Raw genomic sequence first — 115,343 nt, 5'->3', positions numbered from 1 at the left:
AATGCTGTTTTCTTAATTAAATCGGCAATGCCGGTAATGTCGCAGTCGTCGGCCTTTGCCAACGCGGCGCGTACTACGCCGGGGCCTGATACGCCCACGTTAATAACGCAGTCTGGCTCACCGGGGCCATGGAATGCACCTGCCATAAAGGGGTTGTCTTCCGGCGCGTTGCAGAAAACGACCAGTTTGGCGGCACCAATGCAGTCACGGTCAGCAGTCGCTTCTGCACATTCGCGAATCACGCGTCCCATTTTGCCAACCGCATCCATGTTAATACCGGCCTTTGTGGTACCCACATTAACCGAGGAGCAAACAAAGCTGGTGGTGCTGAGAACCTCGGGAATACTCTCTATTAAAGCGTAGTCTCCCGGCCCAAAGCCCTTATGCACCAAGGCGGAATATCCGCCAATAAAATTGACGCCCACCTCTTTGGCTGCTCGGTCCAAAGCCTGGGCAAAATGTGCCGGGCTCTTTGATGGACACGCTGCTGCAATCATAGAGATGGGTGTAACAGATATACGTTTGTTTATAATTGGAATGCCGTATTCTTTGCTGATGTCTTCACCGGTCTTTACCAGGTTACTGGCATAGCGGCAAATTTTATCGTACACCTTGTCGCAGGCAGCTTTTTGGTCGGAATCCACGCAGTCAAGCAGTGAAATACCCATTGTAATGGTGCGTACATCCAGGTCTTCGTTATCAATCATATTGATGGTTTCCAGAATATCGCGGGAATTAATCATGAAAGCGTTCCTTTCTATTATATAATGTGCCTTCCGGTAGAGTTTGCTGAATACAGCATACTTCCCTCGGGCTTAAATTCGGTGCATACTATTGAAAATATCTTCGTGCATGGTATGAATGGTCAAATTCATACTGGCTCCCAGTTCGGTTAGCCTATCAGACAAATCGTTAAAGGGAATGGTGCTTTTTGAAATATCGACCATCATAATCATGGCAAACATGTCTTGCAGAACAGACTGGGTAACTTCAATTACATTCACTTGGTTTTCAGCACAAATTGCAGAAACACGGGCAAGTATTCCTACCATATCTTTGCCGAGTACAGTAATTACAGCACGCATGAGGCAGCCTCCTAGAATTTCCAATTTTTACTGGGTCTTGTTGCACTTTATTATGGATGAGAAAGAAGAGGATGTCAAGTACGTTTCATGTACGATTTATTTAAGAAAAAAAAGCAGATTCTGGTACATTTGGGTAAACGAAAAAAATTAGCGGAAAAGATGTCTTTTTTTCCTTATTTATGTTAATATAATAAAAATTAGTGAGTAAGACCTTATCGATAATGAAAAGCAATAAAGAGAGATTCTTTCTTTTTTGCAGGTTGTAAATAAAGAGTTGCTATATACGTATCCCAAATTAGATTGGTTTATGATAGAAAAACGGCATTTTAAGAATGGAGGCAGCCAGGCGTTGAAATACAGATTTTTTTCGGATTGCCATATGCACAGCGATTGTTCCCGAGATGCAGAAGACCCGGCTATGATGATGTGTGAGGCAGCAGAGCGCCAAGGGCTGTATGCGATTACTCTTACCGACCACTGCGAATGTGATGTTTATGAGAAAGAAGACTACAACCGTTCTGTAAGGCAGTCTTACTTTGAAGCAAAAAAAGCATCTGCCGTATTTCAGGGGAAGCTGCGGGTGTATGCAGGTGTTGAGCTAGGCCAACCCTTGCATAATTTGGATGCGACGCAGGATGTTTTTTCTACCTGTGATTTTGATTTTGTTCTTGGCTCCCTCCATAATCTTAGGGGCATGGAGGATTTTTATTATTTAGATTATAATGAGCAGGATGTGGATGCCCTGCTTGCCCGTTATTTTGATGAGATACTTGAGATGGTGCGTTGGAATGGCTTTGATTCTTTGGCGCACCTTACGTACCCATACCGTTATATTGTGGGCGAAAAGGGGATTCCGGCTCCGCTTTACCCGGAGTTTGGTGATCGTATTGATGAAATATTGAGTCTGCTGGCTCGAAACCACAAGGCACTCGAGCTAAATACCTCTGGTTTGCGGCAAAAGCTGGGGCAAACCTTACCACCGCTCGAGGTACTACGGCGTTTCCGCCAATTGGGCGGAACCTATGTGACCATTGGTTCTGATGCGCACCGTTGGGGCGACATTGGCGCCGGTGTTGAAACCGGGCTTTCTATGCTGCTACAAGCTGGGTTCGACCGTTTTACAATTTATGTTGGGCGTGAACCGGTTTTGTTGCCAATTGAATAAACAGCGCAGGGTCAATTCCCGCGAACTGTTCAGTTATTTTAAGGAGGAACTATTCATGGAAAAATTGTTAGCTCTTTTAAGTGAAAATGCCAGACTGACCCCTGCGCAGCTCGCAGCAATGCTCGGCACAACGCAGGAAAAGGTCAACGAAGCAATCGAACAGTATGAAAAACAGGGTGTTATTAAGGGCTACCGCGCGTTAATTGATTGGGAGAAGGTAGACCAGAATAAGGTTACAGCATTAATCGAGTTAAAAGTAGTACCGAAGCCTGACCGTGGTTTTGATGAAGTAGCAGACCGTGTGATGAGCTTTGATGAAGTAGAGAGCGTATATTTAATGTCTGGCGGGTACGACCTTGCTGTAATTGTACACGGTAAATCCATGCAAGAAGTGGCACTGTTTGTTATGAACCGTCTTGCCGCCTTGGATTCGGTGGTTTCTACGGCAACTCACTTTATTTTAACCCGTTATAAAGATGGAGGAGTCGTTCTGCACTCCGGAGAAGAAAAAGACCAAAGAACGGGGTGTGTATGGTGATCGATTATCAGGGCATTATGAACCAGCAATTACAGTCGCTAAAGCCTTCAGGAATCCGAAAGTTTTTTGATATTGCAAGTGAAATGGACGATGTGATTTCACTTTCCATAGGCGAACCAGATTTTTCAACGCCTTGGCATGTGCGCCAAGCCGGCATACAAACACTGGAAAAGGGGAAAACCTGGTATAGCCCAAACCGCGGCTTTATGGAGCTTCGGCAAGAGATTTGTAAGTGGATGGCGCGCAAGTACCAGGTAGAATACGACCCCGCAACAGATGTAGTTGTGACGGTTGGCGGTTCTGAGGCAATTGATGCCGCTCTTCGCACACTGGTAAACCCCGGTGACGAGGTACTTATTCCCGAACCGAGCTTTGTTTGCTATGTACCGCTTGCTCAAATGGCAGGTGGTGTGCCGGTTATTTTAGAGACAAGGGCAGAAAATGATTTCCGTCTCACCGCAGAAGAGCTGCGCTCTAAAATTACACCCAAGTCCAAGGTTTTGGTTTTACCGTTCCCTAATAACCCAACGGGTGCCGTAATGCGCCGCGAGCATTTGGCGGAAATTGCCGCAGTTGTAAAAGAACATAACCTCATTGTCATCTCTGATGAAATATATAGTGAACTCACCTATGGCGATACGCCCCACGTTAGTTTTGCATCAATTGATGGAATGAAAGAACGAACCATCCTAATCAATGGTTTTTCAAAGGCATATGCTATGACTGGTTGGCGGCTTGGTTTTGCAATGGGGCCGACTCCCATTATTTCGCAAATGACAAAACTGCACCAATATGGGATTATGAGTGCGCCTACTATGGCGCAGTATGCTGCAATTGAAGCATTGAAAAATGGTGATGATGATATTGAAGAGATGCGTACGCAATACGATATGCGGCGCCGCCTGATTGTGGATAGTTTCAATTCGCTTGGTCTGAGCTGCTTTGAGCCGGAAGGCGCGTTTTACGTATTCCCTTGCATTCAAAGTAGTGGGTTAAGCTCGCAAGAGTTCTGCGAACGCCTTATTTATGCAGAAAAGGTTGCAATTGTACCTGGCGATGCGTTCGGTGATTGCGGCGAAGGGTTTGCGCGTGTTGCTTACTCGAACTCGATTGCCAATATTACAGAGGCTCTCAAGCGCATTGAGCGCTTTTTGGGTACTCTGAAATAATTCGTAACAGGAATGTAAAACGGTTTTGCTTACTGCTCCTGCATTTGCAGGTACGGCGGGCAAAGCCGTCTTTTTGCTGGGAAGAATGGAGGAACATGCATGCGCACACCAAGGCCGATTATTGTTTATGCAGCAGCAAAGCTAAATTTAACCCTCGATATACTTGGCCGCAGGCCTGATGGTTACCACCTGCTGGACATGGTGATGCAAACAGTGTCTATTTATGATACCTTGTTGCTCACGCCAACACAGCAATTAGGGATTGATTTGCTCTGCGACCGAGAGGGAATCCCCTGCGGGAAAGACAATACGGTGCAGAAAGCGGCACGCCTGTTTTACCAGCACGCCGGTATTTCTAACGGGGGCATTCGAATTCAAATTCTCAAGCGCATACCGGACCAAGCAGGTATGGGAGGGGGCAGTGCGGATGCTGCCGCCATTTTGCGTGCAATGAATCGAATTTACAAAACTGGATTTACGCTAGAGGAGCTGTGTGAGCTTGGCCTGCAAATTGGAGCGGATGTTCCGTTTTGCCTTCGTGGAGGAAGCATGCGAGCGGAGGGGATTGGTGAGGTGTTAACCCCGGTTGCTCCTGTGCCTAGCTGCTACTTCGTGGTGTGTAAGCCAGAGGTAAGTGTTAGCACAGCTGCAGCGTTTGCGCAGGCAGACCGTGACGGTGCCGCCTACCCTCGGTTTACCCCTGCAATGCTTTCTGCTCTGAAAACAGGTGGATTATCTCAAATTGCAGATTGCCTTGGCAATTCATTTACTTTAGCACTCCCGCTTCCGCAAATAGATGCCTTGCGGCAAGCCTTTTTAACCATGGGTGCTCTTGGTGCGTGTATGACGGGGAGTGGCTCGGCTGTATTTGGCATTTTTTCTGAGCGGGTTTCTGCTGAGAGATGCAGAGAAGAACTGCGAAAAACCTACCAGCATGTGTTTGTTTGTGAGCCAGTTGACGCAGAATAAATAAAATGAGAAAGCTATTTTACTCTGCTTTTCGTGGGAGAAAATAGCTTTTTTATTTTAAATTGTATTACACGCGTATAAACAGCAGAAAAATGGACAATCCTTTGGTTAACATAACGAAGGAGATGACCCTTTTGAATAGCAACCATACTTGCATGAAATTAAAGAACATAGAAAAAGCGCTGTTAATCGCTTTTGTACTTACAGTAGCCTGCTCCTTTACCTCGTTTTTCTCTTTTGCAGAGCAATGTGAAGATATTTCAAACCGTGTTTTACGCCTGCATGTGCTGGCGAATTCAGACACTGCGCAGGACCAAGAGCTCAAGCTTTATGTACGCAACCGCATTTTAAAGGAGTCTGCCGGAATGCTTGACGGAGTAACTAATCAACAAGAGGCAGAGAAGGTTGTAACGCAGAATATTCCTCATTTAAAGGCCGCCGCAGCAGATGAGATTGCACAGCGTGGCTACCAGTACCCGGTAAATGTAGAGCTGGAGAACATCTATTTTACAACCCGGCATTACAAGCAGGTTACGATGCCTGCCGGAACTTACGATGCACTGCGCGTAACCATTGGTAACGCGGAGGGAAGAAATTGGTGGTGTGTCATGTTCCCGCCCATGTGCCTGCCAGCGGCGGAAGAAAAAGAAGAGTTGGATGATGTTTTAAACCCACAGCAGATGGAGATTGTAACCGGGCAGTATGAAATCCGGTTTAAATCGCTGGAGCTTTACGAGCAGTTTAAGCATTGGGCTGCTGGCAATCAAACGAAGTAAAACAAAGCTATAATCAAATAAATGCTATAATACAGAAAGAAAAGCCATCGTTTTTACAATGGCTTTTCTTTCTGTATTACTATCCATAAATCTATTTTTTGCAGGTAAAGCACCCCATGGAGCCAATCGCAGTGACCGTTACCTCTGTGTATCTTTGTTTTAGTTTTTGTTCTAGGCTGGTTGCTGTTTCAAATGGGTGGGTAAAGTAGCCCTTTGGCACGTAGAGTTTTTCAATCAGCCAATCGGTTCGGCTTTGTTCGCCTTTTATGTAAAAGCAGCCGCAAAAAGTTCCGCCGGGCTTTAAAACGCGGCAGGTTTCGCGGTACGCGGCTTTCTTATCCGGGAACGCATGAAACCCATTTAAGGAAAGCACTAAATCAAAGCTTTCGTCGGTAAAAGGCAGCTTACCTACATCTCCTTGCTGGAATTGTACATTTTTAAGTCCTGCTGAAGCAGCACGGCGCTGTGCGGACTGCATCATGTCTGCAGAATAGTCGAGGCAGGTTACCTCTGCTTGGGGTAGTGTTTGGTAAATTGGCATTGTTAAAACACCTGTTCCAACGGGTACCTCAAGCATCTTACCTGAAAAATCCTCTGGAATGCCAGAAAGAGCCACTTCTAAATAGTGGTCATTCTTTACTTTGTTCATGTTCCAAACAAGACCGCAAACAAATTTGCCGGGCAGGGTGGAGCAGGTTATCATACCATCATAGAAGGTGGCTTCTTTCCCTAAGGTTTGATACGCAGTTTGAATGGCTTCGTGTCTCATATGGCGCTCCTTTTTTAAATGATTTGTATAGAGAGGCTGTCTCTTTGTTAGTGTTTGCTTACGTAAGGGTGCAAAATATTTCCATAAAAAGCAATCTATAAAAACCATACTCCGTTTCAAATTCAATGTCAAGGTAAAATACAGTGAGCAAAAGGATTTGGAGCACTTGGGGATGCTGGACATGACCGCTTTTTTTCAATGGAATCCTATGGTATAATGTTCAAATAGTTATAACGAATCATGTGCCCCAAAGAGTGGCGGCACATATGGAAATGGGGGATTGCATTGCTGCACCTGCTGTTCGGGCGTTCCGGAAGCGGAAAAACACATTATGTTCGGCAAGAGCTGCACCGGTTAGCCGGGCAGGGCGAGCAGAAGCTGATGCTTCTGGTTCCGGAGCAGTTTTCATTTGAAAGCGAGCGCGCCATGCTTCGTCTTTTGGGCCCGCGCCATGCTGCGGAGGTAGAGGTTGTGAGCTTTACCCGCTTGGCCGATGCGGCATTTCGGCGTTTTGGCGGGTGCTGTGGCAAGCGACTAGATGACGGCGGACGTAGTATCCTTATGAGCCTTGCATTAGAGCAAACGGCAGACCATCTTCCGCTGTACCAAAAACATACGCAAACACCAGAGCTAGTGAGTATGATGCTTACGGCATCGGCAGAAATGAAAATGTGTGCCGTTGCTCCGCAGGAGCTGTCACGGGCGGCGGAGCAGATGGAAGACGGAACCCTGCGAGAAAAGATGAAGGAGCTTTCGCTGATTTTGTCAGCCTATGAGGCGCTCGTAGCGCAAAGCTACCTTGACCCGCAGGATGATTTAACCCGTTTAAAAGAAGTACTGTTAACGCACCGTTTTTTTGAGGGCTATACCGTATTTGTGGATTCCTTTAAAAGCTTTACCGCACAGGAGCTGGGCATATTAGAGCTTGCATTTTGCCATGCGAAAGAGGTTACCGTGGCACTTTGTGCCGATGGCCTCGGCAAAGCAGATGCAGAAATGAGCTTGTTTACGCCGGTGTACCAAACTGCACGTAGCTTAATGCGCCTTGCACGGCAAAATTCTGTTTCAGTGGCGGCCCCCGTCATATTGGAACCAGGTATTCGTTTTCAAAATGAGGGAGTTCGTGCTGTGGAAAACAGTGCATACCGCGGTAAGCATACTCCGGTGCGGGGAGACGCAGGGGATGTAGTGCTCTACTCCGCCCGCAGTACATACGATGAAGCGGCGTATGTTGCAATGACGATTCGCCGCATGGTGATGGAGCAGGGCTACCGTTACCGTGATTTTACCATTCTTGCCCGCTCACCGGAAGCGTACCGCAGTAACTTGGATGCGGCTCTCGAGCGGTGGGAGATTCCTTATTTTATGGATGACCCCTGCGCAATCGATACTGAGCCTCTCATGCGCCTTGTACTGTGCGCTTTTACAGCGGCACGCTCTGGCTACCGGTCTGACGATATGTTTGCCTGCCTGAAAACAGGGCTTTGCGGGTATTCTCCCGAAGAGATTTCGCTCTTAGAGAACTATACTTTTTTGTGGAAGCTTTCCGGCAGAGAATGGCTGGAGACTTGGTCTCGCCACCCGCGCGGCTTTGCCGGTGAATTAACAGAGGAAGATGCACAGCAGCTGGTTTTATTAAATGAGCTGCGGCAGCGCATTGTGTTGCCATTGAAAGAGTTTGCAGATTCGGTTCGTTTGGCAAACGGAGAAAAGGCTTCTCGCGCAATCTATCAGCTTTTACTGGCGCTTGAAGTGCCGGAGCATGTAAAACAAATGTGCCGGAAGATGAAGGCAATGGGGGAAACGGAGCTTGCAAGCCGCCAATATCGGCTGTGGGAGCTTTTGATGCAGATACTTGATCAAATGGCGCTGGTTCTGCGAGAAAAGGTGCTTACCGCTCAGCGATTTGGCGAGTTGTTGCGGTTGGTGATTGCGTCTTCTACCATTGGCAGTATTCCACAGGGGCTAGATGAAGTAACGGTAGGTGCGGCAGACCGTTCGCGCCCTGCTGACCCCAAGGTAGTGTTTTTGTTGGGGGCAGTGCAGGGGGAGTTTCCCCGTAATCCCTCGCCGGACGGTGTGTTCAGTGATGAGGAGCGCCGCACGTTGATTCAATTGGGTCTGCCTCTCAACGGCACCATGGAGGATTCCTCTATGGATGAGCGGCTGATGGCCTATACCGTTATGGCGGCTCCCTCCGAACGGCTGATTGTTACCTACCCGGCGGCAGATATGGATGGAGCGGCAAAGGCACCTTCTTCCATTGTGGGAGAAATTCGCTCCATATTACCGGATGTTGCGATTCAAAGTCGTTACCTTCTACCAGAAGAGTGTTTTGCCAATAGTGAGCAGTCCGCTTTTGAGCTCACGGCGCGGCTCTGGGGGCAGTCCTCGGTGTTGTCGTCTACCTTAAAGGAGCTGTTTTCTGGCAGAGAGGGCTATTCCGAAAAATTGTCCGCGTTGCGCAGGGTACACGAGCGGGCACCTGCTGCTTTTGAAAACCCTGCCCGGGCACGAATGCTGTTTGAAAAGCTGCGTCATATTTCAGCGACACAGCTGGAATCGTACCACCTGTGCCGGTTCCAATATTTTTGCCGTTATGGCCTAAGTGCCAAAGAGCGCCGCCCGGCGGAGCTCAATGCGCTGGAATACGGCAGCCTGATTCATTATTTACTTGAGCATTTATTGAAGGAGCAGAGTGCAGAAGCCCTTTCAGTCTTGGAAGAGGATGTACTCAAGAAGCTCATCCTCGCTTGCATTGAGCGCTATGTGGAAGAACAGCTTGGCGGCGCAGAGGATAAAAGTCCCCGCTTCCGTTTTCTGGTGAACCGCATTGCAGATTCTGCCCAAGTGGTGGTGGCTCATATTGCAAAAGAGCTGGCGCAGAGTAAATTTCAGCCAGCGGCGTTTGAGCTGGAGCTCAAGGAGGGCGGGGAGTTCCCGCCGCTCAAAATTACTCTGCCAAATGGTGAAACCGCAACGGTAGAGGGTAAGATTGACCGTGTGGACGTAATGGAGCTCGATGGCACGACCTATGTTCGAATCATCGATTATAAAACCGGGAAAAAGGAGTTCCGTCTTTCAGACGTGCTGTATGGGGTGAATATGCAAATGCTCATTTACTTAGCGGCACTCATTCAAAATGGACGTTTTGCCCCCGCAGGTATTTTGTACATGCCCTCTGTTCGCCCGGTTATTTCTGCTGTCAGAGGGGAATCGCCTGATTCACTCGAAGCAGCAGTAGAAAAGAAGCTTCGCATGAACGGCTTGCTGCTGGATGATTCCCGCGTGATACAGGGGATGGAGGAGCAAGCCGCCGGTAAGTTTATTCCGGTTGCCCTCAAGGACGGAAAGCCTGCGAAAACAGAATCGGTTGTAAGTGAGCCTCAGTTAAATAAAGTAATGGAATATATTAAAACTCTTGCAGGCCAGATGGTTCAAACACTGCATGAGGGTGACGTTGCCGCTCAGCCCCTTACCGGGGAACACAATGCCTGCTTGTATTGTGCCTATTCTGCGGTGTGCGGACATGAAGCAGCGGACGGTGGGCGCGAGTGCCAAAGATTTGATAAAAACGATACATTGCGCCAGATAGTTGGGGAATCAACGGAAAAGGAGGGGGATGCGAATGGCTGAACGAAAATGGACGCCTGCACAGGCGGATGCGATTCATGCCAGGGGCGGCACGCTATTGGTTTCGGCCGCCGCTGGTTCCGGTAAAACGGCGGTTCTGGTTCAGCGCGTGCTGGAGCGTATGACGGATGAGCAGAACCCTTGTGACGCAGATCGCCTTCTGGTTGTTACCTTTACCAAAGCTGCCGCCGCAGAAATGCGGGAGCGAATAGCACAGCAGCTTTCTCGTATGCTGGCAGAAGACCCTTCTAACACGGCGCTCCAGAGGCAGCAAATCTTGCTTGGTGGTGCCCATATCAGCACGGTACATAGCTTTTGCAGTGAGCTGGTACGCGAGAACTTTTATAAGCTGAATATCTCCCATGATTTTCGAATTGCGGATGACGGGGAAATGTCCATCCTGCGGGGCGAAGCGATTACGCAGGTGCTAGAGGATTGCTATGCCGCCGAGAATCCGGATTTTTATGAATTGGTGGAAGCGTTCAGCTCCGACCGAGACGATAATCGACTCATTCTTTCTGTGAATCAGCTCTATAACTTTATCCGTTCCCACCCGTTCCCAGAGCGATGGCTGCGGGAGAAATCGGAGATGTATTCCGGTTCTGTGCCGGTTGAAGAAACCCCGTGGGGACTTTGTTTGCTTCATTTTGCCAGAGAAGCCTGCGATTACAGCCTGTCTTTAATTCGGGATTCGCTTGAATCCATGCTGGCAGACGAAAAGCTTTGTGCTGCGTATACAGAAGCGTATCAGTCAGACCTTGCGGGTTTAACTACGTTACAGAGTGCGGCACAGCAAGGGAAATGGGATGCTGTGGGTGAGCTTGCTGCTAATTTTGTGTTTGTTCGTCTGAAAGCAGTGCGAGGCTATGCGGAGGACCCATTAAAGCTACGCCTTACCGCCTGCCGAGATGAAGTAAAAAGCACGGTGAAAAAGCTTTCGGCTCTCTTTTCTGCCACTGCACAGGATTGTACAAACGACTTGCAGGCATTGTCGCCCATCGTAGAACAGTTATTTCATGTGGTAACTGCATTTTCTCATACGCTTGACCAAATGAAAGCGGAGCGACGCCTTGCCGATTTTGGAGACTTGGAGCATTGGGCACTGCGCCTTTTGGTAAGGGAAACCGAGAACGGCTACGAACGTACTGAAGAAGCAATTGAGCTATCGCGGCGATTCGACGAAATAATGGTGGATGAATACCAGGATACAAACGAAGCGCAAGATTTATTGTTCCGCGCTATCTCGCAAAACGAAGAGAATCTTTTTATGGTGGGAGATGTAAAGCAGAGCATTTATAGCTTTCGGCAGGCAATGCCACGCATCTTCTTACAGCGGCGCTCCGAGTTTGCGGAATACGACCGTGAAAACAGCCGTTACCCGGCGTGTATTGTGCTTGACCAAAATTTTCGATCCCGTTCCACGGTAACGGATTCCGTGAATTTTGTGTTTGGACAGCTAATGTCCTCCCAAGCGGGAGATGTAGAGTATAGCGGCAAAGAGCTGCTTGTCGCAGGTGCGTCTTACCCACCGCAGGAGCTCTGTGACACTCGGCTCGATATACTTGACCTCTCCATGGGGCAGGGTTCGGAGGATGCAATGGAGCTGCTGGAAAGCCGCCACATTGCAGAAACCATTCTGCAACTCATTGCGCAGGGCCTTCAGGTAACTGAAAATGGGGTGCAAAGAAAAGCGGTGTTCCGAGATTTCTGCATTCTATTGCGAAGCGCGAATCAATACGCAGCAAAATATGCGAAAGAGCTTCAGCTGTGCGGCGTGCCCGCTTGGGCGGATTCCTCCAGTGGCTTCTTTGAAGCGCCGGAAATATCGTCTGTTTTATCGCTACTGCGTGTAGTGGATAATCCAGTGCAGGATATTCCGCTGTTATCGGTACTCATGAGCCCAATCTATGGTTTTACACCAGATGAATTAAGCGCGGTTCGCTTGCACCTGCCCAAAGCACCGCTGTATTTGGCATTGTGTGAAGCCGCCAAGCAAGGGGATGCCCGTGCGGCCAAGGTGTTGGAGGAGCTCGATTCCCTGCGTTCCCTCGCGGCGACGCTTCCCTCGGACCGTTTACTCCACTCTATCTACCAAAAAACGGGGTACCTTACCTTGGTGCAGGCAATGACGAACGGTGAGCAGCGTCTTTCAAATTTGCAGCTTCTAATGGAGTATGCAAAAAAATATGAAGCATCTGGCTATAACGGCCTTTCTGGCTTTATTCGGTTTATTGACCGCTTGCAGGAGCAGAACAGTGACCTGCCGGGGGCGTCCACCATTTCAGAAGCATCCAACGTGGTACGCATTATGAGTATTCATAAATCAAAGGGATTAGAGTTCCCTGTGTGCATTTTGGCGGGCTGTGCTCGTCGTTTTAATAAGGAACGCGGTGATGCGCTGCTGCACCCAGAGCTCGGCCTTGGAATTAAGCGAAAAGAGCATGGCGGGCTTGCCCGTGTAACCACTCTACCGCGGGAAGCAATTGCGTTAGAGCAGGAGCGGCAGTCTATGTCCGAAGAGCTGCGCGTGCTGTATGTTGCGATGACCCGGGCGAGAGAAAAGCTTATTATGCTAACAACAGTGAAAGATTTAAATAGCACGCTGGCATCCATTGCACCAAAGCTTACGGCAGAGGAACGAATTTCACCTTATGTGGTACGCTCGGCATCCAGTATATCCGATTGGCTGCTTTCCTGCGCACTTCGCCACCCGAGCGGCGGTGCTCTGCGCGACCGCGCACTGTGCAGCGGGGAGCTGATTGCCGATTGCGCTGGCGCACCGTGGGAGATTCGCATTCTTCCCGCCCCGCTTGTGGAGGAAGAGTCAGCGCAGGCAGATTCTGCTGTGGTTATGCCGCCGCCGGATGAGGCGTTGCTTTCTCGTATTGCCGGGGAAATTGATTTTATTTACCCGGATGCATCTTTGTTCGGGGTACCGGCAAAGGTTTCTGCCTCCGAGCTAGCGGCAGAGAGTGCGGGGGAGGATTACGAAATTTTATCTCGCCCCGCCTTTTTAGGCAAATCGGGTCTAACTCCGGCGGAGCGTGGAACAGCACTGCACCAATACATGCAGTTTGCAAACTATGCGGCTGCGGCAGAACACCCGGAAAAGGAGCTGGAACGACTGCAAATCGGCGGCTTTCTCTCAGAAGAAGAGGCGGCAGCGGTACAGCTCAAACGTGTGACTGCTTTCTTCCAAAGTTCGATTGCCGAGCGAATGCTTGCGGCGGAAATATGCCATAGAGAATTTCGTTTTACAGTAGAAATTCCTGCCTCACTACTAAAAAAGGAAGTACCCGCAGAGCAACAGGTGATTTTGCAGGGCGCGGTAGACTGCGTGTTTGTTGAGCCGGATGGTGCGGTGATTATAGACTATAAAACAGATCGTACTTCCTCGCCGGAGGAGCTTTGGAGCCGTTACCGCGTGCAGCTTGCCCTTTATAAAATGGCAATTGAGCATGTGTTGGAGGTTCCTGTTAAGGAGTGTGCCTTGTATTCATTTGCATTGGGCCAGGTAGTTACGGGTGAGCTTTCTTTTGTAGGAGAGAAGACATACGAACTATAAAAATTATTATCTTGACAAAAGAAAATGCGGTTGCTATAATATTATCTGTAAACAAAGCAGGACATAATTTTGTTCTCACCTATGAGGTTTCGTCCGTCATGGGTCAATACAGCGGTGCTTTTCATGAAAGCATGTGATTTGGTATTGATGCGCGGACGGAGAATTCTGTCCGCGCTTTTTGTTAGTCTGAAACGTATTTTGGAGGTGCTTACCAATTAGCAACAAGGAACTGCAGATCAACGAAGAAATTCGGGATAAAGAAGTGCGCGTCGTGGACAAAGACGGCGGTCAGCTGGGCGTTATGCCGATTGCGCAGGCCATGGCAAAGGCGGCGGAAAGCAATATGGATTTGGTGAAGATTGCACCGCAGGCGAAGCCTCCGGTTTGCAAAATCATCGATTACGGCAAATACCGCTTTGAACTAGCCAAGCGTGAAAAAGAAGCAAGAAAAAATCAGCATGTTGTAGATATTAAAGAGATTCGCCTTTCTCTGAATATCGATACCCATGACTTTAATACAAAGGTGGGTCATGCAACCCGCTTTTTACAGGATGGGGACAAGGTAAAAGTGTCGATCCGCTTCCGTGGCCGCGAAATGGGCCACCCGGAACAGGGGCACCAAATCATGCAGAAATTTGCGCAGGCGTGTTCCGAAATCGCGAACGTAGAGAAATCCTCAAAGCTTGAGGGGCGCAATATGCTCATGTTCCTTGCTCCAAAACCCACGAAGTAATTATTTTAAGGAGGGGCAACTGTTATGCCTAAAATGAAGACACATTCCGGCGCGAAAAAGCGCTTCAAAATTTCTAAGAACGGCAAAGTTATTCGCGGTCACGCGTTCAAATCTCATATTTTGAACAAAAAATCTACAAAGCGTAAGAGAGTACTGCGCCAGACCACTGTGACCGACGTTACCAATGTGGCGAAGGTTAAGAAAATGCTGCCCTACAGCTAAGGATAGCTACTCAAAAAAATCTTATATTGACCATATATTTGGAGGTAACAGATCATGGCTCGTGTGAAAGGTGCGTTAGCAACACGCAAAAGAAGAAAAAAGGTATTAAAGCTTGCAAAAGGTTACTGGGGTGCAAAAAGCAAGCATTTTAAAATGGCCAAACAGGCCGTAATGAAATCCGGCAATTACGCTTACATCGGCCGTAAACAGAGAAAGAGAGATTTCCGCCGCCTGTGGATTACCCGTATTTCCGCTGGTTGCAAAATGAACGGCGTGAATTATTCTACTTTTATGAATGGCCTCAAAAAAGCAAACATTACCCTCAACCGCAAGATGCTCTCCGAAATCGCTGTTTCTGATGAAGCGGCTTTCAAGGCTCTGGTAGAGAAGGCGAAAGCGGCCTTATAATAAGCTGTGATTGCGCCCGGGTCGTTGCCCGGGCGCATAATTTTTGTCATGGCGGGTCGTTGCCCGGGCGCATAATTTTTGTCATGGCGGGTCGTTGCCCGGGCGCATAATTTTTGTCATGGCGGGTCGTTGCCCGGGCGCATAATTTTTGTCATGGCGGGTCGTTGCCCGGGCGCATAATTTTTGTCATGGCGGGTCGTTGCCCGGGCGCATAATTTTTGTCATGGCGGGTCGTTGCCCGGGCGCATAATTTTTGTCATGGCGGGTCGTTGCCCGGGCGCATAATTTTTGTCAAGACGGGTCGTTGCCCGGATGCTAAATTTTTGTCATGATGGGTCATAGCCCGGATGCTAAATTTTTGTCATGATGGGTCATAGCCCGGTCGTATGTTTTTTGCCTATGCGGGGCGAAAGCCTGGGCGTTATTTTAATCTATAATTTGTCTGGAGAATAAAAATGATACCCTGCCAAGTAATTACCAGCCGTAAAAACGAAATTGTAAAAGCTGCCGCTAAACTGCGGGAATCCGCTTCACAGCGGCGGGAACAGAACACCTTTCTTGCGGAAGGTGCGCGTCTTTGCGCCGATGCAGCCGAAAGCGGGCTTGTAATACACAGTGTGTTCTATACCGAACGGGCAGGGGAGAAATACTCTGCCTATTTGGAGAAGATTTTCCCTAAGGCAGAGCAAATTTATCAAATTGCCGATTCCGTGGCAGAACTACTGAGTGATACCCGCCAACCGCAGGGGGTGTACTGCACGGCAGAGCTGCCAAAGCGTTCAACCACTGCTGAAATGGAGCAGAGCGGCTGCTATGTGGCTCTTGAAGAAATTCAGGATCCGTCCAATTTGGGGGCGGTTCTGCGTACTGCAGAGGCGCTTGGCATATCTGGCGTGGTACTTGCTGGCTCCTGCTGTGACCCCTTTGGTGCAAAGGCGCTGCGGGCAGGTATGGGGGCGGTGTTTCGTTTGCCTCTTTATTATGAAGAGGAGCTAGCGCCCTGCGTCAGCCGTCTTCGTGAAAAAGGCTATTATACCGCTGCTGCCGTTCCGGCTGAGGATGCATCTCCCATTACTGGCGTCGATTTTCCAAGCGCGGTATTATTGGCAGTGGGAAACGAGGGCGCTGGTCTTTCCGACGATGTTATTTCTGCTTGTGAAGCACGCGTAACCATCCCGATGCTCGGAAGAGCGGAATCCCTAAATGCAGCATCCAGTGCGGCCATTCTAATGTGGGAGATTATGAGAACGCGGGGGAAAGACTAATATGAGCAGTGAAAACGCGTATTGGGTATGGCTTCAGCACGGGATTGGTGCAGGCAGCGGCAAGCTGCGAGATGTGCTTTCCTGCTGTACTGGTTTGCGTGAATTTTGGGAGGCAGGCTTACGGTTTTGGAAAGACCAGGAGCTTTTCACCGCACGTGAGTTGAGTGCTTTGCGTTCCTTTTCTTTACAGGATTCCCAGCAGGTAATCGAACGCTGCAATGAATTGGGGATAAGCCTTGTTACCCCAGAATCAGCAGAGTATCCCCGTTCCTTGTGGGAAATTAGCAATCCGCCTTGCGTATTATATGTAAAAGGGAAGCTGCCCAAAGTGGATGAAATGCCTTCTGTCGCAATGGTAGGTACAAGGGATGCAACCATCTCTGGTAAAAAAATTGCGTTTTCACTTTCTTATCAATTGGCTAGGGCAGGGGCTGTTATTATTAGCGGTGGCGCCCGTGGAATTGATACAGCTGCTCACAAGGGTGCCATGCAGGCGCAGGGCAAAACCGTGTGTGTGCTCGGCTGTGGGGTGAATTACCCTTACTTAATGGAAAATGCCGGTTTGCGGGAATGCGTTGCTGAATTTGGCGCATTAATTTCGGAATACCCTCCGGACGCACCTGCTTCCAGAGGGGCATTTCCAATTCGCAATCGCATTATTTCTGGCCTTTCCTGTGGAGTTCTGGTTGTGGAGGCCGCGGCAAAAAGCGGTTCGCTCATCACGGCAGATTTGGCTTTAGAGCAGGGAAGAGATGTATTTGCTGTCCCCTGTGGGATTGATAACCCGGTTTCACGCGGAGTCAATACCCTCATTCGTAATGGTGCTATTCCAATTAGTTGTGCCGAAGAACTGTTGGAGCAGTACATTGACCGTTTTCCAGATAAAATTCGAATCATAAATCAGGACAATCCCAATGTACCGTTTGCCGTAATTCCCGAGCGTCGTTCTGTACCGAGCACTGGTAATCCTACGAAAAAAAGAGTGCCACAGAAAAAGGCGGTTGTTTTTAAAGAGCTGGAATCCGAAACACTTCCAAGTTTTCTTGCAGACACACAGGTTTCACTGCCTGAACCTCAGCCAAAAGCGACTCTTACAGTAGAGCAAGCTTCGCAGGATGCTATTTTGGTAGATTCTCTCATTACAAAAGAAGCCATACATGTGTCTGTTTTAGCGCAGAAAAGTGGTTTTGCGCCGCAAAGGGTATTGGCGGCGTTAACCGAGTTGGAATTACTTGACCGAGTACACCCTCTTGGCGGTGGAAGATACCGCTGTTCGTGACAAATTAATATTTTTATGGTAAGCTTTGTGAAAATCGCCTGAATTCAGCCGGTTTTCACAGCGCTTAGATTTGGTTTTGTTTTTTACAAGTTTCACTTTTTATGTTATTGATTATACTTTTGGTTTCCAAGCTTTTGTGAAAAAAGATTCTTGTATGGTAAAACGAGGCTTTGTCTGGAATGATAAGTGTTGTATCATCCGTAATTGGCGAAGAAAAATACAGCGCATTCCATTCATTTATTCTATTATTATAGCTAATGATTTGCATAGGGTGGCAGTTTTTCCCAATTATTTTTCGCTACCCCTTGCGTTCTACACGTTGAGTGGATACAATCTTAAGAGAAAGAGGTGGTTTGTATATGTCAAAACTGGTGATTGTTGAGTCACCTGCCAAGGCAAAAACAATCAAAAAGTATTTAGGCTCCGGTTACGAGGTAGTAGCGTCCATGGGACATGTTCGCGACCTGCAAGAAAACCGTTTGAGCGTGGATATAAAGCACGATTTTAAACCCAAGTATGAAATTATTAAAGGGAAGGAAAAGCTGGTTCAGGAGCTGAAAAGTGCAGCAGAAAAAAGTGAAGAAGTTTTGCTCGCAACTGACCCTGATCGTGAGGGAGAGGCAATCTCTTGGCACCTTGCCTATATTCTTGACCTTGATATAACCAAGCAAAATCGTATTACCTTTAATGAAATTACCAAAACCGGAATCACGAACGGTATGGAGCACCCCCGCTCCATCGATATTGATTTGGTAAATGCGCAACAGGCGCGCCGAATTTTAGATCGTTTGGTGGGCTATAAGCTTAGCCCGTTTTTATCACAAAAAATTCGCCGAGGTCTTTCTGCCGGGCGTGTGCAGTCTGTTGCGGTTCGCCTTGTGGTAGACCGTGAGGAAGAAATTCGCGCTTTTGTACCGGAAGAATACTGGAGCATTGATGCAAAGCTCATTCCCAAGGGAGAGAGAAAGGCATTTGCGGCTTCTTTTTACGGTGATGCGAACGGTAAAATCAAAATAACAAATCAAGAGCAGGCGGATGGAATCCTAAAAAGCTTGGAAGAAGCTGAGTTTTACGTTTCTAAGGTGAAAAAGGGTTCTCGTAAAAAGTCCCCCGCTCCACCATTTATTACCTCTACCTTACAGCAGGAGGCTTCCCGTAAGCTGGGCTTTCAGGCTCGCCGCACCATGAAAGCGGCACAAGAGCTGTATGAAGGTGTTGAGATTGAGGGTATGGGCGCAATCGGTTTGATTACCTATATGAGAACCGACTCTCTGCGTATTTCAGAAGACGCGCTTCATGATGCAACCACATATATTGAAGAGCGCTGGGGTAAAAAGTACCTGCCAGATGCTCCTCGTCACTTTAAAACAAAGGCAAATGCACAGGATGGCCATGAGGCGATTCGCCCCTCTACACCCAGCATTACACCAGAGCAGGTAAAAAGTAGTCTTACTAATGATCAATTTCGGTTGTATAAGTTAATCTGGGAGCGCTTTATCGCTTGCCAGATGGCAAACTGCATGCAAAGTACCACACAAGCAGATATTACCGCCGGAGAATACCTGTTTAAGGCTTCCGGCTATACCGTCACGTTTGATGGCTTTACCGTATTGTACGAAGAGGGCAAGGATGAAGAGACCGAGCAGGGCGGTGCTCTACCGGTTTTAACGCAGGATATGCCCCTGAAAAAGAAAGAACTGGCGGGTAACCAGCACTTTACCCAGCCGCCGCCACGCTTTACAGAAGCCTCGCTTATTAAGGCTTTGGAAGAAAACGGTATTGGTCGTCCTTCCACCTATGCGGCAACCATTTCTACCATCACCAGCCGTGAATATGTAGTTCGTGATGGAAAAGCTTTACACCCGACCGAGCTAGGCGAGGTCACCACACAATTAATTCGCGAGCGTTTCCCGAAAATTGTGAATGTGAAGTTTACCGCACAGGTTGAAAAGGATTTGGATACCGTTCAAAGCGGTGAAACCGATTGGGTACAAACCCTTCATAACTTCTATGGCGATTTCGAAAAGACCCTGAAAAAAGCCAAGGAAGACATGGAGGGAATTAAAATCCAACTCAAGGAAGACGAAACCGATGTTATCTGCGAAAAATGCGGACGCAACATGGTAGTTAAGGTTGGGCGTTATGGCAAGTTTTTAGCTTGCCCCGGTTACCCAGACTGTAAAAATGTAAAGAAGCTTGTTATTGAAAATGGAGCAGAATGCCCCAAATGCGGCGGCAAGGTTGTTGTAAAGAAGACCAAAAAAGGCCGTGTGTTCTATGGTTGTAACGAATACCCCAATTGTGATTTTGTCTCTTGGGATGAGCCTACCATGGAAAAATGCCCCCGGTGCGGCAAAACCTTGCTTCGTAAAAAAGGCAAAAACCCGAAGCTGTACTGCGTAACACCCGATTGCGGTTATGAGAAAGTGGAGGAACAATGAGAATTTCTGTCATAGGGGCCGGCCTAGCTGGCTGTGAAGCAGCTTGGCAGATTGCATCTCGGGGAATTTGTGTCGATTTATTCGAGATGAAGCCTAATCATTATACTCCTGCTCATAAAAACGCCGGATTTGCAGAATTGGTTTGTTCCAATTCACTCAAGGCAGAACGAGTAGCAAGTGCGGCTGGTCTTCTAAAAGAGGAAATGCGGCGTTTGGGCTCACTTCTCATGCAGTGTGCAGACAAAGCACGTGTTCCGGCAGGCGGTGCGCTTGCCGTTGACCGCGATGTATTTTCATCGCTTGTTACAGAGCAAATTCGCAATCACCCACTTATTACCGTTCACGCAGAGCAGGTAAAGTGCATTCCAGATGATGGCATTCGCATTATTGCCTCCGGCCCTTTAACGGCGCAGGAGTTAGCAGATGATATCGCTATTATCTGTGCGGGTTGCCTCAGCTTTTATGATGCCGCCGCGCCCATTGTTACGGCTGAAAGCCTGGATATGGACGCCTGCTTTACCGCTTCTCGTTATGATAAGGGCGGCGATAACGCATATATCAATTGTCCGATGAACAAAGAGGAATACGAGCGTTTTTACGATGCTTTGGTTACCGCAGAGCGTGCACCAGTGCACGGCTTTGATGTAGCCGACCCAAAGGTATATGAAGGCTGTATGCCGGTTGAAGTAATGGCAGGCCGTGGGCACGATACCCTACGCTTTGGTCCGCTGAAGCCGGTTGGCCTGCGAGACCCCAAAACCGGGCATCGCCCATGGGCGGTGGTTCAGCTTCGGCAAGAAAATACCGCAGCTACACTCTATAATTTGGTAGGCTTTCAAACAAACCTTAAATTTCCAGAACAAAAAAGAGTGTTTGGGATGATTCCGGCACTAAAAAATGCCGATTTTGTACGCTACGGCGTAATGCACCGCAATACATTTATCAATTCACCCAAGGTTCTACTTTCTGATTTTAGCCTTAAAGCAGACCCAACGCTCTTTTTTGCCGGTCAGCTTACCGGTGTGGAGGGCTACATGGAATCCGCCGCCTCTGGTTTAATGGCGGGCTGGAATGCGGCAAGGCTATTAAACGAGCAAAAAACCGTAATTCTCCCGCGTGAGACGATGATTGGTGCGTTGAGCCGTTATTTGGTGGAATGTGATTCGGCTCATTTTCAGCCAATGGGGGCAAATTTTGGAATACTTCCGCCCCTTGAGGAACACATTCGAGATAAAAGAGAACGGTATGAGGCATTGGCGCAGCGTTCTTTGGACATGCTTCTACCATATACTCAAAAAGATGTAGATGGAATGGGAGGCTTATCTGATGAAAATCATTGTTGATGCGTTTGGTGGCGACAATGCGCCGCTTGAAATTCTAAAGGGCTGTGAGGCCGCCGTAAAAAGTTTGGATATTGATATTATTCTTACGGGCCGTGAAGATGAAATTCGGAAGGTCGCGGAAGAAAATCAAATCTCTTTGGAGCGAATGGAAATTGTGGATGCACCCGAGGTGCTCACAATGGAAGACCACGCCGGCGCGATCATGAAAGAAAAGCAGGATTCCTCCATGGCGGAGGGTCTGCGCCTTGTAGCTGAGGGAAAGGGCGATGCCTTTGTTTCTGCTGGCAATAGCGGCGCTTTAGTGGTTGGTGCAACCATGATAGTAAAGCGCATTAAAGGAATTAAGCGCGTTTCGTTTGCGCCAATGGTGCCGAACAGCAACGGCTTCTTTATGTTGATTGACGGCGGTGCCAATGTAGATTGCCGCCCTGAAATGCTTTTGCAGTTTGGTATTATGGGCTCTATTTATTTGGAGAAGGTAATTGGGGTAGAAAAACCCCGAATAGGGCTTGCGAATGTGGGTACTGAAGACCACAAGGGCGGTGAACTGCAGCGCCAAGCGTTTGCCATGCTCAAAGAATCCAATTTAAACTTTATTGGCAATATTGAAGCACGCGATATTTCAAACGATGGGGCAGATGTTGTAGTAACAGACGGTTTTACTGGAAACATTATTCTAAAAATGTTTGAAGGCGTTGTCACTATGGTAATGGGCAAGTTTAAAGAAGTATTTACTAAGAATACAAAAAACAAAATGGCAACTGCAATTTTGCTTAAGGATATGACAGAGCTTAAAAAAACCATGGATTACAACGAGTATGGCGGTGCACCGGTCATGGGTGCCTCCAAGCCGGTATTTAAAGTGCATGGCAGTGCAAAGGCTCGCACGCTTGAAAGTGCTTTGCGCCTTACCAAAGCCTATGTAGAGAAGAACGTTACCGAAGAAATCAGCCGTGCCATCACCCAGCAGGAGTGACCCGGCACCTCATGGAATAAGGGAAGGAGTGTGTATATGCTTAAAGCAAATTTAAAAGATTTAGAAGAAAAATTGCAGTATCAATTTAAAAATCAGCAGTATTTAATTACCGCTATGACCCATTCCTCTTATGCGAATGAGGTGAAGTCGGCAGGACACAGCAACGAGCGTTTGGAGTTTTTGGGCGATTCTGTACTCAGCATTGTAGTGGCAGATTATCTTTTTAAACACTGCCCCAATTTACCAGAGGGAGATTTAACAAAAAATCGTGCCGCGCTGGTCTGTGAGAAGGCACTCTGCGGTTTTTCTCGTCAGCTAGGTCTAGGGGATTACCTTTTGCTTAGCCGAGGGGAACAGAACTCCGGTGGGCGGCAGCGGGCGTCCATCCTTGCAGATGCGTTTGAGGCCCTCATAGCCGCCATTTATCTGGATGCTGGGATGGAAAAGGCAAGAGAGTTTATTCTGCGTTTTGTTTTACCTGTACTGCAAACCTCGAGGCCAAAGGCGTTTAAAGATTATAAAACCGCTTTGCAAGAAATCATTCAGCAAAACCCGGAAGAGCAGCTGGAATATGTGCTCATTGGAGAAAGCGGCCCCGACCACGATAAGCACTTTACCGTGGAGGTTTGCCTCAACAGCAATGTGATTGGTAAAGGCGGCGGGCGCAGTAAAAAGGAAGCCGAACAGCAAGCGGCAAGAGAAGCACTGGAGCTGATGGGCTATTGAAGCACGTAAATATAGCTATATTCGTGCCCCACGCAGGTTGCCCGCAGCATTGTTCCTTTTGCAGCCAGAACAGCATTACTGGTAAAGATCGATTACCAACACCGGATGAGGTTCGAGCGACACTCAAAATAGCCAAAGAAAATCTAAAAGAAAAAAGTTGTTTCGCCGAAATTGCTTTTTTCGGCGGCAGCTTTACAGCAATTAATCGTGGCGATATGCTCGCACTGCTGGAAGCCGCCGCTCCTTGTGTATGGGATGGCGATTTTTCAGGCATTCGCATTTCCACCCGGCCGGACGCAATTGATGAAGAGGTGCTCACACTGCTCAAGCATTATGGCGTAAGAACGATTGAGCTTGGCGCACAGAGCATGAACGACACCGTGCTGCGAATGAACCGCAGAGGACATATAGCGGAGCAAGTATGCGAGGCATCGCATCTGATACACAATGCGGGCTTTTCCCTTGGTCTACAAATGATGACCGGCTTATGGGGAGATACTGCCGCCGGTGCGCTGCAAACAGCGCAAGAATTTGCTAAGCTGAAACCAGATTGTGTACGCATTTATCCAACGATTGTAATGAAAGGTACAGAGCTTGCACAACGCTACCGCACCGGTGAGTACCTTCCCATGAATTTGGAGGATACGGTGGAGCTATGCTGTGAGCTGCTCGAGTTTTTCGAGGCGAATTCTATTCCGGTCATCCGCCTGGGGCTGCATAGCTCACCTGAAATGCAGCAAAACCAGATTGCAGGGCCGTGGCACCCGGCGTTTCGCGAGCTTTGCGAGAGCAGGTTGTTTTTGCGTCGTCTTCTGCTTTTTTTCCAGCAGGAGCGAATTTTGCCGGGTGATGTCGAAATACATGTAGCACCGCAGTGGGTTTCGAAAGCGGTAGGGCAAAGCCGATGTAATCTACAAGAGCTTGTCAAATTAGGCTATTCGGCGAAAATCATTTCGGATATATCCGTACAACCCTCCAAGTTTATCGTTCATCCCTCACTTATATAACGAAAGCAGGTGAACACGAGTGCTGTTAAAGTCTTTGGAGCTGCAAGGCTTTAAAACCTTTCCCGATAAAACCGTATTGCAGTTTGACCGAGGTATCACCGCGGTTGTGGGGCCAAACGGCAGCGGAAAAAGCAATGTTAGCGATTCCATCCGCTGGGTACTGGGGGAACAGTCAGCCCGCGTGCTCCGCTGCTCCAAAATGGAGGATGTAATCTTTGGTGGTACCCATGCGCGCAAGGCGCAAGGCTACGCTGAAGTAACGCTCACCTTTGACAATACCGACCGCCAGCTTGCGTTCGACAGTGACCAGGTTGCCGTTACCCGCCGGTATTACCGCTCTGGTGAAAGTGAATATATGCTCAATAAAAATACAGTTCGCCTGCGCGACATTCATGAGCTTTTTATGGATACTGGCATGGGGCGTGACGGCTATTCGATGATTGGGCAGGGTAAAATCGATAGTATTGTTGCTGCACGCAGTGAAGACCGGCGCGAAATATTTGAAGAAGCCGCGGGAATCTCCCGCTTTCGTTACCGTAAGGGAGAGTCCGAAAGGCGTTTACAGCAGGCTCAAGAGAACCTGGTGCGTTTGCACGATATTTTCTCGGAGCTGGAAGCCCGAGTTGGCCCTTTGCGTGAGCAGGCGGAAAAAGCAAAGCAGTTTTTAGAGTATGCCGAAGAAAAGCGCACGCTTGAAATTGGCTTATGGCTTAACACATTGGGGCGTTCCGGTAAGATTTTACGTGACTACGAGGATAAACTCTTACTAGCGCGCAGCCAACAGGAAGAACTAGATAAAAAGGCCGCCGAAGTGGAACGGCTGATTGAAGAAAATTATCAAGCAGTAAATGCCTGTACCTCCAGAATGGATGAGGCGAGAGCCCTCGCTTCCACCAAGGAGGAAGAAGCCGCCCGAAAGGACGGCGAGGCGGCCGTTTTAGAAAACGACCGGGAACATAATCGGCAGAATCAAGAGCGTATTTTAAAGGAGCTGGAGCAATCCTCTCTATCTGATGAAGATTTGCGTAAAGAAATGGATGATAAACAAAGCGAGATGCAGGATAAAGACCGCTTTGTACTCATGCAGCAAGAAGAGGTAGAGGTTGTTTCAAAACGGCTGGAAGAACTAAGAGGCTCCATGGAGCAGTATTCCGGCCAAATGGAAGAGCAAACCCGCTTGCTTGCTCAGCTTACTGCTGAAGTTTCACAGGCAAAAATACGTGAAATGACGGCGGTCACCGCAGTTGCGGAAATTGAACTGCGCCGTGCCACGGTACGGCAGGCGCTGGAAAATAGGGAAAAGCTCAAGCAAGAGCTCAAAACGAAGGAGCAGGAGTGCAGTACACTTTTGCAAAATGTAGAGGATTCCATTGCATCCTTATCGAATACGGCTCGAGGGTTTGAAATGCGGCTTGATTCCCGGCAGAAACGCTTGGAGGAAGCCAAACGCAACAGTGAACAGCTTCGGCTGGATGCCGGTGAGCAGGCGAGGCGAGTTAAGCTGCTCGAAGAGATGGAGCGAAACCTTGAGGGCTTTGCACACAGTGTAAAAACAGTAATGAAGGAAGTAGGGCATGGTAACCTAAACGGAATTCATGGCCCGGTTTCCCGACTATTGCAGGTACCTGCCGAATACGCTGTTGCGGTTGAAACAGCGCTGGGTGCTTCCATGCAAAACATTCTGGTGGAAACAGAGCAGGACGCGAAACGGGCGATTGAGCTGCTTAAAAAGAAGGATTCTGGTCGGGCAACCTTTTTGCCAATCTCCACAATTCACGGGAATCTGTTGCAGGAGCAAGGTCTTGCCGATTGCCTTGGGTTTGTGGGTGTTGCATTTTCCGTTTGTGGCTGCGATGCAAAATACGCTGGAATCATGCGTTCTTTGCTAGGGCGAATTGTGATAGCGGAGGACCTTGACAGTGCCGTTGCGATTGCAAAGCGCTATTCCTACCGTTTCCGTGTGGTGACGCTGGATGGACAGCTGGTAAACGCAGGCGGCTCACTTACCGGCGGTTCGCTGGCAAAAAATGCAGGGCTTTTAAGCCGTGCCGCACAGATGGAGCAGGCGAAAAAACAAGCTGTGTTGCTTTCACAAAAGGCAGAGGAGGCAGAAGGTGCACTCAAAGCTGCACAGACAGAATATTCTTCTGCACAGGCCTCACTCGTTACTGCGCAAGCAGAGCTGAGCACCGCTAAAGAAGACCGTGTGCATATACAGGCCGAGCATGGCCGTATCAAAGCGGAGCGGCAAACTTTGGAGAATGGCGCAAATGAGCTTGTAAAAGAGCAAGAGCAGGCCGAACAAAGACTTATGCAGCTTCATGAGCAAAAAGAGCTGGCCTTGCGTGAAGCCAAAGCGTTGGAAGAACAAATACTTTCTTTAAAAGAGAGCGTAAGCCAAATCACCGGCAACCGCGAAGAGCTGGAAAAACGTTACCAAGCATTGACGGATGCGTTGCAGGAAGCGCGCATGACGGTACTTTCTGCTCAAAAAGAAAAAGAGGCACTCGCTGCCGCCGCAATAGAGCTAGAAAACCGCCGCCAAAACTTTGCCGGTGTGGTACAGCGACTAAACGAGGAGCTAGTACAGCTAACGAATAAAGATTGTGAGCTGAAAAAGCAGGCAGAGCAGCTACGCCTGCACGCCAAGGAACTGCGGGATGCCGCAGTAGCTTCTCGTGAAAGCGTGGAAGGAATCGCAAAACAACGGGCAGAATATGAAACAAAGGCATCCCAGCTTCGGTCTCAGGAGCGGGAGCAATCCTCCTCACGCGATACCATCGGGCAAGAAATGGCTCGTTTGGAGGAACGGCGTGCCAATGTGCAAAAGGAATACGATGAAATTATCTCTCGTTTATGGGAAGAATACGAATTAACTCGGCGTGAAGCAGAAGAAATTTGCCCTCGCTTAGAAGATGTTGCTACCGCTAAGCGACGCCTCAATGAGCTAAAAGGCAAAATAAAGGCGTTAGGCACCGTGAATGTGGCAGCCGTGGAAGAATACAAAGAGGTTGCCGAGCGCTACGAGTTTATGAAGGAGCAAATTGGCGACGTAGAGAAATCGCGAGATGAACTGCGAAAGCTCATCAGTGAGCTGACTCAAAAAATGCAGGAGCTTTTCTTGCAGCGTTTTGAAAAAATTCGTCAGCATTTTTCAGAGACGTTCCGTTCGCTGTTTGGGGGAGGCTCCGCCGAGCTGACGCTCAGCCAGCCGGAGGATGTACTCACCTCTGGAATTGAAATCGCGGTTCAACCACCGGGCAAAATTGTTGCGCATTTAGAGTCTCTCTCCGGCGGTGAAAAAGCACTGGTTGCCATAGCGCTCTATTTTGCAATCATGAAAGTTAATCCACCTCCGTTTTGTGTACTCGATGAAATTGAAGCGGCACTTGATGACGTAAACGTTGACCGTTTCGCGGGCTACCTGCGCGGGATGAACCAAAACACACAGTTTATTGTAATTACACACCGCCGTGGCACCATGGAAGAGGCAGACGTACTGTACGGGGTTACCATGCAGGACGAAGGTGTTTCAAAATTGCTGGAGCTTCACGCTTCTGAAATGGAGCAAAAACTTGGGATTGGATAGCGGCACGAAGAAGCTATCAATAGAAACGGAGATATAGCCGTGTATGCACTACGATAAGGAATACAAGACCAATACCGGAGTACATGTAAAAGGAGTTTGCGATGGGATTTTTTGATAAAATCAAAGAGGGACTGAAAAAAACACGCGACAGCATAACCGGGCAAATTGACACCATGCTCAACAGCTTTACTAAAATTGATGAAGAGCTGTTTGAAGAGCTGGAAGAGCTGCTGATAATGGGAGATGTTGGCGCTGCTACGTCTGCTAAAATTTGTGAGGAGCTACGCGTTCGCGTGAAAAAGAACGGTGTTACAAACCCGGCGGACGTTCGCGGTCTCCTGCGAGAAATTGTTTCTGAAATGCTCAGCGGTGGGGAAGAACTACAGCTTAACACAAAGCCGTCTGTCATTCTCATCATCGGTGTGAACGGCGTAGGCAAAACAACCACCATCGGCAAGCTTGCCGCTAAGCTTTCGCGTGAGGGGAAGAAGGTCATCCTCGGTGCGGCAGATACGTTCCGCGCGGCGGCAATCGACCAGCTTCAGGTGTGGGCAGACCGTGCCGATGTTCCGATGGTAAAGCATGCGGAGGGCTCTGACCCCGCGGCAGTGGTGTTCGATACCATTGCGGCTGCCAAAGCACGCGGTATGGATGTGGTGATTTGTGATACTGCCGGGCGCCTGCATAATAAGAAGCATTTGATGGATGAGCTTGCGAAAATCAGCCGTATCATTGACCGTGAATTGCCGGAGTGTGACAAAGAGGTTCTTTTGGTGCTCGACGCAACAACTGGGCAAAATGCCGTGAATCAGGCAAGAGAGTTTCAGCTTGCAGCAGGCCTTACAGGTATTGTGCTCACAAAGCTAGACGGTACTGCACGTGGTGGTGTGGTTCTGCCCATCCGGCAGGAGCTTGGCTTGCCTGTAAAGCTCATTGGTCTTGGTGAAAAAATAGATGATTTGCAGCCGTTTGAAGCGGACGATTTCGCGGCGGCATTGTTTGAGAGGGAAGAAGAATGACATTTGTAATCGCAACACACAATGCAAAAAAACTTAAAGAGCTAAGGCGTATTTTAGTGCCCTTGGGTTTTGATGCAATCATTCGCGAGGATTTGCCCGAGGTGGAAGAAACCGGAACTACGTTTGAAGAGAATGCTTTGCTCAAAGCGGAATCTGCTTGCAAAGAAACCGGAATGCCTGCCATTGCAGATGATTCCGGCCTTGTGGTAGACGCGCTTGACGGCGCACCCGGCGTGTATTCGGCACGCTATGCAGGCGAGGGTGCAACCGACAAGCAGCGTTATGAAAAGCTGTTAAACGAGCTTGAGGCAGTTCCTACAGAAAAAAGAACCGCACGTTTCGTAAGTGCGGTTTGCTGTGTGTTTCCGGATGGTAAGGTGCTTACCGCAGAGGGTGCTTGTGAGGGTAAAATCGCGTATGCACCAAAGGGAGAGGGCGGTTTTGGTTATGACCCCGTTTTCCTTGTAGGGGAGCAATCCTATGCAGAAATGACAGCAGAAGAAAAAGACAGCATCAGCCATCGTGGTCTTGCGCTTTCTAAATTAGCGCAGGAACTGGAAAATTGGAAGAAAAACGGTTAAAATAAAGGAGTATATGGAATGATTACTAGTAAGCAGCGGGCGTATCTTCGTTCTTTGGCAAACTCGATTGACACGATTTTAATGATTGGCAAGGACGGAATGAGCAGCGATATTGAAAAGCAGGCAGACGATGCGCTCACCGCTCGTGAACTGATTAAGGGCAAGGTGCTGGAAAGCGCTGGTATGACTGCCCGTCAGGCAGCAGATGAGCTTGCGACTCCTCTCTCTGCGGAAGTGGTGCAGGTGATTGGCAGCAAGTTTATTCTCTACCGTAAAAACCACAAGGAGCCCAAAATTGTTCTACCAAGAGCTCCTAAAAAATAATGGGTCACAGAATACTTGATTTTATCTTTAGAACTGAATTTTTCCCATCCATTACAGGGAAAAGTAAAGGAGCGGAATCGAGTTGTGTTTCAAAACAGAAGTGCCCATGAAAAAGCTGGCTGTATTTGGCGGAACCTTTAATCCCATTCATAACGGGCATTTGCATTTGGTTCAGGGCTTTCAGGAGCGTTTGGGGATTGACCGTGTGATGCTGATACCGTCTCTTGTGCCGCCGCACAAGGCTGCAGAGGATTTGGCAAACGCCAACGATCGCCTCACAATGTGCCGTTTGGCGGCGCAGCCGCATGGGCTTGAGGTGTCGGACATCGAACTGCACCGCAAGGGACCAAGCTACACGGTAGACACTTTGCGCCAGCTACACCATGCTTACCCAGATACCGAGCTTTACCTCTTGATGGGAGCCGATATGTTCTTAACCTTGGAGCAGTGGCGAGAATACAAAACATTGTTCCGGCTGGCGCGAATGTGTGCAGTCCCACGAGACGAAAATGGGAAAGATGAGCTTTTGTGGTATGCTGAAAAGCTAAATGCTCTGGGTGCAAAAACACATGTGGAGGAACTGCCACTTTTACCAATTTCATCTACATTGGTGCGGGAGCGAGTCAAGCAAAGTCTTCCCATAGCGGATTTGGTTCCAAAGGCTGTGGAGGATTATATTTTTCAGCATCATTTATACGGGGGGAATTCCAATGGATGAAAAACAGTATGAAGAAATCGTTCGCAGCCGCCTGTCGGAGAAGCGTTTTATACACAGCATGAATGTTGCAAAGGCAGCAGAGGAGCTTGCAGTACAAAACGGAGCTGACCCGCAAAAGGCCAGACTAGCCGGTGTTCTTCACGATATTATGAAGGAAGCCCCACCCGAGGAGCAGTTGAAAATCATGGAAAGCTCTGGTATAATGCTCACAGATGTAGAGCGTTCTGCACCCAAGCTTTGGCATGCCATGGCCGGTGCCGCGTACCTTCAAAAGGTGCTGGGTATTGAGGATGCCGAGGTGGTGAACGCGGTGCGCTACCACACCACCGGGCGAGCCAATATGTCTGCGCTTGAAAAAATTGTGTTTGTAGCAGATTTCATTTCAGATGAGCGCGATTACGATGGTGTACAGGAGCTTCGTGAAGCAGCGCACCATGGTTTGCAGGATGCTGTCATGGCAGGGCTTATATTTACGATACAAGATTTATCGCAGAATCAAAAACCGATTCATCCTGATAGTTTAGCCGCATATAACGCAGAGATTGTTGCACGCGGCAAGTAATACAAATTTGATTATAGAAATGGTGGTTACCAGATGACGGCATTAGAGCTGGCCCAAAAGGCCGCAGTTATTTTAGACAACAAAAAGGCCGATGAACTGAAGGTGCTTGGGATTCAAGAGCTTTCTGTTCTGGCAGATTATTTTGTGCTGGCTACCGGTACGAGCAGCACGCATGTAAAGGCTTTGGCTGACGAAGTGGAGTTTCAGCTGAAAGAAAACGGTATTATGGCAGACCACGTTGAGGGCTACCGCTCCAATGCTTGGATTCTTCTGGATTACGGTCATGTGGTCATTCATGTATTTACCGGCGAAGCACGCCAATTTTATGATTTAGACCGCCTGTGGAAAGACGCAGAAACAATTAGTCTTGATTTTTTGAGCCAAGCGGAATGAGGGGGAGCACCAAGTGAAATACGAACATAAGCCGATTGAGGCACGGTGGCAGAAAAAGTGGGAAGAAGCAGGGGTTTTTCATGCTTCCACATCTACAGAGAAGCCGAAGTTTTATGCGTTGATTGAGTTTCCGTATCCGTCGGGACAAGGGCTTCATGTTGGGCACCCGCGCTCTTACACAGCGCTCGATATTGTGTCGCGTCGTCGCAGAATGATGGGCTATAATGTACTGTACCCCATTGGCTGGGACGCCTTTGGCCTGCCGACGGAAAACTTTGCAATTAAAAACCATGTTCACCCGGCAATTGTTACCGAGAAAAATATTGCCCGCTTTAAGCAGCAGCTTCAAGCGTTGGGCATTTCGTTCGATTGGTCCAGAGAGATTAACACGACGGACCCCTCCTACTATAAATGGACGCAGTGGATTTTCTTGCAGATGTTCCACCGTGGTCTCGCCTATAAAAAAGAGATGTCTGTAAACTGGTGCACCTCGTGCAAATGTGTTCTCGCTAATGAAGAAGTGGTAAACGGTGTATGTGAGCGTTGCAGCAGTGAGGTTGTTCATAAGGTGAAATCGCAGTGGATGCTCAAGATTACCGAGTATGCACAGCGCCTTGTAGACGATTTGGATTTGGTGGATTACCCTGACCGTGTAAAGGCACAGCAAAGAAACTGGATTGGTCGTTCCACCGGTGCGGAGGTTCGTTTTGGTACCAGTCACGGGGAAGAGCTGACTATTTATACTACAAGACCCGACACACTCTACGGTGCAACTTATATGGTGCTTTCTCCCGAGCATCCTTATTTGGAAACTTGGGCACAGAGCCTTCAAAATCTGGATGAAATTCATGCTTACCAGCAGGCAGCGGCGAAAAAATCCGACTTTGAGCGAACTGAGGTAGCAAAAGAGAAAACCGGTGTTCGTTTGCAAGGTGTAACCGCAACAAACCCGCTAACGGGGAAAGAGATTCCCATCTTCATTTCCGATTATGTTCTGGTTTCTTACGGTACCGGTGCCATTATGGCCGTTCCCGGGCACGATACCCGCGATTGGGAATTTGCAAAGAAATTCAATCTTCCCATTGTTGAAGTGGTTAAGGGCGGCAATGTGGAAGAAGAAGCATTTACCGATTGTGATACCGGCATCATGGTCAATTCCGGCATATTAGACGGCTTGACCGTGGAAGAAGCCAAAAAGAAGATTATCGAATACCTTGCCGAAAAGGGCATTGGTGAGCAAAAGGTAAACTTTAAGCTACGCGACTGGGTGTTCTCCCGCCAGCGGTATTGGGGCGAGCCCATCCCGATTGTGCACTGTGATAAATGCGGTTATGTTGGTTTGCCGGAAAGCGAGCTGCCCTTGACTCTTCCGGAGGTAAAATCCTATGAGCCAACCGACAATGGCGAATCACCTCTGGCTCACATGACAGACTGGGTAAATACCACTTGCCCGCATTGCGGCGGTCCAGCTAAACGCGAAACGGATACCATGCCCCAATGGGCAGGTTCTTCGTGGTATTTCCTGCGCTATATGGATCCCCATAATACAGAGGCTCTGGCCAGCAAAGAGGCACTCGAGTATTGGTCACCGGTTGATTGGTATAACGGTGGCATGGAGCACACAACGCTTCATTTGCTGTATAGCCGTTTCTGGCATAAATTCTTATATGACATAGGCGTGGTTCCCACTGCTGAGCCCTATGCCAAGCGCACCAGCCACGGTATGATTTTGGGCGAAAACGGCGAGAAGATGAGTAAATCGCGCGGCAATGTTGTGAACCCAGATGTGATTGTGGACGAGTATGGTGCAGATACCATGCGCCTATACGAAATGTTCATTGGTGACTTTGAAAAAGCCGCGCCATGGAACACCGCTAGCATCAAAGGCAGCCGCCGATTCTTAGAGCGTTATTATGCCTTAGTTGAACGTATGGTTCCGGGTGATACAATTACCCCCGCGCTGGAGCATGCGTTCCATAAAACAATCAAAAAGGTCGGCGAGGATGTTGAAGGCCTGAAGTTTAATACGGCAATCGCTGCTTTGATGGCTCTCATCAACGATATTTCTGATGTTGGTTCCATTAACCGCGAAGAACTGCGTGTGTTTACCTTGCTTTTGAATCCCTTTGCACCGCATATCACCGAAGAGGTGTGGGAGCAGGCAAAGCTTGGTTCTGGTTTTGCTTCGGAGCAAAGCTGGCCGAAGTATGAGGAAGAAAAATGCCAGGAAAGTACAGTTGAAATTGCTTTGCAGGTGAGTGGCAAGGTTCGTGCCCGCGTTGAAATTCCCGTAGATTTTACAAAAGAGCAGGCAGTAGCAGCGGCAAAAGAGCAAGAAAAAATTGCGGCAGAGCTTGCTGGTAAGCAGATAGTAAAAGAAATTTATGTACCGGGTAAGCTGGTAAATATTGTAGCAAAATAATTACTATTTGCAAAGAATATAAAAACACCGCTTGTTTTAAAGAAATAAAAGTATCTAAAATTTATAGGTAATTCGGTGGTTCATTGATGTTGCCGATAAAAAATGTAGATTTTTGCTTTATAGAATTTTCTTTCAGCAGCACAACAGCCTCTTTTTGGCCGAAGTGCTGCTGTTTCTTTGTATGAACACCATAGTATATGAGAGAAAAAATGCTTTTCTATTCTTTCTGCAGCGTGTATAATAGTACAGAAATCGCAGGATGGTGAGGTTGTGTGCAGAAGGCAGCCGAATGATGTTCTGTTGCTCTAGGTTCGCAAAATTGGAGATTAGTAAGGATTGTGGAACAGTTATGGAAAAAAACACATTAAAAAAATCAATAACGATTGTAGAAGCAATGGCAATCGTTGTGGGAATGATCATTGGGTCCGGCATTTTCTTAAAACCCGGTATTGTTCTAAACAATGCAGGCAGCCCAGCAATGAGTATCGCCGCTTGGGTAGTAGGTGGCATCATCACGCTGGCTTCGGCACTGTCAGTTGCTGAAATTGCATCGGCTATACCAAAGTCAGGCGGACTTTACACCTATTTGGAAGAGCTCTACGATGAGAGAGCTGGGTTTATGCTTGGCTGGGTTCAAACTGTTATTTCATACCCGGCATCTGTTGCGGCACAGGCGATTGCATTTTCTATTTATGCTGCTTATTTTATTCCGATTAGCGGCATTCAGCAAAAGCTGTTGGCGGCAGGTGTTTTGGCATTTATTTTGGTTATGAATATTTTATCTACTAAATGCGGTGGTATCATTCAAACTCTTGCAACGGTCGGCAAGTTGATTCCCATTGTTGCCATTATCGGGGTAGGGCTGCTTTCTCCCAGTATTCCGGGATTTGCAGGCTCGACTCAGCAAGCGTTGCAAGGAGCAGGCTTTGGTGCTGCCATTTTGGGTACCTTATGGGCTTATGATGGCTGGATCGGTGTTACCAATATGGCAGGTGAGCTGAAAAATCCATCGAAAACACTGCCAAAGGTTATCTCCATTGGGGTGCTGTTTGTAATTGCGGTATACGCTCTCTTTAATGTGGCGATTTTTCGTGCACTTCCGCTCGAGCAGATTGTATCTTCTCCCACACCGGGAGCTGATGCGGCAGATGTTCTGTTCGGTGAAGGCGGAGCAACCTTTATTACCGCAGGCATAATGATTTCTGTGTTTGGTGCGCTCAACGGATATTTGATGACGGCGGCTCGAGTACCTCAGGCAATGGGCGAAAGAGGGCAGCTTCCGTTCTCCAGAATCCTGGGAGAAGTTCACCCTAAACTGCGTACCCCGGCAAATGCTCTCATTTTCCAAAGCATTCTTGCACTGGTATATATACTTACCGGAACATTTAATACCCTCACCGATTTATTGGTGTTCGTGTTATGGATTTTCTTTACCATGGGCGTTTTGGGCGTATTTATTTTACGAAAAAAGCAAAAGCCCAAAGAGGGGAATTATAGAGTTCCGCTGTACCCTATCACCCCCATTATTGGTGCGGTAGGCGGCATTTACATTTTAATTAGCACACTGATGGATGCCCCGCTACGTTCCATCATCGGGTTAGGCATTACTCTGTTGGGTTTGCCCGTTTACCAATGGATGAAAAAGAAAAAAGAGAAAATAGAATGAATGTGATTTATTCCTATCAATAGAGGAAAAAAGGGGGGAGTGTCTTTGGATGGAGCTCTTCTGGGCGATATAGCCGGCTCTCGCTATGAGTTCAGCAAACCGAAAGGCTTTAATCACAAGAAAATCTCTCTGTTTGAAAATGGCTGTTTTTATACAGATGATACCGTAATGACGGTGGCAACCAAGTACGCCATTCTAAATAAGATTTCATATCGCGACGCATACGTATTGTTTGGCAAGCGTTATCCTTTGGCAGGGTATGGACCTATGTTTAAGGAATGGTTGTGTGACCACCTGCATTCCCCTTATCAAAGCCATGGCAATGGTTCTGCTATGCGGGTAAGCTTTGTGGGAGAGTATTTTAATACGGTGGAAGAAGTGGAGCTTGAGGCGAAAAAGAGCGCTGAGTGCAGCCACAACCACCCGCGGGGAATTGCCGGAGCGCAGGCAGTGGCAGTAAGTGTCTTTCTAGCGAGAAATGGCTTTTCCAAAAGAGAGATAAAAAAGCAGATTTCATCCCGCTATGGGTATCCACTAAATCGCCGGTTGCTTTTGTACAGACCCTTTTCAAAATTTGATATGAGCTGCGAAGGCTCGGTACCGCTTGCCATCCGTTGCTTTTTAGAGAGTGATTCGTGGGAGAGCAGCATACGCAATGTGCTTAGCGTTACCTGCGATACCGATACGGTGGCGTGCATTACCGGCGCTATTGCAGAGGCATATTATAAAGATACTGGCTTTGAAAACAGCCAGCTGCTTCATAAATTTTTGTATGACCCGGCTGTTTCTGAGGGGGAACAGCTGTTATACCGTTGGGCTACTGAACCATATTGTAAGGAGGATCGTGAGTGATAATATACACTTACCAGTCTGTAAGAGTGCTTCGAATATTAAAATCCGGTGAAGTATACCGCGCCCACCGCAGCCAAAAGTACGCGCATGCGTACGATTGCTTAGTCGATATGCTAAACCTGAACTGCGAGAGCCCCATTTTCGGGAATTTAAGATTCCACCGTAAAAACACGGGTGGAAGTACCTCAAACAGTGTAAAATTAATCTTAAAGGTTCCTAAAGAAAATGTATGGCTCACAGAGTATTCCGAGTGGGCAGATTTTATGTATATGCTCCAATTTACCTCTCCCAAAGATTACCACGATTTAATAGCGGGTGAGGTAGATAATATCACCAAAGAAAAGCTGCACCGAACTATCGAATCATTAAAGCATCAGCGTAGCCCTTGGGCGTACCATGTACCCCAGGCGATTCTGGAAGAAATTCGGCCCGAGTGGCTTTCCGAGTATAAAGTAAAGCTGTAATAGGCCGAGATAACTTAGCGGGTGCAGGCTTGCGGATTTGCACGGGTTAGAGATTTAGAATTGAGGGGAAGAGTAATAATATGGATAAAAAGTTGTCTTTTTCATCCTATCTGTTGGTAGGCTCTATGCTGTTTGGCTTGTTTTTTGGAGCCGGTAATCTAATATTTCCAGTTCATATGGGGCAGCTTGCGGGGGCATCCACCCCGCTGGCTACCATAGGCTTTTTGGCTACGGCAATCGGTTTGCCCTTTCTTGGGGTAATTGCAATTGGCATTTCCGGCAGCTCTGGTTTGTTCGACCTTGCCGGTCGGGTTCACCCGGTTTACGGCTATGTAATGACAATTCTGCTGTACTTAACCATTGGACCGTTCTTTGCGCTGCCCCGTACTGCTACGGTGTCTTATGAAATTGGTGTCGTACCCTTTTTGCCAAAGGAAATGCACCAGCTGGGACTCGCTGTGTTTACCCTCGTGTTTTTTGCTGTGGCTTTGGCATTTTCTATGCGCCCTAACAAGCTTTTAATGTGGGTTGGCAAGGTGTTAAACCCATTGTTTTTAGCGGTTCTGGCAATTTTGATTGTTTTGAGTGTGGTTTCTCCGATGGGCTCCGTCAGTCAAATCGCCGTTGCAGAGCCATATGTGGCTTCTCCTTTCTTTAAAGGGTTTTTAGAGGGCTACAATACCATGGATGCACTTGCCTCCTTGGCTTTTGGTATTATTGTTGTAAATAGCCTAAAAGAGCTGGGCGTAAAAAGCCCCCGCGGCATTGCGCTCGATACCATTCGTTCGGGTGCGGTCAGTGTGATATTAATGGGCTTAATCTATGCCTTTCTGGCTTACATGGGCGCAACCAGTGCGGGTAAGTTTGCTGTCTCTGAAAACGGTGGAATTGCGTTGGCACAAATTGCAAACTATTACCTTGGTACCGCAGGCAGTGTGCTTCTGGCAATCATCGTAACCGTTGCCTGCCTAAAAACTGCCATTGGTCTTATTACGGCTTGCTCACAAACTTTCTGTGAGCTGTTCCCGAACCGCCTAAGCTACCGCACATACACCATATTGTTTACTCTGGTTTCCTTACTCATTGCAAATATTGGTCTTACGCAGATTATTTCTTTGTCCATCCCTGTGCTAATGTTCCTGTATCCGCTTGCTATTTCGCTGATACTGCTTGGAATATTAAGCCCTCTGTTCCATAACCGACGTTGTGTGTATCTTATTCCGACCATATTCACGCTGTTTGCCGGCGTGGGGGATTTTCTTGCCGCATTGCCTAAGCAGCTGACCGAACAGCCTACGGTGAAAGCGATTTTGGGTGTTTATCGCGAGTCGCTTCCTTTCTTCTCGCTCGGCATGGGTTGGGTGATACCGCTTGCGGTTGGCCTAGTGGTCGGTTTTATCGTATACTTTGCGACGAAGCAAAAGAACATGGGGCAAAGAGCCTAATCATAAAAAGGAACCGGTGAAAACCGATTCTTTTTTAGACAATATAAGAAAACTGGTTTTCGTCTCAGTGCAATTTTGAAACAAGCGTATCGTTTTTAAGGCGATACGCTTGTTTTTTACTGGTATGTGAGCACTCTTGTACTGCTTTGCCGAAACCGAAGCAAAGACTAATTTCGAGCGATGCCTCTCGATGTTCGATCTGAAAAGGGGTAGGGTAAGGAAGAATTGTATGCTATAATAATCTCACAGCAAAATGAGAACGGAGCCTCGTTTACGTCATGAATATTCGATAAGTGGGAGGATGTCTATGAACTGGGAGCCGTGGACCGGTTGTTACCAAATAAGTGATGGCTGCACGAATTGTTATTTTTATGGACCACATGCAAAACATTATGGACAAAATACGATACAGAAAACGGATAAATTCGATTGGCCCATTCGAAAAAACGCAAAAGGTGACTACAATATTAAGGGGAACAAGATTCTTGCGACCTGCTTTGCAACAGACTTTTTCCTTTCGGAAGCGGATGAATGGCGTAAAGAAGCTTGGGCAATGATTAAGGAAAGAACGGATATTGACTTTTTAATTCTAACGAAACGTATTGACCGTTTTCTTGTATCCCTTCCACCCGATTGGGGCGCAGGATATGATAATGTGAATGTCGGTTGTACCGTTGAGAATCAAAAATTAGCAGATGAAAGGCTTCCGTTATTTTTATCCTATCCGATTAAGCGGCGTTTTATCGCATGCGCACCCCTTTTGGAGCAGATTGATTTATCGCCGTATCTGCATGGAGTAGACCATGTTACCGTTGGCGGTGAAACGGGACGAGATGCTCGTGAATGTGATTACGATTGGGTGCTTCATATCCGTGAACAGTGTGTAAAGGCAAACGTGACATTTTGGTTTAAAAATACAGGCTCCTTTTTTAAGCGAGACGGCGTGGTGGAAAAAATAAATCCATTTAAGCAAACTGGTTTGGCAAAAGAACTTTGTATCAATATTTTAGATGGAAAAAAATTGTTTTAATGCCTGTTTCTTTTGTCATTCAAATTAGCAAATATAATTTATAATAAAAGTGAAGCTTCGATTATCTTTTTTATAATTTCAAATTTTGAAAAATCAAAACAAATAAATGAATAGAAAAATCCACCGGTGTAACCGGTGGATTTTTATTTTCGACGAATACTTAACGGTGAATACCAAGGAAGAACAACGCGACGGTCCCGGGGCCGGAATGCGCTCCAATAACGGGGCCAACATAATTGATGAGAACCTCTTTTACATGAAAGCGTCGTAAAACTTCATCGCGTACCCATTCGGCGTCTTCTAGGCAGTCGCCGTGGCTTATGTAAATCATTTGCTTCTCGGGGTCAATCATGGTCTCTTCCATTTGGTCAACCAGTGCGCTCAGCGAAGCCTTGCGCCCGCGTGCTTTGCCTACGTTAATGAGGTGACCCTCATCATCCACGTGTAAAACTGGTTTAATTCCCAAAACCGTGCCAATTAAAGCGGTTGCGGAAGATACACGACCGCCTCTTTTTAAATGATTGAGGTCATCCACTGTAAACCAATGGCACAGCTTGAGTTTGTTTTCTTCCAGCCAATCTCGTACCTGTTCAATGCTTTTTCCGCTTTTTCTCAGCTCTACGGCATGGGCAATTAGGAGGCCTTGCCCTAAAGAAGCGCAAAGGCTGTCTACCGTGTACAGCTTGCGCTCGGGGTATTTGTCCACAAGCTCCTTTGCTGCGAGCTGCCCGGCATTATACGTATTGCTAAGCCCGGAAGAGAAAAGAATGCACAATACATCCTTTCCCTGTTTCAGCAGCGTCTCCATCTTCTGCTGGAAGGTTCCCATATTCACTGCTGCGGTCGTGCATAAAGCCTCGTTCCTTAATTGCTCGTAAAACTCATGAAAGCTAATGCTACGGCCATCCAAATCATTTAAAAACTCCTGCTCCCCTAAATGTACGGAGAGGGGCAACACCTCAAGCTCCCATTTTTGGGCGAGCTCAGCGGGTAAATCACAGCAGGAATCTGTTAAAATTACAAAATCATTCATGGAAAAAATACCTCATTTCCAATTCTTTTCTTCCATAAAAACAATAAACTGCATTGTTTTAAGTTATGATAAATTGATAGTACTAATTGGTCTTTCGTTGCGTGTGCAGTCTAAAAAAGCTTAAAAAAAACACCCTGCTTGTGGTTTCACTAAGCCGATGCTTTTCTGCTCAAAGTAAACCAAAGCCCACTTTTGCAATGTGTTATTATTATAGCATGTACTGCCAATATTTGCAAATTTTAAACAAAGCCGAAAGAAGCGCTTGACAAACGAAAGAGATAGTTGTATTATTGTATTAATCCACTAGTACAATAATACAGACGGAGGTGAAATAGGAATGAATTGGGACCTGAAGTCTGACAGACCAATTTATTTTCAGTTGATAGAACAGATTGAACTGAGAATTGTTTCTGGTATATACCCACCAGGTTCTCGGCTACCGTCAGTAAGAGATATGGCAACGGAAGCGTCTGTAAACCCGAATACCATGCAAAGAGCACTTGCGGAGCTCGAAACACAGGGGTTGTTATATTCACAAAGAACAAGCGGCAGGTTTGTTACGGAAGATGAGGAGGCTATTAAAACCATGAAATATTCTTTAGCACAGAACATTATTAAGGAGTTCATGGAAAAAATGAGCTCTCTGGGGTACGACTTCCAGCAAACGATTACATTGCTTGAGCAGATGAAGGAGGAGAGGTTGTAATGGAACCGATTTTACAGTGTAAAAACCTAACCAAGGTTTTTCCCGGTAAAGTTGCGCTGTCTGGTGTGAACTTAGAGATTGGGCGCGGCAGAATTGTTGGTCTACTTGGCCCGAACGGCAGTGGTAAAAGCACATTGATTAAGCTGTGCAACGGCCTGTTAACCCCAACCAATGGGGATTTGTTAATCGATGGAAATGCACCGGGAATTGAAACAAAGCGGATTGTTTCGTATTTACCGGAGCGCACCTATCTAAATGATTGGATGACCGTTCGCAACTTGGTAGATTTCTTTGATGATTTTTACGTTGATTTTGATAAAGCAAAAGCATACGACATGTTTCAGCGGTTAGATATTAAGAGTGATGCAAGGCTTAAGACCATGTCGAAAGGAACAAAAGAAAAGGTTCAGTTAATATTGGTTATGAGTCGTAATGCTTCTCTTTATTTGCTGGATGAACCCATTGGCGGTGTAGACCCAGCTGCACGAGATTATATTTTAAATACCATTATCTCAAATTACAGTGAGAATGCAACCGTAATTATTTCAACTCATTTAATTAGTGATGTAGAGAAGGTTCTGGATGATATCATTTTTATTAATCAGGGCTCAATTGCGCTTGCCTCCTCCGTTGAAGAGATTCGTGAGCAAAACAATAAATCGGTAGATGAGTTGTTCCGGGAGGTGTTTCGATGCTAGGACGGTTGCTGAAATACGAAATTAAATCTACGGCGCGCATTTACCTTCCTTTGTACCTGCTGCTGTTTTTAATGGCAGTGATTAATCGAGTGTTTATTTCGATTAACTCTGAAACTCTTGAGACTCCCTTGGTTATTTCTATGATGGCGTATGTCTCAATTATCGTTGCAATCTCCGTAATTACTCTGGTAGTAACCATTCAGCGCTTTTATAAGAACCTATTAACGGATGAAGGCTACCTGATGTTTACACTGCCCGTAAGTGTGGATGCCAATATCCTCAGTAAGCTGCTGGTTGCAACTCTTTGGAATATTACCAGTGCAGTCGTTTCTGTATTTTCGGTATTGGTATTGGCACTTGATCAAGAATCAATTGGTGAGTTTGCTGAAATGTGGAGGGAAATACTCGAATTCATTTCTCAAATGAATTCTTCGGTTTCTGTAATCATATTCCAGTCGATTGTACTCATTTTACTCTCAATACTAGTTGCTGTTTTAAATATGTATGTTGCAATGGCAATCGGACATTTGGTGCAAAAGCATCGAGTTGCTGGTTCCCTGGGAGCATTCTTTTTGATTGGGCTAGCTGAGCAGATTATTATGACTCTGTTTATTGAAATTTCCTCTAAAAGCGGATGGTTCAAATTTCTCAACGGAATGAGCCCAGCAGGTCAAATTCAGTGGGTGCTCTGGGCGATGATTGTTGGAGTACTCATTCTGGGTGCTATCTTCTATTACGGAACGAGATATATTTTGAAAAACAAATTGAATCTGGAATAATCAGCGCAAATAAAATCCCTCCCGCTACCGGGAGGGATTATTTATTGTAGATTAACCATCGGTACACAGCCGGTGGAACGGAAAAAATTTAGCATGGAAAAGGACAAAAACTGCACTAGCCATTGCAATGACCGCCGGTAATGGAGTGTTATACTCTCTTATGAAAAGCCATTTGATGATGTCGGTGTTTTTTTATTGAATGAATCTTTCTGGTTAAGACTGGTAGAATTCTTAAGTTTTCTCATTTTGGTTGCGTAAGAAGAATGCATGGGGTATAATCGAAAAGAAAGCGGCTTTTTGCCGGAATCTGTATTATTTATTTGTAGTTTATTGGGAGAAAAGTACGTGCATACAGCGTAGAACGAATGAATAAGGAAGAAGATTAATTAGAAACCAGAGAGGGAAATAAGGAATGAAACGAATGAATACAACGCTAACCAAACGCATTTTTTCAGTGTTACTTTCAGTTGCGGTTACCTCCGCAGCGTTTATTCATATGGTGCCGGCGGCAATGGCGGCACAGGCCACAACGTTAGATAGCTTAAACGTTCGCTCTGGCCCGGGCACAAACTACCAAATCGTAAAAACCATTAGCAAGGGTACAACGGTAGAAACCTTGGATTCCGGTGCTTCTGGCTGGTACAAAATCAAATTGCAGGATGGAACACAGGGCTATTGCAGCTCGCAATATATCTCTACGCTGTCTTCCGGTGGCTCCAGCAGCTCCGGCAGCAGTGGTTCAACCTCGAGTGGGTCATTCTCTACCTATGGCACGTTAACGCTTGATACACGTAGCTACACCATGGCTCCGGGCAATATCTATGATTTTCGGGCAAAGGTTGAAGGAATGGGACTTACGCAGGCAGATGTAAAAGTGTATTCCTCCCGAACTGGAATTGCGTCTATTTCCCGTGTTGCCGGTACGGACAAGTACCGTGTAACGGCAAAAGGGGAAGGCGTTTGCTATGTAATGGCAGAGGTTGCCGGAGTGCACGCCTCGATTAAGATAACCGTGAAGAAAGGCGTAAAGGCTTTTGGAGAATCCACCCGTTCCATATCTTTATTGGGGAATCATCCAAACAGGCCTACGGATGGCAATTCTTCCTCCGGTGGCAATTCCTCTTCTGGCGGTCAGACCACAGCTATCACATTAGATACGAAAAGCTACCAGTTTGCCTCGGTTGGTAAGGTGTATCAGTTCTTGGCAAAAGGAATTGCAAAGGGGAGCAGCCCAACCGTATCTTCTTCCAATTCTTCTGTGGTCAGTGTATCGCTGAAAAACGCCAACGATTCCCGCGGATATCTATATGAGATTAAGGCGGTTTCGGCTGGCACAGCAGTCATTACCGTAAGCAACGGTAATGCGTCTGCTCAAATGACCGCTACTGTGCCGGGTTCTAATAACTCGGGTAATTCGGGAGGGAACACTGGCCCATTAACGCTAGACACCTCTAGCTATTCGTTTACATCGGTTGGTCAGGTCTATCAGTTTTTAGCAAAGGGGATTGTAAAAGGCAATAATCCTACTGCAACTTCCTCCGATTCCTCAGTGGTGAGTGTATCGCTAAAAAATGCAAATGATTCCCGAGGATATCTGTATGAGATTAAAGCGGTTTCAGCCGGCTCGGCGGTGATTACTGTAACCAATGGAGGGTACACGGCATTTTTATCGGCTACCGTACCGGGCTCCGGTGGGAGCAATGGTAATAATTCAAATAATGGAAACAACGGAACCGGCGGGAATGACTCCTCCACCATTACTGGTGCAAGAACGACCACTAGTGTAAATTTACGCAAAGAACCCAATACAAACTGCTCTATTTTGGCGCTACTGAGCTCAGGTGTGGTTGTTGATGTTCTAAATACGACTGCTTACCCGGGATGGACGCAGGTGAAAACGAGCAGCGGTGTAGTCGGGTACTTATCGAATGACTACATAGAGTATTTGTATGGGGGAGAGAGTACGGTATCCGGCCTGCGGATTTCGCATTCATCCGGTACGATACCTATGGGCAAAAGCTATTATGTGACGGCTTCGGTAAATCCCTCCGGTACTCCCGTCACTTGGACCTCGAGCAATACGAACGTAGCGACCGTGAGCAACGGCTTTATATATGGCAACCAGCCTGGCAGTGCGGTTATTACAGCCCGAGCAGGCTCAAGCACGGCTACCTGCAATGTAACCGTATCGGCGGCAGAGCCGGTAAAAACCGCGTATACCACACCGAACTTAGCAAGTATTGGTCAGCAGGTAGAGTTGGTAGCAGTAACGGATAATACCCGCTCTGCGGTTCGATTTGTCGTAACCATGAATGATGGTTCAAAGAAAACATATGATGTAAGCAGCTTTACCGCTGAGAGCTCTACGAATGGAAACTTGGCACCAAACAATACTCGTGTTTGGAAGACCGCTGTTTCATTCTCTACACCCGGTACCTACCAGGTGGCGGTTTATTCTGCAACTGGTGGCTCTAATTATAGCAGCACGGGAGTTACCACCAGCAGCTATGTTGTGAGCACACAGGAGAAAACGACGTCGTCGCGCGAAAATAGACGCGTTAGCAATGAGATGCTAACGTTAATAGGAAAGTGGGAGGGTTACAGCGCAGCGGTTTATCCCGATACTCTCGCTAATAATATTCCAACCATCGGCTATGGGCAAACCTTCCCTGCGGGTACGCTGTTCTACAACAACCAAACCAAAACAGAAGCATGGTCACAGCTTTTGAACACGGTAAACGGCTCTTATACGCAGCAGGTCAACACCTTCCTTGCCAATAATAACATAAAGGCAAATCAGCAGAATTTTGACGCTATGGTGAGCTTCTCTTATAACGTAGGAGCGGGCTATTGGAACGGCAACAGTGCGTTTGATATTCGTGAAATCATGCTTAATTCCGTTGCGCCGCCATCGGTATACGGTTCGCTTTCCGCAATGGCAACACTAAACTTTGATTTGTATCCATCCCCCAGTTCAGCGGGTGGAAGATTGACGGAGGTTGCGGCTTCAACCTCATTGCAAGTGCTGCAAACGATGACAGAAGCTTCTACAAAGTCCGTTTGGTACCAGATTCAGGTTCCGGATGGAACGGTGGGCTGGGCACGTTCCGGTTACATCCGCTTTGATAATGCCGCAAGCATGCAGCGAGATTTGGCCTATACGGATGCTCACGCCATTGCAACCGAGTGGCTGCGTTGGAACCAAGCGGGTGGCAAGGTGTATGCGGGTCTTGTGTACCGCCGTTTGGGCGAAGCAAAGGTATTTACCTTTGGCAATTACGACGAGGCGGACAGTGCCAGCTACAACTACAAAAAGAACACCTATGGATTTAAATACCCTGTTTCTGCACAGCCCTATGAACAATAATTAATGTAATAAATCCGCCCCATCTATTCGCTTAGAGGGGGTGGATTTTTTATAATTGGATAATAGAAAAAGACCCGTAAAGGCAGCAGTACAAGCGCTTACGGGTCTTTTTAAGTAAGGAAATTATTTTCCGTTCAATTCCGATTCATTATCGTCATCGTCTTCACCATCATCTATAATACAAAAATCGGTGATGAGGCGGCAGGGTTGGTTATTTTGATCCAGCCCCCAGAAGGATGGGTAAACACCATCTCCGTATCCGCTGGAAAACGCAATTACGTTCTTTTCGCTTTCCGGTAAGCAAATGTTAGCAGTAGAATAGGTATCCACATAGCTTTCTGCCAGCAAAGCGTCCATTTCTGCCCAAGTATATTTTTCGCTCTCTCTCAGCATCTTATCATATTCCATGCAGGTTTCGTAATCCGTAAACCCGCCTGTTCCGCTATCGACTCCGTAGCCGAAAAATTCATCTTCGGCTAAAGTGGCAATATCGTCTCCTACGCGCGTTGCTGTTTCAAACGACACTGGTGTGGCGTTGCTGAATCGAATCTCAGAATAAGCTACCCGTGTATCATCCCCATAATGCAGCAGGTATAAAGTTACGGGGTATTTTCCGGGAGCGACTGCTTTCTCAAAGGGTGCGGTTTCATAGAGGCACAAGGGGTCGTTGGCAACGATTTTACCGGTCGGTAAAAACAGTTCTCCTAGTGATTGCGTGGTAATCCATGTTTTCACATCTTTTTGGCTGAGAATTGATTCCATTTTATCCGAATAAAGTGCCTCAAGAAACTTGTCGTTCTGGTACATAGCTATGAACCCTTTCCGTCTGCCGTAGCAGTTTCTTTCTTTTTCTTCGGCTTTTTGCGATAGCGGTCTTCTTCACTGAAAATACACCCGCAGTATTTTTGCATATACAATTCCAATTCTCTGGCTTTTTGCTGGCCTTCCCGAAAATAGGGGCGAAAATCACGGTACAAAAACTGTACTCCATATTTTTGTGCGCTTCGTTCCATTGTCTCCCGCAGTAGCTCATGGTTCTGGTAAGGGCTAATCAGTAGAGAAGAGGTAAAGCTTTCAAAGCCGTGTTCCGCGGCATAGGAGGCTGCGGCATCCGCACGAACAGAATAGCAATACCCGCAGCGGTGGTCAAAATCGGGAGAAACGTTATGCAAAAATTCGCGCAGACCATATTCTCCTTCTAAGATTAGTTCCATTTCAATGCTCTTTGCATATTGAACCAAAGCCTCTTTGCGGCTTCGATATTCCGTAAAGGGGTGTATGTTCGGGTTAAACCAAAAGGCTACCGGCTCAATGTCTTCGCTGCGCAGTGTTTCAATACACATAATGGAACAGGGAGCACAGCAGGTATGCAGCAGTGTTTTCATAAACGTCACCTTTTTAATAAAATAAGAGAGCGAGCTTTCTTTAGCGGCTCAATTTATTCTATTATACACTGGCTTATGGTTTGATTCAATCTAATTTCCAGCAGAGTAACCTTTGGTGTTTACACAGTTTAGGAGTTATGCCAATATTTGCGGTCTAGTGAACGGTATTGAACCGCTTCAGCGGCGTGGCGTGGTTCTATGGTATCGCTATTATCCAAATCCGCTATAGTACGAGAGATTTTTAGTACACGGTCAAACGCTCTTGCCGAAAGACTCATGCGCTCAAATGCGGTTTTCAGCAATGTTTGGGCACTCGGGCTCAATCGGCACGCCTGGTGCAATAAATCTGGAGTAATGCGTGCGTTGCAGGTGATTCCAGTTCCACGAAAACGCTGGTTTTGCCTTTCTCTAGCGGCGTTTACCCGTTCGCGAATTCTTGCGGAGGTTTCTGCTTTGTCACAGGAAGAAAGCACGTCGAACTCAACAGGGGGAACCTCTACGTGTAAATCGAGTCGGTCTAAAAGTGGGCCAGAGATTTTACCAAGGTAACGATCTACGACCTTAGAGGAACAAACGCAAGACCTTGTTGGGTGGCCAAAGTAACCGCAAGGGCAGGGGTTCATTGCCGCTACAAGCATTACGGAGCTGGGGTAGGTAACACTGCCACTCACTCGTGAAATGGTTACGATTCCATCCTCAAGCGGCTGGCGTAGCACCTCCATTGTATCTCGGTGGAATTCCGGCAGTTCATCCAAAAACAGCACGCCGTTATGCGCCAGTGAGATTTCTCCGGGGCGCACGATGGTTCCCCCTCCCGAAAGACCGGCAGGGGAAATGGTGTGGTGTGGCGAGCGGAAGGGACGCTCCCATATTAAGGTGCTCTCCTTTGGGAGTGTTCCGGCAACTGAATAAATCTGTGTGGTTGTAATGGCTTCGTCGAGGGTCATATCTGGTAAAATGGATGGCACACGTTTTGCAAGCATGCTTTTACCAGAACCGGGAGGGCCGATTAATAGAACGTTATGGCTTCCGCTGGCTGCTATTTCTAAGGCTCGCTTTGCTGCTTCCTGCCCGCGTACCTCCGCAAAATCAGGGAGTAGGGAGGGGGTATTTCTGCCGGTAAAGGGATCGGCAGTGCAGGGCAAAATGAGTCTTTGCCCGGTTAGGTGCATCACCAAAGATGATACATCCTTTACCGGGTACACACGCAGCCCCTCCACAACGGCGCCCTCCGGTGCATTTTCAGCGGGAACAAACAGCTCTGTAATTCCGGCCTCCTTTGCAGCGAGAGCCATGGGTAAAACTCCCTTTACGGGGCGAACTTCACCGGAGAGCGATAGCTCCCCTACCATAGCACAGTGCCCAACATTCCCCTCCAATTGTCCGGAGGCATAAAGAAGAGCTGCCAAAACCGGCAAATCATAAATAGGCCCTTCTTTTCGTTTGTCGGCGGGTGCCAAATTAACAGTGATTTTAGTAACCGGGTATGTAAACCCACAATTTTTCAGTGCAGAACGCACTCGGTCACGAGATTCTTTTACGGCGGCGTCTGGAAGTCCTACCAATTCAAACGAAGGAAGACCATTTGAAAGATCGGCCTCGACTTTTACTAAAAAAGCATTCATACCGTGCAGCCCTAGGCTGTATAAAAAGGATACCAAAAAAATCCCCCCTAAATAATCATTTCATTATAACGAACATTTTAAGCTATTTCCATAAATTGGGAAAAATTTGCACATCAAAAAGCTCGTATTTTAGCAAATAAAGAAAAATTTTGTGCGTGTATTACTATTTTTACAATTAAATACAAATAATTTTGTAATTTTTATTGACTTTAATGAGAAAAGAGTGTAAAATAAAACCATAAAGAATCGCTGATACCTGAGGTGCTTATTTTGTTTAATCAATTGCCGGAACTTTCTGACCAGCAAGTAGCAGAGCTAGTAAACGAAGGAAATATGGATGCTTTCGTTGAATTAACGGCGCGCTACATGGGGTTGATACGAGGGAAAGCCTCTGCGTTCCGAGGGGTGCCGATTGACGCTGAAGATTTGTACCAGGAGGGGCTGTTAGGCTTGTTGCATGCGGCACACAGCTACCGTTCCAGTGGTTCTGCCAGTTTTAAAACGTATGCAGGTGTTTGTATTTATCATCAAATGGTAACGGCGTGCCGATCAGCACTTAGCCGAAAAAATTTACCTTTACATAATTTTGTTTCTTTTCATGATGCGGAGCAGAATGACTGCTGGACAACTTCGCTTATGTCCGATCAAATTGCCAATCCGGAAACATTGTTGATTGACAGGGAAAACTTGGAAGGACTACGAGCCCGTATCAATCAAAGCTTGTCTAAAATGGAGCAGGAAGTGCTATTTTTATATTTAAATGGTTGCACGTACCAAGAGATCGCACAAAAACAAGCGGTAACTGTAAAAGCAGTGGATAATGCGATTCAAAGGGTGCGTAAAAAACTGAAAAATCCATTTTAGTCTAGACTATGCCCGGGTAGCTTACGTAGAGCGTTGGTAATCAAAGGAGTCGGTGCGAATCCGTCTAAGGGCAAATATCTTTATTCAAAGCGAGGTATCATCAAATGTACGAGGACAAGACTCTCATATGCAAAGAGTGCGGCGCGGAATTTGTTTTTACAGCCGGTGAGCAGGAGTTTTATGCAGCTAAGGGTTTCGTAAATGAGCCCCAGCGTTGCAAGAGCTGCCGCGACAACCGTAAAAATGCAGCGAAACCAGAACGTGAAATGTTTGTGGCAACTTGCGCATCTTGTGGTAAAGAAGCAAAGGTTCCGTTTAAGCCCCGTGAAGATCGCCCGGTTTATTGCAGCGAATGCTTTGCAAAAATGAGAGAAGAAGACTAATAAAATGCGAGCGATTAACACCCCTGCGTGAAACGCAGGGGTGTTTTTTGTAGTATGCACGGGGATTGATTTTTTTACTTTCGGGTATTATAATGAAAAGAGTTTAAAAAACGGAGGACAATATATATGGCAGACGTAAAAATTACAAAGGATACCGTGATTGGCGATATTCTTGATTTAGATGAAACTACCGCACCTTTCTTTTTGGAGATGGGTATGCACTGCCTGGGCTGCCCGGCTTCTCGTGGTGAATCCATTGAGCAGGCCTGCATGGTACACGGTGTAGACCCCGCTATTCTTTTAGAAAAGCTGAACGCACACCTTGGTGCGAAATAAGCAAAAAGAATCCGCTATTATCGCCGCCCGGCAGTTTCTTTGCCCGGGCGGTTCTTTTGTAGGGTGAGAGGGAGCATCCTTGTCACCGAATAACGGGGAGGAATTGTGTGAGCAGACCTTTATTTCAACTAGATGCAAGGCTTCAGCTATGTGCAAATTTTGTAAGGCCGGGCGCAAAACTGGTAGACATTGGTACCGACCATGCCTATTTGCCCGTTTGGCTGGAAAAGCAGGGCCTTATACGCTCGGCAGTGGCGGCAGATATTCGCAGTGGCCCGCTGGCGAATGCAGAAGAAAACTTAAGACGGTATGAAACAGAACATATTACGGTTCGTATGTCGAATGGATTGGAAGCGATACTGCCGGAAGAAGCAGAAGACATTGTAATTGCGGGAATGGGCGGCGAATTAATTGCTCAAATCCTCGCGCAAGTACCGTGGGTAAGACAAGAGGAACGCCGCCTGATTTTACAGCCGATGACCTGTGCCCCTGAGCTCCGGGAGTACCTACGAAACAATGGCTTTGTTGTGTTACAGGAAGAAGCGGTAGAGTCGCGGAGCCATGTATACAGTGTTATGCTGGTGCAATGGCAAAAAGAGCCGGTCGTTACCGGGGAATGGTACCCGTATATCGGAATTCTTCAGCCCAATACTCCTGCTGCTTACCGATACATTCAAAAACAAGTTTCGTCGTTACGCGCTCGCGGACAAGGCCTAAAGGAGAAAGAGCCAAAAGAATCGGCTCAACTGTTACAAATAGCAGATCAATTGGAACAACTTATACCAAAGGAGGATGTAAAATGAAAATGGTTACCTCTGGCGATATTTATGATTTTATCAATGTTTCTGCTCCATTTCATACTGCAATGGGTTTTGATAACGTGGGGATGCTTGTTGGGGAACGGCAAACGCCGCTGTCTACCGTGTTACTCGCGCTAGACATCACTTCGAAAGTAGTGCAAGAGGCAGCGCAACTCGGTGCAGAGCTGATTATAAGCCATCATCCGGTTATTTTTCAGCCGTTTCGCCGTATGAGCCCTCAAGATGTTCCGTATCTGCTGGCTCAGTTTGGAATAGGCGCTATTTGTGCTCACACCAATTTGGATTTTGCCCCGGGCGGAGTGAATACCTGCCTTGCCGAAGCGCTGGGTCTTACCAATATAGAAGGGCTCAAGCCCTATGGAGGTGACGGACTTTGGGAAGGCCTTGTTGGGAATCTTACTCAGGATTTAACTCCCGTTGCATTTGCACAGTATGTAAAGCAGAGTTTGTTTTGTGCCGGATTAAAATATGTAGATGGCGGCAAAGCAATTAAAAAGGTTGCCTTATGTGGCGGTGCCGGTGCAGATTTGCTCGAAGATGCATTCCATGCCGGAGTCGATGCCTTTGTTACAGCAGATACCAAGCACCATCAATTGCTGTTAGCACAAGAGCTTGGCATCACACTCGTTGATGCCGGTCATTTTAATACGGAGGATATTGTGATTCTGCCTTTAAAAAATAGTTTGCAGGAGCAATTCCCAACCGTACATTTTGAAAAATCTAAGGTGCTGTGCGATCCTGCACAATACCTATAAGGGGGTGCCCCAATGGCTTTAGACGGGGCTTTTTTAAGACATATATCGCAGGAATTAGAGCAATCGGCACAGGGTGCAAGGGTAGAGAAAATATACCAGCCCAATCGGGAAGAGATGGTTTTTGTTCTTCGTACCCGTGCAGAGCAGTTTAAGCTATTAATTTCAGCTCGTGCCAATAGTGCACGAATCCATTTTACAAAGTTTGTACCAGAAAACCCAAAACAGCCGCCCATGCTTTGTATGCTCATGCGCAAACGGCTCTCAGGAGCTAAACTTGTACAAATTCGTCAGCCGCAGCTCGAGAGACTTTTGTTTTTAGATTTTGATGCAGTAAATGAACTCGGTGATTTCGTACGCCTTACGGTAGTAACAGAAATCATGGGGCGTTACAGCAACATTATTTTAGTAGATGAAGACGGCCGCATTGTAGATGCGCTCAAAAGAGTAGACCCCGAAATGACCTCTGAACGCCTTGTGCTTCCGGGGCTTCGCTATGAGCTTCCTCCGGCTCAGGGCAAGCTGTGTTTGTTAGAAGTTGAGCCAAAGCAGGTAATTACCGCTTTACAAATGCAGTTAAAAGAAATGGAGCTTTCAAAGGCGCTACTCTCCGTTTTGCAGGGAGTCTCACCCATTGTGTGCCGTGAAATACAGCACCGGGTCGGCAGGGGAGAGCAGCTAATGCTTCAGCAATTGACAGATTCACACAGAGAGCGGTTAGAGTTCTTTTTGGGTCGCTTAAAGCAAGAGATTGAACAGTGCTCTGGAACACCACACCTTGTTCTTGGGTCAGATAAAAAACCGATGGATTTTACCTTCTTACGCCCGGAGCAATATGGTACCAGTGCGGTGGTTCGCGAATATAGCAGCACTTCTGAATTGCTGGACGCTTTCTATGAGGAACGAGATCACATTGACCGAATGCGAGTACGAGAACAGGATCTGTTACGTCATTTAACTACGATTTCAGACCGTCTCAGCAGAAAAATCAATGCGCAGCGGGCGGAACTGGCGCAATGTGCGGAACGCGAGCATCTGCGAATTTGTGGCGATTTGCTCAATGCCAACTTATATCAAATCGAAGCAGGCCTGTCTAGCGTTGAATTGGAAAACTACTACGAAGAATCTCTACCTAAAATCCGCATTCGATTAGACCCTCGATTAACTCCAGCTCAAAATGCGCAGAAATACTATAAAGATTACCGCAAAGCGCGTACAGCAGAAGAGAAGCTTACAGAGCAGATTGCCCACGCACAGCATGAGCTGCTTTATTTAGATTCGGTACTGGAGGAACTAAGCCGTGCGGTAACGGAGCGGGATTTAATGGAGGTTCGCCAAGAGCTACAGGAGCAGGGATACCTAAAAGCACCGAAAGGTAGTAAACAAAAGCCTGCTGCTGCAGCTGCGCCACTGGAATTTACCGTTTCAGATGGGTTTCAGGTTTTGGTTGGCCGGAACAACAAACAGAACGACCGCTTAACGCTGAAGCTGGCGAATAATAATGATATTTGGTTTCATACCAAAAACATTCCCGGCTCGCACACGATATTAATAACAGATGGAAGGATCCCCACAGAAGCTGCTTTACGGGATGCTGCCCGCTTGGCTGCCTTTCACAGTAAAGGGAAGTCTTCTTCTCAGGTTCCAGTGGATTACACACAGGTACGCCATGTACACAAGCCAGCTGGAGCAAAACCCGGCATGGTTATATACGATAATTACCACACCATGTATGTAACGCCTCAGGAAGAATAAAAGAGAAGCCTCCGAAAGAATTCGGAGGCTTTTTTTAAAACGAGATTGTATTACGTGTTAAGGCCTGTAATGGTAAGGTTTGCCTGCACTGGAGATGTGCCATAGTTTACTGTCGCTCCAGAGTTGTTGAATAGCGAGAACGTAGTGGGAGATCCCGTAACGGTTAATAGAACACTACCACTCAGCTGTAATGTGATGAGTGGAGATGGTGAGCTGGAGAACACGGACGGGAAAATACTGCCGCTTAATACACGAATACCAAAGTTTACAAAAGAGGCTGCACCTGCGCCATCCGTATTTACCCACCAATTGATAAGGTAATTGCCCGGCTGCTGGATGGTGAATATTCCGCCAGCATAGGTGATACCCGCTGATGGAGCATTGATTGTCGTATCAAATACCACGTTGGCATTATCTGCTACTGTGTCTCCACTGCTCCCCTGAAGCTGAACCAGCAAGCCAGCAAGAGCGGCAACTGGACCAGTAGGGCCTGTGGGGCCTGTGGGGCCTGTGGGGCCTGTGGGACCTGTTGGGCCTATTACGCCATCCGCACCGGTTGGGCCTGTGGGGCCAATCGCGCCAGTAGCACCAATTGCACCCGTTGGACCTGTGGGTCCTGTTGGGCCTGTTGCACCAGTTAGTCCAATTGCACCAGTTGGACCTGTTGGGCCGATTGCACCGGTTGCACCAATTGCTCCAGTGGGGCCGGTAGGACCCGTTGGGCCGATTGCGCCAGTAGCACCAATCGCACCGGTTGGACCTGTGGGGCCTGTTGCACCGGTTAGACCAATTGCTCCGGTCGGGCCAGTAGGACCAATCGCGCCAGTTGCACCGGTTGCACCAGTAGGACCTGTGGGACCAGTTGCACCAGTTAGACCAATAGCTCCAGTTGGGCCTGTGGGGCCAGTAGGACCAGTCGGGCCTGTTGCGCCAGTAAAGCCAATTGCTCCGGTCGGGCCAGTAGGACCTGTTGGGCCTGTGGGACCTGTTGGGCCACCAGAAGGGCCTGTGGGACCCGTTGGACCTGTGGGGCCAATTGGGTTACAACAGCATACAGGCTCGCATGAGCAGCAAGGGTCGTAGCCTTTATATATTCTCATTTCGGGTTCATAACATGCCATTCACTCTACCCTCATTTACTATAAAGTTACCTTCTAAATAAAAGGTACATACCATCATATGTGATTTTTTGTATGGTGGACACATATACTGTACAACCTTTGGAAGTTAAGTAAAGAAAATAGCGAATTATTTTCAGAATAATAGTAAGATAATTTTCATAAGAAAATAAGAAGGATTCCTTGTGATGCCCTATCTTTTCTGCTACAATATGGTAAGATGAGGTTTCGTTCCAATAAATTAGTATTGGAAAAGAGAAAGTGCGGTGAAATAGAGTGGTTGATGAGCGTTTTGAAAAATACAAAATCTTAATTATTGAAGATAGTTTATTTAATCAGACGCTATTAAGAAAAATTCTTCAAGATAAGTATATGATAGAAACTGCATCTACCGTACAAAAGGCCATGGAAAAAATAGGTACATTCGAACCGCACCTGATTTTACTAGATATTATACTGCCGGAGGCAAATGGCTTCGATGTTTTAAAAAACTTGAAGCAATTGGAACATACACGGAATATTCCTGTCATTATTATTACCGGCCTTGAACGTGATGAGGATGAAGAAAAGGGCTTTTTATTAGGAGCCGTAGATTATATTAAGCGACCGTTTAAAAATGCGATTGTTCTGGCAAGAGTAAACACTCAAATTCATATTATTGAACAAATACGAATGATTGAACAGCTTAGCTTAATGGATGGCTTAACGAAAATTGCAAATAGGCGTGCATTTGATATTCAGCTTCAATACGAATGGAACCGAGCAGTGCGAGAACAAAGCTGGTTGAGCATGATGATGCTGGATGTAGATAAGTTTAAGGAATATAACGATACTTATGGGCATCGCCATGGGGATTTTATGCTGCAAACGGTTGCTCAAACGCTCAAGCAGGATTTGCAGCAAGTAACCGATTTTATTTACCGCTATGGCGGCGATGAGTTTGCTGTGCTTCTTCCGGGTCTGGATGCTCCGAGAGCAAGAGAGATTGGGAAAAAACTAGTTGCCAGTGTAGGGGATATGCTGTTTTCGGCTGTCGGCGAGCAAAATCTGTGTGCGCATACGATTAGTCTGGGAACCGCGACCATGCAGCCGCAAGCCAATCAGTTACCTGCAATGCTAATAGAGCGTGCAGATAAAAAGCTATATTTAGCAAAGCAAAATGGAAGAAACCAAGCGCAGTGCGAATAAGTAGAAGCGTATGAGAGTAGAATCTCTTATGCGCTTCTTTTTTTCTATCAATTTATCGTAATTAAAGTAACTAGCTTTTAAACCTATTAAAATAGTATATGCTGTGTGTTGGACGAGTGCATAAATTAAAAAAGATAAGGCAAACAGCTTTCGCTGTCTGCCTTATCCAATCCCATTGCTGGGTAGCTAAATCAAGTTCAATAAGAAAGTGGTAAATTACTGGAGGAGCTTGAGAACATTCTGGGGCTGCTGGTTGGCCTGAGCCAGCATGGACTGTGCAGCCTGAGTAAGAACGTTGTTCTTGGTCATCTCCATCATTTCCTTCGCCATGTCGACGTCGCGTACGCGGCTCTCGGCACTGGTCAGGTTTTCGCTGGTCACACCCAAGTTGTTCACGGTGTGCTCGAGACGGTTCTGCAAAGCACCAAGGTCAGCACGAGTACCGGAAACGGTGTTAATTGCATTATCAATTGCAGTAATAGCATCCAAAGCATGTTCCTGTGAATCTACAAGGACAGTATCAACAGATAAGCCAGCAGCACTCATATTGCCAATATTCAGTGAAACTGATTGTGCTGCAGCGTTATCCGGGCCAATTTGCAATTTTAATGCATTATTTGAAGCGTTAGCAGTGGTTGTCGCATCTGTAGTGGCAGCAGTCGTTGCAGTTGCACCAAGAGTAATTGCACCATCAAAATGAACTGAAAAGTTTGTGAATTTAGCAGCTGTTGCAGAATTTGCATCATTAACATTTACTGCAGATGCCGCTTTGTCACGGACAGCTTGGGTAATTTGTTCTGCAGTATAAGAACCACCGGCGGTTTTAGTGCCTAATTTAATGCTTACACCATTTGTAGCATCAAATGTAACATCAATACCATCATCTTCGACAGTTGCATCACCTGCCATATTGATCTTTACTCCAGCAGCAGCATTATCGGACTGATAGGTAACTGCAGTAGTACCAATGGTTACTCCGGATGATTTAGCGCCTTGTGTCAGTGTACCATCCAGAAGATTAATTTTGTTAAAGTTTGTCGATGCAGAAATTCTGTTGATTTCGGCCTTCAGAGCTTCAACTTCTTTAGTAATGTTCTCACGGTCAACGGTATCCTGATATGTACCGTTAGAGGACTGAGTAGCCAGTTCCTTCATTCTTTGCAGAATGCTATGAGTCTCATTCAGAGCGCCTTCAGCAGTCTGAATCAAAGAGATACCATCGTTCGCATTGTTGGAAGCCTGATCGAGGCCACGAATCTGGGAACGCATCTTCTCAGAAATAGCAAGACCAGCAGCGTCGTCGCCTGCACGGTTGATTTTATAACCGGAAGAGAGTTTCTCCAAGTTCTTGGCAACACTGTTGTTGTTGATGCCGAGCTGTCTGTTCGCATTAATCGCAGAAATGTTGTGTTGAATACGCATAATTTTTTCCTCCTGAATTTTGTTTTATTCCACAGGTGAAGCCCTGCGGTATAGGGAAAGGGCGTCCATGCCCTAGCCTGTTTATTTATGCACCACTCCCACAAGGCGGGCCCTGCCGTTGGGAGAAGATACCGTAAGGACTGCGAACCGTTTTTATTTTGGTTCTAATCTATATTTCGGTGTGATACGAGAAAAGTTTAGTATCTTTTCGCAAGAAAATTTTATTTTTTCTTTAATAAGCCTTTTAGCTCGTTCAAGGTTTGTTCCTGCAGTCGTTCTCCCGCTTCGCGGTTGATGGAGGCTGTCTCTAGCAGCTCTTTGCGGGTAATACGAATCTCTTTCGGCGCGCTAATCGCCAGCTTTACGCGATCGCCGCTAATTTCAGAAATTCGAATTTCAATTTCGTCGCCAATGAGAATGGATTCTGCTTCTTTTCTGCTAATTACCAGCAAATGAATTCCCTCCCTTTCATTAGCGGCTGTCAAAAAGTCGATAGCGCAAAGGATATGCTGCATCCTCCAAAATAACCTGCTTTGCAAGCTGCGTAGCAATGTTAATCACAATCGGGGCTTTTAAATTCGCCACGGAGTCCGAGAGAGGGGTGCGAATCACTGCAATCACCAAAAAACATAAATTTTCTGGTTGTGGGTTACCCAATTGCTCTAAGTCTTTTGGCGATATTTGAGGATTATATTCCTCGCAAATTGTAAAAGGATCCATTACAATAAAGGAAGGAATCTGGTCTTCGTTGGCAGCCGTCAGGCTCCAGAGTACATTTTCTTCATCTTCATGGAACAAACGGTATTTATGAATTTCCTCAAAGCCCAATAAGCCCTCCGGAAATGTAATCATATTACGGGATTCCTGATTCGTTTCCATATCCGTTTACTCCTATCAGCTCATATAATCAATAAAAGATTTGCTGAGAATTTTTGTGCCCATGGAAAGTGCCGCATTGTAGGCGTATTGCTGCATGTAATAGTCCATCATCGCGTTGCCGGGGTCAAGGTATTCAATGTCTTCGGCACGCTCGAGCAACGCATCTCCCATAGCAACCAAGTTTGTTTTCATGGTACCTAAAAAGTTGGATTTTGAACCAGATTCTGTAATTTTACCAAGCAGCGCATCTGCTTGTTTCCCGAATTGATCCAAATAAGGCTTTATGCTTTCCATTGAAAAGCTGTCACTTTTAAGTTGGTCTGCAATCTGCCCCATAAGAGTATACAAGTTATTGGATACTCCGGATTCCGATTGACCATAGCCCATAAAGGAAAGGCCGGGAATCGCAGAATTAAAGGCACTTTGTGAGTTGATTGTAGTACTGCCTGCTTCTGATGTCGTTTTTAGACCCATTCCCAAATTGACCAGAACCTCTTCATTTGCGAGAGACTTTAGGCCGTCCTCGCCAATGGAGCTGACCAATGGGGTTGCAACGAGTTCTTCATAGCCGCTACCATTTGGAATAGCAATAGAACGGTTCATATCTCCGGTGATACGAATGTTTGAAAAATCAATATCATCGTACCCTTTGATTAGATTTAATAAATCCTGGTTTGTTTTATATTTTGATAAATCAGCCTCAATGGTTATCATTTTACTATCTACGGAAACAGAAACCTTCGTAGGGTCACCTGAATTAGTGGTTCCCTTTACCTTTAGCACAAAACCATCCACAGTTGTAACGGCCTGTGGGGGTGTGTCGTTAGACATTACAACGCTACCATCTGATTTCTTTAATCCGTCTCCACCAAACTCAATGAGTGTCCCATTAAAATTTGCAGCTGGGCCATTTTCCAGCTTACCGGTATTTACATTAATTCCACGGTATAGCAATTCCCCGCTCTCACTTACGGAAAAGGGTGCATCGGTCATTTCCGTTCCACCGAATAGGTACTTTTCAGCGAACTTCGTATTCAAAGGAGAAAGAAAAGCCTGCTGCATTTGCTGCATTTTATCTGCAATAATTTTACGGTCACTTTCCGACATGGTGCCCGTAATGGCCTGTATAACATCGCCGCTCTCTGCACTACTTACAATACTGTAAATAGATTGCATTGCACTCTGGGCGGTCATCAATTGGCTTTCTACATCTCCCAAAGTATCTTGGTAGGTTTCATTTTCGGCTGATTCTCTGCGAAGTCGATAGAGCTTTGTCGCATCGAACGGATTTTCAGAGGTTTTTTCAAAGCTGCGAAAATTCGTTGCCCTTCTGGCTGCAAGATTAAAATTGCTTAGCGACGTATTGAGGTTTTTGGTATATTGACCGGCAATCATGCCCATGGTAATTCTCATGTTGCGTTACCCTCCGTTCGATTCATATTTAGCGGCCAACAATGCCCATTCGATTGATAATGGTGTCAAGAGCTTCATCCATTGTAGTCATAAAGCGGGAGGAGGCCGTAAGTGCCTGGTTGTACATAACCAGATTAATTCCTTCTTCGTTTAAGTCAACAGAAGAAATGGCTGCCCTCTGGGTGCTAATAGTATTTAGGTTCGAAACATACGTGTCGTTTGCATTCAACGCAGTTTTAATATCGAGACCAAGTGTGGTAGATACTTTTGAAACAAATGAGTTCATGGAAGAAGTAAATAGAGAAATTCCGTCATCCGTTGAAAAGGTTCTTTCTTTTTGGAATTGGAGCACCATGTAAAGAATGTTTTTGCCGCTGCTTTCGTTATTCACGCCTTCCAGCGTTTCTTCTTTTGATGCAGTAATGTAATTGCCAGTTGCCTTGCTCCATTCATCTGAAATGACAATGTTTGCAGCTGTAATCGGTTTCCCCGCGCCGTCACTGGATGAGAATAGTGGTTTCTCCGATTTAATTGTTTTCGTTTTTGTTGGGTCATCCGGGTCTGTAATGGTAGTCGTTACTGAATTTACATCGTTTAAGGTTTTTGCTAAGTCCTGAGCAAACTGGTCAAGTATTTTCTCGTAGTAACCAATGCCCCGGGTGGTGGTAGCCAGCGAACTGGCAGTCACTTCAGTCGCTGGGTCTCCAACAGAAACTTTTCCGCCTGCATGTGCGTCGTATTCACCGTTGTCATTTAGCATCGATAAATAACCGCCAAACACGCCACTCGTTAATTTGTCATTAAATACATGAGAAGAGCCGTCTGTATTTTTAACAAGCTCTCCATTAAACCCACGCATGTACACAGAAACGTTCAATTCCTTTGTTTTGTATACGTGAGAATTTCCATCTTTGTCATCGCCTACGTACTCTATTTTATCTTTATCTTGAGCAGCCTCAAATTGCACGTATTCATCATTATCAATTAATTGAATAGTGTCGTTTCCACTTACAAGATGGACCTGCATTTCTTCTACTGTTCGTCCGGCGCCAATAGAAACCGAGTTGCTCGAAATTCGAATGTTAAACTGCTGGCTAAGCTCGTCCAAAAGCATGTTGCGCTGATCGCGTAGCTCCAAAGCAGGAACCTGCGAAATGTCGCAGCTTTTTATTTCACGGTTCAGCTGTGCAATGTTTTTTAGCAGGCTATTTGCAGAATCAACTCCAGAACTTAGAAAAGAATCTGTTTCTTGCTTGCGAACCTGCGAAAGCTGCGTAGAAGCATTGTGAAAAGCTTGCGTAAGAAGAAGCGCAGAGTTTTTTACAACGGTTTCTAAGTTTGTGTCAGCAGGGGAGCCTGCCAATGTATTTAATTGCTTGATGAAATCGGTAATTTGGCTGTTGATGCCGTTTTTATTGATTTCATCGAATAAATCTTCTACATTACTCAGTGTATTTGCCTCGGTTGCCGATTGTGTTACTTTACCGCTTTCTAGGCGATAGCGAACATCGAGGTACGGGTCTCGCATCTGCGAAACCCCTTTGGATTCTACTCCTCCTCCAATTGCTAAGTCCGAAGCGTTTGCATACCGCTTGCCGCTGCCGGAGGAGCCAACCGCATAAGAGTCTAAACGTTGCCGGGTATAGGCGCCCGTAGTGCTGTTAGAAGCGTTAGCCATATTCTGACCGGTAATCCTTAGATTGTATTGTGCATTTTGAATTCCGCTACGTGCCACATAATAAGAAGAAAAACTAGATGCCATATTAATGCGCTCCTTATACTTTTTTTGAGATAAAGCCGCTGGATTTCGTCTCTTCCTTGGCCTTTGCGTCATATTGCTTTTGCAGCTCGGGCTGCTTGTTCATCTTTTTCAACGCTGCGTCCACCCTGCGAAGACGCAGCTCCGTTAAATAGTTACAGCGCGAATTCATTTCTTTCAGTTCCATGGTTATATTCGATAATTCTTCGAATAGCTTTTCAGCTTGCGCTTTTACTTCAGGGTCAAAGTGCGGAAGGAGCTCGCGAAAGGTTGCCGCTGGAACATCCACACGTTTTAACAAACGTTCGCGTTCTGCTTCCATTCCTTTTGAGCGAAGCATGAATACTTCTTCTGCTTTTACGTGTTCATTTATTTTATTAATCTGCCCTTGGGCAATGTCTTGGTATTTCTGTGTTTCTAATACGAAGAATTCTTGAAACAGTGCCAGATAACGATTTAGGAAGTCAACAAACTCCACCGATAATTCCCGATTCATCCGATCGCTCCTTCTATTTGGGGATAGCCGCAGAAGCCGCTATTGGGCAGGGAAAGCAGACTGGTCAAATGCTATGGTCAAGCAAAAGACCAGCCAGCTCTAAAGAATCTATATTGTATTCACCGGCTTCGATTTTAGCTTTGAGTTCTACTAAAAACTCTTCGCTTTTTTCCTGGTGCAAGCTTTTCACAATTTGTTCCTTTGCCTGCACAAGGGTGGGGCGCTCTGCCTGCGAGCGCTGAGAAATCTCGATGGTGTCGCGTCTGGCCGGAGCAGAAATTTTATCTAACTTTGCTCCGTTTGATTGCTGTCGGTTCAGCTCACTGCTTTGTGCCGCTTTATTTACATAGCCGCTATTCGCTGTGTTAGACACGTATCCTGGATTCTCAATTCTCATGTTACTCACCTCATACAAATAATATCGGCACAAACACATAACAGTTTAGTGGCTTTTTCTAGAACTCAAAATATTATTTTTAATTTGTTTTCAGCGTATTTTTATTAGTAAAATGATGTATGATTAAACGCAGCAATAATAGTGGTTATTTTTTCCTTTTCCCATACATTAATAGATATTGTTTTAACAGTCAATTTGAAAGGAAAATAATGTAGAAATATTAGGTTAAAGTTTGCAGAAATAAGTTGACTATTGTCGATTCGATGTATATAATTAGTTTAAATCCAGTCACAAAAACTTAACAGTTTATACAAAAAACAAAGTCAGATAAGACTCAATTTGTTTTCCTGCAAATTAAAATTTTTTATTGAATATTGATAAAAAATGATTTGGAAAGTGAGAGATGAAAGATGGATTGGCTGAATAGTGTTCCCATTACCCTCTTAACGAAAGATTTGGATGGGCTTTGGACGCGGCAGCAGGCTATTTCCAGTAATTTAACAAACTGGGAGACTCCTGGGTATAAAAGCAAGGAGGTAAGCTTTGAAGAAGAACTGCAAAAGAGCTTATCTTCTCAGCAGAAGCGATCAGAACGGGCACGAGCAATCGAAAACACGCAGCCTCAAATTACAGTTTCACAAGCATTGTCTCAAAGAATGGACGGCAATAATGTCGATGTTATTCAGCAAAACACGGAATTAACCCGAACACAGTTTAACTACATGTATTCAATGCGAGAACTTTCCGACTATTTTTCAAGGCTTCGTTATGTAATTACAGAGGGCAGAAGCTAAAAAACAGAAAGGACTAAATAATTATGGCGTTTTTAAGTTCTTTAAATATTAGCGCTTCTGCTTTGACGGCGGAGAGCTTTCGTATGGATGTAATTTCTGAAAATATTGCAAACGCAACCAATACACGTACTGAAAATGGCGGTACCTACCGCAGGAAGATGGTCGTGTTACAAGCACAAGGTGAAGACCGAACTCGTTTTCGCCGCATTTTTAGCGACCAGCTTCAGGCTGCACAAGGGGTACAGGTAACGCAAGTAGCAGAAGATACCAGCGCTTTTACTCCGGTATATGACCCAACTCATCCGGATGCAAATGCCGAAGGGTATGTGATGATGCCAAATGTAGACCCGGTAAAAGAAACATTAGACATGATGGCGGCAACCCGTGCCTATGAGGCGAATCTTACAGCGTTTAATGCTGTGAAAAATATGGCTACGAAAGCTTTGGAGATGGGGAGATAAATCAGGATGATGATTACACCGATTCAGCCGATAGGTTCATTAGATGCAGTTGAAAAAACTGCTTTGGCCGATAAAGCGCAGCTACCTTTTCAGTCTTTTTTTCAAGATGCGGTGAACAATGTAAAAGAAACGGACTATGCTGTTCAAGATGAGATTTACAAGCTGGCTACCGGTCAATCTGATGATTTACACAATATTGTAATTGCATCACAAAAAGCCACTATGTCCGTTCAGCTTTTGGTTCAATTAAGAAATAAGGCGTTGGACGCTTATAATGAAGTGATGAGAATGAGTGTTTAGTTCTCAGGCTTCGTTGCATTCATAACTACATTTGTTTTGGAAAGGCGTCTGTCAGGGTGAACCATGAATGAGCAAGTGAAAAAGTATATAGATCCCATTAAAACGTTCTGGGGTAATTTAACTAAGAAAAGAAAAATTATATTTGTTGGCGGCATGGCAGGAGTTGTATTGATTGCTGTAATTGCCGCATATTTATTGAACCGCCAGCCTTTTGTTGTGCTATACCCGGGCTTGGAACACCAGGAAGCCGTAGCGGTAATGACAGAACTTGGCAATCGTGGCGTGGCCTATGAAGAGAAGAACGGTACCATTTCAGTACCGAAAAACCAAGAAAATTCTCTGCGTATGGATTTGGCGAATATGGGTTACCCAAAATCTGGCCCCAATTACGACTTCTTTACGAAGAATACCGATGTCATGACAACAGATTATGAGAAAAAAACAATTGAAAAATTTCAGCTGAACCAAAGGCTGGAAGATGTAATTCAAACGCTTGACGGTGTGAAAAGTGCCAATGTTACCATTAGTATTCCGGAAGAAAACACATACGCTTGGAGCCAAGATTCCGCAAAGGCGACTGCTTCGGTATCGATTACGATGTACGGGGAAAATGCATTGAATACCAAGCAGGTAAACGGTATTAAGCAATTGGTATCAAAAAGTGTACCGAACCTTACCACAGAGAATGTAGCGATTATTGATACTGCCAGTGGTGAAGAGCTCGGCTCTACAAGTGACGGCAGCAGCAGTCAAGTAGACATATCGCAGTTTAAAAGGACCATTGAAAAAGCATACGAAAACGATGTGGAAAGTAGCGTAATGAAGGTACTTGGCCCTGTTTTTGGTGCCAATAATGTGGGAGTCACTGCGAAAAGTGTGATGGATGTTGATAAAAAGGTTCAAGAAATTATCACTTACAAACCGTCCGCGGATGGTTCAAACACAGGGATTGTGAGTGAATCCTCTCAAACAACACAGCAGGAACGCGCAAACGGTGGTACCGGCGGAGCGGCCGGGGCGGAAACCAACTCCGATGTTACTACGTATCCTGGTGTAAAGGTGGATGGAAACACCATTTACGCAAAAGATGAAAAATCGTATAAATATTTGGTTAGTCAGGTAAAGGAGCAAGTTCAAGGGGACGCGGCAAGCATCAAAGATTTAACGATTTCTGTCGTAATCAATCAAGAGATGATGAACGATACCCAAAAAACACAGATCGCCGATTTGGTTGCACATGCTGCCGCCATTGATGCTTCTAAGGTGGTCGTGTATAATGCTCCATTTGCTGAAAAACCAGCTACACCAGCGAATGCAAATGGTCTCATTACACCCGAAATGACCCGAATTCTGATTTTTGTCGGTATCGGTGCGGCGGCGTTGCTTCTGCTGATTATCATTCTGCTGGCTGTAACAAAGTCCAGAAAGAGAAAAATGGTGGAGGCAGAGGGTGAAGAAATCTCCGTGCCTGAGGAATTCTACGAGTTGACGCCGGTCAGCAGTCAGAATCCGGAGGAAGAAGCAGAGGAGGATCCGGAAGCCTTGGCCAGAGAAAAGGCAAGAAAGGAAGCCGAAGATGCTCTCCGCAGCAAACGAGAGGCTTTGGAGGCTCTTGAGAAATCCCGCGAAGTTCGGTCGGGCAAAGAGGAAGTTTTGCGTGGCAAGCTGAAAGATTTTGCCTCACAAAATCCGGAAATTGCGGCCCAGTTAATTAGAACATGGCTGAGGGGTGATGACTTTAATGAGTGATACAAAATTAGCAGGACCTCAGAAAGCCGCATCCGTAATTGTTGCGATCGGCGTAGAAAATGCCTCGAAACTTTATAAATACCTAAAAGAGGATGAGGTTGAGCAGTTAACCTTTGAAATAGCAAGGCTCGACCAGCTTTCTGCAGATGATGTTGAGAATACACTGGATAATTTTTACCAGGTGTGTTTAACGCAAAAGGTCATTACGGAAGGCGGCGTAGAATACGCCCGTAATGTACTTGAAAAAGCGTATGGCTCACAAATGGCTGCTTCTTTGCTGGAGAGAGTAACTCGCAATTTAAGAACCAAGGTGTTCGAGTTCATTCGTAAGGCGGACTATAAAAATATTATTGCAATTATTCAAAATGAGCACCCACAAACAATTGCGTTGATTCTTTCTTATACCAGTGCCGACCAAGCGGCGAGCGTCATCGGGGAATTGCCAAAGGATATTCGGCTTGAGGTTGTAGAGCGAATTGCAATGATGGACCGAACTTCGCCAGAGGTTGTAAAGATTGTAGAGCAAAATCTCGAGAAAAAGTTCTCGTCTCTTATGTCTTTGGATTTCACCGAAATTGGCGGTGTCAATTACATTGCAGATATTATGAACAATATGGACAGAGCGAACGAAAAGTATATTTTCGACGAGCTCACCCGCAAGGATGCGGCATTGTGCGAAGAAATTCGCAAGAGAATGTTTGTGTTCGAAGATATTACTGCTTTGGACGATATGTCGATTCAGCGTTTCCTTCGCGAAGTGGATTCCAAAGACCTTGTTTTTGCGCTCAAGGGTGCCAACAAAGAGGTTGCCGAAACCATTTTCAAGAATATGTCTACCCGTTCCAGCGAAAGTGTTCGCTCCGACCTGGAGTACACCCACAATGTCAGGCTGCGTGATGTGGAAGAAGCTCAGCAGCGAATTGTTGGTATCATCCGCCGGTTGGAGAGCGAAGGCGAGTTAGTGATTACGAAGGGCGGAAAGGATGAGTTCATTGCCTAACGTTATCAAGGCTTCGCAATATTCCGATTCTCGTGTGCGTAATGCCAGTCTTTCCGAACTTGTTTCCAGCCAAAGGCATAGTGAAGAAACGCAGCTTTCTGCAGTTCTTGAGGAGTCTGGGCATAGCCAAGAAGCCATTTTGCAACAGGCTTTGGAGCAGGCAAAGAACATTATGGAGAACGCCCGCAGCTTTACTATGAGTCAGCTTCGTGAATCTGCTGCGCAGATGAATGAAGAGGCTGCCCGTATGAAGACGGCTGGGTATCAAGAGGGGTTTTCCAAGGGCAATACAGAGGGGCTTGAACAAGGCCGCGCGCAAGGGTATGAGGCCGGATACGCACAGGGTTTGCAAGACGGCCATGAAGCGGGGCTGCAAAATCTGCAAGAACAGATTCTGCAAAACAGAGATGAAATTACCCGTTTATTAGAAGATTTGGAACAGGCCAAAGAAAAGATAATCGAAGAGTTTCGTACTGGTATTGAAGAGCTGTCTATGCACATTGCCCGCAAGGTACTGCACCAAGAGATTCGCAGCCCAGAGGTTTTCCCCGCAGTTGTTTCTGCTGTGCTGGAAGAATACCGTGATCAAGAGTGGGCTTGCATAAATGTATCTCCCGCAACCGCGGAGCTACTGCAATCGGATGCGGAGCTTATGGAGCGACTTCAGACCGTGTCTAAAAATCTTCGCATTATACCGTGTGACACGATGAGTGATACTGATTGTCAAATCGATTTACCGGATCGGCAGTTGGATGCCGGCGTAGAATCACAGCTATCAGAAATATCTTACGAGTTGCATTTCTAAAAATTAAGAGGTTTAAGAAAGGAGGAGAGCAAATTGACGCGGGAAGAACGGTTGCAACGCCTTTCAGAAATTGATTCCGTGGTTTGCAAGGGAAAAGTGACAAATATTGTTGGCTCAATGATTGAGGCCAGCGGAATATCTGCCAATGTTGGCGATATTTGCACCATTGACGGATTACAAGGCTCTCCTCCAGTTTTGTCTGAAGCGGTTGGCTTTAAAAACGGCAATGTATTGTTAGTTGCATATGGAGATGTAAAAGGAGTAGGGCTCGGCAGTTTGGTTCGTTCCACTGGGCATAAATTGCAAATACCTGTTGGAGATTTTCTCATTGGAAGAATTATTGATGCAACTGGCTGCCCAATCGATGGTAAGGGAGAATTCCCTGAGGGACAACAATACGGCGTAGACTCAAGCTACATTAACCCCTTAGAACGGCCACGTATTAGTGAGCGTCTGAATTTTGGCATTAAGACCATTGATGGTATGTTAACCATTGGAAAAGGCCAGAGAATGGGAATATTTGCGGGAAGTGGTGTTGGCAAAAGTACTCTTATGGGTATGATTGCCCGCAATGTAACCGCAGATGTGAATGTAATTGCTCTTGTTGGGGAGCGCGGGCGTGAGGTTGCTGAGTTTATGGAAAAAGACCTTGGCCCAGAAGGCCTTGCGCGTTCTGTTTTAGTGGTTGCTACTTCAGACCAACCCGCAATGTACCGCCTGAAATGCGCAATGGTAGCGACTGCCGTTGCAGAGTATTTTAAGGATCAAGGTAAGGATGTTCTACTGATGATGGACTCCCTAACTCGCTTTGCGATGGCTCACCGCGAAATAGGACTAGCTGCCGGGGAACCACCGATTGCCCGCGGGTATACACCGGGCATTTATGCAGAGCTTCCAAAGCTCTTGGAGCGAAGCGGCAACTTTAAGCAGGGCTCCATTACCGGTATCTATACTGTTTTGGTAGAGGGTGACGATACCAATGAGCCTATCTCCGATACCGTACGTGGTATTATAGATGGACACATTGTGTTGAGCAGAGCGATGGCGCATAAAAATCATTACCCTGCAATCGATGTAAACGGCAGTGTTTCCCGTTTGATGAACGACATTGCATCTGAGGAGCACAAACAAGCGGCGGCAAAAATTCGCAACTGGTTGTCTGTTTATCGGCAAAACGAAGACCTTATTTCGATTGGCGCATACAAGCCGGGGCTCAATTTTCGCTTGGATGAGTCAGTAAAAAAGATGGAAGACATCAATCAGTTTTTGTGCCAGCAAGTAAATGAAAGCTATTTATTTGAAGACACCCTTCAGATAATGAAAGAGATGTAACATGAAAAAATTTGTTTTTTCTTTGGAAAAGGTGCTTCGTTTTCATGAGCAAGAGCTGGATGTGAAAAAGCAAGAGCTTGCCGCAATCAAAGCCAGCCTGCACCAGCTGGATTTAAAAATCCAGCAAAAAAAGCTTGAATTGGTTCAGTTAAATCAAGAAATGTCTCGTGCAATTACGGTGGGCCTCAACGCCAGAGATTTAGCAGTGTATAAAATGTATTTTCGAACGGCGGAGCATGAAATTCGCCAGTTGGAAGAACAGCGAGCGGATCTGCAAATTAAGGCGGACGAAAAACAAGAAAGCGTCGTTCAAACCAACCAAGAGATTTCTGGGCTAGAAAAGTTGAAAGATAAACAGCTCGACCAATACAATGCCAGCACCCGTAAACAGCAGGAGTTGGAAATTGAAGAGTTTATTTCACAGAGCATCATGGTTTCTTGAGTGTTTGAAGTTTTTTAGAAAAACAATTATGAAAGGAGGTGAAAAAGATGGTACAGCAAATAAATATTTCAGCAGTGAATCCTCCCAAGGTAGAAGCAAAAGAGAAATGCAAAGCGGAAAGCACCTCGTTTAAAGCTGCTTTAGAAAAAGCAGAAAGCTACAGCGAGGCGGGTGCATCCAATGAATCTGATGTAAAGGCAAGTGCAGAACAGGCTGAAAAGCCAGCAGTGCTTGTTGAGGATGAAACCAAAGCAGATGTTCACCAGCAAAACACAATTTTATCGGCATTGATGCCTTGGCTTTTTACGGAAGATATGCTTTCTTCTCAGCAGGTGGTGCAAAATACGGAGCTTCTTTCTCAAAGTGCTCCAGTTGATGCCGTTACCGGTTTTTCTGAAACACAGCCTGCGGCTACAGCCCAAGGTGGCAATGTGCAAATGCAAACGGAATTTGCCCCGCAAATGCTTACACAGCAGCAGGTTATGCCGCAAACAGCAGCTTTGGTAGAAAATGACCCTGAAACCGCCCTGCCGGTTATAAATAACTCTGTGCAGGTGCAAAAGGCGGCTCTTCCTCTGGAAGGCATGCCTCTTCAGCCTGTTGTTCAAGAAACGGTTGCCCCGCAATATGCCGTGCAAATACCGTTGAAGTCTACTGCTCCAGTGGAGCCAAAACAAAACCAAGTGACTTCTGAGGTATCTGCTCCTCCGTTGCAGATTTCCGGTTCTAATGTTGAAACCCCAGTGCTTCAATTGCTGCAGAACCAGCAGAATGATTTCGGTACAGCTTTGTCTGGTCAGCAACAGCAAACTGGCATGGATTCTTCAAAGGAAGCGACTGAGTCGCAGGGTGAATTTGCAGCATTGTTTGCAAATCAAAATGAGTCAGTTCATTCTTCTGCTACGGTTCCTTCTGCTCCCACTAAAATGTTTGCCGGTACGGCTTCACATTTAACAGATCAAATTCTGAAGAATGTTCAAGCAAAGAACAATAACTTCCGCATGGAGCTTTTCCCGCATAACCTTGGGAAAGTATCGGTCTCTATGAAAATGGAGCAAGGAATGCTAGTTGTTGATATTCTGGCGGATAACCCTAAAACGCAGAGCATTTTAGCGTCCGGTTCGGGAGAGATACGTTCTTTATTGGAGTCTGCAATGGGTCAGCCTGTTCAGGTAACACAGCCGCAGCAGGATGCTCCCGCTTACTACCAGCAGGAACAAGAATCTTCCAACCAACAGCAGGAAAGTCGGCAGAATCAGCAAGAAAGCAAACAGGAGACAACCGAAGATTTTCTCACCGTTCTTGAGCAAATGAAAGAACAAAGCAGAGCTTTATAAAGGAGGTGTCTGATTGGACGTCGGACAAATTAACGCTTATAGTAATACTGCAAAAAAAAGCAGTGCAAAGTCTGCGGCATCTCTCAGCATCGACCAATTTTTAAACCTTCTCGCCGCTCAGCTTTCGAACCAAGATGTACTTAACCCAACGCAGGATACTGAATTTGTTGCTCAAATGGCTCAGTTTACTTCTTTGCAGGCACTCGAAAACTTAAACCAGTATGCAAGCTACCAATATGGCAGCTCACTGATTGGTAAAAGAGTGAGTGTTGCGAAATACGATTCAACAGGTAAGTATATCTCTGACATAGGAATCGTCAGCCAAGCGGATTATTCTTCTGGAGATACAACCGTCACAGTGAATGGTAGGTCTTATGCTCTTACGAACATTATGGAAGTGGTAAACGACGCCAGTTACCAATCGTACCAATACGCTGCATCCCTTGTAGGTAAAAAAGTGGAGGTAAGTGGTTACGATAATGAGGGTAAAGTCGTGCAAAGTACCGGTCTGGTAACTTCTTGCAGCTTTGCTTCCGGTGATGCAATGGTTGTTGTAGACGGTAAAAAATATACTCTTTCTGCTGTGCGCCAAGTAATTTCAGAGACTGCAGGTACAGATACGAATACAAGCGAACCGGGTACCGATTCATCTTCAGATTCCAATACAGATGGCGATAAAACGCCCGCTTCGGAATAATAGAAGCTTGAGTCTTTTTAAGAGGGATATCTCATGAACGATTTAGAGTTTAAGAAAAATTATTCTGCGTTACTGCCGCCAAGCTATGGTGTAAAAAACACCCCGCCTTCCGGCACACAAAAACCGCAGGGAAATCAACAAAACAGTGAGTTTGCAGCACTGGTTCGCCAATCCATTCAAAAAGGCAGCCAACTCAATTTCTCAAAGCATGCCGTGCAAAGGTTGGAGTCACGCTCCATAGAGCTGTCTCCAGAACGCCTTACACAGTTAAGCGGAGCCGTAGAAAAGGCAAGGGAGAAGGGCGTGCGCGAAGCACTGATTATGGATGGGACAACAGCAACCGCATTTATTGTTAACATTCCAAGCAGTACCGTCATTACCATGATGAATGGCGGAGAAATGAAAGAAAATGTTTTTACAAATATTGACGGAGCCGTTATCATGTAACCGGACCTTAAAAGGAAGTTACCGGGCTTTGAATGACAGAGAAGCCCAATGGCTCACGAAATAGAAAGAATGGAGAGAAAACTTCTATGTTAAGATCACTTTTTTCTGGCGTAGCAGGCTTGAAAGCGCACCAGACTAGAATGGACGTTATTGGTAATAACATTGCCAACGTGAATACTTACGGATACAAATCCTCACGAACCACTTTTCGTGATATGTACTATCAGACCATTTCTGCTTCTTCCTCGGCCAGTGGTACCCGCAGCGGCAGCAACGCCTCTCAGGTGGGTTATGGTTCATCGGTTGCATCGGTTGATGTTTTAAACACTCGTACCGGCTTTGCTTCTACCGGAAACTCCATGGATTTGTACATTGATGGCGAGGGCTATTTTGTAGTTAGAGACGGTGCAGGAAATGAACACCTCACGCAGGTGGGTACCTTTGGTTTCGATGGTGCTGGTAATCTAACGGACGGTGCAGGCAACTTTGTATGTGGCTATTCCGTTACGTCGACTAAAAGTTCGGTTAATGTTGGTACTGCTAAAATTGATTTTGGAACAAAAGATGGGACGCTAACCGGTGTGAAAAATGGTACCTATGATGCGGATAATCCAAAGAGTTATCTAGATGGTTTTACGCTAGAAGTCAAGTATGGAACGGGAGATACACACCTTGTTACTGCAGATGCTGATAAGAAAACAATCACGGTAACATTGGCAAAGGACAAAACAACGGAAAAAGATTTAGAAGAAGCATTACAGGGAGATTGGAAAACAGCTGCAGATCCTACGAAGAGTTTTTCCGCTACTAATATTAAAGATTCAAACGGAAAAAAATTAGCACAACCGGGAAAAACGGATCCAGAACAGGATCCTCTCTTATGGAGTGATGTTCTTGCAGTTAGCAATATTAAAGTTGGTAATGCAAAAACAGCTGGAAACAAAGTAACGGCAACCACTGGTAAAATTGCGGAAGAAGCCAACTTTGAAGGTAATAGTGCAGGAGCAGAAAATGTCAAAAAAATTATCAATACCAAAGGTGAAATGAAGAATATCTCAGTTGGTACTGACGGTACAATTACCGGTGAAGATATTGATGGTACGATTCAAATTATCGGCAAAATTGCTCTTGCGAATGTACCGAACCCAGACGCTTTGCAACGCGAGGGGAACTCTTACTACAAAGCAGTGAATAACACTGGTGCAATCACCTATACCGCACCCGGTGAGAGCAATACAGGTGCTTTGAGAAGCGGCGGATTGGAATCGTCTAACGTTGACCTGGCGAATGAATTCTCTGACATGATTATGACGCAGAGAGGCTTCCAGGCAAGCTCTAAAATGATTACCGTAAGTGATGAAATGCTAGAAACATTGGTAAACCTGAAACGTTAATAAATATCGGCTCCTGTTCCTGAACCGGAGAGCTGGTTCGGGAACAGGTGTTTGATTCAAAAGAGGGATGTGCATTATGGTAGAGCTAACAAATTTAAACGGAATCACATTTGTGCTCAACAGCAATCTGATTGAAACCATTGAGTTAATTCCGGAAACCAAGGTAATGACTACGACCGGTAAATATTTTTTAGTGCGAGAAAAGCCGGACGAAGTGGTTGAAAAAGTGATAGAATACAATCGGAAAATATTTCAGAATGTGATTCGCACAGTATAGTGCGGCATATCCCGAGCTTTCCCGGTGCAAGTCGTCCGGATTCTCTGGAACTGTCCTCGGGTGTTTTGAGGGTCAGGACTCATTTCTCAAGATTTTAACTTAACGAGGGATTGGTGGTACTATGGCGGAAATATTGTCGCAGCAGCAAATCGACGAGTTGCTGGGCAGTTTGCAAAGTGGAAATGTCGATTTTAAAGATGTGGAAACCCAATCAAGCGGCCCTAAAGTAAAAGAATATGACTTTATGTCGCCCAAAAAGTTCTCTCGTGAGCAGTTAAAGTTATTGGATAATATTTTCGATAACTTTGCGAGAATGCTCAGTTTGCAGCTTGCCAGTATGCTTCGCATTTCGTGCCAAATGGAAGTTCTGCAGGTAGAAGAAGAGGACTATAAAGAATTTAATAACGCATTGAATGACTCCGTATTGGTTGCGATGATTGGTATGCATAACACCGACCATCGCATAGACGGAAAGCAAATTTTATTAGAAATGGCTCGCCCTATCTCCTTTTCGGTAATAGACCGAATGCTGGGAGGGAGCGGCACTGGCTACAACATTGAACGGGACTATACCGATATAGAGCTTGCATTGGTAGAATACCTGTTTAAACAGATGCTTTCACTCCTAAAAAACTCTTGGTCCAATTATATTGAAATTGAGCACACACTGGATATGATTGAAACGAACTCCCGTCTCATCCAGTCCATTCAGCCAGATGAATCTGTGGCCATTGTGGTAATCGAGATGACGCTGGATGATAATTTAAAGGGAAATATGAATATATGCTTGCCCGCCGCTTCGCTGGAAGAGATTTTTAAAGTCTTCAATTCCAAATATGTGAAAATTCCGCGGAAAGACGACCCTGAGGTGGAGCAGGAACGCAAAGAGATCATCATGAAAGGCCTGAAAGCATCGCCGCTATATGTTTCGGCAGTGCTTGGAAAAACGCAAATAACTCTGAAGGACTTTTTAGGCCTTCAGGTTGGGGATGTGATCACCCTAAATACACCGCTGGAGGAAAACCAAATCACGGTCTGTGTAGAAGACCTCCCCTGGTTTACTGGGGTTGTTGGTACCAAAAAGAAAAAATATGCGGTTAAAATCGATCAAATTTTATAATTTCTAAACGGAAAGGTGATTTCTATGGAGCCTAACGGGTCAAACCACGAGGAACTGATGTCGCCAATGGAAGTCGACAGCATTGGCGAAATCATGAATATCAGCCTGGGATCGTCTGCAACCACAGTTTCTACTCTGCTTGATCAGCGAGTAAACATTACGACTCCCCGGGTAAACATTGTTACAGCACAGGAGTTCGAGTTTAAAGGCTTAGAGCCTGCTGTAGCGGTCGAAATTAATTACGTTAGCGGTCTGGACGGCAAGAACGTAATGGTTCTGAAAGAATCGGACGTTCGAATTATTGTTGGCCTGCTGCTGCAAACAGAATACTCTGAGGAAGATTTCGTTTTAGATGAAATGAGCCTCGGTGCAATCTGCGAAGTAATGAATCAAATGATGGGTGCTTCGTCCACTGCACTCTCGCAGCTTTTGAATCGCCCAATTAACATATCTCCGCCAGATTCTTTTAAAATAGACAATGCAGAGCAGTTTAAGAAAAAGTATTTTAATGATGATGAGCCAATTGTTACCATTCATTTCAATTTAATGATTGGGGAATTGACAAGTAGTGAATTCATTAGTATTATGAGCCTTGACCTTGCGAAGGATTTAATTTCCAGCTTCGGGTTTGGCAGCTCTTCGCTGCAAGATGCTTCTTCTCAACCTGCTGAGGAGCCACAGCCGGCAGCGGCTGAGCCCGCACCTGCACCACTTGTTCCGCCACCGGCACCTGTTCAGGCACCTCCACAGCAGGCTTTTACACCTCCGCCTGCCTATTACCCTGAGCAACCGGCCTATGCACAGCCTGCCTATGGTGCACCGCCAATGCAGCAGTCTGCAGTGATACGGGGTGGTAATACCCGCCAGGTTGAAAACCCGGTGTATGAGGTACGAAGCGCATCTTACCAAAATTTTGATGAACAAGAAACCGTACTGACTAATGATCAGTCGAACAACCTAAACATGATTCTTTCTGTTCCGCTTGAGGTTACAGTTGAAATAGGCAGCACAAAAAGAAAAATCAAAGAGATTCTTGATTTTACTACCGGAACAATTTTGGAGCTGGACAAACAAGCCGGTTCTCAGGTAGATATTTTTGTAAACGGCCAAAGAATTGCTAAGGGCGATGTTGTTGTTGTTGACGATTACTACGGTGTTCGTATTACCGAAATATCAAGTAATGTTGATATTATCAATGCTTTAAAATAGAAATAAAGGATTTTACTTATAGGAGGAACTATCATGGGTAAGAAAATTATGCTGGTAGATGACGCTGCTTTTATGAGGATGATGATTAAAGACACCCTGCAAAAGAACGGCTATACCGAAATTGTTGAGGCTGGTAACGGCGAGCAGGCGATTGCTACATATACCGCTGAAAAGCCAGATTTGGTACTGATGGATATTACCATGCCGGTAATGGATGGCTTAGAGGCGCTTCGCCAGATTCGTGAAATGGATAGTGGCGCGAAAGTAGTAATGTGCTCGGCTATGGGCCAGGAGACCATGGTAGTGGATGCTCTTAAGCTCGGCGCAAAGGATTTTATTGTAAAACCTTTTAAGCCAGACCGAATTATGAAGACAGTAAACAGTATTTTAGGCTGATAAAACCAAAGGGGGAGAGCGCATGGGTGACGACTTTTTCTCTTTGCTGTTCTCTCTGTTTGGCATAGCACTTATTTTGTTTGGCTGCTATGCTTTCAGCAAGTATGCCGCAAAGAAAATCAATACATTTTCAAACTCGCAAAATATAAAAATACTTGAGAAAGTCCCTTTGTCTCAAGACAAAGGGCTGGCATTGGCACAAATTTGTGGCAAGTATTACTTAATTGGTTTTTCCAACCAAAGTATTGAAATTTTGCAGGAACTTTCGGACAGTGAGCTGCAGTTGGAAGAACCGGGCAGCTCAGCAGCTAGCTTTGTACAGTTATTTCAGCAAGCTAGGAAAAACGGATGGAGCGTGAAATCGTTTGAGGAATTCAGGGGAATTACCGATGCCGATAGAAAAGGCAAAGGCAAAGGCAAAGACAGGGAAGACTAAAGGCCGAAAAAGAGTTTTGGTAACGGCGCTGTTTTCACTGGTGCTTATGGCTATTCTCCCGGTTCAGGCGTCCGCGGCCTCCACCGGCATCCAAGTGAACGGCAATGGTGTAGATACGCTCGAATTGCTGCAGATGTTCTTAATTCTAGCTCTCGCGCCGTCTATTCTTATTATGACTACATGCTTTACACGCCTTATCATCGTATTTTCTTTTTTACGAAACGCACTGGGGCTGCAGCAAACGCCGCCGAACCAAGTGCTGATAGGGATGGCGTTGTTTTTGTCTTTGTTTATTATGACGCCGGTACTTACACAAATTGATAAGGAAGCCTACCAGCCGTACAAGCAGGAAAAAATTACGCAAGAGCAGTTCGTGCAAAAAGCGTCGGTTCCTATGAAGGAATTTATGCTTAAGCAGACGAAAAAGGATGACTTAAATCTGTTTTTGGATTTATCTAAAACTGAGATTAAGAACTCACAAGAGGCTCCGCTTACGGTAGTAATCCCAGCTTTTATGACCAGTGAGCTTCGCCGTGCCTTTTTAATTGGTTTTCTAATTTTTATCCCGTTTTTAATTATAGACATTGTTGTCTCAAGCACGTTAATGTCTATGGGTATGATTATGCTGCCGCCGGCTATTATTTCAATGCCGTTCAAACTGCTGTTGTTTGTACTGGTAGATGGCTGGGGTCTCCTCTTTAAGACTTTGGTTACCAGCTTTAACATGTAGCGTACGCATCACAGATTCGGAAAGGTATTTATTTCATGTCAACATCTGAGATTATCGGGGTATTTCAAGCGGCGATACTTGCCACCATGAAGCTTGCAATGCCAATTCTGATTTCGAGTGTGCTAATTGGCCTTGTTATAGCGGTGTTACAGGCAGCAACACAGATTCATGAGCAAACACTCTCGTTTGTTCCAAAGCTTTTCATCATCGCAGTCGTGTTGATTCTGCTGGGGCCGTGGATGATGGAGGTCATGAGAGATTTTGTTTCTTACATTTTCAGCTTAATTGCGAATCTTAGTTAAAAGGAGCATGAGGGTTTGGAATGTTAGATCTGCTTACACTCAATTATAACGTAACTCTTTTGCTCCTTATTTTTATGCGTATGACGGGTTGTATCGTGTTCAGCCCCATTTTTGGGCGAACCAATATTCCTATTATCATACGTGTTGGCCTAACACTAATGCTTTCTCTATTTTCGTATCAGCTTGTGCCGGTACGAACCGTGGTTCTTCCTAACATACTTATCTTTTTTGTCACCATGATACGAGAGCTGTTTTTAGGCTTTCTAATCGGATTTATCATACAGCTCTTTGTGGCTGTTATTTTAATCAGCGGTGAGAATATGGACATGCAGATCGGTATCTCCATGTCAAAAATATACGACCCACAGAGCAATGTGTCTATGCCAATTACCGGTTCGTTCATTAACGCAATGTTTTTTCTTCTCTTTTTTACCACTGGAGCTCACCGTACTTTAATCCAGGTTTTTGTGCAGCTCTGCGTTATTGTTCCTTATGGGGAGCTTGCCATTCAATCGCAGGTTTTCTCTCATCTCGTGATGCTGTTTCGCTTAATCTTAATATACGCGGTAAAATTATCGCTGCCGGTTATGGCATCACAGCTTATTACGGAATTTGCGGTTGGTTTGGTGATGAAGGCCGTACCAAAACTGAATATTTTTATGATCAATATTCAGATTAAGGTTATTTTGGGTTTAGGAATTCTTTTGTTAATGGCAGGGCCTTTGGCGTCCTTCCTCGAAAGACTGATTAACCTGATGTTTGATCAGATTGATGGGCTTTACCGTATGCTAACCTAGCTAGGCTGGTTGCCCTCTGATGTCAGTAATCGGTGTGTAAGGGGGGATGACAATGCCGGATAGCAGTAAAACCGAAAAAGCTACCCCGAAAAAACGGCAGGATGAACGAAAAAAGGGTAACATTTTTCAAAGTACCGACATTGTCAGTGCGATTAGTTTGCTGTCTATTTTTCTCATATTGCGTATGAGCTTGCCAAACGCGTATGAGTTTATGCAGCAATTTATAACTCGCTATTTTTCGTATACCTCTTCTATGGATTCATTATCGCAGGCTAGTGTAATCGATATTGCCAAAGACTGTATAGGAGCCATTTTAACTCTCGCAGGTCCAGTAATGCTTACCTCCATTACAGCGGCAATCATTGGTACGGCTCTTCAAACAAAATTAAAATTTTCAAAAGAAAAAATCAAATTTAAATTTTCTAACATAAGCCCGCTTCAGGGAATGAAGCGTATTTTTTCGATCCGCTCCATTGTGGAGTTAATTAAATCAGTCGTGAAAATATCCATTATGATTTATTTATTGTATACTTCACTACTGAGCATCTCACATGATTTTACCAAAATGATGTATGCGGACGTATACCAAGGCGTACTGTTCATTCTTGAAAATATCATGAGTATTGTTTTAAAGCTTTGTGCCGCTTTTATCGTAATTTCTGCACTGGATTACCTGTACCAGTGGTGGGAGTACGAGCGGAACATTCGTATGTCGAAGCAAGACCTGAAAGAAGAATATAAGCAAATGGAGGGCGACCCGCACGTAAAGGGTCAGCAGCGAGAGCGCCGCAGGAAAATGTCAATGCAGCGCATGATGCAGCAGGTACCCACAGCAGATGTGATTGTAAGGAACCCTACGCATTTTGCCGTTGCCCTTCGTTATGATATAGAAAATGATGCCGCCCCAATCGTAGTGGCAAAGGGGCAAGATTATTCAGCGCTGCGAATCATTGCAATTGCTGAAAAGCACAACATTCCTATGACAGAGAATAAACCCTTGGCGCAGGCGCTGTACCGCGAGGTAGAGGTGAACCGGCCCATCCCAGCGGAATATTATGTTGTTCTGGCAGAAATTATGGCTTGGGTATATTCCATGAAAAGAGGTTCAGCAGATATTGAAGGTTCTAAATAACGCGATGACAATCTTTGTTATCATTATTATCGCTTTTATCATCATACCTCTTCCTACGTTCCTTTTGGACATGATGTTCGTTCTAAACATCACCTTATCTATTATCATTTTATTGATGACCATGTACGTGAAAAATTCACTGCAATTTTCGATTTTTCCGTCCATGCTTTTAATTACTACCTTGTTTCGGTTATCACTGAACATTTCCTCCACGCGGTTAATCCTTACACATGCCGGTCATGCCGGCCAGGTTATTTCAACGTTTGGCACCTTTGTTTTGGCAGGTAATATCGTTGTTGGCTTTATTATCTTCCTAATTATCGTTTTGGTGAACTTTCTTGTTATTACTAAGGGTGCGGAGCGCGTTTCTGAAGTATCCGCTCGTTTCAAATTGGATGCAATGCCCGGTAAGCAAATGGCAATTGATGCCGATTTAAGCTCCGGTCTCATCTCGGAGGAAGTAGCACTCACTCGTCGAAGTGACATTCAGCGAGAAGCTGAGTTCTATGGCGCTATGGACGGTGCCACTAAGTTTGTTAAGGGAGATGCGATTGCATCTATCGTTATAACACTCATTAACTTTTTAGGTGGTACTGTGATTGGTATGGTACAGGGCGGGCAGGATTTTAGCACTGTTCTTACCACCTATACCATTGCAACCGTTGGTGAGGGTCTTGTTTCTCAATTACCAGCCCTCTTAATTTCAACTGCAACTGGTATGATTGTCACACGTGCGGCATCCGATTCGAGCCTGAGTATGGATGTTACCCGCCAGCTTTCCGCACAGCCCACCGTACTTTTAATTGCAGGTGTAGCAATTTCTTGCTTATGCTTGGTTCCTGGTATGCCGCTATTTCAAATTTTATTCATTGCAGGTACCATGATTGGCCTTGGACTTGTATTACGCAAACATGCAATGGAAACTGAGCAAGAGCAACAGCTTGCAGTAGAGGGTGTTGGTGCCGCTGCTATGGGCGGTGCAGAAGTAGAAGACGAAACAGCGTACTACAAAAATATAGATAATATCTATGGCTTGTTGCAAATTGATTTAATTGAGATGGAGTTTGGTTATAGCATTATCCCACTTGTAGATGAAGGTAGTGGTAGCAGCTTTATTGACCGCCTGGTTACTTTCCGTAAGCAGTTTGCCGTTGATATGGGTATGGTAATTCCCGCGGTGCGCCTGAGAGATAATGGAATACTCAATCCCAACCAATATGTTATTAAAATCAAGGGCGAGGTAGTGAGTGAGGGAGAGGTCTTAATTGACTATTACCTTGCGCTAGACCCCGGCAATTTGACCGGCACTATTGATGGTATTGAAACAATTGAGCCGGCATACGGAATCCCCAGTAAGTGGATTACACCAGAAAAAAAGGAATTGGCAGAGATTTACGGCTATACGGTTATCGACCCATTGTCTGTTGTAGTTACCCATTTGTCTGAAACAATTCGAAAGCATGCGTACGAGGTGCTTACTCGTCAGGATGTGATTCAGCTTTTGGAGTCTGCCAAAAAGGCCGACCCGGCTTTGGTGGACGATGTGGTTCCAAATCTGGTCTCTTTCAGCCGATTGCAAAAGGTGCTGTGTGCCCTGCTCAAAGAGGGCGTTCCGATTCGCGATATGGAGACGATACTCAGCACGCTTTCCGATTATGCCGCTACGGTACGCGAGACAGAGATTCTTACGGAATATGTTCGCCAGGCTTTAAAGCGTACCATTACTCGAAAATGGTCAGACGGCGGTCAAATCCGCGTTATCACGCTGGACAGCGAGGTGGAGCGTATTATTGCAAACTCCATCAATCGCAACGACCAAGGATCATTTTTGTCGATGGATCCGCAAACCACCCAAACGATTATTACAAAGCTTCTTGACAGCATAAAGAAAGTAAAGGCTGTTATTAATGTGCCTATTATACTTACTTCACCGGTGGTACGTATTTACTTTAGTAAATTGCTGGAGCAATTTTACCCCGGTGCAATCGTGCTATCCTTTAGTGAACTAAATTCGGATGTTCAAATTCAAGCTGTGGCAAACATTACTCTGGAACCGTAAATGGGTTTTTTATTCGAACAAACTGCACAGGGAGGTGAAAACGCTGGATGGAACGTGTTGTTAGTAAAGAAAGAACCATCGAATCCCTTTGGGAGGAATACCTTGAATACAAAGAGGAAGATGTACGCAATTCGCTCGTCATTCATTATGCTTATATTGTAAAGTGTATTGCTCTTAAAACAGTTGGAGCCTACCAGCATTTCACTTATATGGATGATTTGGTCAATGAAGGGTTAATTGCCCTGCTTGACGCGGTCGAAAAATTTGACCCGGAAAAAAGGGTCAAATTCGAAACCTACGCATCCATTAAGGTTCGCGGTGCTATGATTGACTACATACGAAAGCAAGACTGTTTCCCCCGCCGTTTAAAACGGATTGCAAAGAACATTAGCGATGCGGAAAATACGCTGAGCTACGAGTTAGGCCGTTACCCCTTGGAACAGGAAATGGCGGAATATCTTAGCGTTTCAGTAGAAGAATTCCAAAAGATGCAAGCCGAAACCTGTGCACTTACCATGCTCTCCTTTGAAGAAATGATTTACGAGAAGGGCGTAGAAGATATTCGCTTTAGCGGTTCGGCAGATACCATCCAGGGTCCCGAACAGGTAGTGGCAGAAAAAGAATTGCAGGTTGTTCTCGCAGATTATATTGAGAAATTAAATGAGAAAGAAAAAATGGTTATTTCTCTTTATTACAAAGAGCAAATGAAAATCAAAGAAATATCTGCGGTAATGGGTATTAGTGATTCACGTGTATCACAAATCCATTCCAATGGGTTAAAGAAGCTCAAACGATTCTTAAAGGAATATAATTCGTAAAGGAGAGATTCCCATGGTTAGAGGGTTTTACATGCTCGGTTCCGGAATGCTGACACAAACCAGAAAGCTAACGGCAACCAGTAATAACTTGGCAAACGTAGAAACGGCCGGATATAAAAGAAATGTTGTTACAGCGACGAACTTTGGCAACATCATGGTACACCGCCTGAATAATCAGACGAATGCACCAATTGGTGAAATGAGCATGATCACTCTTGCTGACAAAACAAGCGTGATTCATTCACAGGGCAACTTAAAAGAGACTGGCCGAACCATGGATTTTGCCATTGAGGGCGAGGGCTTCTTTGCGGTACAAGGACAAAATGGCCTGGTATATACGCGCAACGGCAGCTTTAATCTGGATGAGCAGGGCTATTTAGTCAGTAGTGACCTTGGTGGCCGTGTTCTAGGAGCAAACGGCGGCCCCATTCGTGTGGGGACCGACCAATTTCAGGCAGATGCTCAAGGGAATATCACCGTTGACAACACCGCAGTTGGCAAGCTGGCTGTGTTTGGCTTTGCTGATTATAATACGCTGAAGCCGGCGGGAAGAAATGCTTATACTGCGGCAGGCGGTGCCCAGCAGATTCAGAATCCGCAGATGAAATGGAAGAACATTGAGGGCTCTAATATTGATGCGGCTCAAGAGATGACGGATGCCATTGCCATTCAAAGGGGTCTTCAAACCTGCTCACAAGCGCTGAAAATGTACGATCAAGTATTATCTCGCTCTGTAACAGAGATTGGGAAAATATAACGCATTCTTTCATAGAAAGCACAATAAGAAAGCGGCATACAGTTGTTTATAAACTAAAATTGGTGCTTTCGTGTTACAACTATAAAGGGGAGGGTTACCATGATTCATTCATTTTACACAGCAGCCACTGGTACCATTCAGGTGCAGAAGGGGATGGATGTAACGTCGAACAACATTGCAAACATTTCTACCACTGGCTTTCAGGCTCAACGAGGAGCCTTTGCAGACTTAGTATACACAGGAATACATTCGGCAGAGGGAACAGACGCAGAGCTTGTTACTGGCCATGGCACAAAGCTGGCGAAAACGGATACGCTATTTTCTTCCAGTGCTCTGAACAACACCGCTCGCCCACTGGATTATGCCCTCCCGCAGGCCAACCAATTTTTCGCTATTCGCAATGGTGATACGGTTCGGTATACCCGCAACGGCAATTTTCATCTCTCCGTGCAAGGGGAGACCGATTATCTCGTTGCATCGGATGGTGGCTATGTATTAGGCGCAAATGGACAGCCAATTCAGGTGAAAAATGAAAAAGACCCCGCCGAAGTAGGTGTATTTACCTTTGCAAACTGTGACGGCCTGTTAAGAGAAGCGGGAACTTATTTTGTAGAAACACCGCTTTCCGGCAGAGCAAGCACGGTACAAAATCCGGAAGTGCAGCAGGGCTATTTGGAAAACTCTTCTGTTAGCCTGCCGGATGAAATGGCATCCATATTAGAAACACAGCGTGCTTTCCAATTTAACTCTAAAATAGTGCAAATCTCTGACGAAATTATGCAGACTGTAAATGGTCTGAGGTAATTTATATTGTCTGAAAAGGGTGATGATTATGTTTCCCAAGGGTTTGGCAAAGTTTTGGAACAAGAAAGAACGAAACCAAGACACGAATTCATCTTTAGACGGAGTAATCGAGCAGGAATCGAATCCGCCTGAAGAAGCAAAACCAATAGTCGAGCAGGGCAATACGGAGTTGTCCTTCGAAATGGAACAAGTTATCGAACCACAGCAAATGGCTGGTTTAGAGCAAGCTGTTGAACCAGAGAGGCAAGTGCTGACTTTGGAAAAACAGCAACAAGAGACTTCGCAAACGGAATCGCTGGAGGACTTACTCCCGCCTGTTCCACCAATCCTTGACTTTAAGGTTTCTTCCAACAATATGCGGGCAGTGATGGAAATTACTTTAAATGCACCCGGCCAAAGCGTTACACCGGATGAGATTTTGAACCTCATAAAAGCAAACAAGATTACATATGGGATTCTTGAGGATGAAATTCGCGACTTTTGTGCACAGGCAGATTTTTCACAACAGTTGGTTTGTGCGGTGGGCAAACAAGCCATAGACGAAAATGATGGTCGTATTGAGTACCACTTTGATACAGATAAGGCACTTCGCCCCATTCAGCGGAAAGATGGCTCTCTCGACTACCGTGAGCTTGGCCTTGTAAAGAGTACCTCCAAAGGGGATACTCTTTGTACTTTGTTGCCTCCCAGACCAGGTAGTGACGGTATGGATATTTTCGGTAAGGTAGTGCCATGCCGAAAGGGTGTCGTACCGAATTTGCCCGTAGGTGTCAATACCGTCATTTCGGAAGATGGGCTTATCTTATCTTCTACGGTGGATGGCAGTATTGAGATTTTACCCAACGCCATTAATGTCAATGAAATCTTCATTGTAAAAGGGGATGTAGGGCGAGAATCTGGGAATGTGAGCGCCAAGTGTTCTGTGTTAATTCAGGGTGACGTTCGCAGTGGCTATTCGGTTAGCGCAGGTGGAGACATCACAGTGCGTGGAATTGTAGAGCATGCACACCTAGAAGCCGGTGGTAATATCGTTATTTCCCAAGGAATGAATGGTGGGGGAAGAGGTAGCCTCAAAGCTGGCGGTAATATTTCTGGTAAGTTCTTTGAAAACGCGATTCTTGATGCAAAGCACGATATTTATGCCAGTATTATTATGAGCAGTTTAGTCCATGCGGGTGATTCTTTAATATTAAACAAAGACTTAGCTACGCTGGCGGGCGGCGAATGCAATGTTGGGTATGGCATTTATGCGAAAAATATCGGTAATACCTCTGGCAGCGTTACACGTTTACGCATTGAGTCCCGCGAGTTAACTTCTCTATTAACTGAGACATCTAAGAAACTAAAAAACCCGGAAGTACTGCTGGAAGAGCTGGAAAAAGCCCGGCAAGAGCTGCAAGCCTTTGAGGATAATTATGTACGCCTGCACCAGCAGTTTGTTCAGCAGCACCCCGCAGATGATGGCACTGGATTTGAACAGGTTCGTTTAGCAGCAGAAAAAAAGAGAGTCATCTTTTCCAAAAAGATTGAGGAGCTTCAGGTACAGTATGAGCAATCGCAAGAATCTTTAAAATCCTTTTTGAGTTATTGTGTCATTGCAAAAGGAATGGTTTACCCCGGGGTGAAAATGGAGATAGGCGGCTATACCTACAATGTAATTAAAGAAACTAGCTGCGCCAAGTTTCACTTATCTTATGGCAAGGTTGAGTGGCGGCCTGCTACACCAACCGACACGCCAGACTCGGTAAAGCGTTAATGAATGATTTGGGTTCTATATTTGGAACAGTAGCATTCCAAAGCGGAATAAGGAGTTGAAGTTATGTTGAGTATTGATGAATTAAATGATATACACCTAGACGTATTAAGAGAAATCGGAAACATTGGTGCAGGAAATGCGGCGACCTCCCTTTCTCAAATGCTGAATGCAGAAGTGAATATGTCTGTGCCTAAGGTTCGCATTCTGGATATTAGCGATGCTGCCACCGCACTTGGCGGTCCAGAAAATCCGGTAATTGGAATCTTGGCAAAGATTTCAGGCGATATAGAAGGCCTAATGATGTTTATCGTGGGACAATCCTTTGCGGGCGCTGTGCTAGAAGCCCTGCTGGGGGAAAAGCAAGTGAGCTATGCTGCTTTAACTGAGATGCAGCTTTCTGCTATTTCTGAAATTGGCAATATTATGATTTCAGCTTACCTCGGTTCGATCAGCACGTTGTCTCAAATGGTCATTAAGTCATCTGTTCCCGCAATTGCAGTCGATATGGCAGGTGCCCTATTAAGTGTTCCTGCAATTGAAATGCGTACGGTTTCAGATAAGATTATTTTCATTCAAGAGGATTTTCTTAGCTCTGCGAATGACATTACTTCAAATATGATGCTGATTCCAAGTATGGACTCACTGGATAGATTAATGCAGAAATTAGGGATCCAATTATGAGCAATATGATAACCATCGGCATATCTGACATGAAAGTTGTAAAGGGCGGTGAGCAGCTTGTTACCTACGCGTTAGGTTCCTGTGTTGGAATTTGCCTGTATGATCCGATTCGTAAGGTTGGCGGTTTGGGTCATATTATGCTACCGAAGTACCCTGCGGCAAACCCGAAAGAAAACAAATTCCGTTTTGCAGATACCTGTATTATGGAAATGCTACGAGAGATGGAGAAGCTGGGCGCACACCGCGCCCAGCTTACCGCCAAAATTGCTGGTGGAGCGAAAATGTTTGAGGTTTCGGGGGATTCCGCCTTTGGTAATATAGGCCAACGCAATGTAATGGCAGTACGCGCCATGCTGGCTTATGAGAAAATACCGATTAAAGCGCAAGATACCGGCCTTAATTACGGCAGAACTCTCTACTTTACGACGGATGACGGTGTAATGACAATTAAATCCTTTGCGAATGGTGTAAAGGTCTATTAATATGAAGAAAAAAGCTTTCTATAAAATCCTGTAATCCGGGTTTTAAAGAAAGCTTTTTTTAATATAAAGATTTATTAGAGTTTTGTGCATCTTAGCTATCACAAAATGTACCTTAGACTCAAGTGATTGCATTTCTAAATGTATAATATTATAATTCACTGAGAAGGGGGAGAGGGGGAGAAAATGTGTGAAATTAATTATTCATGAAAATTCAGATATTACAGAAACGGAGATTACAATTGATTGCAAAGAAATTGACGAACGTCTTCAAAAATTAGTAAGGCAAATAAAACAATACACCTATCTTTTTCCAGTTAGAACAGAATGCGGCCAATCATTGCTCTCTGCGGAAGATGTATATTATATTGATTCCGTTGACAGTAATACTTTTATATATACAGAAAAAGAGGTATATAGCAGTCAAGAGACACTGTCCGAATTGGAAAACAAGCTAATAGATTCTACCTTTGTAAGAATTAGCAAAAGCTGCATTTTAAATACTGCCTTTTTAAAATCAGTACAGCCTCTATGGAATAGCAGACTTGAGGCATTTCTCATGAATGAAGAAAAATTGATTATTTCTCGTCACTACGTCAAAAATATTCGGGAAAAAATCAACGGCTAGAAACGAGGCTATAAATGAAAAATAAATGGAGCATATTTTTTTTTAGAGCGGTTCTCTCATATACCTTGTCGGTGGTTTTACTGTCTATCACTTTATTATTTATAAAAATAGATTCTATTCAATGCACTTTTTTATTGCAATTACTATTCTTCGTTTTAAGCATAGAAGGAGTAGATTATTTAATCAGCGGAGTAGAATTTCGGTATAGAATTGTATATCTCTCTATGGAATTTATGCTGATGTACTTATGTTTTCTTATGTTTTCCTACTTCGGGAAATGGTTTGTATTTGAAAGGTCTAATATCATTTTATTTTCTGGTGAATTTTTTATTATATTTCTAATATTACATCTATATGAGTACTTTCGTAGTCAAATGGAAGCAAACGATATTAATCAAAACCTAGAAAGAAGAAAGAAAAAGGGGAGGTAGTTTGAGTTGAACTTTTTTGGCAGTACGTTTTTTCCGGAACACTTAATTCAAAATGTGTTTCAAATATTGTTTTGCATGATTGGGCTTACTGAATTTATCATTTTGATTGGTACGGTGTGGAACGGCTCTAAGTCGGCAGAGAAAAAGGAAAAGCAAGACAAGGGTTCCCTGGCTGTAATTATGATTGGATATTGGTTAGCAATCGCTTTGAATCCGATGTGCGTTCAATTTTTTCATCAAACGTTGCCTCTTACCTGGTTTTGGGTTGGGGCAGGACTCATCTTACTGGGTGTATTCATTAGAGTAAGCTCCGTATGGACATTGAGAAAATACTTTTCTTTTAATGTTCAGGTTGGTTCAAGTCAAAAAATTATTAGGAATGGGCCTTATCAATATGTACGTCACCCAGCTTATACCGGCAGCATTCTTACTTTGCTCGGTGTAGCATTCTGCTTTCGCAGTCTTTGGGGGCTGATTGCAACTGTAATTATTGTGGTTTTAATATATGGTTACCGGATTGGGATTGAAGAAAAATTGATGGAAAAAAACTTTGGGCAAGCGTATCAAGATTATGAAAAATCAACGAAAAGATTGATTCCATTTGTATGGTGATAAAGTGTTCAAATTTTTATTCATGCGAGAGAATAAGAAAAAAGAGGAAACGGTAAAATACCGTTTCCTCTTTTTATGTCTTGTCGAATCAGTCGCTGCTGAAAGGCAGCAAAGCGATATGACGGGAGCGTTTAATAGCAACCGTCAGCTCACGCTGATGATGTGCGCAAGTGCCTGTAACTCTGCGGGGCAGAATCTTCGCACGCTCAGAAATAAAGCGGCGCAGCTTCGCAACATCCTTATAATCGATATTATCGATTCTCTCTACACAAAAGCTGCAAACCTTTTTGCGTCCTTTGCGTCCGCCGCGGCGATTATCGCGCTCGGGGCGATCGTTTCTATCAGCCATGCCAAAAGCCTCCTTTTCTCAATTCAAAAAATAAAGTAAATGCGAGAAAATTAGAACGGCAGATCATCGTCTGTCGGTATTTCCTCAAAATCACCTGTGTTACCGCTGGTGTAAGCGGGAGCAGAGGGCATCGGTGCATCGGTACGGCTAAAAGAGCTGTACCCGGTACCACCGGTTGGTCCGCCTTCGCGTTTGGATTCCGCAAAATGTACGTTATCCGCCACGATTTCAAAAGCCTTACGCTTGTTTCCGTCCTTGTCCTGATAGCTGCGAGTTTGAATCGAGCCCTGAACTGCAATTAACTGTCCTTTGCGGAAGTACTTGCATACAAACTCCGCAGTGGAACGCCATGCGACGATATCGATAAAATCCGCCTGACGCTCAGCGCCGGACTTAACATAAGACCGATCCACCGCAATCGTAAAGCTGGTGACGGCAATGTCACTAGTAGTGTGACGAAGCTCAGGGTCAGCAACCAGCCTGCCCATTAATACAGTCACATTGAGCATATCGATCACTCTCTTTCAGCAGTTTCAGTTTTCTGGACTTCAACAGCCTTTTTCGGCTTCTCTTTCTTTACTTCTTTTTTGACAATGAGAGAACGAAGAACTCCGTCAGTAATCTTGTAGATACGATCCAGCTCTGCGATGAAATCGGGAGCGCTGGTGAAGCTAACCAGGGTGTAGTAACCCTCAGTCTGCTTTTCGATGGGATACGCAAAACGGCGTTTGCCCCACTCGTCTACAGCATCAATCACTGCATTCTTCTCGATCAGAGTCTTAAACTTCTGAACGTTTGTCTGAACTGCCTCTTCACCCTGTGCGGTAGACAGAATGAATACGGTTTCGTAAGCATTTTTTACATCTGGCATTTTAATTGCACCTCCTTCTGGACTTTGGCCCCAGTAGAACTGGAGCAAGGAATATGAAAAGCACTACCCATAGGGTAGGCCTAACAGACTGATTATATCAGCTTGATTCAGGCGAGTCAAGCTGTTTTTTCCATTCGATAAGAAAATACTGGTTAAATTTAGCTAACTCTATGCTCAATCATCCCAAAGATGGTCATTACAGCGTGCTCGCAATCTCTTTTAAATAATCGCGGAAGCTTTCTGCCAGCTCTGGGTGTTTTAATGCTACCTCAACCGTGGCCTGAAGAATGCCGAGCTTATTACCCATATCGTACCGCTTGCCGGTAAATTCCACTGCGGTCATGCCTTGCGTTTGTGCTAGAACCTTCATAGCATCGGTAAGCTGAATTTCGCCGCCGCTGCCGGGAGGAGTCTGATCGAGAATATCAAATATTTCGGGAGGGAGAACACACCTACCCAAAATGGAATAGTTCGAAAACACTTTGTCGGGGGATGGCTTTTCAATCATGTCGGTACATTGGAAGAGGCGGTCGCGCAACGGTTCTACCTTTAAAGAGCTATAACGACCAATTACCTCGGGAGAAACTTCGTTCACTCCCAACACACCTTTGCCAAAATCTTCATAAGCACGAATCAGCTGACCACACGCCGGGTCTTCGCCAATAATAACATCGTCACCGTACAAAACGGCAAACGGTTCATTCCCAATAAAAGAACGGGCGCAGTTTACGGCGTGCCCAAGTCCGCGGGTTTCTTTTTGGCGCACAAAATAAATGTTGGCTAAACGAGAAATGTCAATAATACTCTTTAAGGTAGGCTCTTTTTCGGAACCACCTTTCATCAAGTGTGCTTCTAACTCCGGCGCACGGTCGAAATGGTCTTCAATTAAGCCTTTGCCACGGTTTGTGATAATTAAAATGTCGGTAATGCCAGAACGAACGGCTTCTTCCACAATATATTGGATGGCCGGTTTGTCTACAATAGGGAGCATTTCCTTTGGCATGGACTTAGAGACTGGAAGAACACGTGTGCCGAGCCCCGCAGCGGGGATAACAGCTTTCGTAATTTTCACAGAATTCCCTCCTAGAGGTTATATTTATAAAAAGAAACTGGGAAGATAAATAATAATGGAATAGCAAATCAATAGGCATAAAGCCAGCGAAACATTTACACCGCCTTTTTCTTGCAGTGCTTTGTCGTATTCTTCAGTAGTAGGATACTCCACTTTTAAACGACGTATACTCTCTACACTATGCTGGTAATACAAACGGTTGCCAGCAAAACCGCAGTATATCATAATTATGCCCTGAATTGCTAATGTGAGTAAAGGCGTGAATAGCAAAAAGATACTGCCGGGGTCAAGTTGGTAAACAAGCTGTGTTACCTTCATAAGTTCTTCATAAGATGGGTATACACTGGTACTTACTCCTGCCTGCTCGTACAAACGGGTTAATAGGGGAGAGGAGTAGTTGAGTGAAATAAAGGTGCTGGTCACATATAGGGCAGCCATCCATGCCGTAATAATGGAACCCAAATGGTACATTTTACGGTATAACAGCCAGCCACCGGAAAACAAAAATGCAGAAAAACTAAAATGATTACGGTTTGTCCTTTTTTTATGGAAGAATACTGTTAAAAAGTAAGAAGAGTTGTTCTGTACAAACTTCGCAATTTCTCCTGCCGTAATATCTTCTTCCATGGGTTCATCGGCTCGAATGGTAACGGGAGAAAAGGGATTGGGTGCACTCTGGTATGGTGAATCGCCTTGCGGCTGCTCAAATGGTGAGGTTGGGGATGCCGGGCTCCCGGGGTTTTGGTAACCTGTGCTTTGGTACGGGTTCTGGTAGCCGGGTATATTGTTATGCTGCGGTTTTTGTACCGGCTGTGCTTCGTTGCCTGGCTTTAAAGAAGACCCACAGCGGCTGCAAAACAGGGAATCCGGTGGGTTGTTTCTACCGCAGGCAGAGCAAACGATATCTGCTTCATCGTGCGCGTGGGTGCTCTCCGAAGGAGGAGCCCAATATGTTCCGTTGTTGTGTGTATCTGAAAACAGGCATTTGCCCTCTTTTTCATAACAGTGCCTATGGTAAGGCGCTCCGCAATCCGGGCAGACAACAATATCGTCATCCTGCTGAAATGGGATGCCGCAACTCGGGCATTTGATGCCAGTATACTTCATGCTGAAAAGCCTCCTGTAATAAAACGCCGCTAGCCTAGCCACAGCGAGTGGACTTTTAAAAATCCTTAATACAATTATTGTACCTAATTCTACTGAAAACTGCAATCATTTCTTGCATAAGTTTTCATTACGTTCACACACTGAGTAGGGAGACAAACATGGTTTTTCTTTACATTTCTCTAATAATATCTTATAATATTTTATTATTGTGCAAAAACAAAAACTTTGATTTGACAAGAGTTGAGATGAAAAAAGTATTCCAATAAAAATCTAAAATTTATCTTAATTCGCTTTACTACAAAACGAAGTATTTGTTTGAAATTTGTTTATAACTATGAATTATAGAATTAAAAGGATGGTACGGATGCTGCAATTTGAAGAACTAAAGCTGGCTCTGGAAAAGTTCAGGCCGGAGATAATTGATCTGGCAGATGCGCTTGGGCTGCAGAGCATGAAAGAAGAAATATCGCAGCTGGATGAACGAGCCGCAATGCCCGGCTTTTGGGATGATATGGAGCGTTCGCAGAAAATTCTTCAGCGTTCCAGTATGCTCAAAAATAAAATAAACACTTATGAAAAGCTTTGTTCTTCTTTGGAAGATGCTCTGGCTTTGGTGGAGCTGGCAAATGAGGAAGAGGATCTTTCTTTGCTGCCCGAAGCACAAGAGGAATACGACAAAATTCAAACGAATTTAGAAGCAATTCGCCTTACCACGCTCTTAAAGGGAGAATACGACGCCAAAAATGCAATTTTAACGTTCCATGCGGGCGCGGGCGGAACAGAAGCGCAGGATTGGGCTTCTATGCTGTACCGCATGTACTGCCGTTGGTCTGAGCGCCACGGCTTTCAGGTGAAAACACTGGATTATCTGGACGGAGAAGAGGCCGGACTGAAAAGCGCCTCTATTTTAATTGAAGGTATTAATGCGTATGGCTTTTTGAAGAGTGAAGCAGGTGTACACCGTTTGGTTCGTGTTTCTCCGTTCGATTCCTCTGGTCGCCGCCACACTTCGTTTGCTTCGCTCGAGGTTATGCCCGAAATAGACAGCGACACCTCTGTTGAGATTAGCCCAGATGATATTGAAATGCAGGTTTACCGTGCCAGCGGCGCAGGCGGCCAGAAGGTTAACAAAACCTCTTCGGCGGTTCGCTTAACACATAAGCCTACCGGCATTGTAGTTTCCTGCCAGGTAGAGCGCAGCCAGTTCCAAAACCGAGATGTTGCTATGAAAATGCTGGTTTCTAAATTGGTAGAAATCAAAGAGCGCGAGCATTTGGAGAAGATTGAAGACATTAAGGGTGACCAAAAAGAAATAGCCTGGGGCAGCCAAATTCGTTCTTATGTATTTATGCCCTATACCTTGGCAAAAGATCACCGTACAGGCTTTGAAATGGGTAATATTTCAGCTGTTATGGACGGCGATTTGGATGGTTTTATCAACGCATATCTCAAGGCGCAGAATTTGGGCACATTGGGAGAAAACATCGAGTAAACAGGGGGCTATGTCTTGTCTTTTGTGAAATCTAAGATGAATTCCCTAAGAAAGAATCGGTTTTTAAAGAACGTAGCGGTTCTTACCGGCGGCACGGCAGTGGCGCAGGTACTGCTGCCGTTCCTTTTTATGCCGATTTTAGGCCGAATTTATGGGCCAGATGTACGGGGAGTTTATGGAGTTTATGTTGTAATTACAAATATTACACAGCAGATCGCCTGCTTTCGTTATGATTATGCCATTGTTGTGGCTGATAATGACAAAGAAGCAGGCGGTGCCTTTGTTCTCAGTGCTTCATTTGCAGTAATGTTTTCTCTTGCACTGAGTTTGTTCATGTGGCCGTTTCTTCCACCGCTTGCCCGTTGTTTTAACTTAACAGGGGATGCGGCAAAAACACTATGGATGATTCCGCTCACTACTTTAATTTGCGGTTTAACGACCGCATTAAATTACTTTAATGTTCGGTATGAAAAGTATAAAGTAATTTCTGCCTCCAATATTATTCGTGTATCCGTTATGCTGGCTACTCAGATTGTGCTAGGGTACTTGGGTGCAAGCTATTGGGGCATGATTGTTGGTCAATTTTTATCTTACTTCTTTGGTAACTTCCGTATGATGATGACTCTTAAGGGTAGAATTCATCGCTCCATGTTCAGTTTGAGCTTTTTAAAGCGTATCGCGCGTAAAAATGCGTCATTCCCCAAATACATGCTACCAAGTGCCGTTGTAAACAGCTTGTCGCAAAGCATGATGGGAATTTTTATCCCCATGCAGTATGGACAAACAATGAATGGCTATTACAGCCAGATTAATACATTGTTGGGTCAGCCACTGATACTGGTTTCGAATGCAGTATCACAAGTATTTCTGCGCGGTGCTTCTACGGATAGGCACGATGGGAAAAAACTCAGCAAAACGTTTACTACAGTCACGAAGTGGCTGGCGATTTTATCAATATTTCCATTTGGATTCTTACTCTTGTTTGGCGACCCGGTTATTCCGTGGTTCTTGGGGCCGAAGTGGGGGCCGGTGCCAGATTACCTGAAATATTTAATTCCGCTGTTTATGGTACGCTTTATCGTCAATCCGGTAACCAATAGCGCCATCGCTTTAGGGCGCCAGAAGGCGGTAATGGTATGGCAGTTCTTCCTGCTCTTTACCGTTGCAGTACCGTCACTGCTTACCTTTGTAATCCCCATGTCGTTTGAGCAGTATTTGATGGCGGCATCTCTGCCCATGGCGGGAGCTTATTATATTTTTTATCGTTTCTGCCGAACAATCGTTAAAAACGCAAAATAGTGATATCGAGAGGTAACTGAAATGCAACAAAAACAGAGTAAGCTGCGCTTAAGAGAGCGCATGAAACACATGTCTGAGTATATGAAAAGCAACAAGCCTTTCTCATATACGCTGGCTTTGTTGCTGGTTTCCTTATTTTTTCTGGGAATCAACACGTATCAAAATGTATATAACGTACTCATGAACGATGATGTTATTAATGAGGACGCCATTAAAATCGAATTCCATGATAAGAACTTGGAGCGCGAGGTTCGCAATTTGCTCGAGCGTCCCAAGGACGATGTGTATGATGTGGATGTTGAGAAAATCAGCATTCTTACCATTCAAAATGTTCCCGTTAAGGATATTGAGGATTTACAATATTTTAAGGGATTATCAAAGCTTTCAATCACATCTGCAAAAATTACAGATGTAAGCGCGCTGCAAGACCTCCAGAATTTAAAGGAGCTTGATCTCTCTAACAATCAAATTGCAGACATCACCCCAATCGGGAAGCTTCAAACACTGCAACGGCTGTCGCTGTCTGGTAACTATATTCGTAACATGTCTCCTCTTTATACATTAAAAAACTTAACGGAGCTAAACCTTTCCGGTAACTCCATTATCGGTGTTACGACAGACATCACAAAGCTTACGAATTTAAAAAGCCTGAATTTATCACGCAATCGAATTGCAGACAACAGTGTTTTCTCCGGGATGTCACAGCTGAATATTCTAAATTTAACGTCCAATCGAATTTCAGTAGCGAAACCCATTACCGGAATGAGCGAGTTGTATGAGTATTCTCTGGAGGGCAACTCACTGGCTGCAATTGGAGATTTGGGTGATTTGCCTGTGTTAGAGAAGCTCAGTGTCGCCTCCAACTGTTTAACAGAAATTAACTTTGCTTCGAAATACCCCTGGCTTTTGGACCTGTCTATCAGCCTCAATAACATCTCTTCTTTGGAGCCGCTGAAAAACAATACCGAGCTTCAGGTTTTGAGGATGCAGTATACCGATGTTAAGGATGTTTCGATACTCGAAAAGCTGCCGAATTTTAACTCCATCTTTTTGGAGCCTGAATTCGACCGCTCTAAGGTTCGTTTTTTGGAAGGGCGCTTCCGCAATGGCGATTTAATTACGAAGCAATATCTACTCAACAAAAAATATGGCTTTAAGGAGACCAACGAATGATCTGGAAAGAACTGATCGTTGTCCTTGGCCTTGTTATTTCAGTGATTCTATTTCATAAGGCATCGGCAACGCTGAATGTTGGAAAAATAAATCTCATTTCTTATATCATGTACCTGTTTTTACTGCAAACGTATATTGGTGCAGCTATGGTCTATTTAGGGGACCGCAACCATTATACAATGAAGTATATTACAGTGAGCGATAGCTACGACCTGATGTTTTACAGCGTTTTGCTGTCAGCAATTTTATTTCCGCTCACCATCATTTTGCTGTACCGCTGTTTTCATATTGATATTCAGCAACGTTACAAAAGCTATTTAAAGAAAACGGTGGAAGTAAAGCACGAACGGTTGGCATTCTACGCCTTATCCGTCATCGGTTTTATCTGCTGTGCACTGCTTTTGCTTTACATTATTAAAATTGGGTATTTCCCATTATTGCGCTTGGTGCGTGCGCCCGCCGGTTTTGAGTTCGGTGTGGAACGCCAGCGTATTTCACAAATTGTCATCATTAACAGCTATGTGAAAAATCTTTTATTAGGGCTGTTTTTACCACTGCTTTCTTACATTGCGTTTGCCTATGCAGTGGTTCTCAAGAAGTTTTGGTGGTGGGCTCTTACCGCTGTTTTGGTTGGTTCTTCTATCGTTTCTGCGACCATCAACTTTGAAAAATCGCCGGTGCTGTTCTATCTGTTTGTACTGCTTTTGATTCTTATGTACGAGCGTGGCGGAATCTCCCGCAAAACGGTATTTGGTTTTGGCGCTGTGATGGCACTGTTTATTGTGTTCATTTATGGGCGCATGGGTTACAGCTTTACTTCTGGAGACAGCAACTTTTATAATGGTCCAATTGGACGTACAATCTTTACACAGGTTGGTACGTTAACCATGCACTTTGACCTGTTCCCGACTATTTTTCCCTTTTTGGGCGGCAGAAGTTTTTCACCAACAGCAATGCAGCTATTGGGTATTGAGGGTGGTCATGTACGCTCTGCCAAGCTGGTTATGGATTTTTATGGCTCCGAAAAGGTCTACGATGGTACGGGCGGTGTAATGAATGCGTTTTACATTGGGGAAGCCTATGCTAACTTTGGTTTTTGGGGCATGGTTCTCTCCATTGTTTATATGGGTGTATTACTGGGCGTTCTATTTTATGTGTTCACCCGCCTTCGTAAATCACCGTATCAATTAGCATTAACTGCTATGCTCACCAGCCGTTTGGCACTTACCACTCAGGGTGGCTTTGTCGATTTCATTTATAACTTTCAGGTTTATGTACTGCTGTTTTTGCTTATAGGGGGTCATTTTGCTCCTTATGTGTGGGAACGCTTATTGCCCCGTATGCCCGCAGGTGTGGTTAAGCTCATTGATAAATTGGATGGGAATGAAAAGAAAGCGGCGGTAAAATCATGAAGATTTTATACCTAACTTATATTGATTTTGGGGATTTTCAATCCGGTTCATCCGTTCGCCCGCAAATGATGTATGAGGCATTTCTTTCACTTGGCTGCGAAGTAAAGCTGTTACAGGCGCAGCAAAACCAGCGCGAGCATCGTCGCCATGCGGTAGAAGAAATCAACCAGTGGCTCGATCACAACCGCCCGGATTTCTGTTACGTTGAAAGCCCTTCCGGCCCTATATTTCACGGTTTTGACCGAAAGCTGATTCGGCGTGTGCACCAAATGGGAATACCGGTAGGTTATTTTTACCGCGATGCTGCATTTCGTTTTGATGAAGTGTTCATTTCCGGTAAAAAGAGCCTAAAGCAGCATGTAATTGCATGGATATCGGAATGGGATGTTCGCTTCTTAAAAAAGAATACTAATCTCATTTATTTACCCACCGAAAGTATGGCAGTATATTTTGATTTTCCCCGAGTAGCATTTTTGCCACCCGCCTGCATGGGTAGCCGTAGCAATAAGCTGGAAAAGCCGCAGGGAATGCGCAGTATTTATGTGGGTGGAGTTTCGAAACGTTATGGAACCGATACACTGCTTAAGGCATTTGATATACTCAATGGGGAGGGGGAAACCTTCCCGTTAACCTTAGTTTGCCGTCCACAGGGAGCTGCTTATCTGGGAGCGTATCTCGATAAGCCTTGGCTTAATATGGTACATGCCTCCGGTGCAAAGGAATTGGCACCATTGTATGAACAGGCAGATTTGGCGCTGTATCCCATTGAAAAGAATGCTTACAATGATTTTGCGTTTTCTGTAAAACTAATGGAGTATTTGGAATATGGTTTGCCCATGGTTGCGGTAAACTGTACCGAAACAGAAAAATTTGTTCAAAAATACGATTTGGGTCTCGTTTGTGAGAATGACCCTTCGGATTTTGCGGTGAAAGTATCTGAAATACTAAACAATACCGAGTTGTATGCTCGTTGTGCTCAAAATGCCGCGCAAGCCGTGCATGGGAACCTATGGGTAGACCGTGCCAAAACGGTGATAGCAGATTTGGGCGGCGGTCAGGGGGAGAAGCAGGCATGAAAATAGCATTTGTTTCAGCAGCAAGCTCTAGTCACACCGTAAAGTGGGTAAATGCCCTTTGCAAAAAGGGGCATAAGGTGCGCCTTTATTCACTGCCGGAGCATGAGAATCGCCAGAAAAACTTGAACCCTGAGGTTGAGGTTGTGTATTTAGGTAAGAGCGGTTTTGCGGGGTATTTTCTAAATGGCAGTGAGCTTCGCCGTGATTTAGCGGATTTTGCTCCTGATATTATTAATGCACATTATGCCAGTGGCTATGGTACGCTTGCCCGTATGGCCAAGGTGCACCCCTTGGTGCTCTCTGTTTGGGGGAGTGATGTGTATGAGTTCCCACTGAAAAGCCCTCTGCATAAGCTATTGGTTGCAGGAAATCTGAAAGCGGCGGATATTGTGGCTTCTACTAGCGAAGTGATGGCAGAGCAGGTACGCCGCGTATTTGGAGAGAAACGGAAAATTTGGATTACTCCTTTTGGAGTGGATTGTTCCTTATTTTCGCCGCAGCCGCAGGAGCATGACGGCTTTTGTGTTGGTGCTGTAAAAGCGCTGGAAGACGTATACGGTATGGATGATTTAATTCGTGCATTTGCACTGTTCGTTCAAAAGGCACCGGAGGGTTCTTATACGCTCAATATTTATGGCAAAGGTAGCCGTGAGAGTGAGCTTCAGCGCCTGATTGATTCCCTTGGTATTGCACAGTGTGCCAATTTGTGTGGGGTAATCCCCAATACCAAAGTGCCGCTGGCACTTAGCGAAATGGATGTTGTCTGTTTGCCAAGTCGTTCCGAAAGCTTTGGTGTTTCAGCAGTTGAAGCGATGGCCTGTTGTGTACCCGTCATCGCCAGTAATGTAGACGGATTTATTGAGACGGTAGAGGATGGCGTTACAGGCTATTTGGCACCCGTGGGGGATGTAGAGGCTCTTGCAGAGCATTTGCTTACCCTGCGCCAAGATGCAGAGCTGCGCCGTAACATGGGTACCTCTGGAAGAGAACGAGTTCTACGTCTGTTTGACTTCAAAAAGAATGTGGAGCAAATGGAGCAGGTATACAGAGTTGCCATAGATGAACATAAAGCATTTTGATTCTTTCGATTAACATAAAAAGCCGGTATCTTCCCAATCTTGCGAGAGGGAGACACCGGCTTTACTCTATTTAGAATGATTTCATTTATACTTCTGCTCTATGGCTCTGAAATTTCCCCAAAATGGAGGCTTGCTGTAAAATATGCCCATCCATTTGGTCAAGTAAGGCTTGCTTTTTGCTGCTAGAAGATAAATGAATCGTGCAATTTAAAACGTAGATTGTAAAAACATAAGTATGAATGGAACGCAATGGAGGTTTAGGGCCTTTATAACGATTCCTACCGTAAGCAATCCCTTGAACGGCACCACCAAAGGAACTAAGGGATTTGCCATGCGGAATGCCCTCTGAAATGCTTGCCTGTACTGGTAAATTCCAAATCACCCAATGGTTGTAATTGGGGAAGATGGGGTGAGAGGCATCGTCAAGCGTTATGGCAAGCGTTTTTGCATCTGGGTGGAGACCGATTAGCTCAAAGGGTGGAGAGAGGTCTTCCTGCCGGGCGGTATAACGAGCCGGAATCCAACCGCCATCTTCAAACGCACTGCTGTAAAGTTGCAGAGTCTCCATAGTGATGCTCCTTTGTGAGTTCTTCTCCATTTAATAACTGGTTCGGTAAAGAGGTAGCACATTAATAACTGGAACCTCGTATGGGTGAACTCTTTTTATGGCTTCAATGGTTACATCCACATTCTCGTGTAAACAAATAAACTCGACTTTTAACTCACGCTCAGAGCTGATGATGTTTTCATTGCCGATATAGGGAGCGCTCCCGGAAAGCGGCCTCCAGCAGCCAGTAACCTCGCTGTAAGAAAGGCAGCTATCGTAATTCCCTATGTGCCCAGCATCCACATTTTGCAAAGACTTTTGTAGTGTAGCAAGGTGTGATTCCGGTATAAATACTTCTATTTTACAATAGGAATTACTTTGATTCTCTTTTGAGGGTAGATTATGATTATCGTAAGCGGTTATAGAACAATTCGGCTCTAAGTGAAGCAACGCTCCATATCGTTGTGATGCAGAGATAAAACAAATAAATGCAAGCAGTTCCGATATTTCTGCATCCGTAAAAAGATGCCTTAATTGCGCCATGTTTTCATCGCTTAAATGAATCTCTTTTACAGATAGAAGTGCGGTTTTAACGGCTAATTGGATTTTTAAGTCTTCGATATGGTTAGATGGTTTTCCTTTTGCCATGCAGTATTGGCACCCATTTTCGACTGCCAAGGTGCGCCGCACTTCTTCTTTCAATCTTGTGCTAAAAGTTCTGCTAGAAGTAAAAAACACTTCTAATTCATTCCATTTTTCCAGCAATTGAGGCTGGTGCCCCAGTAGCTGCTGAAATGGGGTGGCGCCTATTCCAGAATTTCGTATACTTGCCATAATCAACACCTCGTAATTAGCCAAATAAATGAATAAAGCAATTCGAAATTTATTATTTAACGGCTGCCGCCACCGCCACCGCCGGAAAAGCCTCCACCGGCCATGGTACTTGCCGCACCGCCCGTACCGTTACTATTGGGAGAAACGCTGCTAGAAATATGATTGGTCATCGACATAAAAAGAACCATGTGGGCAGGGTGATAGCCGTACATGCCTGAGAATTCTTCATAATAAGAGGGATTAAGCACTTTCATACTGTTGAGCACCTGCTCACCAATGTCGAATAAAGCGGCGAAAACAAGGAAATCTCCCCACAGCTCTTGCGGAGCAAGCCCCTCTTCCTGTTGTTTTTTCATTCCAATTAGGTATTTTTCCAAACCGATCAAACGAACGGCCTGGTCAAATCCAGTAGAGGTAAAACGAACAACCTCACGGTCATCCCTAGCGGCTACTCCTAATCGGATTAATTCTTTTTCACCATCTTTTTTTACTTCTTCCGACCATAAGGTTAGCTTATCAAAAATCTTATCTGCTTTCTTTTCGATTTGTGAGCTCCAAAGAATTCCGTCTGCATCGGCAAAGCTACTTAATATAGCATATAGCGATTGCTCTACCTTTAAGGTGGGGGTGTTTTCCGGGTGAAAAACAATGATTTCTTCCGGTTCTTTCTTTTTACGTTTATCCTCGTTGATGCGTTTTTCTATTTGGATATAGCCGGCTCTTTGCCAGCGTATAAAGTATGCGCCCAACAGCTTATCGCAAGAAATATCTCTACGCAGCATTGCCATTGCCGCACACGCTGCAGGAATATTCCCACCAAAGGGAATCAACCAAGAAGGTTCAATTTTCTCTCGTGACTCAAGGCGTACCGTAGAGCCATCCGCTAATTTATAGCGGGAATAGAAGAAAGCAAATGCGACTGCTCCTCCAATGAGAAGAACACCCAATATTCCCAATACAATGAAAAGCGCCGTAGATTCGCTTTTTTCTTCGTTATTTGCTTTGTTCTGTAATTCCTCAAACGTAATATCTGCTTTTAAGGCCTGTGGGAACATGTCGTTGTCGAAGCGACATAGTAAATTAAATTTATGGCTTTTATTTAGGCTTCCTTCGGTAACTGCAAAAAGGGTACCATTATTATTTACATATACCTCGCCCTCAAAGCCATAGCCCCAAATCCTCGAATTACCTTCATTAAAGCTGGTGTTTGGCATACGAACCGTAACCGCTACGGATTTTGGGGAGCTGCTTAAGTCTGAAACAAATAGGTGATAGAAGCCTGCGTAGTCTCCATAATTTTTCACCAGACCATCTAAAACATATTCGATGGTGTATTGGTGGTCGCCATAATTGCCAATTCCCCAGCAAAGCTCATAACCATCAGACTTTTTTAAGATGCCGCAGGTGCCGGCTTTTTCTTCCCGTGAACGGTTTGTATCCCAATCACTCAAAGTTTGGTAGGTTTTTCCAGTTTCATCCTTTACAGTAAAGGAATGAACGCTCATGCCTTCGCTTAAATTTTTTATTGCTTTAAAGTATTCCGTGCCACTGCGTACACCACTTACATTCCAGACCTCCGTAATTACGGCGGAGCCATCTTCCCGCAAAGCAGCATCAATTTGTATGGAGGGGATTGAGTCTTCTTTAGCAAAAACTGGGGCAGCAGTAAATACAAACAGTACGACAAGGAACAGAGAAAGTAGAACTGACCGTTTTTTGGTTGATTTCATTTTTTCCTCCTGTCAGTTACGCACGGAAGTTACGTTCAGCCGCGCTTCATCCTTTTTTGCTGACGTACATCCTTACCCAAAAAGGTAAGGCGAACATAGCTGCCTATAATACGAGAGACAAAACGCTCGGAGTATCTTTTTTGCAGCTCATATAAAGAGAGGTTTGTACTTATTATGGTAGGCTTTGCAGCCATTAAACGCGTATTGACAATGTTATATACGGCTGCATCAATAAATGAAGTGGAGAATTCCGTACCAAGGTCATCTAAAATCAATAAATCACAGCTTAATAAAAGTGCATTGGTATCTTCATTATCTTCTGCTCGGCCAAACCGTTCACGCTCTAGGCTGGTTGCCATGTTCTGCGCAGAAAGATAAATTACGCCGTATCCTTTGCTTACCGCTTCATTGGCAATGGCAAGCGATAAATGAGTTTTTCCAAGGCCGGTTCCGCCTTGTAGAATAAGACTGCTCGATTTTAGAGAAAAATCCCTTGCATAGTTGCGGCAATAAAGAAAAATATTCTCCATCTGCTTTTTGGGGGCTATTTCACCCTCGTTTTGAGGTTCTTCTGGGTAATGACCCAAATCAAAATCTTCAAAGGTACAAAGGGCGAGAGGGGTCATTTCATTTAAACGCTGATACGCGATTTTGCGTAAAAGATTACGTAGGCAGCTGCACATTCTTCCGTCTACATAACCGGTATCCTCACATTTTTGACACTGGTATTGTGGCTTTAAGTAGTTTCGCTCCAAGCCTGCCCTAGCCAGCAATTCGTTAAGCTCCTGCTGCAAAGTAAGATTCTTTTCTTTGAGGCTGGTTAACTCGGTTACGGTATCGCTGCCGTTAAGAACGGCCTTTGCCGCTGCAATTGCCGTTGATGCAAGCTGCCGTTCAATCTCTTGCGCACGGGGATACATGGAGTAGAAAGCACGGCGGCGTTCCTCGGCGGCTTCTATTTCACGCATACGACGGTCATTGAGCATGCCAAGAGCTATTTGGTAAATATCCTTTCCATAGGCCATCGCTGCATCATTCCTTTCCAAATAAATCTGGTACTTCAGCGCTCATGCGCTCATATTCTTCAATGTCGTATGTGGTATGCTGCGGCTTCGATTGCTTTTGCACCGCAGTTTTTTCTTTTTGTTCCATTGCCGCCTGCTGCGGTGAGGTAATGCCCTCTTTGTGCCATCGCTCCAAAATCTTATTCATATAGCTCAGGCTTAGCTTGCCGATGGCATCTACACTGCGGTCGTAGGCCTCCCGTACCATTTGGGGTGAAAACTTCCATTCCAAAAGCCAACGGTCTGAGTAACGCTCTTCTCTAGAGCTGGGCGCACGGGGAGAAAGACGCAGTGCTTGTTCAATTTTACGCCAAGCCTTATTAATTTCATCCAACCGGCGCAGCTTTTCTTCCGCTTGAAGGTGGGAGGAAATGCCCTCCTCGGCCCAGTCACGGGCTACTGCTTCTATGTAGCTGGTGTTGTCTTTTCCCTTGCTTTTTACAAATTGCAAAAGCATAATGGTTACATCCACCGGAAGCCCGTAATCGTCGTGAATGGCAAGCAGGGTAGAAGATAAGCCGGGGGAAAGCGGTCTTCCCAACAGCTGCTGTGCCTCCTGCATTAAAAAGCGAATTTCAGCTGACTGATTAATCCGCTCTGCAATAAACAGACCATCCGGTTTGGGAATACGGCGAGCCGGTATGGGTGCGGTATTTTCTGCAACGGGAGCGGTTGCCAAAGGGAGCTCCGCCGGAATAGGCTGTGCCGGAGCGGCGTGCGGCTCCACGGCCTTTGTAGCATCCTCTGCGACAAGCCCTACCTGAATCCAATACAGCATGGCATCCTGTACTTCTGAAACGGAAATGCCAAGTGCTGTGGCAATTGCTTCATGCGAAAAGGTTTCCTCTGCGTGGCGAAGTGCCCACAAAAGAACCTTTAGTTGATTTGGGCTTGCCAATTTAATATGTGAATCAACAAGTGCACTGGGAACGGCGAAGACCGATCTCCAAGCTCCCGGAAGAATAGAAAAAGACATTGTTAGGCTCCTTTATAAAGATTGACCTTACAAGCCAGTTGGGTTATACCGGCGGCAGGGTCAATAAAAAAAGACACGATATACTTTTAGGCTGATACAAAAAGGAATCATGTCATTCGACTATATGAAGATAAAGCGGACCGCAAATAGAATATGCGTTTGAACAGGCCGTTCATCCGCCATTCAGCTGCGTTTTAATATTATAACATATTTCGGCAACAGAAGGAATACAATGGCGAAAGGGTAATTTTAAAAATAATTTGAAAAAAATTGGAAAAAAGTATTGACTTAAGGCGAAATCTGTCATATAATAACTCTCGCAGTCGCGGATGTAGCTCATCTGGTAGAGCGCCACCTTGCCAAGGTGGAGGTAGCGAGTTCGAGCCTCGTCATCCGCTCCAAGCATAGAAGATCGGTTCTGTTTTACGGAATCGGTCTTTTTTATTTATTTTTTTCTTTCTTCTATATGAATTCGAATGAATCAAGATTCTTTTTGAGAGCGAACCTTTTCATACTTTCTTGAAAAGGAATACATTACTTTAAATTGGAGGAAAGCGGATGGAGAAAAAAGGAGACTCCTTTGTGGAGAAATGGCATTCTGTTTATTTTTTTATGCCTGTGTTTGAACAACCAATTAAGTTGCCGTATTTTAAAGAATTTGAGCAGGGGCTAACCAAAAAGTTCGGCGAAATAAACTTTTTGGCAGAACAGCCTCAAATGCCCCAAGAATCTTCTGATTTGCTGGGCGTTGCTTTATGGGATCATCCCTCCTATTACCAAAAGGAGGATCGTTCTCTTCCGAGTCAATTGTTGTTGTATGGGCCGGATAAGTTTGATCAGGACCTGTGGGATGAACAAATTATAGCACAGTTTTGGGACTGCCAGCCCGATTGGCAGGGATTCGCTGCCCGTTGCCGGTATTCCTTGATGGCAAGCAATATGATGGCGGCGAATCTGCCACGAATGGAGCAATACCAAATCATGGCTGATTATGCCGATTTACTATTGGAGTTGTTCCCAGAGTGCATTGGCATCTACTGGCCGCACAGTCAGCGGCTGGTACCGCGTGAGGCTTTTGAGCATTCCGGGTGGAACTCGCCGGATTTGCATTTTTTGGATGGCGGATTCAATGTGCGTTTTTTCAATTTAGCAGATACCGATGGTGAAATGCTGTTTGATACTCTTGGGTTTACCGCCATTGATTTACCCGATTTGCAATGCCACTGCAAAGATTTAGAACCGGGTGATGTGGTTCTATTTTTAAGAAATTTGGCGGCATATTTATACCGCCAAGGCAATGTAATTCAGGATGGCAATACGGTCGAGGGCATCGACGGCGGCAAATGGCATTGCCAGCGTGAGGATTCTATGGTTCGCCCTAAGCGTATGGTTTTAGATATTTGCCCGGGGAAATATGCGGGTGGCGGTCGCGCATAATCGTCTTAGCTTGAAAGAATCCCTCAAAGCTGTAATTGCTTTGAGGGATTCTTAGGGATTGTTTTAATACTATACCTTGAAGGTTGGTGTTTCAAGCGGTGTGACTTGTTGTTCAAGTACTTCTGCATCTGGATTTATAATCGTTTGCTTTTTGCCTTTTTGTATTGGAGAAAATTTCATTTGTGTAAGTAACAATGCAATAAACAAGAGGATACAGCCAATGATTTCACGAGTGCTCATAACCTCTTGGAATATAAGTGCACCAGCAAGTACTCCAAACAGTGATTCTGTGCTGAAAATGAGCCCTGCAATTGCGGGAGAAACTGTTTTTTGCCCAAGTGCTTGTAGGGTATAAGCAACCCCAACCACCATTATGCCAGTATATAAAATAGGGCCAATACTGCTTGTTATTGCCTGAATGGTAGGTGTTTCCAATTGAAATGCACAAAGTAGCGATAATATGCCGGCTACTGTAAACTCTACGAAAACTAATTCCAAGCTGTTTGTCTTCTTGGAATAATAATCAACTAAGGTGATTTGAACTGCCCAGAATACAGACCCGATGAAAACATAAAAATCGCCGTTGGAAATACTAAAGTTTTCAGTAATACACAAAAAGTATAAACCTACCATTGCCAGCCCAATGCTAATCCAAGTCATCATTTCTGTTTTTCGGTGAAAAAGCAGACCGATTAGGGGAATCATTACAATATACATGGCGGTTATAAAAGCGGTTTTCCCTACGGTGGTATCAGTAAGCCCTAACTGCTGAAAATAAGCGCCAAGGAACATAACTGTGCCGCAAAGCCCTCCACCTATGAGCAAATCCTTTCGTAAATAAGCTTCACGTTTGTCTTTTATGAGGCACTTTACAATCAGGCTCAGTGGTAAAAAAATAATTGCACCCGTTAAAAATCGGGCGGCTCCAAAAGAGAATGGCCCAAGGTATTGCATACCAAGCTTTTGAGGAACCAATGCGGTACCCCAGATAATTGCACATAAAGCCAGCATAAATGGCCCTTTATATTGCTTGAGTAAGTGCATTCTTATTCAGTCCTTTTCCATGTATATCGTGAATTATTGTATCATTATTCATTTGGTAAGACAAGTAACCCAATCGTTAATGTAAAAAAGTATTTTTATGAACTGAAGTGAAAAAGGATAGAATAGTTCTCTGAGATAAAAATATTTCTAAATATTGGAGGCAATTATACAAATCGTTAGGGATATAGGGTGATTTTTTACTCAAATTTTGTAGGATTTTCACACGTCGCTTTCTATGAAAAAGAAAAAAAGTATGCTATACTATTTCATGTTTGTAAATTTTCAAAAGAGGTAATTGGATGGACACTAGAAACGATTTAAGAAATATCGCGATTATTGCGCACGTTGACCATGGTAAAACAACACTGGTTGACCAGCTCCTGCGCCAAAGCGGAATCTTCCGCGTAAACGAGGCTGTTGCCGAACGTGTGATGGACTCAAACGATCTGGAGCGTGAGCGTGGTATCACGATTCTTTCTAAGAATACTGCGGTCATGTTTAATGGAACAAAAATCAATATTGTAGACACCCCCGGCCATGCGGATTTTGGCGGCGAGGTGGAACGTATCCTTATGATGGTGGACGGTGTTCTCCTTTTAGTGGATGCGTTTGAGGGTTGCATGCCCCAAACCCGTTTTGTTTTGAAGAAGGCGCTCGGCCTTGGCAAAAAGCCAGTGGTCGTTGTAAATAAAATTGACCGCCCCGGTGCACGCCCAATAGAGGTTGTGGATGAGGTGCTCGATCTGTTTATTGAGCTAGGTGCCGATGAAAGCCAGCTCGAATTCCCAGTGGTATACGCCTCTGGTAGAGATGGCTACGCTACGCTGGACCCCGAAGTACCCGGCGTGAACATGCAGCCTCTGTTTGAGTCTATTCTCAAATTTGTTCCTGCTCCGCAGGGAGATTTGGAAGGCCCCGCACAGGTATTGTTCTCAAACATTGACTACGATGAGTACCTTGGCCGTATTGGTATTGGTCGAGTAGAGCGCGGAAGAATTCGCGATGGCCAGAGTATTGTGCTTTGCGGCCATGAGGATGGCAACCGCAATGCTCGCATTGTGAAGCTCTACCAGTTTGAAGGACTCAAGCGTGTAGAAGTAACCGAAGCCGCATTGGGCGACATTGTTGCGGTTTCAGGCATTACAGACCTGAACATTGGCGAAACAGCGTGTTCGCCGGAGTGCGTAGAGCCGCTGCCGTTCGTTAAAATTGATGAGCCTACGGTTTCTATGATGTTTATGGTAAACAATAGCCCGTTTGCAGGTAAGGAAGGCAAATTTGTTACTTCCCGTAATTTGCGTGACCGCCTATTTAAAGAAGTGGAAACGAACGTGGCACTTCGAGTAGAGGAAACAGACTCTGCGGATACCTTTAAGGTATCTGGTCGTGGTGAGCTGCATTTATCCATTTTAATTGAAACCATGCGCCGCCAGAACTTTGAGTTCCAGGTTTCCCGCCCGAATGTAATTTACAAAACCATTCAGGGTAAGATGCATGAGCCAATTGAGCTTCTCATGATTGAGGTGCCGGACCAGTACGTGGGTGCGGTAATGGAAAAGCTTGGTTCCCGCAAAGCAGAAATTGTGAATATGGGTACTCGCGAGAGCGGTGTTACGCATATGGAATTTAAAATTCCTGCTCGTGGCCTTATGGGCTACCGTTCGGAGTTTTTAACTGACACCAACGGCAACGGCATTATGAACCACGTGTTTGATTCATACGAGCCTTACCGTGGCGACATTGTTCAGCGTTCCCAGGGTTCACTTGTTGCTCACGAAACTGGCCCTTCCACGGCGTACGGTTTGTTTGCCGCACAGGACCGTGGCAGAATGTTTATTGGAGCCGGTGTTGAAGTTTACGAGGGTATGATTGTTGGCGCTAGCCCGAAGCAGGAAGATATTACCGTCAATATCTGCAAGAAAAAGCATGCCACCAATACACGTGCATCCGGTTCGGATGATGCGCTTAAGCTAACTCCTCACACTGTTCTCAGCCTTGAGCAGTCCTTGGAGTTTATTGCGGAGGACGAGCTGGTTGAAGTTACTCCGAAGTCTGTTCGTATGCGTAAGATGATTCTCAACAAAGAAATGCGCATGAAGCAGACAAATCGAAAAAAATAAAGAAAGCGCCAGGGAATTGATGGATTAACATCCGCCCGCAGAGAAGCAATGAAGCTGATTATACTGGATTTGGAATGGAACGGAACGTATAGCCGCCGCCTGAAGGGCTATATCAATGAAATCATTGAATTTGGAGCCGTTAAGGTAGATGAAACCTTAACGGTGGTGGATACCTTTCACGCATTTGTTCGCCCCCAGGTGGGCAAAAAAATCAGCGGAAAAATTCGCAGCCTTACCCGTTTGAGCAATGAAGATTTGGTAGATGGTATGCTGTACATGCAGGCGGTTAGCCGGTTTAAAAGGTGGGCGGGCGACGCAGTGCTGATGACGTGGGGAACCTCCGATTTGCTGGCTTTAATTGAGAACTGCCGTTACTTCTGCGGTGACGGCAACATTCCATTTTTAAAAAAATATGTCGATTTGCAGCGCTACTGCGAATCACGTCTGCCAACCGTTGGGAATATGCAGATGGGGCTTTCTACCTGCGCTCAGCTTTTAGGGATTGATGAGGAAGAATCGGAGCATCACCGTGCCCTCAACGACAGTATTCTTTCATTGGATTGTTTTCGTATTTTGTACCAAAAGGAAGCTTTTGAAGCGATGGTGCAGGATGCGGATGATCCTGATTTTTACCCCCGGCTTACCTTTAAAACCGTTATTCTATCCGACTGGGAGAACCCCTTGGTACGGGATGCGGACATGAATATTTTTTGTGACCGCTGCGGGCTTGAGGCGGAGCAGCTCGACGACTGGCTTGTTCGCAATAAAAGCTTTCGTGCTGATTTTTACTGCAAAAATTGCGATTATCGCTTTACCGGCCGCATACAGTTTAAGCTCAAGTATGATGGCCTTGTTGTAAAGAAACGAAATCTTCCTTATCAGGAGGAGCCGCAGGAAGAAGCAGACGAAAACGGGGAAGAGGTACCGGAGCTGCAAGAGGTACGGGAGGAATCCTGAATCAATAGGCAAAGCGCTTACAAGAACAATATGCATTAATTTCCCCCCCGCCTGTGGCGGGGGGGAAATTACCTACATTTTTGTGGTGATACAACAGGAGGAGCATGGTATGCTAAATCAAATGGAGCTGCACGAAACAGACGGGGTACACTATATGACCTTCCCAGCTTTGGATGAATACCCGCAGCTGCTGCATTCTTTCTCTACCCGGGTGGGTGGGGTAAGTGAAGGGTATTATGAAAGCCTGAACTTTCGCAATGGAGATGCGCCAGATAATATTCTTGAGAATTACCAGCGCATATGCCGTGCAGTTGGGTACGAATTTGATGGTTTGGTGGCTTCCGCGCAGGATCATCACACCACTTTGCGCTATGTAACGGAGCTGGAGAGAGGCGTTGGCATTACAAAGCCGCGCGACATGGATAGCGTGGATGGTTTGTATACCGATGTTCCCGGAATTACACTCGTTACCAGCTATGCCGATTGCGTGCCGCTGTATTTTTTTGACCCCACAAGGAATGTCATTGCGTTAGCACATGCCGGCTGGCGTGGTACGGTACAGCGCATCGGTGAGAAAATGACCGAAACCCTGTGCAGGCAGTTTGGCTGTTCTTCACAGGATATTATAGCGGCGATTGGCCCCTCTATCGGTCCTTGCTGCTATGAAGTAGACGAAACGGTTCGCGAGCAGGTGATGAGACTCGACGATATTGTTCCCGAAGAAGTGCTGGAAGAGCAGGGCGAGGGTAAGTATCTACTTGATTTATGGGAATGCAACCGCAGAATTCTTGTTTTGGCAGGAATTCCAGATGAGAATATATCTGTTGGTGAGGTTTGCACCAAGTGCCACCCAGAGCTGTTCTTTTCGCACCGGCTTCTGGGAGAAAACCGCGGCGGAATGGTGGCGATGATGAGCCTAAAGGAGGCGCAGTCCCTTGATTTTTGAGGAGTGTAACCTGTGCCCCCGCCGCTGTAACGTTCGCAGGGAGCCTTCCAATGGCAATGGCTTCTGCCGCATGGGCAATCTCCCCGTGGTAGCGCGCGCAGCACTGCACTTTTGGGAAGAACCCTGCATCAGCGGAACCAAAGGCTCTGGTACGGTTTTTTTTACCGGTTGTACGCTTGGCTGTGTCTTTTGCCAGAATTACGAGATTAGCAGCCTGCGAAAGGTTGGGAAAGAACTTACCGTCACCCAGCTTGCCGAGGTTTTTCAAAGCCTTGTAGAACAAGGTGCGCATAACATTAATTTGGTAAGCCCGACACAATTTGCCTTGCCAATTGCAGAGGCTCTCAAGCTGAAAAAGCTTCCCGTTCCAGTAGTGTACAACAGCAGTGGCTATGAGACCGTAGAAACACTGAAGCTGTTGGAGGGCTTGGTAGACGTTTATTTGCCCGATTTAAAATATGTAAGTGCTGAAACTGCCCTTCGCTATTCGGGAGCGGCAAACTACCCCGAGTATGCCAAACAGGCAATACTCGAGATGGTACGTCAAACTGGCAAAGCACAGTTTGATGAAAACGGTATGCTTATTCGCGGTACCGTCGTCCGACACCTAATTCTGCCCAGTAATACCCGGGAGTCGATTGCGGTACTTAGCTGGCTGCAAGAGCATTTGCCGGACGGAGTACCGGTTAGCCTGATGGCACAGTACATCCCTTGTGGAAAGGCAGACCAGTACCCAGAGATTAACCGCTCCATTACTGCTCGAGAATTCCACAAGGTGGAAGACTATTTAATGGAGTTGGGACTAGATGGCTTTGTGCAAGAGCGTTCCTCTGCAACAAAAGCGTATATACCAGCATTTCAGCTGCAAGGGCTGGAGCAGGCTGGAACCGAATAACGAAAGAGTGCAGGCTTCTGAAATGACCTGCACTCTTTCGTTATTCGGTTTAAAGATTGTCTGGTTGACATATATTTACATTAATGGTATTATTATGTTAATAAGAAATATGATTTAAAATCAATTGTGAAGTATGAATCAATTTTCTTAAATAATTTTATGGAGGTATGGATATGATTTCTGGAATTCGAAAAAGACTGTAAAGTTTTGTGTTGGTACTCTCTATTTTTAGCATGATGTGTATTCCAGCTTTTGCGGGATCACCTGCCCAACACACATCTGCTGTTTTTGATGGACAAAAGGTTGAATATGTGCAGTATCAAAAAGGAAATACGAGATATGTAGAATTTAAAGACGGTAGCGAAGATTATATTGTTACTTATGATTTGGATAGTGGAGAATTGCGACTGAACTCTAAACTTTTATTGAAAGAAAAACCCAATCAACCAAACCTTAATATATTAAGTAATGGGAATTCTCTTCAAGCCGCAAAATATACTTGGGTTTATTCTTACAGCGATTTTACTAGTTTAGCTTCAGAAATCGGCAAAGCTACAATATGGGCTGGTATAATAGGTGCATTTATCGGTGTTGCTGTTAATAAAACAATTATAGCAATATCGAATACATTGGCTTTGACAGGAGTTGGAATTGTCTATATTGAAGAAGCTATTTACTATCAAGACCCCATCATTGGTAATAGACCTAAAACTGCAACTAATTATATATTTTACAAGAATGCAAATTACACAGGTCGGGTTGGAAACTATGACCAAAGGGCTTAATAATATATGAAAAGGGTAATGGATCAATTTCGATATTATGTCTTTCTATTTCTTTTAGTTATTTATGTATTGATTATACAATGGCGGGATAACGTATACTGGAACGCAGAGATGCACGGAACGCTGTCTGTCATTACCTCTATCGTATTTTTGTTTCTTATGGTAGCCGGGCTTTTCAGTGTTTATTTCGATCTGAAAAAACTAAGAATCAACATCGAATCGGGCGATTCTGTCGAGCCGCCCAAAAGAGCAAGGGGGAAATTTGCATTCCTGATTTTTTCTGCTCTCCTCTTAACGACGGGTTTTGTAGTTGAATTGCTTCGTTTGATTGGATTGATCTGATCTTTTTCTTTTGTTATTTCGATTTAAAAAGAGCCTTCTCTGAATGATTTTTCGTTCGGAGAAGGCTCTTCTATTCTACGGTTTAAAGCCGTAATCGTACTTTATCGGTGTCATGCTGGAACATATACACACTTTGCACGAGGCCAAAGCCAAGGTATAAGCATGCCGTGGAAGAGCCACCTGCACTAAAAAACGGAAGTGTTACACCCATTACCGGGAGCAAACTCAGGCACATACCAACGTTAAAAACAGTTTGGGATGCAATCATTCCAAAAAATCCGAAACATACATAAGTGCCTAACGAATCACTGGATTTTCTGGCACAGTAAAGCACGGTGATAAGCAGTGAAAGAATGAGTAGTAGAATAAGGGTTGTTCCAATAAATCCTAATTCCTCACCAGCAACGGAAAAGATAAAGTCACTTTGCTGAATTGGAACACTGTTGCGAGCAACACGGGGACCTTCAAAAAGACCTCGTCCCCAAAACTGCCCGGAGCCAATCGAGATTTTTCCCTGAATCTGCTGTAATCCAGCGCCAAGGGGGTCAGCTTCCGGATTCATCATATTAATTAATCTGGTTTTTTGGTAATCTGCTAAAACATACTTCCATGCCAACGGAGCCCCAATTAGCATGGCGCCAAAAACTAAGGCGAAGTAACGAAGCTGAATGCCTGCAGCAAAGGACATGGCAAGGAACATGCAGAAAAAGATAACCGCTGCACCGTCATCTCCTTGCATATGAGTGAGCATCATGGGAATGAGAGCATGTACACCCAAAGAAAACACATACAATGGGTTACGTAGCAACCCGCGTTCTTCTAAAACAGAAAGGTGCTTTGGAAAGGTAATCATAAAACCAATCTTCGCTAATTCAGATGGCTGGAACGTGGTTCCCCCCGGCAGTTTAATCCATGCTCTTGCATCAACACCGGATGCGCCAGAAGCAGAGTGACCAAATAATAAAGTGTAAACAATTAGAAAAATACAAAAGCCCGCCACAAGGTACCAGTAATTCGAAATTTCCCGGTAGTTCAGACGGGTTAGAATAATGGCGGCAATATAACCCAGTATTACAGCAACTAATTGTGTTTTAAAGTAGTTTACACTAAAAGCACGGGTTACGCTCGCTACTAAAAGAAGACCATAAACAGATATGGTTATCATTAACAGCCACAAAGGCTTGTTCGTTTTTCGAAAATACATTTTGAACGATTCAAAAGCTCTGGACATAAATTCACCTCGAATCTATTATAGAATGAACGCGTCGAAAGTTCAAGCAAATACTTTTATCCCTGTTCTATCTGTGGTATAATTCTTTGTAAATGTTTTTTAGCAAAGAGTTCTGTTAGCGGCGCAGTTGTTTTTTCGTTTTGCGGACATACTGTATTGGTACGGCTCTTTGGATTCGTTAAGGGAGGATTCTATTTTGCAGATTGTTACAGACTCACCTAAAGAAACCGAGGAGCTTGGCCGCCGGGTAGCCCAACAGTTAAAGGGTGGGGAAGTACTGGCGCTGTTTGGTGGAATGGGCATGGGAAAAACAGCGTTTACAAGAGGATTAGCGGCTGGCCTTGGAATTACATCGGGCATTAGCAGCCCTACGTTTTCTATTGTGAATGAATACCATGGTCGCCTAACGGTCTACCATTTTGATATGTTCCGGGTAGAAAGCTGGGAGGATTTGGAATCCACCGGTTTCTTTGATTATTTGGATACAAAAGCAGTTTTAGTCATTGAGTGGAGTGAAAATATCGAAGGCGCTCTCCCTCCCGATGCAGTCACGATTGAATTGGCCGCAGGAAAATCGGAGCAGGAGCGTATTTTCCGAATTGAGGGATTAGAGCTATGAAGATACTTGCAATAGATTCCACCGCTACCGCGGCGTCGGCCGCAGTGCTGGAGGATGACCAATTACTGGGAGAGTTTTTTATTCACACCAGCTTTACGCATAGCCAAACACTCATGCCAATGGTGCAAAATGTGTTGGATTGTGTAGGCGTTTCCGTAAATGAAATCGATTTATTTGCAGCAGCGGCTGGGCCTGGCTCCTTTACCGGTGTGCGCATTGGGGTTGCCAGTATAAAGGGTATGGCTATGGCCAGTGGAAAGCCCTGCGTTGGCGTTTCTGCATTAGAGGCAATGGCTTATAACATTGCATTGCCGGGGGCAACTGTGTGTGCAGTAATGGATGCCCGCCGTGACCAGGTGTATAATGCGGTATTCCAGTTAGAAGAAGAGGGAAT

General features: G+C 45.4%; 111 protein-coding genes, 1 tRNA gene and 1 pseudogene (2 of these 113 running past the window's edge). 86 read left to right on the top strand and 27 right to left on the bottom strand.

The features are described 5' to 3' along the window. Both CAN90_RS09950 and CAN90_RS09945 read right to left on the bottom strand, forming a co-directional pair. A protein-coding gene (locus CAN90_RS09950; protein WP_085833675.1) for a PFL family protein crosses the window boundary here: on the bottom strand, window positions 1–743 show its 5' portion. Its footprint begins 616 nt before the window's first position; the window shows 743 of its 1,359 coding nt (coding positions 1–743); its start codon is at window positions 741–743; its stop codon lies off the left edge, out of view. A gap of 72 nt (window positions 744–815) precedes the next feature. Continuing rightward, window positions 816–1,085 (bottom strand): ACT domain-containing protein, encoded by a 270-nt coding sequence (locus tag CAN90_RS09945; RefSeq protein ID WP_085833674.1) that lies wholly within the window; start codon window positions 1,083–1,085, stop codon window positions 816–818. Window positions 1,086–1,434: 349 nt separating this feature from the next. Here CAN90_RS09945 and CAN90_RS09940 point away from each other — a divergent pair, with 349 nt between their 5' ends. From CAN90_RS09940 to spoIIR, 5 genes are all read left to right on the top strand, one after another. Beyond that, window positions 1,435–2,250 (top strand): histidinol-phosphatase HisJ family protein, encoded by an 816-nt coding sequence (locus CAN90_RS09940; RefSeq protein ID WP_085834334.1) that lies wholly within the window; start codon window positions 1,435–1,437, stop codon window positions 2,248–2,250. Window positions 2,251–2,305: 55 nt separating this feature from the next. Next, window positions 2,306–2,788 carry an Lrp/AsnC family transcriptional regulator gene (locus tag CAN90_RS09935; protein ID WP_085833673.1) on the top strand — a complete coding sequence of 161 codons (483 nt, stop codon included), beginning with the start codon at window positions 2,306–2,308 and terminating at the stop codon, window positions 2,786–2,788. Beyond that, entirely contained in the window at window positions 2,782–3,957 is a 1,176-nt protein-coding gene (locus tag CAN90_RS09930; RefSeq protein WP_085833672.1) for an aminotransferase class I/II-fold pyridoxal phosphate-dependent enzyme, read from the top strand. Before CAN90_RS09935 ends, CAN90_RS09930 begins: the two co-directional genes overlap by 7 nt. A 99-nt stretch (window positions 3,958–4,056) precedes the next feature. Next, entirely contained in the window at window positions 4,057–4,926 is an 870-nt protein-coding gene (gene ispE, locus CAN90_RS09925) for a 4-(cytidine 5'-diphospho)-2-C-methyl-D-erythritol kinase (protein WP_242953619.1), read from the top strand. 134 nt (window positions 4,927–5,060) lie between these two features. After that, window positions 5,061–5,702: a stage II sporulation protein R gene (gene spoIIR, locus CAN90_RS09920; RefSeq protein WP_085833671.1), complete on the top strand. Its 642-nt coding sequence runs from the start codon at window positions 5,061–5,063 to the stop codon at window positions 5,700–5,702. 91 nt (window positions 5,703–5,793) lie between these two features. On the opposite strand, the gene CAN90_RS09915 is transcribed toward spoIIR, so the two are convergent. Beyond that, window positions 5,794–6,471, bottom strand: a complete 678-nt coding sequence (locus tag CAN90_RS09915; protein ID WP_085833670.1) for a class I SAM-dependent methyltransferase — start codon at window positions 6,469–6,471, stop codon at window positions 5,794–5,796. A 285-nt stretch (window positions 6,472–6,756) separates the two neighbouring features. Between CAN90_RS09915 and CAN90_RS09910 the strand changes: the two genes are divergently transcribed. From CAN90_RS09910 to CAN90_RS09785, 25 genes are all read left to right on the top strand, one after another. Continuing rightward, on the top strand, window positions 6,757–10,107 hold the full coding sequence (locus CAN90_RS09910; protein WP_085833669.1) for a PD-(D/E)XK nuclease family protein: 3,351 nt from the start codon (window positions 6,757–6,759) through the stop codon (window positions 10,105–10,107). Then, entirely contained in the window at window positions 10,100–13,669 is a 3,570-nt protein-coding gene (addA, locus tag CAN90_RS09905; protein ID WP_085833668.1) for a helicase-exonuclease AddAB subunit AddA, read from the top strand. The genes CAN90_RS09910 and addA overlap by 8 nt, the downstream gene beginning before the upstream one ends. Window positions 13,670–13,931: 262 nt before the next feature. Next, window positions 13,932–14,402, top strand: coding sequence for a translation initiation factor IF-3 (gene infC, locus CAN90_RS09900; RefSeq protein WP_316321672.1), 471 nt, complete (start codon window positions 13,932–13,934; stop codon window positions 14,400–14,402). A gap of 24 nt (window positions 14,403–14,426) precedes the next feature. Next, window positions 14,427–14,624 (top strand): 50S ribosomal protein L35, encoded by a 198-nt coding sequence (gene rpmI, locus CAN90_RS09895; protein ID WP_085833666.1) that lies wholly within the window; start codon window positions 14,427–14,429, stop codon window positions 14,622–14,624. A gap of 54 nt (window positions 14,625–14,678) precedes the next feature. Beyond that, window positions 14,679–15,032: a 50S ribosomal protein L20 gene (rplT, locus tag CAN90_RS09890; RefSeq protein WP_085833665.1), complete on the top strand. Its 354-nt coding sequence runs from the start codon at window positions 14,679–14,681 to the stop codon at window positions 15,030–15,032. Between the two features lie 455 nt (window positions 15,033–15,487). Further along, entirely contained in the window at window positions 15,488–16,297 is an 810-nt protein-coding gene (locus CAN90_RS09885) for a TrmH family RNA methyltransferase (protein WP_085833664.1), read from the top strand. Between the two features lies 1 nt (window position 16,298). Then, a complete protein-coding gene (gene dprA, locus CAN90_RS09880) occupies window positions 16,299–17,576 on the top strand; it encodes a DNA-processing protein DprA (RefSeq protein WP_085833663.1) in 1,278 nt (425 codons plus the stop codon). 359 nt (window positions 17,577–17,935) lie between these two features. Then, window positions 17,936–20,017, top strand: a complete 2,082-nt coding sequence (gene topA / locus CAN90_RS09870) for a type I DNA topoisomerase (RefSeq protein WP_085833661.1) — start codon at window positions 17,936–17,938, stop codon at window positions 20,015–20,017. Beyond that, window positions 20,014–21,360 carry a methylenetetrahydrofolate--tRNA-(uracil(54)-C(5))-methyltransferase (FADH(2)-oxidizing) TrmFO gene (gene trmFO, locus CAN90_RS09865; protein WP_085833660.1) on the top strand — a complete coding sequence of 449 codons (1,347 nt, stop codon included), beginning with the start codon at window positions 20,014–20,016 and terminating at the stop codon, window positions 21,358–21,360. Before topA ends, trmFO begins: the two co-directional genes overlap by 4 nt. Next, window positions 21,344–22,336, top strand: coding sequence for a phosphate acyltransferase PlsX (gene plsX / locus CAN90_RS09860; RefSeq protein ID WP_085833659.1), 993 nt, complete (start codon window positions 21,344–21,346; stop codon window positions 22,334–22,336). The genes trmFO and plsX overlap by 17 nt, the downstream gene beginning before the upstream one ends. Window positions 22,337–22,372: 36 nt before the next feature. Further along, a complete protein-coding gene (gene rnc / locus CAN90_RS09855; RefSeq protein WP_085833658.1) occupies window positions 22,373–23,062 on the top strand; it encodes a ribonuclease III in 690 nt (229 codons plus the stop codon). Next, the gene (locus CAN90_RS09850; protein ID WP_085833657.1) at window positions 23,059–24,069 is read left to right on the top strand and encodes an elongator complex protein 3; all 1,011 of its coding nucleotides are present in this window, start codon (window positions 23,059–23,061) and stop codon (window positions 24,067–24,069) included. Before rnc ends, CAN90_RS09850 begins: the two co-directional genes overlap by 4 nt. Window positions 24,070–24,088: 19 nt before the next feature. Next, on the top strand, window positions 24,089–27,658 hold the full coding sequence (smc, locus tag CAN90_RS09845) for a chromosome segregation protein SMC (RefSeq protein WP_085833656.1): 3,570 nt from the start codon (window positions 24,089–24,091) through the stop codon (window positions 27,656–27,658). Between the two features lie 101 nt (window positions 27,659–27,759). Further along, window positions 27,760–28,677: a signal recognition particle-docking protein FtsY gene (ftsY, locus tag CAN90_RS09840; protein ID WP_085833655.1), complete on the top strand. Its 918-nt coding sequence runs from the start codon at window positions 27,760–27,762 to the stop codon at window positions 28,675–28,677. Continuing rightward, on the top strand, window positions 28,674–29,258 hold the full coding sequence (locus tag CAN90_RS09835; RefSeq protein WP_085833654.1) for an XTP/dITP diphosphatase: 585 nt from the start codon (window positions 28,674–28,676) through the stop codon (window positions 29,256–29,258). The genes ftsY and CAN90_RS09835 overlap by 4 nt, the downstream gene beginning before the upstream one ends. Before the next feature lie 18 nt (window positions 29,259–29,276). Then, window positions 29,277–29,582 (top strand): YhbY family RNA-binding protein, encoded by a 306-nt coding sequence (locus CAN90_RS09830; RefSeq protein ID WP_085833653.1) that lies wholly within the window; start codon window positions 29,277–29,279, stop codon window positions 29,580–29,582. Window positions 29,583–29,664: 82 nt separating this feature from the next. Next, window positions 29,665–30,300 carry a nicotinate-nucleotide adenylyltransferase gene (nadD, locus tag CAN90_RS09825; protein WP_242953618.1) on the top strand — a complete coding sequence of 212 codons (636 nt, stop codon included), beginning with the start codon at window positions 29,665–29,667 and terminating at the stop codon, window positions 30,298–30,300. Next, window positions 30,293–30,862, top strand: a complete 570-nt coding sequence (gene yqeK, locus CAN90_RS09820; protein WP_085833652.1) for a bis(5'-nucleosyl)-tetraphosphatase (symmetrical) YqeK — start codon at window positions 30,293–30,295, stop codon at window positions 30,860–30,862. The genes nadD and yqeK overlap by 8 nt, the downstream gene beginning before the upstream one ends. A gap of 33 nt (window positions 30,863–30,895) precedes the next feature. Further along, window positions 30,896–31,255 carry a ribosome silencing factor gene (gene rsfS, locus CAN90_RS09815; protein ID WP_085833651.1) on the top strand — a complete coding sequence of 120 codons (360 nt, stop codon included), beginning with the start codon at window positions 30,896–30,898 and terminating at the stop codon, window positions 31,253–31,255. A 13-nt stretch (window positions 31,256–31,268) separates the two neighbouring features. Continuing rightward, the gene (gene leuS / locus CAN90_RS09810; RefSeq protein WP_085833650.1) at window positions 31,269–33,677 is read left to right on the top strand and encodes a leucine--tRNA ligase; all 2,409 of its coding nucleotides are present in this window, start codon (window positions 31,269–31,271) and stop codon (window positions 33,675–33,677) included. Between the two features lie 349 nt (window positions 33,678–34,026). Beyond that, the gene (locus tag CAN90_RS09805) at window positions 34,027–35,343 is read left to right on the top strand and encodes an APC family permease (protein WP_085834332.1); all 1,317 of its coding nucleotides are present in this window, start codon (window positions 34,027–34,029) and stop codon (window positions 35,341–35,343) included. 45 nt (window positions 35,344–35,388) lie between these two features. Beyond that, window positions 35,389–36,195, top strand: a complete 807-nt coding sequence (locus CAN90_RS09800; RefSeq protein WP_085833649.1) for an ADP-ribosylglycohydrolase family protein — start codon at window positions 35,389–35,391, stop codon at window positions 36,193–36,195. Next, on the top strand, window positions 36,192–36,659 hold the full coding sequence (locus tag CAN90_RS09795) for a hypothetical protein (protein WP_085833648.1): 468 nt from the start codon (window positions 36,192–36,194) through the stop codon (window positions 36,657–36,659). The genes CAN90_RS09800 and CAN90_RS09795 overlap by 4 nt, the downstream gene beginning before the upstream one ends. An 80-nt stretch (window positions 36,660–36,739) precedes the next feature. After that, entirely contained in the window at window positions 36,740–38,104 is a 1,365-nt protein-coding gene (brnQ, locus tag CAN90_RS09790) for a branched-chain amino acid transport system II carrier protein (RefSeq protein WP_085833647.1), read from the top strand. A 307-nt stretch (window positions 38,105–38,411) separates the two neighbouring features. Then, a complete protein-coding gene (locus CAN90_RS09785) occupies window positions 38,412–39,134 on the top strand; it encodes a DUF5131 family protein (RefSeq protein ID WP_085833646.1) in 723 nt (240 codons plus the stop codon). A 160-nt stretch (window positions 39,135–39,294) separates the two neighbouring features. Here the strand turns inward: CAN90_RS09785 and CAN90_RS09780 are convergent, their stop codons facing one another. Then, window positions 39,295–40,167 carry a DegV family protein gene (locus CAN90_RS09780; protein ID WP_085833645.1) on the bottom strand — a complete coding sequence of 291 codons (873 nt, stop codon included), beginning with the start codon at window positions 40,165–40,167 and terminating at the stop codon, window positions 39,295–39,297. 337 nt (window positions 40,168–40,504) lie between these two features. Between CAN90_RS09780 and CAN90_RS09775 the strand changes: the two genes are divergently transcribed. The 4 genes from CAN90_RS09775 to CAN90_RS09760 all read left to right on the top strand — a co-directional run bounded on the left by CAN90_RS09775 (window position 40,505) and on the right by CAN90_RS09760 (window position 45,717). Further along, entirely contained in the window at window positions 40,505–40,873 is a 369-nt protein-coding gene (locus CAN90_RS09775) for a GntR family transcriptional regulator (protein ID WP_085833644.1), read from the top strand. Beyond that, a complete protein-coding gene (locus tag CAN90_RS09770; RefSeq protein WP_085833643.1) occupies window positions 40,873–41,571 on the top strand; it encodes an ABC transporter ATP-binding protein in 699 nt (232 codons plus the stop codon). Before CAN90_RS09775 ends, CAN90_RS09770 begins: the two co-directional genes overlap by 1 nt. Then, entirely contained in the window at window positions 41,565–42,350 is a 786-nt protein-coding gene (locus tag CAN90_RS09765) for a hypothetical protein (RefSeq protein WP_085833642.1), read from the top strand. Before CAN90_RS09770 ends, CAN90_RS09765 begins: the two co-directional genes overlap by 7 nt. A gap of 412 nt (window positions 42,351–42,762) precedes the next feature. After that, window positions 42,763–45,717 (top strand): SH3 domain-containing protein, encoded by a 2,955-nt coding sequence (locus CAN90_RS09760; RefSeq protein ID WP_085833641.1) that lies wholly within the window; start codon window positions 42,763–42,765, stop codon window positions 45,715–45,717. A 123-nt stretch (window positions 45,718–45,840) separates the two neighbouring features. Here the strand turns inward: CAN90_RS09760 and CAN90_RS09755 are convergent, their stop codons facing one another. From CAN90_RS09755 to CAN90_RS09745, 3 genes are all read right to left on the bottom strand, one after another. Next, complete coding sequence (locus tag CAN90_RS09755) at window positions 45,841–46,524, bottom strand: DUF4241 domain-containing protein (RefSeq protein WP_085833640.1); 684 nt, start codon at window positions 46,522–46,524, stop codon at window positions 45,841–45,843. 2 nt (window positions 46,525–46,526) lie between these two features. After that, the gene (locus CAN90_RS09750) at window positions 46,527–47,102 is read right to left on the bottom strand and encodes an epoxyqueuosine reductase QueH (protein ID WP_085833639.1); all 576 of its coding nucleotides are present in this window, start codon (window positions 47,100–47,102) and stop codon (window positions 46,527–46,529) included. Between the two features lie 128 nt (window positions 47,103–47,230). Next, entirely contained in the window at window positions 47,231–48,763 is a 1,533-nt protein-coding gene (locus CAN90_RS09745; protein ID WP_085833638.1) for a YifB family Mg chelatase-like AAA ATPase, read from the bottom strand. A 225-nt stretch (window positions 48,764–48,988) separates the two neighbouring features. On the opposite strand from CAN90_RS09745, the gene CAN90_RS09740 reads away from it, so the two are divergent. The 6 genes from CAN90_RS09740 (at window position 48,989) to CAN90_RS09715 (ending at window position 53,638) form a co-directional block, all read left to right on the top strand. Then, window positions 48,989–49,591, top strand: a complete 603-nt coding sequence (locus CAN90_RS09740; protein WP_242953617.1) for a sigma-70 family RNA polymerase sigma factor — start codon at window positions 48,989–48,991, stop codon at window positions 49,589–49,591. 104 nt (window positions 49,592–49,695) lie between these two features. Next, window positions 49,696–49,974 carry a zinc-ribbon domain containing protein gene (locus CAN90_RS09735; protein WP_085833636.1) on the top strand — a complete coding sequence of 93 codons (279 nt, stop codon included), beginning with the start codon at window positions 49,696–49,698 and terminating at the stop codon, window positions 49,972–49,974. A 126-nt stretch (window positions 49,975–50,100) separates the two neighbouring features. Next, window positions 50,101–50,310, top strand: coding sequence for a DUF1858 domain-containing protein (locus CAN90_RS09730; protein ID WP_085833635.1), 210 nt, complete (start codon window positions 50,101–50,103; stop codon window positions 50,308–50,310). Window positions 50,311–50,417: 107 nt separating this feature from the next. After that, window positions 50,418–51,113, top strand: coding sequence for a class I SAM-dependent methyltransferase (locus CAN90_RS09725; RefSeq protein ID WP_085833634.1), 696 nt, complete (start codon window positions 50,418–50,420; stop codon window positions 51,111–51,113). Continuing rightward, complete coding sequence (locus CAN90_RS09720; protein WP_085833633.1) at window positions 51,110–51,886, top strand: Nif3-like dinuclear metal center hexameric protein; 777 nt, start codon at window positions 51,110–51,112, stop codon at window positions 51,884–51,886. Before CAN90_RS09725 ends, CAN90_RS09720 begins: the two co-directional genes overlap by 4 nt. A gap of 12 nt (window positions 51,887–51,898) precedes the next feature. After that, on the top strand, window positions 51,899–53,638 hold the full coding sequence (locus CAN90_RS09715; RefSeq protein WP_085833632.1) for an Rqc2 family fibronectin-binding protein: 1,740 nt from the start codon (window positions 51,899–51,901) through the stop codon (window positions 53,636–53,638). Between the two features lie 50 nt (window positions 53,639–53,688). Here the strand turns inward: CAN90_RS09715 and CAN90_RS09710 are convergent, their stop codons facing one another. Further along, a complete protein-coding gene (locus tag CAN90_RS09710; protein WP_085833631.1) occupies window positions 53,689–54,759 on the bottom strand; it encodes a collagen-like domain-containing protein in 1,071 nt (356 codons plus the stop codon). A gap of 273 nt (window positions 54,760–55,032) precedes the next feature. Here CAN90_RS09710 and CAN90_RS09705 point away from each other — a divergent pair, with 273 nt between their 5' ends. Further along, window positions 55,033–55,944 carry a diguanylate cyclase domain-containing protein gene (locus CAN90_RS09705; protein WP_085833630.1) on the top strand — a complete coding sequence of 304 codons (912 nt, stop codon included), beginning with the start codon at window positions 55,033–55,035 and terminating at the stop codon, window positions 55,942–55,944. Window positions 55,945–56,160: 216 nt separating this feature from the next. On the opposite strand, the gene CAN90_RS09700 is transcribed toward CAN90_RS09705, so the two are convergent. From CAN90_RS09700 to CAN90_RS09670, 7 genes are all read right to left on the bottom strand, one after another. Next, window positions 56,161–57,366, bottom strand: a complete 1,206-nt coding sequence (locus CAN90_RS09700; RefSeq protein ID WP_085833629.1) for a flagellin N-terminal helical domain-containing protein — start codon at window positions 57,364–57,366, stop codon at window positions 56,161–56,163. A 221-nt stretch (window positions 57,367–57,587) separates the two neighbouring features. Next, a complete protein-coding gene (locus CAN90_RS09695) occupies window positions 57,588–57,818 on the bottom strand; it encodes a carbon storage regulator (RefSeq protein ID WP_085833628.1) in 231 nt (76 codons plus the stop codon). Between the two features lie 19 nt (window positions 57,819–57,837). Further along, window positions 57,838–58,245: a flagellar assembly protein FliW gene (gene fliW, locus CAN90_RS09690; RefSeq protein ID WP_085833627.1), complete on the bottom strand. Its 408-nt coding sequence runs from the start codon at window positions 58,243–58,245 to the stop codon at window positions 57,838–57,840. A 15-nt stretch (window positions 58,246–58,260) separates the two neighbouring features. Continuing rightward, entirely contained in the window at window positions 58,261–59,658 is a 1,398-nt protein-coding gene (gene flgL, locus CAN90_RS09685) for a flagellar hook-associated protein FlgL (protein ID WP_085833626.1), read from the bottom strand. Between the two features lie 28 nt (window positions 59,659–59,686). Then, window positions 59,687–61,420 (bottom strand): flagellar hook-associated protein FlgK, encoded by a 1,734-nt coding sequence (gene flgK / locus CAN90_RS09680; RefSeq protein ID WP_085833625.1) that lies wholly within the window; start codon window positions 61,418–61,420, stop codon window positions 59,687–59,689. 13 nt (window positions 61,421–61,433) lie between these two features. Then, complete coding sequence (locus tag CAN90_RS09675) at window positions 61,434–61,913, bottom strand: flagellar protein FlgN (RefSeq protein ID WP_085833624.1); 480 nt, start codon at window positions 61,911–61,913, stop codon at window positions 61,434–61,436. A gap of 64 nt (window positions 61,914–61,977) precedes the next feature. Then, window positions 61,978–62,310: a flagellar biosynthesis anti-sigma factor FlgM gene (locus tag CAN90_RS09670; RefSeq protein ID WP_085833623.1), complete on the bottom strand. Its 333-nt coding sequence runs from the start codon at window positions 62,308–62,310 to the stop codon at window positions 61,978–61,980. Between the two features lie 410 nt (window positions 62,311–62,720). Here CAN90_RS09670 and flgB point away from each other — a divergent pair, with 410 nt between their 5' ends. The 30 genes from flgB to CAN90_RS09515 all read left to right on the top strand — a co-directional run bounded on the left by flgB (window position 62,721) and on the right by CAN90_RS09515 (window position 88,492). Beyond that, window positions 62,721–63,104, top strand: coding sequence for a flagellar basal body rod protein FlgB (gene flgB, locus CAN90_RS09665; protein WP_085833622.1), 384 nt, complete (start codon window positions 62,721–62,723; stop codon window positions 63,102–63,104). 23 nt (window positions 63,105–63,127) lie between these two features. Beyond that, window positions 63,128–63,565 carry a flagellar basal body rod protein FlgC gene (flgC, locus tag CAN90_RS09660; RefSeq protein ID WP_085833621.1) on the top strand — a complete coding sequence of 146 codons (438 nt, stop codon included), beginning with the start codon at window positions 63,128–63,130 and terminating at the stop codon, window positions 63,563–63,565. A 6-nt stretch (window positions 63,566–63,571) separates the two neighbouring features. Further along, entirely contained in the window at window positions 63,572–63,865 is a 294-nt protein-coding gene (fliE, locus tag CAN90_RS09655; protein ID WP_085833620.1) for a flagellar hook-basal body complex protein FliE, read from the top strand. 63 nt (window positions 63,866–63,928) lie between these two features. Next, window positions 63,929–65,614 (top strand): flagellar basal-body MS-ring/collar protein FliF, encoded by a 1,686-nt coding sequence (fliF, locus tag CAN90_RS09650; protein WP_085833619.1) that lies wholly within the window; start codon window positions 63,929–63,931, stop codon window positions 65,612–65,614. Beyond that, a complete protein-coding gene (fliG, locus tag CAN90_RS09645) occupies window positions 65,607–66,614 on the top strand; it encodes a flagellar motor switch protein FliG (protein ID WP_085833618.1) in 1,008 nt (335 codons plus the stop codon). The genes fliF and fliG overlap by 8 nt, the downstream gene beginning before the upstream one ends. Continuing rightward, a complete protein-coding gene (locus CAN90_RS09640; RefSeq protein ID WP_085833617.1) occupies window positions 66,607–67,419 on the top strand; it encodes a FliH/SctL family protein in 813 nt (270 codons plus the stop codon). The genes fliG and CAN90_RS09640 overlap by 8 nt, the downstream gene beginning before the upstream one ends. A 33-nt stretch (window positions 67,420–67,452) precedes the next feature. Next, the gene (gene fliI, locus CAN90_RS09635) at window positions 67,453–68,751 is read left to right on the top strand and encodes a flagellar protein export ATPase FliI (protein WP_085833616.1); all 1,299 of its coding nucleotides are present in this window, start codon (window positions 67,453–67,455) and stop codon (window positions 68,749–68,751) included. 1 nt (window position 68,752) lies between these two features. Continuing rightward, window positions 68,753–69,193, top strand: coding sequence for a flagellar export protein FliJ (fliJ, locus tag CAN90_RS09630; protein WP_085833615.1), 441 nt, complete (start codon window positions 68,753–68,755; stop codon window positions 69,191–69,193). 47 nt (window positions 69,194–69,240) lie between these two features. Beyond that, complete coding sequence (locus CAN90_RS09625) at window positions 69,241–70,530, top strand: flagellar hook-length control protein FliK (RefSeq protein WP_085833614.1); 1,290 nt, start codon at window positions 69,241–69,243, stop codon at window positions 70,528–70,530. A 13-nt stretch (window positions 70,531–70,543) separates the two neighbouring features. After that, a complete protein-coding gene (locus tag CAN90_RS09620; protein WP_085833613.1) occupies window positions 70,544–71,227 on the top strand; it encodes a flagellar hook capping FlgD N-terminal domain-containing protein in 684 nt (227 codons plus the stop codon). Between the two features lie 33 nt (window positions 71,228–71,260). Continuing rightward, window positions 71,261–71,674, top strand: a complete 414-nt coding sequence (locus tag CAN90_RS09615; RefSeq protein WP_085833612.1) for a TIGR02530 family flagellar biosynthesis protein — start codon at window positions 71,261–71,263, stop codon at window positions 71,672–71,674. Between the two features lie 86 nt (window positions 71,675–71,760). Then, complete coding sequence (locus tag CAN90_RS09610) at window positions 71,761–73,068, top strand: flagellar hook protein FlgE (RefSeq protein WP_085834331.1); 1,308 nt, start codon at window positions 71,761–71,763, stop codon at window positions 73,066–73,068. 76 nt (window positions 73,069–73,144) lie between these two features. After that, a complete protein-coding gene (locus CAN90_RS09605) occupies window positions 73,145–73,345 on the top strand; it encodes a flagellar FlbD family protein (RefSeq protein ID WP_085833611.1) in 201 nt (66 codons plus the stop codon). A gap of 121 nt (window positions 73,346–73,466) precedes the next feature. Beyond that, on the top strand, window positions 73,467–74,465 hold the full coding sequence (fliM, locus tag CAN90_RS09600; protein ID WP_085833610.1) for a flagellar motor switch protein FliM: 999 nt from the start codon (window positions 73,467–73,469) through the stop codon (window positions 74,463–74,465). Between the two features lie 24 nt (window positions 74,466–74,489). Further along, a complete protein-coding gene (fliY, locus tag CAN90_RS09595) occupies window positions 74,490–75,674 on the top strand; it encodes a flagellar motor switch phosphatase FliY (RefSeq protein ID WP_085833609.1) in 1,185 nt (394 codons plus the stop codon). A 33-nt stretch (window positions 75,675–75,707) separates the two neighbouring features. Beyond that, window positions 75,708–76,070: a response regulator gene (locus CAN90_RS09590; protein WP_085833608.1), complete on the top strand. Its 363-nt coding sequence runs from the start codon at window positions 75,708–75,710 to the stop codon at window positions 76,068–76,070. 22 nt (window positions 76,071–76,092) lie between these two features. Continuing rightward, on the top strand, window positions 76,093–76,506 hold the full coding sequence (locus CAN90_RS09585; protein ID WP_085833607.1) for a FliO/MopB family protein: 414 nt from the start codon (window positions 76,093–76,095) through the stop codon (window positions 76,504–76,506). After that, window positions 76,460–77,236 carry a flagellar type III secretion system pore protein FliP gene (gene fliP / locus CAN90_RS09580; protein WP_085833606.1) on the top strand — a complete coding sequence of 259 codons (777 nt, stop codon included), beginning with the start codon at window positions 76,460–76,462 and terminating at the stop codon, window positions 77,234–77,236. The genes CAN90_RS09585 and fliP overlap by 47 nt, the downstream gene beginning before the upstream one ends. Window positions 77,237–77,271: 35 nt before the next feature. Beyond that, entirely contained in the window at window positions 77,272–77,538 is a 267-nt protein-coding gene (gene fliQ, locus CAN90_RS09575) for a flagellar biosynthesis protein FliQ (RefSeq protein WP_085833605.1), read from the top strand. 20 nt (window positions 77,539–77,558) lie between these two features. Next, window positions 77,559–78,335, top strand: a complete 777-nt coding sequence (locus CAN90_RS09570; protein ID WP_085833604.1) for a flagellar biosynthetic protein FliR — start codon at window positions 77,559–77,561, stop codon at window positions 78,333–78,335. 52 nt (window positions 78,336–78,387) lie between these two features. Then, window positions 78,388–79,467, top strand: a complete 1,080-nt coding sequence (gene flhB / locus CAN90_RS09565) for a flagellar biosynthesis protein FlhB (RefSeq protein ID WP_085833603.1) — start codon at window positions 78,388–78,390, stop codon at window positions 79,465–79,467. Then, window positions 79,451–81,526, top strand: coding sequence for a flagellar biosynthesis protein FlhA (flhA, locus tag CAN90_RS09560; RefSeq protein WP_085833602.1), 2,076 nt, complete (start codon window positions 79,451–79,453; stop codon window positions 81,524–81,526). Before flhB ends, flhA begins: the two co-directional genes overlap by 17 nt. Before the next feature lie 47 nt (window positions 81,527–81,573). Continuing rightward, on the top strand, window positions 81,574–82,344 hold the full coding sequence (locus CAN90_RS09555) for a sigma-70 family RNA polymerase sigma factor (RefSeq protein ID WP_085833601.1): 771 nt from the start codon (window positions 81,574–81,576) through the stop codon (window positions 82,342–82,344). A 13-nt stretch (window positions 82,345–82,357) separates the two neighbouring features. Next, window positions 82,358–83,101: a flagellar hook-basal body protein gene (locus CAN90_RS09550; RefSeq protein WP_085833600.1), complete on the top strand. Its 744-nt coding sequence runs from the start codon at window positions 82,358–82,360 to the stop codon at window positions 83,099–83,101. A 99-nt stretch (window positions 83,102–83,200) separates the two neighbouring features. Next, the gene (locus CAN90_RS09545; RefSeq protein WP_085833599.1) at window positions 83,201–83,905 is read left to right on the top strand and encodes a flagellar hook-basal body protein; all 705 of its coding nucleotides are present in this window, start codon (window positions 83,201–83,203) and stop codon (window positions 83,903–83,905) included. 28 nt (window positions 83,906–83,933) lie between these two features. Next, complete coding sequence (locus tag CAN90_RS09540) at window positions 83,934–85,661, top strand: DUF342 domain-containing protein (RefSeq protein WP_242953616.1); 1,728 nt, start codon at window positions 83,934–83,936, stop codon at window positions 85,659–85,661. 63 nt (window positions 85,662–85,724) lie between these two features. Further along, window positions 85,725–86,342, top strand: coding sequence for a chemotaxis protein CheC (locus CAN90_RS09535; RefSeq protein WP_085833597.1), 618 nt, complete (start codon window positions 85,725–85,727; stop codon window positions 86,340–86,342). Further along, window positions 86,339–86,824 (top strand): chemotaxis protein CheD, encoded by a 486-nt coding sequence (locus tag CAN90_RS09530; protein ID WP_085833596.1) that lies wholly within the window; start codon window positions 86,339–86,341, stop codon window positions 86,822–86,824. The genes CAN90_RS09535 and CAN90_RS09530 overlap by 4 nt, the downstream gene beginning before the upstream one ends. Window positions 86,825–87,011: 187 nt before the next feature. Then, entirely contained in the window at window positions 87,012–87,449 is a 438-nt protein-coding gene (locus tag CAN90_RS09525; protein WP_085833595.1) for a LytTR family DNA-binding domain-containing protein, read from the top strand. A gap of 437 nt (window positions 87,450–87,886) precedes the next feature. Further along, entirely contained in the window at window positions 87,887–88,492 is a 606-nt protein-coding gene (locus CAN90_RS09515) for a methyltransferase family protein (protein WP_085833593.1), read from the top strand. Window positions 88,493–88,580: 88 nt separating this feature from the next. Here the strand turns inward: CAN90_RS09515 and rpsR are convergent, their stop codons facing one another. From rpsR to CAN90_RS09490, 5 genes are all read right to left on the bottom strand, one after another. Beyond that, window positions 88,581–88,841, bottom strand: coding sequence for a 30S ribosomal protein S18 (rpsR, locus tag CAN90_RS09510; RefSeq protein ID WP_085833592.1), 261 nt, complete (start codon window positions 88,839–88,841; stop codon window positions 88,581–88,583). 50 nt (window positions 88,842–88,891) lie between these two features. Then, window positions 88,892–89,350, bottom strand: a complete 459-nt coding sequence (locus CAN90_RS09505) for a single-stranded DNA-binding protein (RefSeq protein ID WP_085833591.1) — start codon at window positions 89,348–89,350, stop codon at window positions 88,892–88,894. Between the two features lie 5 nt (window positions 89,351–89,355). Beyond that, window positions 89,356–89,712, bottom strand: a complete 357-nt coding sequence (rpsF, locus tag CAN90_RS09500; protein WP_085833590.1) for a 30S ribosomal protein S6 — start codon at window positions 89,710–89,712, stop codon at window positions 89,356–89,358. A 196-nt stretch (window positions 89,713–89,908) separates the two neighbouring features. After that, entirely contained in the window at window positions 89,909–90,784 is an 876-nt protein-coding gene (locus CAN90_RS09495; protein ID WP_085833589.1) for a UTP--glucose-1-phosphate uridylyltransferase, read from the bottom strand. A 24-nt stretch (window positions 90,785–90,808) separates the two neighbouring features. Continuing rightward, window positions 90,809–91,891, bottom strand: a complete 1,083-nt coding sequence (locus tag CAN90_RS09490) for an RING finger protein (RefSeq protein WP_085833588.1) — start codon at window positions 91,889–91,891, stop codon at window positions 90,809–90,811. A gap of 364 nt (window positions 91,892–92,255) precedes the next feature. Between CAN90_RS09490 and prfB the strand changes: the two genes are divergently transcribed. Genes prfB through CAN90_RS09460 form a run of 6 tightly spaced genes read left to right on the top strand, consistent with a single transcriptional unit; the run spans window position 92,256 to window position 99,422 of the window. Next, window positions 92,256–93,383, top strand: coding sequence for a peptide chain release factor 2 (gene prfB / locus CAN90_RS09485; RefSeq protein ID WP_085833587.1), 1,128 nt, complete (start codon window positions 92,256–92,258; stop codon window positions 93,381–93,383). A gap of 24 nt (window positions 93,384–93,407) precedes the next feature. Next, window positions 93,408–94,682: a lipopolysaccharide biosynthesis protein gene (locus CAN90_RS09480; protein WP_242953666.1), complete on the top strand. Its 1,275-nt coding sequence runs from the start codon at window positions 93,408–93,410 to the stop codon at window positions 94,680–94,682. 21 nt (window positions 94,683–94,703) lie between these two features. After that, window positions 94,704–95,855, top strand: coding sequence for a leucine-rich repeat domain-containing protein (locus CAN90_RS09475; protein ID WP_085833585.1), 1,152 nt, complete (start codon window positions 94,704–94,706; stop codon window positions 95,853–95,855). Next, the gene (locus CAN90_RS09470; RefSeq protein ID WP_085833584.1) at window positions 95,852–97,267 is read left to right on the top strand and encodes an oligosaccharide repeat unit polymerase; all 1,416 of its coding nucleotides are present in this window, start codon (window positions 95,852–95,854) and stop codon (window positions 97,265–97,267) included. The genes CAN90_RS09475 and CAN90_RS09470 overlap by 4 nt, the downstream gene beginning before the upstream one ends. Then, entirely contained in the window at window positions 97,264–98,343 is a 1,080-nt protein-coding gene (locus tag CAN90_RS09465; RefSeq protein ID WP_085833583.1) for a glycosyltransferase, read from the top strand. Before CAN90_RS09470 ends, CAN90_RS09465 begins: the two co-directional genes overlap by 4 nt. Next, a complete protein-coding gene (locus tag CAN90_RS09460) occupies window positions 98,340–99,422 on the top strand; it encodes a glycosyltransferase (protein ID WP_085833582.1) in 1,083 nt (360 codons plus the stop codon). The genes CAN90_RS09465 and CAN90_RS09460 overlap by 4 nt, the downstream gene beginning before the upstream one ends. Before the next feature lie 85 nt (window positions 99,423–99,507). On the opposite strand, the gene CAN90_RS09455 is transcribed toward CAN90_RS09460, so the two are convergent. The 5 genes and pseudogenes from CAN90_RS09455 to CAN90_RS09435 all read right to left on the bottom strand — a co-directional run bounded on the left by CAN90_RS09455 (window position 99,508) and on the right by CAN90_RS09435 (window position 104,573). Next, window positions 99,508–99,990, bottom strand: a complete 483-nt coding sequence (locus CAN90_RS09455) for a YbhB/YbcL family Raf kinase inhibitor-like protein (protein ID WP_085833581.1) — start codon at window positions 99,988–99,990, stop codon at window positions 99,508–99,510. Between the two features lie 399 nt (window positions 99,991–100,389). Next, a pseudogene (locus tag CAN90_RS09450) lies at window positions 100,390–100,803 on the bottom strand (carboxymuconolactone decarboxylase family protein); the annotation flags it as partial. Window positions 100,804–100,859: 56 nt separating this feature from the next. After that, complete coding sequence (locus CAN90_RS09445; RefSeq protein ID WP_085833580.1) at window positions 100,860–102,533, bottom strand: DUF2207 domain-containing protein; 1,674 nt, start codon at window positions 102,531–102,533, stop codon at window positions 100,860–100,862. A gap of 35 nt (window positions 102,534–102,568) precedes the next feature. Then, window positions 102,569–103,558, bottom strand: a complete 990-nt coding sequence (locus tag CAN90_RS09440) for an ATP-binding protein (protein WP_085833579.1) — start codon at window positions 103,556–103,558, stop codon at window positions 102,569–102,571. A 7-nt stretch (window positions 103,559–103,565) separates the two neighbouring features. Beyond that, the gene (locus CAN90_RS09435) at window positions 103,566–104,573 is read right to left on the bottom strand and encodes a DnaD domain protein (protein ID WP_085833578.1); all 1,008 of its coding nucleotides are present in this window, start codon (window positions 104,571–104,573) and stop codon (window positions 103,566–103,568) included. 325 nt (window positions 104,574–104,898) lie between these two features. Here CAN90_RS09435 and CAN90_RS09430 point away from each other — a divergent pair. Together CAN90_RS09430 and CAN90_RS09425 are read left to right on the top strand one after the other, a co-directional pair. Then, window positions 104,899–104,974 (top strand) — tRNA-Gly (locus tag CAN90_RS09430). Between the two features lie 157 nt (window positions 104,975–105,131). Next, window positions 105,132–106,010 carry a DUF4261 domain-containing protein gene (locus tag CAN90_RS09425; protein ID WP_085833577.1) on the top strand — a complete coding sequence of 293 codons (879 nt, stop codon included), beginning with the start codon at window positions 105,132–105,134 and terminating at the stop codon, window positions 106,008–106,010. A 69-nt stretch (window positions 106,011–106,079) separates the two neighbouring features. Here the strand turns inward: CAN90_RS09425 and CAN90_RS09420 are convergent, their stop codons facing one another. Next, the gene (locus tag CAN90_RS09420) at window positions 106,080–107,054 is read right to left on the bottom strand and encodes a DMT family transporter (protein ID WP_085833576.1); all 975 of its coding nucleotides are present in this window, start codon (window positions 107,052–107,054) and stop codon (window positions 106,080–106,082) included. Between the two features lie 299 nt (window positions 107,055–107,353). Between CAN90_RS09420 and typA the strand changes: the two genes are divergently transcribed. From typA to CAN90_RS09395, 5 genes are all read left to right on the top strand, one after another. Next, a complete protein-coding gene (gene typA / locus CAN90_RS09415) occupies window positions 107,354–109,174 on the top strand; it encodes a translational GTPase TypA (RefSeq protein WP_085833575.1) in 1,821 nt (606 codons plus the stop codon). A gap of 48 nt (window positions 109,175–109,222) precedes the next feature. Beyond that, a complete protein-coding gene (locus CAN90_RS09410; RefSeq protein WP_242953615.1) occupies window positions 109,223–110,131 on the top strand; it encodes a 3'-5' exonuclease in 909 nt (302 codons plus the stop codon). 109 nt (window positions 110,132–110,240) lie between these two features. Then, window positions 110,241–111,077, top strand: coding sequence for a peptidoglycan editing factor PgeF (gene pgeF / locus CAN90_RS09405; RefSeq protein WP_085833573.1), 837 nt, complete (start codon window positions 110,241–110,243; stop codon window positions 111,075–111,077). Next, entirely contained in the window at window positions 111,067–111,972 is a 906-nt protein-coding gene (locus CAN90_RS09400) for a radical SAM protein (RefSeq protein ID WP_085833572.1), read from the top strand. The genes pgeF and CAN90_RS09400 overlap by 11 nt, the downstream gene beginning before the upstream one ends. Before the next feature lie 209 nt (window positions 111,973–112,181). After that, a complete protein-coding gene (locus CAN90_RS09395; protein WP_085833571.1) occupies window positions 112,182–112,757 on the top strand; it encodes a hypothetical protein in 576 nt (191 codons plus the stop codon). A gap of 424 nt (window positions 112,758–113,181) precedes the next feature. Here the strand turns inward: CAN90_RS09395 and CAN90_RS09385 are convergent, their stop codons facing one another. Next, window positions 113,182–114,330 (bottom strand): FtsW/RodA/SpoVE family cell cycle protein, encoded by a 1,149-nt coding sequence (locus CAN90_RS09385; protein ID WP_085833569.1) that lies wholly within the window; start codon window positions 114,328–114,330, stop codon window positions 113,182–113,184. A gap of 196 nt (window positions 114,331–114,526) precedes the next feature. Here CAN90_RS09385 and tsaE point away from each other — a divergent pair, with 196 nt between their 5' ends. Then, window positions 114,527–114,949 carry a tRNA (adenosine(37)-N6)-threonylcarbamoyltransferase complex ATPase subunit type 1 TsaE gene (tsaE, locus tag CAN90_RS09380; protein ID WP_085833568.1) on the top strand — a complete coding sequence of 141 codons (423 nt, stop codon included), beginning with the start codon at window positions 114,527–114,529 and terminating at the stop codon, window positions 114,947–114,949. Beyond that, on the top strand, window positions 114,946–115,343 hold the 5' portion of the coding sequence (tsaB, locus tag CAN90_RS09375) for a tRNA (adenosine(37)-N6)-threonylcarbamoyltransferase complex dimerization subunit type 1 TsaB (RefSeq protein ID WP_085833567.1). Its footprint extends 316 nt past the window's final position; the window shows 398 of its 714 coding nt (coding positions 1–398); the start codon lies at window positions 114,946–114,948; its stop codon lies off the right edge, out of view. Before tsaE ends, tsaB begins: the two co-directional genes overlap by 4 nt.

It is taken from the genome of Clostridium merdae (assembly GCF_900176635.1).
In the GTDB taxonomy this organism is placed as follows: Bacteria; Bacillota; Clostridia; order Oscillospirales; family Acutalibacteraceae; genus Faecalispora; species Faecalispora merdae.
This window is presented reverse-complemented; position numbering and strand designations above follow the sequence as displayed.

What these genes read in the sequence shown, in the direction of transcription:
- CAN90_RS09945 (WP_085833674.1), bottom strand. Translation starts at nt 1,085, where the DNA reads ATGCGTGCTGTAATTACTGTACTCGGCAAAGATATGGTAGGAATACTT.
- CAN90_RS09935 (WP_085833673.1), top strand. Translation starts at nt 2,306, where the DNA reads ATGGAAAAATTGTTAGCTCTTTTAAGTGAAAATGCCAGACTGACCCCT.
- CAN90_RS09930 (WP_085833672.1), top strand. Translation starts at nt 2,782, where the DNA reads ATGGTGATCGATTATCAGGGCATTATGAACCAGCAATTACAGTCGCTA.
- ispE (WP_242953619.1), top strand. Translation starts at nt 4,057, where the DNA reads ATGCGCACACCAAGGCCGATTATTGTTTATGCAGCAGCAAAGCTAAAT.
- CAN90_RS09915 (WP_085833670.1), bottom strand. Translation starts at nt 6,471, where the DNA reads ATGAGACACGAAGCCATTCAAACTGCGTATCAAACCTTAGGGAAAGAA.
- addA (WP_085833668.1), top strand. Translation starts at nt 10,100, where the DNA reads ATGGCTGAACGAAAATGGACGCCTGCACAGGCGGATGCGATTCATGCC.
- rpmI (WP_085833666.1), top strand. Translation starts at nt 14,427, where the DNA reads ATGCCTAAAATGAAGACACATTCCGGCGCGAAAAAGCGCTTCAAAATT.
- rplT (WP_085833665.1), top strand. Translation starts at nt 14,679, where the DNA reads ATGGCTCGTGTGAAAGGTGCGTTAGCAACACGCAAAAGAAGAAAAAAG.
- CAN90_RS09885 (WP_085833664.1), top strand. Translation starts at nt 15,488, where the DNA reads ATGATACCCTGCCAAGTAATTACCAGCCGTAAAAACGAAATTGTAAAA.
- dprA (WP_085833663.1), top strand. Translation starts at nt 16,299, where the DNA reads ATGAGCAGTGAAAACGCGTATTGGGTATGGCTTCAGCACGGGATTGGT.
- topA (WP_085833661.1), top strand. Translation starts at nt 17,936, where the DNA reads ATGTCAAAACTGGTGATTGTTGAGTCACCTGCCAAGGCAAAAACAATC.
- trmFO (WP_085833660.1), top strand. Translation starts at nt 20,014, where the DNA reads ATGAGAATTTCTGTCATAGGGGCCGGCCTAGCTGGCTGTGAAGCAGCT.
- plsX (WP_085833659.1), top strand. Translation starts at nt 21,344, where the DNA reads ATGAAAATCATTGTTGATGCGTTTGGTGGCGACAATGCGCCGCTTGAA.
- rnc (WP_085833658.1), top strand. Translation starts at nt 22,373, where the DNA reads ATGCTTAAAGCAAATTTAAAAGATTTAGAAGAAAAATTGCAGTATCAA.
- ftsY (WP_085833655.1), top strand. Translation starts at nt 27,760, where the DNA reads ATGGGATTTTTTGATAAAATCAAAGAGGGACTGAAAAAAACACGCGAC.
- CAN90_RS09835 (WP_085833654.1), top strand. Translation starts at nt 28,674, where the DNA reads ATGACATTTGTAATCGCAACACACAATGCAAAAAAACTTAAAGAGCTA.
- CAN90_RS09830 (WP_085833653.1), top strand. Translation starts at nt 29,277, where the DNA reads ATGATTACTAGTAAGCAGCGGGCGTATCTTCGTTCTTTGGCAAACTCG.
- yqeK (WP_085833652.1), top strand. Translation starts at nt 30,293, where the DNA reads ATGGATGAAAAACAGTATGAAGAAATCGTTCGCAGCCGCCTGTCGGAG.
- rsfS (WP_085833651.1), top strand. Translation starts at nt 30,896, where the DNA reads ATGACGGCATTAGAGCTGGCCCAAAAGGCCGCAGTTATTTTAGACAAC.
- CAN90_RS09805 (WP_085834332.1), top strand. Translation starts at nt 34,027, where the DNA reads ATGGAAAAAAACACATTAAAAAAATCAATAACGATTGTAGAAGCAATG.
- brnQ (WP_085833647.1), top strand. Translation starts at nt 36,740, where the DNA reads ATGGATAAAAAGTTGTCTTTTTCATCCTATCTGTTGGTAGGCTCTATG.
- CAN90_RS09785 (WP_085833646.1), top strand. Translation starts at nt 38,412, where the DNA reads ATGAACTGGGAGCCGTGGACCGGTTGTTACCAAATAAGTGATGGCTGC.
- CAN90_RS09780 (WP_085833645.1), bottom strand. Translation starts at nt 40,167, where the DNA reads ATGAATGATTTTGTAATTTTAACAGATTCCTGCTGTGATTTACCCGCT.
- CAN90_RS09775 (WP_085833644.1), top strand. Translation starts at nt 40,505, where the DNA reads ATGAATTGGGACCTGAAGTCTGACAGACCAATTTATTTTCAGTTGATA.
- CAN90_RS09770 (WP_085833643.1), top strand. Translation starts at nt 40,873, where the DNA reads ATGGAACCGATTTTACAGTGTAAAAACCTAACCAAGGTTTTTCCCGGT.
- CAN90_RS09765 (WP_085833642.1), top strand. Translation starts at nt 41,565, where the DNA reads ATGCTAGGACGGTTGCTGAAATACGAAATTAAATCTACGGCGCGCATT.
- CAN90_RS09760 (WP_085833641.1), top strand. Translation starts at nt 42,763, where the DNA reads ATGAAACGAATGAATACAACGCTAACCAAACGCATTTTTTCAGTGTTA.
- CAN90_RS09755 (WP_085833640.1), bottom strand. Translation starts at nt 46,524, where the DNA reads ATGTACCAGAACGACAAGTTTCTTGAGGCACTTTATTCGGATAAAATG.
- CAN90_RS09750 (WP_085833639.1), bottom strand. Translation starts at nt 47,102, where the DNA reads ATGAAAACACTGCTGCATACCTGCTGTGCTCCCTGTTCCATTATGTGT.
- CAN90_RS09735 (WP_085833636.1), top strand. Translation starts at nt 49,696, where the DNA reads ATGTACGAGGACAAGACTCTCATATGCAAAGAGTGCGGCGCGGAATTT.
- CAN90_RS09730 (WP_085833635.1), top strand. Translation starts at nt 50,101, where the DNA reads ATGGCAGACGTAAAAATTACAAAGGATACCGTGATTGGCGATATTCTT.
- CAN90_RS09720 (WP_085833633.1), top strand. Translation starts at nt 51,110, where the DNA reads ATGAAAATGGTTACCTCTGGCGATATTTATGATTTTATCAATGTTTCT.
- CAN90_RS09715 (WP_085833632.1), top strand. Translation starts at nt 51,899, where the DNA reads ATGGCTTTAGACGGGGCTTTTTTAAGACATATATCGCAGGAATTAGAG.
- CAN90_RS09710 (WP_085833631.1), bottom strand. Translation starts at nt 54,759, where the DNA reads ATGGCATGTTATGAACCCGAAATGAGAATATATAAAGGCTACGACCCT.
- CAN90_RS09700 (WP_085833629.1), bottom strand. Translation starts at nt 57,366, where the DNA reads ATGCGTATTCAACACAACATTTCTGCGATTAATGCGAACAGACAGCTC.
- fliW (WP_085833627.1), bottom strand. Translation starts at nt 58,245, where the DNA reads ATGGAAACGAATCAGGAATCCCGTAATATGATTACATTTCCGGAGGGC.
- flgL (WP_085833626.1), bottom strand. Translation starts at nt 59,658, where the DNA reads ATGAGAATTACCATGGGCATGATTGCCGGTCAATATACCAAAAACCTC.
- flgK (WP_085833625.1), bottom strand. Translation starts at nt 61,420, where the DNA reads ATGGCATCTAGTTTTTCTTCTTATTATGTGGCACGTAGCGGAATTCAA.
- CAN90_RS09675 (WP_085833624.1), bottom strand. Translation starts at nt 61,913, where the DNA reads ATGAATCGGGAATTATCGGTGGAGTTTGTTGACTTCCTAAATCGTTAT.
- CAN90_RS09670 (WP_085833623.1), bottom strand. Translation starts at nt 62,310, where the DNA reads ATGAGAATTGAGAATCCAGGATACGTGTCTAACACAGCGAATAGCGGC.
- flgB (WP_085833622.1), top strand. Translation starts at nt 62,721, where the DNA reads ATGGATTGGCTGAATAGTGTTCCCATTACCCTCTTAACGAAAGATTTG.
- flgC (WP_085833621.1), top strand. Translation starts at nt 63,128, where the DNA reads ATGGCGTTTTTAAGTTCTTTAAATATTAGCGCTTCTGCTTTGACGGCG.
- fliE (WP_085833620.1), top strand. Translation starts at nt 63,572, where the DNA reads ATGATGATTACACCGATTCAGCCGATAGGTTCATTAGATGCAGTTGAA.
- fliF (WP_085833619.1), top strand. Translation starts at nt 63,929, where the DNA reads ATGAATGAGCAAGTGAAAAAGTATATAGATCCCATTAAAACGTTCTGG.
- fliG (WP_085833618.1), top strand. Translation starts at nt 65,607, where the DNA reads ATGAGTGATACAAAATTAGCAGGACCTCAGAAAGCCGCATCCGTAATT.
- fliJ (WP_085833615.1), top strand. Translation starts at nt 68,753, where the DNA reads ATGAAAAAATTTGTTTTTTCTTTGGAAAAGGTGCTTCGTTTTCATGAG.
- CAN90_RS09625 (WP_085833614.1), top strand. Translation starts at nt 69,241, where the DNA reads ATGGTACAGCAAATAAATATTTCAGCAGTGAATCCTCCCAAGGTAGAA.
- CAN90_RS09615 (WP_085833612.1), top strand. Translation starts at nt 71,261, where the DNA reads ATGAACGATTTAGAGTTTAAGAAAAATTATTCTGCGTTACTGCCGCCA.
- CAN90_RS09610 (WP_085834331.1), top strand. Translation starts at nt 71,761, where the DNA reads ATGTTAAGATCACTTTTTTCTGGCGTAGCAGGCTTGAAAGCGCACCAG.
- CAN90_RS09605 (WP_085833611.1), top strand. Translation starts at nt 73,145, where the DNA reads ATGGTAGAGCTAACAAATTTAAACGGAATCACATTTGTGCTCAACAGC.
- fliM (WP_085833610.1), top strand. Translation starts at nt 73,467, where the DNA reads ATGGCGGAAATATTGTCGCAGCAGCAAATCGACGAGTTGCTGGGCAGT.
- fliY (WP_085833609.1), top strand. Translation starts at nt 74,490, where the DNA reads ATGGAGCCTAACGGGTCAAACCACGAGGAACTGATGTCGCCAATGGAA.
- CAN90_RS09590 (WP_085833608.1), top strand. Translation starts at nt 75,708, where the DNA reads ATGGGTAAGAAAATTATGCTGGTAGATGACGCTGCTTTTATGAGGATG.
- CAN90_RS09585 (WP_085833607.1), top strand. Translation starts at nt 76,093, where the DNA reads ATGGGTGACGACTTTTTCTCTTTGCTGTTCTCTCTGTTTGGCATAGCA.
- fliP (WP_085833606.1), top strand. Translation starts at nt 76,460, where the DNA reads ATGCCGATAGAAAAGGCAAAGGCAAAGGCAAAGACAGGGAAGACTAAA.
- fliQ (WP_085833605.1), top strand. Translation starts at nt 77,272, where the DNA reads ATGTCAACATCTGAGATTATCGGGGTATTTCAAGCGGCGATACTTGCC.
- CAN90_RS09570 (WP_085833604.1), top strand. Translation starts at nt 77,559, where the DNA reads ATGTTAGATCTGCTTACACTCAATTATAACGTAACTCTTTTGCTCCTT.
- flhB (WP_085833603.1), top strand. Translation starts at nt 78,388, where the DNA reads ATGCCGGATAGCAGTAAAACCGAAAAAGCTACCCCGAAAAAACGGCAG.
- CAN90_RS09555 (WP_085833601.1), top strand. Translation starts at nt 81,574, where the DNA reads ATGGAACGTGTTGTTAGTAAAGAAAGAACCATCGAATCCCTTTGGGAG.
- CAN90_RS09550 (WP_085833600.1), top strand. Translation starts at nt 82,358, where the DNA reads ATGGTTAGAGGGTTTTACATGCTCGGTTCCGGAATGCTGACACAAACC.
- CAN90_RS09545 (WP_085833599.1), top strand. Translation starts at nt 83,201, where the DNA reads ATGATTCATTCATTTTACACAGCAGCCACTGGTACCATTCAGGTGCAG.
- CAN90_RS09540 (WP_242953616.1), top strand. Translation starts at nt 83,934, where the DNA reads ATGTTTCCCAAGGGTTTGGCAAAGTTTTGGAACAAGAAAGAACGAAAC.
- CAN90_RS09535 (WP_085833597.1), top strand. Translation starts at nt 85,725, where the DNA reads ATGTTGAGTATTGATGAATTAAATGATATACACCTAGACGTATTAAGA.
- CAN90_RS09530 (WP_085833596.1), top strand. Translation starts at nt 86,339, where the DNA reads ATGAGCAATATGATAACCATCGGCATATCTGACATGAAAGTTGTAAAG.
- rpsR (WP_085833592.1), bottom strand. Translation starts at nt 88,841, where the DNA reads ATGGCTGATAGAAACGATCGCCCCGAGCGCGATAATCGCCGCGGCGGA.
- CAN90_RS09505 (WP_085833591.1), bottom strand. Translation starts at nt 89,350, where the DNA reads ATGCTCAATGTGACTGTATTAATGGGCAGGCTGGTTGCTGACCCTGAG.
- rpsF (WP_085833590.1), bottom strand. Translation starts at nt 89,712, where the DNA reads ATGCCAGATGTAAAAAATGCTTACGAAACCGTATTCATTCTGTCTACC.
- CAN90_RS09490 (WP_085833588.1), bottom strand. Translation starts at nt 91,891, where the DNA reads ATGAAGTATACTGGCATCAAATGCCCGAGTTGCGGCATCCCATTTCAG.
- prfB (WP_085833587.1), top strand. Translation starts at nt 92,256, where the DNA reads ATGCTGCAATTTGAAGAACTAAAGCTGGCTCTGGAAAAGTTCAGGCCG.
- CAN90_RS09475 (WP_085833585.1), top strand. Translation starts at nt 94,704, where the DNA reads ATGCAACAAAAACAGAGTAAGCTGCGCTTAAGAGAGCGCATGAAACAC.
- CAN90_RS09470 (WP_085833584.1), top strand. Translation starts at nt 95,852, where the DNA reads ATGATCTGGAAAGAACTGATCGTTGTCCTTGGCCTTGTTATTTCAGTG.
- CAN90_RS09465 (WP_085833583.1), top strand. Translation starts at nt 97,264, where the DNA reads ATGAAGATTTTATACCTAACTTATATTGATTTTGGGGATTTTCAATCC.
- CAN90_RS09460 (WP_085833582.1), top strand. Translation starts at nt 98,340, where the DNA reads ATGAAAATAGCATTTGTTTCAGCAGCAAGCTCTAGTCACACCGTAAAG.
- CAN90_RS09455 (WP_085833581.1), bottom strand. Translation starts at nt 99,990, where the DNA reads ATGGAGACTCTGCAACTTTACAGCAGTGCGTTTGAAGATGGCGGTTGG.
- CAN90_RS09445 (WP_085833580.1), bottom strand. Translation starts at nt 102,533, where the DNA reads ATGAAATCAACCAAAAAACGGTCAGTTCTACTTTCTCTGTTCCTTGTC.
- CAN90_RS09440 (WP_085833579.1), bottom strand. Translation starts at nt 103,558, where the DNA reads ATGGCCTATGGAAAGGATATTTACCAAATAGCTCTTGGCATGCTCAAT.
- CAN90_RS09435 (WP_085833578.1), bottom strand. Translation starts at nt 104,573, where the DNA reads ATGTCTTTTTCTATTCTTCCGGGAGCTTGGAGATCGGTCTTCGCCGTT.
- CAN90_RS09425 (WP_085833577.1), top strand. Translation starts at nt 105,132, where the DNA reads ATGGAGAAAAAAGGAGACTCCTTTGTGGAGAAATGGCATTCTGTTTAT.
- CAN90_RS09420 (WP_085833576.1), bottom strand. Translation starts at nt 107,054, where the DNA reads ATGCACTTACTCAAGCAATATAAAGGGCCATTTATGCTGGCTTTATGT.
- typA (WP_085833575.1), top strand. Translation starts at nt 107,354, where the DNA reads ATGGACACTAGAAACGATTTAAGAAATATCGCGATTATTGCGCACGTT.
- CAN90_RS09410 (WP_242953615.1), top strand. Translation starts at nt 109,223, where the DNA reads ATGAAGCTGATTATACTGGATTTGGAATGGAACGGAACGTATAGCCGC.
- pgeF (WP_085833573.1), top strand. Translation starts at nt 110,241, where the DNA reads ATGCTAAATCAAATGGAGCTGCACGAAACAGACGGGGTACACTATATG.
- CAN90_RS09385 (WP_085833569.1), bottom strand. Translation starts at nt 114,330, where the DNA reads ATGTCCAGAGCTTTTGAATCGTTCAAAATGTATTTTCGAAAAACGAAC.